Below are 114392 nucleotides of genomic sequence, written 5' to 3'. Positions count from 1 at the left end.
CAGCGAATCCTGCAGGAAGAAGGGCAGCGCGACATACGCGAGCATTTGCGCGCAGAACGACGCCATCGACGTGCAGATCGACAGCCCGAAAATCGGAATGCGCAGCAGGTCCAGCGGCAACAGCGGCACGGGCTGGGTGCGTTGGCGTCGCACGAAGACCGTACCGATGACGATCGCGGCGGCGACTTCGAGCGCAACCAGCCAACGCGCCTGACCATGTCCGAAGGCGTCGATGCCGGAGATGAGCAAGCCGAAGGTGAGCGCGCTCAACAGCGCCCCGGTCCAGTCGAAGGGGTGCGAGGCGCGGGCCGTGTCGGGCAGCGAGCGCACGGCGATGACAAAGGCGACGACGCCGAGCGGCACGTTGATGGCGAAGAGCCACGGCCAGTGCGCGATGGACAGCACGCCGGCGGCGATCGTCGGGCCCGCAGCGGATGAAATGGCAACGATGAGCGCGTTGAGCGAGACGCCGCGCCCGAGCCAGCGCGACGGGTAGATGGCTTTCACCAGCGCGGTGTTCACACTCATGATGCCCGCCGCACCGAAGCCCTGCACCACGCGTGCGAGGGTGAGGGTGACGAGCGAATCCGAGAGCGCGCAGCCAAGCGAGGCGACGGTAAACAGCGCGAGCCCGACGGTATAGACGCGGCGGTAACTCACGATCTCGCCGAGTGCTGCGAGCGGCAGCAGCGAGATAGTGATGGCGAGCTGGTAAGCGTTGACGATCCAGATCGACGTGGCGGGACTGGCGTTGAGGTCGCGCGCGATCGTGGGGAGCGCGACGTTGGCAATCGCCCCATCGAGCACCGCGAGCGAGATCGCGAGCATGACGGTCGCAACGGCCCAGACCCGGGCGGGCATGGGCATACCGTCGGTGTGTGTGTCGGACATGTGGGCAGCGGAAGACGGGACGGGCGCGCACCGGGACGCCACAGCGGGCGGTGCGCACAACGAAAACGTCATCCTGCCCGAAATTCCTGGACCACGCGGTGCCCCGGCGCGGAGCCTTGTGTTTACAGGGGTTTCACTTACTGCACCATGTTTCGATAGATGGAACCTATGTTCCGACAGATAAAACTGGCCCGCCGAAGCCGGTAACGTACCTCAAGCCGCCGCCGCGCCACTGTGGAAGCGCGCGATCCGGATGTTGCCGAGCGAGTGATACGTCGAGCCGGTCGCGATGGCGGCGAGATCGACATCGCTATCGAGTATCGTCTGGACGCCGATGGCGGCGATGGTGCTGGCCGGCGAGCGTCCCGGGCAGGTGTGGGCGCCGTGCCCGAAGGTCCAGGCTACGTCGTCCGGTGCGGCACCGGCGGGCGCGGCGGCAAGCACCACAAGGATCGCATCGCCGCGTGCAAGCGTGCGTTCATGGATGATGGCGGGCGCGTGCAGGAATCGACGGGTGTTTTGCACGGGGGGATCGTGACGGATCACCTCGCCGATGGCGGTGATGGCGACGGCAAGGTGGGCCGGTAGCGATTGAGCACCGTTGACGGCGTGCACAGCGCCGGGCGACGCGTGCTGCGCGAGCCGGCGCAGGCTGTTGGCCACGAGTCCGGCGCAGGCGTCATGCGTTTGCGTAAAGAGGCCCACGACATTGGCCGTGAGCGCCGCGTAGTCGACGGCCTCATTGCGCGCCGCGCTGCGGGCCGTGTCGCGCAACCAGGTTCCTGGGGCGGCGTCGTTGTCGAGCCAACGCATGGCGCGATGGCGAAGCGTCGTGGCGGCGCTGTGCCCGCGTGCGAGCGTCTCGGCGCGCGCGGACGACTGGGTGGACTCGGCCATCGCGGCGACCAGCGTGCGGACGTCGTCGTACACGTCGACCCACTGTGAGGGCGGAACGCCCAGCCACGCCGCGAGGGCATAGATCGGCTGACGGAAGACAAAGTCGTCGAGGCGCGCGCAGGGCGTCTGCCCTTGGGCGAGATAGGCGTCTGCACAGGCGGCCTGGCTGGCGTTGCGCAGCCGGTCGAGGGTGGTGCCGTCGGCATGCAGCGTGGCGAGTCGTGCCTTGAGCCAGGGCTTCATTGCTGCATGCGCTGCGCCGTCGTTCATCCTGACGAGTGTGCCGAACCAGTCGCCGGCGGCGCCATTGGCCAATGCCGCGGGGACGGTCGCGCCAGCCGGCCGAACACCGCATGCCGGATGGCGCAGCACGGCGGCCATGGCTTGCGGGCTGGCGGCGACCCACATGCCGAGCGAGGCATCGAAATCGAACGGACGTCGCGCGGCGAGCGACTGGTAGTACGGATACGGGTTGGGGTGCACGACGGCGGTCAGGGCACTGGCGGGCGGCGGCACGGTGAGGCGATCGGCGGTGGCGGCAGACATGGCGGGCAGCTCGATATTAGGGGAACGGGACTCATCATGGCGCATCGGCCGACCGGCACGTTTCATCCCATGCTGAAGTGTTGAACGCATCCCCCAGCCTATACTGCCGATGCTGTGCTTCATCATCCTGACAGGAGTCCTGCTGTGGACATCGCAAGAGATCACGCCCCCGGCGTCAGCTCACTCGCCGCGTTGCTCGCCGATGCCGGGCGCATGACCATGCTGTGGGCGTTGATGGACGGTTCAGCCCGTCCGGCGGGAGAGTTGGCGTTGGTGGCCGGGCTGTCGCCTTCCAGTGCAAGCGGCCATCTTGCCCGGCTGGTCGACGGCGGCGTGCTGGCGCAGGAAGCACGCGGACGCCATCGTTACTTCCGCATCGCCACGCCTGAGACCGCCGCGGCCATCGAAGCGCTTGCCAGTGCTGTGCTTGCCACGCGCGATCTGCGGCCGCGCTCAGTACCTGTCAGTCGTTCCACGCCGATGCCGCTTCGCCACGCGCGGACCTGTTACGACCATCTCGCTGGGGAAGTTGCGGTCGATCTCTTCGCGCGGATGCATGCGCGCCGTTGGCTACGGATCGACGGTAGCGACGTGGCGCTCACGGATATGGGCGTGGAGGGACTCACGACCGTTGGCGTCAACCTCGCCACGGCCCGCGCCCATCGACGCCGCTTCGCCTGCACCTGCCCCGACTGGAGCGAGCGCAAGCCGCATTTGGGGGGCGCGTTGGGGGCGGCGCTGCTCAGTACCTGCCTCGACGCCAAGTGGCTCGAACCCACCCGGGAGCCGCGCGCGTTGCGCGTCACGCCACTAGGGGAACGCAAGCTCGCGGCCATCGCCCTCTGAAGCGAGGTGATGGCGGCGAAATAGCGAGGGCTCAGCCTCGTTCGGCCGCGGCGAGAAACGCGGGTGCGTCGGCGAGCAGGATGGCGAGATCGGCCGCGCCCGACTTCACCACGCGCGCGGTGCGCTCGCGTGTCAATGTATCAGTGCCCACCAACGTACGCGGACCGGCAACGCTCAGGGCTGCCAACGGTCTGCCGTGAGCGTCCAGCACAGCGGCGGCGCAGGCGTCGATGCCCGCTTCGAAGCCGTCCTGACTCCAGGCGCATCCGGCGTCGCGATCACGTTCGAGCTGGGCGTCGAGCGCAGCATGCGTGCGTGCGCTTTGTGCCGTGGCGGCAGCGAGCGGTTCCGGCCCGAGCAACGCACGGCGGCGCTCGGTGCTCAGATGCGCGAGCAGCGACCGGCCCGGTGCCGTCAGATGCGCCGTGACGCGGCTGCCCGCGCGGATATTGCTGACGAGCGGTAACGCCGGCGTTTCGCACAGCAGATAGCGAACCTGGGCGCCGTCGAGCACGGTGAGATAGCTCGATAGTCCGGTCTCGGTCGTCACGCGTGTGAGTACGCGCCGCGCTGTCGCCAGGTGATCTTCGCCGGCGAGTGCGCTGGCCGCCAGCGTCAGGAAATTCAAGCCAAGCCGATGGCCACCCTGCGGCAACGGCTCCAGCACGCCCTCGAATTGGAGCGTCTCGATCAACCGCATGACGGTCACCCGATTCACCCCGATGCGGCGGCCGACGTCGCTGACATTGGCGGTCGACCCGCCGTCCGCCACGAAGCGCAGCAGCTTGAGCGCACGCATGACCGGCGTCACGAGGCCCGCGTGTCCAGTGTCTTGCGCGTCGGTCGTGGACTCAATGTCTTGCATCGCTTTGTTCATGCGGTCGATTCCAGTCATCGGGGGCATCGGGGGCATCGGTATAGGGCGGGCGCAGCGATCGCGCTTGCGCCGCCGCGGGTCGCTCAGGCCGCGAGCGGGACTTGCCACGCGTCGTACTCGTAGACCCAGTCGGCATTGCCGCCTTCCTTGAGCCACTGGTTGCCGCGCGAGCCGATCTGCACGCGTGCCGTGCGTTCGCGTCGCGATACCTCGTAGCGCGCGAGCGCGGCGGCGAGCGTGGCGCGCTCGGCGCTCGGGCCCACGGCCGCCAAGTGGCGAGACAGTACCACAGCATCTTCGATCGCCATGCCTGCGCCTTGTGCCATGAACGGCATCATCGGATGGCTCGCGTCGCCCAGCAGCGACACCCGATCGCGCGACCATTGCGGTAACGGATCGCGCACATACAGCGCCGACTTGAGCACGCTGTCGCACGCGTCGAGCAGGGCGCGCGCTTCGGGGTGATAGTCGGCGTACATCGCGCGCAACTCGTGCACGTCGCCGGGTGCCGTCCACGATTCCAACGTCCAGCTGTCCTGCGGCGTCGTGGCGAAGACAAAGATGTCGCGGCCGAGATTGAGCGGGAACGTCACGATTTGGCTCGACGGGTTCGGTCCCCACCACTTCGTGAACGCGCCGAGATTCGGCACGCCGTCGAGTTTGTCCGCGGGCACGACCGCGCGATATGCCACCACGCCCGTGAACTCCGGCGATTCCGGCCCGAACAGGCCGGTGCGCACGACCGAGTGGATGCCGTCCGCGCCGATGAGCACATCGACGTCGTCGTGCGTGCCGTCCGCGAACGCGAGTCGAATGGGGCCGGGCTGTGCGATGCCCGGCGCTTCGAACGATACGAGCTTCTTGCCCAGCGCAATCGATGTCGCGGGCACGGCCTGCTCCAATGCCTGCAACAGGTCGGCGCGGTGCATCGTGAGTTGCGGCGCGCCGTATTTCGTCTGCGCCGTGCGGGCCATCTCCAGACGGGAGGTCTCCTCGCCCGAATCCCAGGTGCGGCTGATGCGATGACTCGGTTGTGCTGCCGATTGGCGCAAAGCGTCGCCGACCCCGAGGCCGTCGAGCGCGCGCACGGCGTTGGGTGTCAGGTTGATGTCCGCGCCGACCCGGGCGAACTGCGCTGCCTGCTCATACACGCGCACACGGAAACCTGCGCGCAGTAAGCCGATGGCGGCGGCCAAACCGCCGATGCCGGCACCGTTGATGCCGATGAGAGGAGCTTGCATGGGAACATCCTTTGACGAAAGTGACGACAAACTAAAAAAATAATAAGTTCAAATATGAACACAGTGTTCAAATATTATTGTTTTTGATTCGATCAAAGGCAAGGCATCCTCGGGTAAATCCTGAGGAAACGGACGAGCCCTGACGGGAAGCGAGCCAGGACGCCCGGCAACGCCCGCGGGACGAACGGTGCCGCTCCCTGTGCGGCTGGGTCGGCAATCTTTGTCGCCGCACCCGCGCATTAGCACGCCAATTTCCTGTTATCAATTCGTGAATCTCCGCTGCGGGACTCATGCGTCACCTGGCCTAAGCTTCGCTCAGTTGGTTTCATAAGTGATCCAACGTTTCATAGGTGAAACGTCGAAAATAAATGCGGGACGAGGCGACTGGCTTGGGTTGCCGCGCATCGCATCCGGCGTCGTCACCGTTTTTGAATCATCGAACGACAGGAGTACACAGATGAAGCGGTTTCCGATGGGGCGGATCCCTGGCATGACGGCGCTGGCGGCGGCAATGCTGCTGGTGGCGGGGGTGCCGGTCGCTGCGCAGGCGCAGAGCAACGTCACGATCTACGGCAGCCTGGATGCCGGCATGGCGTACGTGAACAATCAGGGCGGCAACGCGAACTGGATCGCCCAGCAGGGCGCGACGCAGCCGGATCGCTGGGGCTTTCGCGGGGTCGAGGATCTGGGCGGTGGCAATCGTGCCATCTTCCAGCTGGAAAACGGCTTCTCGACGCTCTCCGGCAACACGGTCAAGGCGGGCGCGATGTTCAACCGCCAGTCGTGGGTCGGTCTGCAGTCGGACAAGATGGGTACGTTGACCATCGGTCACATGACCACGTTCAACTTCGACTGGCTCGGGCCGATGAGCACGGCCTACCTGGGCATGAACTGGTACATGTTCCACCCGGGTAACCTCGACGAGCTGGCGAACACGTCCGTCGTGCAGGTCGACAACTCCGTGCGCTACGTCACGCCGGACTTTGCCGGCTTCAAGGCGGGCAGCATGATCTCGTTCGGCAACAACACGAACTTCGCCAACGGGCGCAAGTGGAGTGTGGCCGCGAACTATACGAACGGCGCCTTCAAGGCGTCGGCAGTCTACTCGAACGAGAACAACCGCACGCCGAACGTTGCCGTGCTCGGCGGCGCGACCTTCCAGGGACAGGCGGTTGGCAGCTATGCGGCGTCGAACGTCGAGAACATGGGCGCCGGCGTGTCGTATGGCTTCGGGCCGTGGCTGCTGCACGCGTTGTACACGCGCGTGAAACTGCAATCGCCGGGCTTCAGCGACACGTACCAATCGTTCGACGGCGGTGCCAACTATGCGACGGGCGTGGCCAACACGATCACCTTCGGCGCGGCCACGACTTCGCTGACGGGCAAGCGCTGGACGCAGGTCAGCCTGGGCGACGTCTACGCGTTTTCCAAGCGCACGCAGGTGTACCTGAGCGGTGTGTATCAACACGCGAGCGGCAATGGGGCGGTGACGGCCATCAACACGATCGGCGCCTCGTCGACGGGCAATCAGTTCATCATCCTGTCGGGCGTGCATCACTCGTTCTGACACCTCGCAACGCCAACGCATTGCGAGACGCTCCTGGTGGTCTCACTTCCCACGCCGGCCGGCCTTTGCCTGCCGGCGTTTTTTTTCGCTTCGGCCGTTGTGTTGGCTGTGCAACGCCTGTGGGTGCGGGTTTCCCCTAGTCAAAAAACAATTTTGAACCGGCGAATCCCTCCCTATAATTGATCCATAAGTAAATCAACGTTTCACATATGAAACGTGTCCCGCTAGGGAAGACAGGTGGCAAGCCATGCAGGCGAAACGACGCAGCAGGCTGCCCGAGGCAAGTTGAACATCCAGAAACACGGTGGTTTCCCATGCTCAGGTCGATTCAATTGAAGGACGCGAACGTAGCCGAGGCGAATGCCGAGGCACGTCAGGCGCAGCCGGCGGCGGCACCCTTGCCGTTCGCCATCGAATACCGCGGCGTCACGCGTCGGTTCAAAAATCGCCAGGGCAAGGGCGAGATGACGGCCGTCTCGGACGTCTCCATCGGCATCAAGGCCGGTGAGTTCGTCTCGCTGATCGGCCCGAGCGGCTGCGGCAAGAGCACGCTGCTCAACATGGGCGCCGGTCTCTACGCGCCGAGCGAGGGGCAGGTGACGCTCGCGGGCAAGCCGGTGCGCGGCCCGTCGCAGCAAGTCGCGTTCATGTTGCAGAAGGACCTGCTCATGCCGTGGCGCTCGATTCAGAAGAACGTCGAGCTGGGCATGCAGATCCGTGGGCGCAGCAAGGCCGAGCGGGCGGAAGTGGCCAAGGCGCTGCTCGCGCGTTGCCACTTGAAGGGTTTCGAGAATCACTATCCGCACCAGCTCTCGGGCGGCATGCGCCAGCGCGCCGCCCTGGCCCGCACGCTGGCCGTCGAGCCGGACGTACTGCTCATGGACGAGCCGTTCTCGGCGCTCGATGCGCAGACCAAGATGGTGCTCCAGCAGGATCTCGCGCAGATGCTCGCCGACGAGGGCAAGACCGCGCTGATGATCACCCACGACCTCGCCGAAGCCATTGCGCTCTCGGATCGTGTGTTCGTGATGAGCGAGCGCCCGGGCACGATCATCGAGGAGATCACGATCGATCTACCGCATCGCGACAACCCGATCGAGCGCCGCAAGCAGGCGGGCATGAACGAATACGTGGCTCATCTGATGGAACTGCTCAAGGTGGGTCGCGACGACCACCTCGGCTGATCTTCGTACACGACACCGCAAGACACTGGAATCCTCGCTATGAAATCCCTTTCCAAAACGCAACTGACCGTTGGCAGCTTCGTGTTGCTGCTGATCTTCGCGGCCATCTGGCAATGGGGGCCGACGGCGTTCGGCGTACCCGAGTTCGTGCTGCCCAAGCTGTCGTCGACCGTGATCGAAGGCGCCCGCATGTTCCAGGTCGAGAACCTGTGGCTGCACATCGGCGTGACGGCCATCGAAGTGATCGCGGGCTTCGTGATCGGCTCGGCGCTGGGCGTGGTGATCGGCGTGGTCCTCGGTTTGTCGCCGTCGACCGAAGCCATGCTCTCGCCGTACATCCTCGCGCTGCAGATTGCGCCGAAGGTCGCGTTTGCGCCGCTGTTCGTCATGTGGATGGGCTACACCATCTACCCGAAGATTCTCGTGGCCGTGCTGATCGTCTTCTTCCCCGTGATGATCAATGTGCTCGGCGCCGTGCGCGCCGTCGACCCGGACATGGTCAACCTGGTGCGCGCGCTGTGCGGCCGCCGCTGGCAGATCTTCCGCTTCGTTGAATTCCCGTCGGCCATGCAGGCGCTCTTCGCGGGTTTGCGCATCGCGTCGACGCTGGCCGTCATCGGCGTGACCGTGGGTGAACTGGTCGGTGGCGACCGCGGCCTGGGCTATCTGCTGGTGTATGGCGAAGGTCAGGGCAACACCGCGATGGTGTTCGTCTCTATCGCCGGGCTCACCGTCATCGGTATCGCGGCATACGCCGCCGTGGTCTGGCTGGAGCGCCGCGCGTTGCATTACGTGCCGCGTGCCGCCATGAACATCGCCTGAACGACGAGGGACCGCAACGTGAACGAATTGCCCATTCTCCCGCTCGACACCGACACGCTGGCGCCACTCGGCGGCAAGAAGCTGCTGATCACCGGTGGCGCGCGTGGCCTTGGCGAAGGGTTCGTCCGTGCTGCCGTGACACGCGGCGCGCAAGTGACGATTGCCGATATCGCGTCGCAGGCCGGCGAGGCCCTCGCGGCCGAACTGAGCGGCGCGGGACATGCCGTGTCGTTCGTGCGCGTCGACCTCTCCGATCCCGCATCGGTGGACGCGGCCGCCAAGGGGGCTGCCCAGCGCATGGGCGGCATCGACGGCCTGGTCAACAACGGTGCGATCACCAACTCGGGCGGAAAAATGGCCGCTGAGTTGAGCGTCGAGACATGGGACGCGGTCATGAACGTCAACGTGCGTGGCACCTGGCTCATGACGATGGCGGCGCTACCGTTTCTGCGTGCTTCGGGGCAGGGGCGCGTCGTGAACATCGCGTCGGATACCGCGCTGTGGGGCGCGCCGCGCCTGCTCGCTTACACCGCCAGCAAGGGTGCCGTCATGGCGATGACACGTTCGCTCGCGCGCGAACTCGGCCCAGACGGCATCACCGTCAACGCTATCGCGCCGGGACTCGTCGAGGTGGAAGCCACGGCCTATGTGCCCGCCGAGCGCCATCGTCATTACCTGGAGGGACGTGCGCTGCCGCGCGCCCAGGTGCCCGACGACGTGATCGGGCCCGTGCTGTTCCTGCTCTCCGATGCTTCCCGTTTCGTGACCGGGCAGGTGCTGCCGGTTAACGGCGGCTTCGTGATGCCCTGACGAGCCGTTCTTATTCGCAACGCCTTCAAGGAGTTAGACCATGGCGCAAGCCGACGCTAAAAACACCGCGACGCCACAGGCCGTCGAGAGCTGGACGCAGGCCGAAGGCCAGGCATTCAGTGACTGGCTGGACACGCGCGTAGCCCGCTTCTCGACGCGCAAGTACGACTGGGACGCGCTGAAGTTCCAGGCCGACTACGACCCGAAGTACCGCCGCGCGCAAATGCGCTACGTCGGCACGGGCGGCACGGGCGTGGCCAAGGACGTCAACACGGTCCCTGCCGGTCACTTCACGTTCTCGACGATGGTGATCCCGGCCGGCAACATCGGCCCGAGCCACATCCATATGGATGTCGAAGAAATCTTCTTCGTGATGCGCGGCAAGATGAAGGTGATCTGCGAGCGCGATGGCGAAACCTGGGAAGCCATTCTCGGTGAGCGCGACCTGATCTCGGTGCCGCCGGGCGTGTACCGCACGGAAATCAACATCGGTGACGAAGACGCGCTCATGTGCGTGATGCTCGGCTCGCAAAAGCCGGTCACGCCGACGTATCCGCCGGATTCGCCGCTCGCGCAGATCAAGCGCGATCTGAAGTAAGCCGCCGGGGGCCGTTGTCCCGGAAAGTCCGGTGAGGGGCTTGCCCGTCGCAAGCGCCACACCGGCAGGAATTCACAAAGCAAGACGTTCAGTCCAAGCCATGCAAGCCGAAGCCTTTCTGTCCGAAGTACCCGAAGATGCCGCCCTCGCGCCGCTATGCGCGCGTCTGGACGCCTTCCCGTACCGCACCGTCGCCACGCGCGCGGGCACCGTCGGCTATCGCAGCGCTGGAACGCAAGCCGAAGGTGCCACGCCGGTCGTGCTGCTGCACGGCATCGGGTCCGGTGCGGCGTCATGGCTCGCGCAATTCGAAGCCACGAACCTGCATGCCGCACTTTACGCATGGGACGCGCCGGGCTACGGCCAGACGACGAATGTCGCCGACGCCGAGCCGCACGCCGACGCCTATGCCGATGCGCTCGCGGCCTGGCTCGATGCGCTGGGGCTGGCACGCGTCGCGCTCGTCGGTCATTCGCTGGGCGCGATCATGGCAACCCAGTTCGCGAGCCGTGCGCCGCAGCGCGTGAGCGGGCTCTTTCTCTGCTCGCCGGCCGGCGGTTACGGCAAGGCTGACGCGCAGGTGCGTCTGAGCAAACGCGACAGTCGTCTGGCGATGCTCGATAAGCTCGGCCCGGCCGGCATGGCGCGCGAGCGCAGCGACAACCTCGTCGCCCCGAACGCCGCGGCACTGCCGCGCGCATGGGTGAAATGGAACATGGCCCGCGTGCTGCCCGCGGGCTACCGTCAGGCAACGCATTTGCTCTCGAATGGCGACGCCGCCGGCGCGCTGGCGCACTACGTCGCGGCGAATGCGGGCCCGGTCGCGGTGGCGGTCGGCGCCCAGGATGCCGTGACGCCCCCGGCGGCTTGCCAAGCGATCGCCGAGGCGGCCGATGTGCCGCTGCAAATCATCGAAGGCGCTGGACACGCGTCATATATCGAAACGCCAGACGCGCTGAATGCCGCGCTCGCCGCGTGGCTCGAACCTATTGCGGCAGGAGAGCGTTGAGATGGCATCCGTAACGCCCAAGCGCATGACGGCAATGGCCGAGGCGCTCACCGAAGACGACACGCTGCGCGAGCGCGCGATACAAGGCGAGGGCGAGAGCGACGATCTCGTCGACGGCGCGGCCACCGAGTCGCGCTACCTGGTGCCGGGCCTTGAGCGCGGCCTGCGCATCCTCACGCAATTCTCGCCGCGCGAGCCCGTGTTCAGCGCTCCGGAGCTCTCGCAACGGCTGGGCATTCCGCGCACCACGGTCTTCCGCTTGTTGCAAACGCTCGAAGCGATGGGTTTCCTGGAGCGCGCAGGCGGTGAAAAGAATTTCCGTCTGGGCGTGGCCGTGCTGCGTCTGGGCTTCGAATACCTCAGCTCGCTGGAGCTGACCGATCTGGGCATTCCGATCATCGAACGGCTGCGCGACGCCACGCAGCTCACGTCGCACATCGTGATCCGCGACGGGCGCGACATCGTGTTCGTGGCGAAGGCGCAGAGCGTGGCGAGCGTGTTCAACTCGATCAAGGTCAACGTCGGCACGCGCCTGCCGGCGCATGCGACCGTACACGGTCATGTGCTGATGGGCGACCTGACGCTGGCCGAGCTTCGCGCGCTGTACCCCGAGAAGTCGCTCGAAAAATACACGCCGCAGACACCCGAAACGATCACCGAGCTGTTCGAGCGCGTGCGCGAAGACGCCGAGCGCGGCTACGCCGTATCGGCCTCGTCGTTCGAGCGCGGCATCAGCGTGGTGAGCGCGCCGGTGCGCAACGACGCGGGACGCATCTGCGCCGCGATCACCGTCACCATTCCGCGCGCCACGCTCGACGCGTCGGTGCTCGACGCGGGGCTGATCGCACAGGTGCGCGAGGCGGCCGACGCGCTGTCGCACCGCCTGAACTACCGGCCGGGCAGCGACGACCGTGCCACCCCCTACATGAAGTCACTGGGATTGAAATGATCAAGATCGACCTCACCCAACGCGCGGCGCTGGTCACAGGCGGCTCGTCCGGCATCGGCCTCGCCACGGCCGAGCGCCTGCTCGACGCCGGTGCCGCTGTCGCCATCTGCGGCCGCAAACCCGAGCGGCTGGTGCAAGCGGAAGCCCGCCTGCGCGAGCGCCATCCCGATGCGCGCCTCATCGCCGCACAGTGCGACGTGCTCGATGCGAACGACGTCGCCGCGCTGGCCGAGCGCATTCGTGGCGAATTCGGTCGTCTCGACATGCTGGTCAACAACGCGGGGCAGGGCCGTGTGTCGACGTTTGCCGACACGACCGACGACGCCTGGCGCGAAGAGCTGGAGCTGAAGTATTTCAGCGTCATTCGCACCACGCGCGCTTGCCTGCCGATGCTGCGCGAAGCCGCCCGCGAGACGGGAGATGCCGCCATCGTCTGCGTCAACTCGCTGCTCGCACTCCAGCCGGAGCCGCACATGGTGGCGACGTCGTCGGCGCGCGCGGGGATCCAGAACCTGGTGCGCTCGATGGCGAGTGAATTCGCGCCTGACGGCGTGCGCGTCAACAGCATTCTGATCGGACTGGTGGAGTCGGGCCAGTGGCGCCGTCGCTTTGCCGCGCAAGGCGAAGGCAAGACCTGGGAGGAATGGACCGGCGAGTTGGCCCGCAAGAAGCAAATTCAGTTGCAACGTCTGGGCAGGCCTGAAGAGGCGGCCGCAGCGATCTTTTTCCTGGCAAGCCCGCAGTCGTCCTATACGACGGGCAGCCATATCGATGTTTCCGGAGGCTTGGCAAGACATGTCTAACACAACCACCGTCGGCGAAGTCATCGCGGCGTTTCTCGAGCAGTGCGGTGTGAAGACCGCATTCGGCGTGATCTCGATTCACAACATGCCGATCCTCGACGCCATCGCGCGTCGCGAAAAGATCCGTTACGTCGGCGCGCGCGGCGAAGCCGGTGCGCTGAACATGGCCGATGGCCTCGCTCGTGTCTCGGGCGGCCTCGGCGTGGCCTTCACGAGCACGGGGACCGCGGCGGGCAACGCGGCGGGCGCCATGGTCGAAGCCCTCACCGCCGGCACGCCGGTGCTGCACATTACCGGCCAGATCGAGACCGAGTTCCTCGATCGCGATCTCGCGTATATCCACGAAGCGCCCGATCAGCTCAGCATGCTGCACGCGATCTCGAAGGCCGCCTATCGCGTGCGTTGCGTCGACACTGCGCTCTCGACCGTGCGCGAAGCCGTGCGCGCCGCGCTCACGGCGCCGGCCGGCCCGGTGAGCGTGGAGATTCCCATCGACATCCAGGCGGCGGAAATCGAATGGCCCGCGGATCTGGCCGCGCCGCACATCACGGTGCCGACGCACGACGACGCCCGCGTGGCCGAACTGGCGGACAAGCTGGCCGCTGCGCATCGTCCGATGCTGTGGCTGGGCGGTGGGGCGCGCGGGGCGGAAGCCGCCGTCAAGCGTCTCGTCGACATGGGCTTCGGCGTGGTCACCAGTGTGCAGGGTCGCGGCATCGTGCCGGAAGATCATGCGGCCACGCTCGGCGCGTTCAACATCCACCCGACGGTCGAGACGTTCTACAAGTCGTGCGACGCTGTGCTCGTGGTCGGCTCGCGTCTGCGTGGCAACGAAACGCTGAAGTACAAACTCGCGCTGCCGCGCCCGCTCTATCGCGTCGACGCCGATGGCCTGGCGGACGGCCGTGGCTACCGCAACGACCTGTTCATCCAGGGCGACGCCGCACGCGTGCTGAACGCGCTGGCGGACCGTCTGCAAGGGCGCCTGTCGATCGATCCGGCATTCCACGCCGATCTTGCGGCCGCTCGCGAGGTGGCCGTCAAGCAGGTCGCGGAAGGTCTCGGCCCGTACCGTCAACTCGTCGCTGCGCTGCAAGGCGCGCTGGGCCGCGACTTCAACTGGGTGCGCGACGTCACGATCTCGAACAGCACGTGGGGCAACCGTCTGCTGAAGCTCTTCTCGCCGCGCGCCGGTGTGCACGCACTGGGCGGCGGGATCGGTCAGGGCATGCAGATGGGTATCGGCGCGGCGCTCGCGGGCAACGCGAAGAAGACCGTCGCCCTGTGCGGCGACGGCGGCCTGATGGTCAACGTGGGCGAACTCGCCACCGCCGTGCAGGAAAAGGCGCCCGTCGTGATCCTGCTGATGAACGATCAGTGCTACGGCGTGATTCGCAACATTCAGGATGCGCAGTACGGCGGTCGCCGCCACTACGTGCAACTGCACCAGCCGGACTTCGCCGCGTTCTGCGCGAGCCTGCAGCTCAAGCACGAGCGCATCACGGCCATCGATCAGGCGGAGGCGGCTGTCGCACGCGCCATGGCGCACGACGGCCCGGTGCTGCTCGAAGTGGACATGCTGTCGGTGGGCAGCTTCGCTTCGCACTTTGCCGGTCCGCCGGTCCGGGAGCCTGCGAATGCATGAATTGAACCACCGTCCCGTTGACGTCGCGCTGATCGGCTTCGGCGCGATCGGCTCGAAGGTCTATGAGGCGTGCGCGAGCGATCCGTATCTGCGCGTGGGCCACGTGATCGTGCCGGAGGACGCCGCCGCCCGCGTGCGCGAGAGCGTGCGCGCCGACACCGAAGTGGTGTGTTCGGCGCAGGCGCTCTCCAGCCGCCCGGACTTCGTGCTCGAGTGCGCGGGTCACAGCGCGCTGTCGGGGCACGTGGTGCCGCTGCTCAAGTCGGGGGTGGATTGCGCGGTGGCGTCGATCGGCGCGCTGTCCGACACCGATCTGCTCGCCGCACTGGAACAAGCGGCCAAGGACGGCGCGTCGACGGTCACATTGCTCTCGGGCGCCATCGGCGGTATCGATGCGATTTCCGCGGCGCGCGAAGGCGGTCTGGACGAAGTGCTGTACACCGGTCGCAAGCCGCCGACGGGCTGGCTCGGCACGCCGGCCGAGCAGGTCTGCGATCTGGCAACGCTTACCACCGCGACCGTGATCTTCGAGGGCAGCGCCCGCGACGCGGCGCGTCTGTATCCGAAGAATGCGAACGTGGCGGCGACCGTGGCCATCGCCGGTCTGGGGCTCGACGCGACGCGCGTGCGTCTGATCGCCGACCCGACGAGCACGCGCAACGTGCATCACATCATCGCCCGCGGGGCGTTCGGCGAGATGTCGCTGGAGATGTGCGGCAAGCCGTTGCCGGACAACCCCAAGACGTCGGCACTGACCGCGTACTCGGCCATTCGCGCGCTACGCAATCGCGTTGCGAACTGTGTGATTTAGCAGGAAGAGCATCATGAGCCATCAAGATTTGCTGCAAGGGTTTTCGAGCGACATTCTGGTCGGCGGCGAATGGCGCGCCGGCACCGGCAAGCGCTATCAGAGCCTGTATCCGGCCGACGAGAGCGTGAATGCCGAGATCGCGGCGGCGGGCGCCGAAGATGCGATCGACGCCGTCGAGGCGGCCGATGCGGCCTGGCGTCGCGCCGACTGGGCGGGCTTGAAGCCGCATCAGCGCGCCGCCGTGCTGCATCGCGTGGCCGACGGCATTACGCAGCGCGCCGAAGCGCTGGCGCATTTGCAACGACGCGACAACGGCAAGCCGATCAGCGAGACGCGCGCGCTCGTCGCCAGCGCATCAAGCACGTTCCGTTACTTCGCCTCGTGTCTTGAGACGCTGGAGGAAACGCTCACGCCGTCGCGCGGCGACTACCTGACGATGAGCGTGCACGAGCCGCTCGGCGTTGTTGCCGCCATCACGCCGTGGAATTCGCCGATTGCCTCGGACGCGCAGAAGCTTGCCCCGGCGCTCGCCGCGGGCAATGCCGTGGTGCTCAAGCCAGCGGAAGTCACGCCGCTCGCTTCGCTCGAACTCGGCCGCATCTGCGAAGCGGCCGGTGTGCCGCGCGGCGTGCTGTCGGTACTGCCGGGCAAGGGCTCGGTCATCGGCGACATCCTCGTGCGTCATCCCAAGGTCAAGAAAGTCGCCTTCACCGGCGGCACCGAAGTCGGCCGCGGCATTGCACGACTGGCGGCGGAAAAGCTCATGCCGGTCTCGCTTGAACTCGGTGGCAAGTCGCCGACCATCGTTTTCGAAGACGCCGACATCGATCATGCGGTGGCCGGTGTGCTCTACGGCATCTTCAGCTCGTCGGGCGAATCGTGCATCGCAGGCTCGCGTCTTTTCGTGCACAAGGCCATTTTCGACACGTTCGTCGAGCGGCTGGTGGCCGGCGCGAAGCAACTCCGCGTGGGCGATCCGCTGCGCGAAGACACGCAGATGGGGCCGCTGGTGACGGCGTCGCATCGCGAGTCGATCGAGCGCTATGTCGCCATCGGGCTGGAAGAGGGCGGCCGCCTGTTGTGCGGTGGCGAGCGTGCGGCGGGCGACGGCCGCGAGAAGGGCTACTTCTATCAGCCGACCATCATCGCGGGTCTGACGAACCAGGCACGCATGGTGCAGGAAGAAATCTTCGGCCCGGTGCTGGCCGTGCTGCCGTTCGAGAACGAAGACGACCTTTTGGCCGAGGCCAACGACAGCGTCTACGGTCTTGCGGCCGGGATCTGGACACGCGACTTCAAGCGCGCCTGGCGGATCGGGCGTGCGCTCGAGACCGGCACAGTCTGGATCAACACCTACAAGCAGTTTTCGATCTCGACGCCGTTCGGCGGCTGGAAAGAGAGTGGCATGGGGCGTGAGAAGGGGCGTCTGGGGTTGCTGGAGTACACGAACCAGAAGAGCCTCTATTGGGGCATCAACGACAGTCCGCTCGCGTGGGCGGGCAAGGTCTGAACGTCAGTCAGTGGCAGAACACGCCGCAATGCACAGGGTATTGCGGTCATCCGATACTTGAGCGAGGCAGAGATATGTTGTCGATTTTCCGTGGATCGTTGGCGCGCCGCGCGCGTCGTGCTGTTGGCCTGTGCGCCGTGGCGGGACTCACGAGCCTGGCGGCGCCGGTGATGGCGCAGCCGGCTACCCAGCAGATTACCTATCTGCTCCCGGCGCCGGCCAACCTGCCGGCCTTCGCGCCGCTGATGCTGGCCGAGAAGAAGGGCTACTACGCGGCGGAAGGGTTGTCGGTGCGCTGGCTGACCGTGCAAGGCGGTGCCGACGTTGGCAAGCAGCTCGCCTCCGGTAATGGCGATCTGGGCGGCGGTCTGGGCGACACCCCGATCGTGCTGCGTCCGAACGGCATTCCCATCAAGGGCGTGGCGCTGCTGGGCGGTCGCACGCTGCACCAGTTGGTCGTGCGCAACGATGCGAACATCAAATCGCCCGCCGACCTGAAGGGCAAGACGATCACGGTGCTGTCCTATCAAGACACCGGCTTCTACGCGACGCTGGGCCTGCTCGCCTCCGCGGGTCTCACGCGTACCGATGCGCGCATCCAGGGCGCTGGCCCGGCGGGTGTGTGGCAGCAGGTCGCCACGGGCAAGGCCGACGCGATGGTGGGCACGCCGGAGTGGGCGCAGAATATCGAAGATGCCGGCGTGAAGGTCACGATGACCTCGACCGACAAGTATTTCCCGGGCATGGCGCAGGCGATTCTGGCTTCGGACAAGACCATTGCCGAGAAGCCGGAGATGGTCCGCAAGTTCGTTCGTGCCACGATCAAGTCGGTGGCCGAGATCATGCGCGACCCGGCGGCCGCGGCCAAGGAATACTGCGCGACCGTGCCCGGCTACAAGGGCAAGGAAGCCGAGATCGAGAAGATCCTGACGTATTACGCCCGCAACGTGTATCCAGGCCAGGAGCGTCTCGGTGCGTTCGATCCGGCGCGTGTGACGAAGCTGCAGGATTTCTATATGCAGGAGAAGATCATTCGCGAAAAGTCGAACCTGGCCGACCTGTTCACCAACCAGTTCGTGCAATAACGCGAGACGCCACATGAACGAAAACGCCCCGGGCGCCGCTGCGGCCACCCAGCCCGACACGATGTTGCTGACGGTGTTCCTGCGTCACGATCAGTCAAACAATCTGGACGAATTCCAGGAACGCCTGAAGGCGGCCGAATGGTGGGAGCGCTTCCCGCCGGCCGGTGTGACGGTGGTGTCGTGGACGGTGGCGATGGGCTTTGGCCAGATCGTCACGCTGGAACTGCCGCCGCACCTGCTGCCGACGGTCAACGTCGAGCTGGAGCGCTCGGCCTGGGGCGTGTTTCGCACCGAATGCTATCCGACTTACGATTTTGTACCCGTGCACGCGCGCATTCGCGAACGGGTTCGCCATGGAGGGAAATGATGGACCGCTATCTCGAACCGCACCAAGCGCGTCGCCATGAGCCGACGCAATACGAAAGCCTGCTGGGCGACGCCATCGAGCGCGCCTATGCCGCCGGCACACACGATCTGGCTGGGCTGGTCGCCTACCTGAATCGCACGGGCCCCGGCCCGCAAGCGGGCGACGTGTGGACCGAAGCGGTGTACACCGCGCAGATCGCCCGAATGGCCGAAGAGTAACAACATCACAGAGTTCGATCGCTGCACGCCGCGGGTGCGCAGCGATCGCGATGGAGACGTCCCCCATGACTACGCAACAGCCTATCCTCACTGCCGACGCCATTCTCGAGCGCGGCCTGAAGAACCTCTGGTATCCGATTTGCCCGTCGCACATGGTAGGCCGCGAGCCGGTCTCGCTGCGCCGCCTCGGCAAGAAGCTGGTGTTCTGGCGCGACCAGGACAACCAGGTGCATGCCCTTGATGATCATTGCCCGCACCGTGGCGCCCCGCTGTCCAAGGGCATCGTGATGGGAGATCGCATCGCCTGCGGCTATCACGGCGTGCAAGTGCGCTGTGACGGCACCGTGATGCGCGTGCCGGGTAGCCCGGGCTGCAAGCTCGAAGGTTCGCGTCCGACGCAGGCGTATCACATCGTCGAGCGCAACGACGCGATCTGGCTCTACAACGCCACCGAGAACATCGACACGCCGCCGCCGCTCGTGTTGCCCGAGGAACTCGATGCCGACGGCGAGTACTCGTCGTTCCTGTGCTACACCGAGTGGAAGGGCGACTACCGGTACGTGCTCGACAACGTGATGGACCCGATGCACGGCACGTATCTGCACAAGCAGTCGCACTCGATGGCCGAAGGCGACAACACGGCGGCCTTCCGCATTCGCGACACCGACCGCGGCTTCGTCTTCGAAAAGGAAGGCCAGCGCGATGTGAACTTCGACTGGACCGAGTGGGCCGATACCGGCACGCACTGGATGCGTTTGGAGATTCCCTACCCGAAGACGGGCGGCCCCGGCGGCAACTTCGTGATCGTGGGCAGCTACACGCCGGTCTCGCCGACGCTGGCCGCCGTGTTCCACTGGCGCTGCCGCAAGCTCGACGGCTGGCAACGCGATACGTGGCGCTTCCTGTATCGCAACCGTCTCGAAGCGCGCCACTGGGCGGTGCTCGAACAGGATCGCGTCATGCTCGAAGATATGGAGCCGGATGCCAACCAGAGCGAGCATCTGTATCAACACGACATGGGTATCGTGCGTCTGCGTCGCCATCTGAAGAACCTGGCGAAGGCGGAACTCGAGCGCATTGCGCAGGGCAAGGCGTAAGCCGCGCGAGACGCTTCATGCCCATCGACCCATTCATCAAGGCCGAGCGTATCCGTGCCCAGGCCGTGCCCGATCTGGGTACGGCGACCTGGAGCAACGGCATTCGCGCGGGCAATGACATCCTGATGTCGGGCATGACCGCGCACCCGGCCACGCGCGATGCCGCCGAGCCGCTTACGACCTACGAGCAAACGCGCGTGGTGCTCGGCAAGATCCGCGCGTTGGTCGAGGCGGGCGGCGGCAGTCTCGCCAACATCTACAAGCTCGTGGTGTACGTGACCGACATTGCCGACAAGGATGAGGTCGGACGGGCCCGTCGCGAGTTTTTTGCGGAAGTGGCGGCGAACGGCGGGGCTTACCCCTGTTCGACGCTCGTGCAAGTGAGCGCACTGGTCTTTCCGGAGCTGCGCGTGGAAATCGAGGCGTTCGCACGTCTCGACATCGATTTGTCCGCCGCGGGCTTAGCCGGCGGACGTCAAGAGAATCAGCAACATCAGAGAGCGGCGTTATGAGCAAGTCAAACCTGTCGGCAATGGTGCGCACGCTTCGCTTCGAAGCGGCGGGCATCATGAGCATCGAACTCGTGCCTGCGGTGGGCAGCGACACCCCGTTTCCCGACTTCACGCCGGGCGCGCACATCGATCTGCATCTGCCGAGCGGGCTGGTGCGAAGCTATTCGCTCGTGAATGCGCCGGGAGAGCCGAATCGCTACGTACTCGGCATTCTTGCCGATCCGAAAAGCCGTGGCGGCTCGCGCTTCATCCACGACAATTTCCGCGTGGGGATGACGCTGGAGATTTCCGAGCCGCGCAATCACTTCGAGCTTGACGCCACCGCCGAGCATACCGTGCTGGTCGCGGGCGGGATTGGCGTGACGCCGATTCTCTGTATGTATCGACGCCTGCGTGCGCTCGGTCGCAGCGTCAAGCTGATGTATTGCGCACGCACGGCGCCGCAAGCCGCTTTCATCGACGAACTGAACGCGTTGGGCGGCGACATCACCTATCACTTCGACGACCAGCATGGCGGCAAGCCGGCGTCGCTCGCCGCGTTTCTGTCCGGGCAACCGGCGGGCACGCATGCATACTGCTGCGGGCCCGGCGTGATGCTCGACGCCTTCGAGGCGGCCTGTACCGAAGCCGGTATCGCCAACGTGCATATCGAGCGTTTCGCCGCGGCGCCGGATGCACCGCCGCCCGCGACGTCCGAGGGCTATGTGGTGAAGCTCGCGAAGTCCGGCAAGGAGCTGAGCGTGCCGGCCGGGGCGACGCTGCTCGAGACGTTGCTCGCCGCGGGTATCGACGCGGAACATAGCTGCATGGAAGGCGTGTGCGGCGCTTGCGAGACGCGCGTCCTCGAAGGCTGCCCCGATCACCGTGATTCGGTGCTGAGCGCGGCTGAGCGCGCCGGGAACAAGGTCATGATGATTTGCGTGTCCGGCTGCAAGGGCGACCGTCTGACGCTGGATCTGTGACCGCTCCCACCCTGAACCCCTACCCGAGACTGTCATGACGATTCTGGGCATCGAACAAATTACCTACGGGGTCACCGACCTCGACACCTGCCGTCGCTTCCTGGGCGACTGGGGCCTGACCGAGGTGTCCGCCGACGCGCATGGCGCGCGCTTCGAAACGCTGAACGGTTGCCGTGTGCTGGCCGTGCGTCACGACGATCCGTCGCTGCCGCCGGCGATGGAAGATGGACCGACGCTGCGCGAAGTGACGTGGGGCGTGACGACGGCCGAGGAAGTGGCCGCTGTCGCAGACCGCTTCGCCGACCAGCCCGGCTATTTCTTCAAGGACGGTGCGACGGGTTGCATCGATCCCAACGGTCTGGCCGTGCGGGTGGAAGTGACTGCCAAGCGGGCCGTGGACGCGAAGGGCGCATTGAGCAATCCGTGGGGGATCGCGGCGCAGCGCGTGAACACGCCGAGCCCGGTGTATGAGCGTGCTCAGCCGATCGAAGTGGGGCATGTCGTATTCTTCACCAACGCGCTCGCGGCCACGCAGGCGTTCTACGAAACGAAGCTCGGCTTCGAGCTGTCGGATCGCTATCCGGATCGTGGAGCGTTCATGCGTTGCGCGCCGCACGGCGGCCATCACGATCTGTTCCTGCTGGCGTTGCCGAACGGCAAGCGCGGGCTGAACCATGTGGCGTTCACCGTGCGCGACATCCACGAAGTATTCGGCGGCGGCATGCACATCGACCGCTGCGGATGGGAAACCCAGTTGGGCCCGGGGCGTCACCCGATTTCGTCGGCGTATTTCTGGTACTTCAAGAATCCGTGCGGCGCGCTCATCGAGTATTACGCCGATGAGGACATCCTTACGCCGGAATGGCAGCCGCGCGACTTCGAGCCGGGGCCGACGGTATTTGCCGAATGGGCGGTGGACGGCGGACTCGACGGCAACACGCGTCGTCAGAAAAAGGGGAGCGAAGCGCCGACCGGCAAGTTCATGACTGACACGGCCAAGCGCTGAGTCGAGTCATCGCGGACGCGTCAGTCCCGGGGGGGATGACGCGCCGTGTTTCACGAGTTGTCGCGAGAAGCGGGAACCGGCGCGCGATGTGGCGTCATGAGGCCCGGATCGACCTTGCCAGACGTGAGGTCGTTTCGGAGGGCGCTCATGGCGCGCCGGCAACCGTCCTGCCGACGCTTGTGGCACGAGGGGGCACGCGTTTGCGCTGCCCCTTTTTGCATGGTGCGATTACTTCGCCAATTCCGCGTCGATGGCGGCGACCAGACGCGGGTCGTCGGCCTTGACGTCCGGTGAGAAGCGGGCCACGACCTGTCCGTTGCGTCCGATCAGAAACTTCTCGAAATTCCACAACACGTCGGCCGGGTTCTCGCGGACTACGCCGAAGCCTTTGAGACGCTCGCGGAACGGGCCTTCGCCGATCGCTTCGGGCTGTGCTTCGACAAGCGCCGTGTAGAGCGGGTGACGGTCGTCGCCCAGTGCCGAGAGCTTGGCGAACAGCGGGAACGTGACGTTGTACTGCGTGGTGCAGAAGTCGAGGATCTCGGCATCGGTGCCGGGCTCCTGACCCTTGAAGTTATTGGCGGGGAAGGCGAGGACTTCGAGGCCGGCGGCGCGCTTGTCTTCATACAAGCGTTCAAGGCCCTCGTACTGCGGTGTGAGGCCGCACTTCGACGCGACGTTGACCACCAGACGCACGCGTCCCGTATAGTCGCCCAAGGTCGCGGCGCGGCCGTCGTTGCGCGTCACCGCGATGTTTTCGATGAGGGTGCTCATGCGTATTTCCTATCTTGGTTAGGTTAGCCGAGTGTAGCGCAAGCCTGTGGGAGCCTGCCGACCGGCGAAAAAATGCCGATTGACAGTCGGTAAAGGGTATGGAAGGATTCGCGGACTAAAAAATGACAAGCGCTGTCAAGCGCGTCGTACAGGTGAACAAACACGGGGTCGTTCGAATGTTTCGTGCCGCTTCTCGCAGCATCGGTGATCCTGCCCCAGAGTCAGGCCACGTCATCGCCTTGAATCAGACCGCGCTCATGCCGTAGCGAGCGTGTGCCGCGGCGCTCACGCATCCAATCCTTCTGACCGATACGGCCGGCCTTCCCTGCCGTGACAGAGGTCTTGCGCCTATGTGTCGGTCGCTGCGCGCACGACGTTTCCGAATTCACGAGTCAACGCGTTGCAATCTGAAAGCCGTATTCCGGGAAATCGAATGAATCGCATCTATCGTGTGGTATGGAGCGCCAGTCTGGGCACGCATCAGGTCGCGTCCGAAGTGGCTGGCGGTCACGGCGGAACGTCGCGCTCGGCGGACCATCGCCGTGTGCGCAAAGCGGCGGTCGCTGCCGTCGTTGCAGCGGCTTCGCTGAACACAGGACCGGTGTGGGCAATCCCGCTGGCCGCCATCATGGATGGTCGCACGTTTCTCGTTGCCGGTCAGGCGGACACCACTTCGTCGACGAATTGGCGCTACGACGGCACGATCCTGTCGATCACAGGCACGACGTTCGCCCAAATCGCGAACACGTTCGGGACAATTTCGAACGCTGGCACGCTGGTCGGCGGTAACGCATTGCTGATTTCGCCGCGGGGCAATGTGACGCGTCTCGAGAACAGCGGGTTGATTTTCTCGCCGAGCAACGCGGGCATCGACAACGCCGGCACACTGGCGTCTGCATTCAATTCCGGCTCGATCTCCGCCGCCAACGGGTATGGGGTGGAGAACACGTCGCGTCTCGGCCAATTGACCAACACGGGGACTATCTCGGGCCGTTATGGCGTGGCCTCGTTCATGGGCAGTGTATCGACGCAGTTGGGCACGCTGACGAACAGCGGCACCATTACGGGCGCGCAAAGCGCGGTGATGAACCGAAGCGCGACCCTCACGACGATCGACAACCTGCCCCTTGGCCTGATCGATGGCACCAGTGGGCTCGGCTCCGGCGCCGGCATCGACAACCGCGGTACCGTGATCGGTGGCACGACCTATCACGGCATCATTGGCACGATCAACAACGCTGGAACGATTTCGGGCGGGAACTACGGCATTTACAACGAGGACGCGATCGGTACCATCAACAATCTCGCGGGCGGGCTCATTTCCAGCGCCGGCGAGGCCATCGCGAATGCCTCCGCAGCGGCCACGATCGGCCAGATCAATAACGCCGGCATCATTGCGGGCAACATTTCCCATTCCGGCACGCAAGCCTTGTCCATCGCGGGGGCGTCGGGCGCAGCGCAGGGCACCCTCACGGGTTTCGGCAGTGCTGTTCCCGGAACCCTTTCCAGCTCGCTCGCCGATATACACTTCAACGGCGGCAATCTCCTGCTTAACGACCACCTGAACCTCGCTGGCACACGAACGGCGTTCAACGACGCGTCGGTATTGCAAGTGAACAATGCCATCCAGGTCTCAGGAGATTACGCGCAGGCGGCAGGCGCTACGCTTCAGATCGGTGTTGCAGGCAATGCGGTTACGACCGGCGACTTGACGACCGACAGCGGCTACGGGCGCCTGGTTGTGAGCGGCAACACGACACTGGCAGCGGGTTCGAGCATCGCCTTGCAGTCGCTCGGCTATTCGTTTGCGGCGGGGCAGCGCTATGTCGTGATCGACACGGCAGGCTCGGCCACCTACAACGAAGGTTCGCTGGTTTATCGCGTCAACGGTTCGTCGACGCTCGGCGCGTCCGGCGCCACGGTCGCTAACGGCAGTCGGCAGGATCTGGTCGTGACGTTGATCTCGGATACGAATGCCGGTTCCGACAACGGCGGCGGCACCGTTACGACACCACCCGCCGACGCTCGCACCAACGCCTTGCTCGCGTCGGCACCCAACGCGCAGTCGTCGCTGCGGGGCTTGCTGGGCTACACCGGGGTGAGCGACGCCCAACTGCTGAATCTGTACAACGCGGCACTCGGATCGCTGAGCGGCGGTTCGACGGACTCGGCCAATCGGGTCGGCAAGCAACTCGCCCCGGCGCAGAATTCGCGTGCCGCAGGCGCGGCCACATTCGAATCGTTGGGCGTGGTCGGTGCGCACGTCAACAGCCTGCGCGTAGCGCAGGCCGGGGGCACCGGGATTGCGACGGGCGACAGCGCAGCCAACTGGGGCGTCTGGGGACAGGCCTTCGGCGGTCACGCCAGCCAGTCGGCGCGTAACGACGTCGACGGCTACAGCGCCAACTACGGTGGATTGGTCATCGGTGCTGACCGTGCGTTCGGCGAGCGTTGGCGCGCGGGAGGAGCGGTCCAGTTCTCGCGCACGGCGATCGACAATGACGGTAGCACCTCGGGCAATGCGACCGGCGTGAACGGGTACGGCCTCATTGGGTACGCTGCTTACACCGGCGAGCCGTGGTACGTGAACCTGTCAGGCTCGGCGGTGCTGCAACACTACGATACGACGCGATCGGTATCGATGCCGGGCTTCAACGGCGTGGCCCATGGCAACTTCAACGGTCAACAATACGTGTTCGGCGCCGAATTCGGCTGGCCACTGGCGCTGGGACGTGCCATCGTCACGCCGCTGGCGGGCGTCACATATGGCTATCTGAACCAGAACGGCTATACCGAAACCGGCGGCAATGGCTCGGCGCTTACGGTCGGCCGTGTCGGCGCTAGTTCGGTGCGTAGCGCGCTGGGGGCGAAGCTCGCCTTGCCATTCGAAACGGCGAGGGGTATGTGGGTGCCCGAACTGAGCGTGCGTTGGCTGCATGAGTACAACCGTACGCGTCAAACGACGGGCGCGAGCTTCGCTGCGGATCCGTCCGGCCAGACGGCGTTCACGACCGTGGGCGCTACGCCGGTGTCGGACCTGGCCGATATCTCGCTGGGCCTGACCCTGATGAAAGCGAACAACCTGAGTGCCTCGATTCGCTACGACCTGCAAGCGGGGGCCGGCTTTGTGTCGCACACGGGGATTGTGCGCGTACAACAGCGCTTCTGAGCGTCGTGCGCGTCGTGTGTATTCGGAAACGTTCGTACGAGTCCGGCGGTCGCAACGATTGACATGGCCGCGACCGCCGTGGAAGTATCGCGCAGTGCCTACCGTCTCCCGACCGCCTCTCGATGTCTGCTGCTGCTTCGACTCCCGGAATGCTGACCTTCGCTCAGGCGATTGCGTTAGCCCATTCGCATTGGCAGGCGGGACAGGCGCCCCAGGCCGAAGTCCTGTGTCGGCGCGTGCTGGAAGCGTCGCCCGAGCACCCGGACGCGCATTATCTCCTCGGCCTCATGGCCCATGCCTATGGCAAGCGCGACATGGCGATCGACCATCTGTGCACCACCTGCCGGGCGCCCGGTGCGCCGGCGTCCAGTTGGTCCGATCTGGCCGAGATGTGCCGGCAGGTGGGCCGGCTCGACGAGGCGCTGGCGGCGGCGCGCCGGTCCGTCGAGATCGATCCGGCGTTTGCTGCCGGGTGGAACAACCTCGGAATAGTGTTGCAGGAGGTCGGACAGCTCGATCAGAGCATGGCATGCCTCACCCGCGTGAGCGAACTGCTGCCCGCGTCGGCCGATGCGCAGAACAATCTCGGGAATACCGCGCGCTTGCTGGGGCGTCCGGCGTCCGCCGAGACGCACTATCTGCGCGCCCTTGACATCGACCCGCTACGCGCAGACGTGCACAGCAATCTGGCGTCGCTGCTGAGCGCACAGCAGCGCTTTACGGAAGCGCGAACGCTGGCGCGCCGCGCCATTGAGCTGGATCCGTCGTTCGTCGACGCCTACCGTAATCTTGCCGACATTGAAGTTTCCAGTGGGGACGTGACGGCGGGGTTGCAGGTCGTGGAGATCATGTCGGCGTTCGCCCCCCAGCATTTCTCCACGCTCGTGACGCGTGCCCGGATTCTGCCGCTCGTGGGGCGGCTGGACGACGCACTCGCTTGTGCTCGCGATGCGCTCGCGCTCCAGCCGGAGAGTCACGATGCGCGGGCTGCGCTTGCGCTTGTCGAGGCGCAGAGGGTAACGCGCAATCGCCCGGCGCTCGTCGACGGTGTCCCGCCCTCGGTGCCGCGGTTGCCGGCCACGCCGCCGGATTTGACCTCGGTTCACGACGCCATCGTGGCGTGTGTCCATGCACACGCGTACGAAAGGGCTGAGTCGATGCTGCGCGAGGTCGTGGGCGCCGAGACCGCGCCCGTGCTGATGTGGCGGTTGCTTGCGATGGTCTTGCGTGCGCAAGGCAAGGTGCACGAGGCACGAGACATACTCGACAGACTTGCTCGTCAGGTGCCTGGCGATCTGTCCAACCGCTTCGATCTCGCCGAGACGTTGCTCCTGCTCGGCGACTTCGAGCGTGGTTGGCGCGAGTATCGCTATCGCTACAGCCTCGAACATACGCAGTCCATTGAGCGCAAGGTGCAACGCCCACGTTGGGACGGCAGACCGATTCCCGGCCAAACGCTCCTCATCCACGACGAGCAGGGCTACGGAGACACGTTCCAGTTCCTGCGCATGGCGCGCTGGGCGCGTGAGCGCAGTCAGGCGCGCGTGATCCTGGAGGTCAATCCGCAAGCCTTGCCGATCGCCAGGCGCATGTGGGGCGATGACGATATCGTCGCTCGCGGTACGTTGCCGGTGACGTTCGATCAGCATTGCGAACTGATGAGCCTGCCAATGGCGATGGGCTTGACGCTCGCCGATCTGCCGGGCGAAGAATCGTACCTGAGCGCTGACCCCGAGCGCGTCGCCCATTGGCGCGAAAAATTGGCCGACGTGCCGCGACCGTGGGTCGCCGTGGCGTGGGCGGGGCGCCCCGAACACGTCAACGACGGCAACCGGTCCGTGTCGCTTGCACAACTCGGCCCGTTGGGGGCGAGTGGCGCGACATTCCTTTCGATTCAGAAGGGGCCGGCGGCCTCGCAGGCAAGCACGCCCCCCGAAGGCATGTCGATGGTGTCGCTGAGCGACGGGATCCGCGATTTCGAGGACACTGCGGCGATTTTGCATCTCGCGGATTTGTTGGTGTCGGTCGATTCGTCGCCCGTTCATCTGGCAGGCGCGATGGGACGTCCGGTATGGGTGCTGTTGCCGTTTGTTCCCGACTGGCGCTGGCTGCTTGGTCGCGACGACTCGCCCTGGTATCCGGGGATGCGTCTGTTCCGCCAGGAGGCCCGCGCACACTGGCAACCCGTGGTCGAACGCATGGCGCGGACACTCAAGCACTTCGTGGTGGAATGGCGTGATGGCGCGATTTGACCGAAGGGCGCGGCCGAGCGCCATGAACGCCATGCTTGCAGGGTGGCAGCGCGGGAAGCGTTACGTTGCCGCACTGGTTGTCATATCGCTGGCGTCCGGGTGTGCCAGTGTGGATCGAGACGCGCATGCCGACGCGTTGGCCGGACCGGCGGGAATGCACCGGGAAGTGCTGACCGCGGGCGATTTCCGCCTTACCGTGTTCTCGCGCATTACCCGCCCTGACAAGCCTCTGCGCATCTACATTGAAGGCGATGGATTGGCCTGGGTTTCGCGCAGTGAGCCGTCGCTTGACCCCACGCCGGTCGCGGCAACGGGGCTGGCGCTGGCCGCCGCAGATTCGTCCGCGAAGGCCGCCGACAACGTCGCCTATCTGGCGCGACCCTGCCAATTTACGCCGATGCAGGACAATCCCCGCTGCGCCGTCGCGTATTGGACCGGCAAGCGGTTCGCCCCCGAAGTGATCGAATCGATGAACGCGGCAGTCGATCAACTCGTGGCCCGTACCCCTGGGCAGCCCGTGGAGCTTGTCGGCTACTCGGGCGGCGGCGCCATTGCAGTACTGATCGCAGCGCGCCGCCACGACGTCGCCGCGCTGCGCACGGTCGCGGGCAACCTCGACACCGAGTACATCAATCGGCTGCATCACGTCTCGCCGATGCCGGCGTCTCGTAATCCTATCGACGTGGCGCGGCGAATCGCAGGAATTGCGCAGATCCATTTCAGCAGCGCGCAGGATACGATCGTGCCGCCGGAAGTCGCGCGGCGCTTCGCGGCGGCTGCGGGGGGATCCTGTGTGACGACGGTCACGGTGCGCGGGGTCGCGCACGACGGCGATTGGGCCCAACATTGGCGTGAACTGCTCGCACAAGTGCCGGTTTGCAGAGACCGTTAGCGGAGCGGGGATGGGCTGACGTCCGTCGCCGGTGTCAGCTTTCGCGCACCAATGCGGCGATTGCCTCGACGAGTGTGACGCCGCCACGCAGCGCATGTTTGCCGTCGTCGCGGAAGCGGAAGTCGCCGTTGTTGAATCCGTCGAGCATCTGGATACGTGGCAGCGGGTTGCGCATGCCTTGCGCGCGAAAAAGCGGATCCCAGCCCGCCCGTGGCACCGCCTCGGCGCGGACGTCGCGAACGAGCGCACGGGCGAGTGCGGCGGCGATGTCGTCGGGTGAGTAACGCTCGGGGCCTTCGATTTCCCAGATTGCGTTGTCGCTGAACGGCGCCTGCATGGCGCGCGCCGCGAAATGGCCGACGTCGCTTGCCGAGACCATCGGAAGCGCCCGATCCACAGGTTGCAAATAGCTCGGCAGCTCCCCGCGTTCGCGAGCGGGCTCGATGTCCCACGCGAAGTTCTCCATCAGCCACGCCGGGCGCAGGAACGTGACCGGCAGCGATAACGAGAGCATCGCCGCCTCGAACAAGCGCAGCGCGGTGAGCAGGCTGGGCATTTCGCAGTCGGCACCGATGCTCGACAGGCACACCACGCGTTTCGGGCGAGTGGCGGCCAGCGCTTGCCGAATCGCGTCGATCAGGTGCCGCGCATGCGAGAAGTCCGGCTCGGGGTCTGCGTTCGGTGGGAGCATCACAAACACGGCTTCGCTGCCGCGAAACGCGTGGGTGAGGGCGTCGACGTCGTCGTTTTCCGCGACGGCAAACTCACCGCCGAGTGCGGCCCATCGGCTTGATTTGACGGCATCGGGGACGACGACCCGCAACGGTAGACCTGCCTTGAGAAGGTCGTCCCCCAGCTCGCTGCCCACTCGCCCCGTGATGCCCATTACGGTGTACATGGCCACACCTCACACGCAGTAACGTTGCCGTAAAAGTAACACGGGAACCGGCGCCGCATAAATCGCAGGCGTAACGGCCCAACTACGGTGATGGGCCGTCACGTTGTCTAGGGCATAAGCTTGGGTCGTTTGCCGGGCCCGGGAGAATGGAGCACCCGACAGGGGCTGATGAACTTGTCGCTGGCGACGGCCGCCTGGGCGAAAGTCTCGAAGTAGATCGCATGATCGGCATTTGCCACGTGGGCTCTTTCTATCTCCTGCGCCGACTCGTTCCATGCGAGTCCCAGATATTCGCAGTGGTCGTGGAACCAGACGACATAGCCCTTTCTTGACAGCGGCTTCGGCATGTCCAGTGTCTCGCTCGTCCCGAATCGCCTCGCCATGCGTGCACCTCGGGATTTCACGTTCTCATCATTCGAATCGCGCATAGGTTGCTCCCAGAAGTCGCCCCCACCCATGTGGGGGGGACGCTTCTATCATCCCAGCCGTGAAGTCACTTGAGTTTCAGCAACGTCCGAATCACGCGGGATAAACGTCACCGTACGAAAGGCTCGGCGCATTTCCCGAATCGATGCGTGGGGGCGTACCCCCGGGGGCTCGTGTTACTCGGGGGCGTCGGGCGCGAAAGCCCTTCCGGCGGGGGGCAACTTTCTGGACGGAGCGGGGTGCAACCGTGCGGGAGGCGGGTGCCTGTCGTCCATGGGGCGGTCTGCGCATCGCGAGCTTCAATAGCGGTATCCCAGCGTGAGCATCACCGAGCGATCGTCTCCCAGCGCCACGGCATTGCTCAGACCGCCCGTGTAGTAATGCTTGTTGAAGATGTTCCTCAGCTTCAGTGCGGCATGCCAGCTTGGTGCGGTGTAGCGCACGCCCACGTCGCTGACCACGAAGCCCGGAATCGTGTAGCCATACGCATAGAGGTTGCTCTGGCCGCGCAAGCCACCGTTGATCTCCCAGCGACGCAGTTCGCCCGGCAATTGGTAGCGCGCGAACACGTTGAAACTGTGACGCGGCACGTTGTTGATACGCACGCCGTTAGTCGACGGTGTCTGGCCTCCGTCGTCGGCAATCACGGCCGAGGTGTAGGCGTAGCCACCGGTCACGCTCAACCGGTTTGTCGGCGCGCTGTTGAAGCTGAGTTCGACGCCGCGCGAATGCTCCTCGCCCACGGCAATGCTGTAGCCGTCGTTGTTCGGGTCGCTCTCCAGCACGTTGCGGCGGCGCAGGTCGAATGCCGCGAGCGTCACACTCGTGTGGCCCTTCTGGACCTCGAACTTCACCCCCGCTTCCCACTGCTTGCCGGTTTCCGGATCGAAGGCGTTGCCGCTCACGTCCGCGCCGCTGTTCGGATAGAACGAGGTCGCGTAGCTCACGTAAGGGCGTACGCCGGGGAACAACTCATACATCAGCGCAAGCGAGCCCGTGGTGGCATTCGACGGGTTGCCGCTCGTGGTGTCGGTCAGCTTGTTGAGGACGTTGCTCGACGCACTGTCGTAGCGCATGCCCGCCAGCACGCGCCAGCGCTGGCCGAGTGCGATCTGATCGCGCGCGTAGACACCCAGATCGCGGATCGTGGTGTACGCGCGCGTTCGCGGCGTGGATGGACACGTGATCGCACCCGTGTAGACCGGGGCGTACATGTTGATCGAGCCGACCGAGCACGTGGTGGTGGTGACGTCTTCGCGCCCGCGCATGTAGTCCATGCCGAGGGTGATCTCGTGGCGGCCTAACGCGGTGTCAAAGGTCTTCTGCGCGTTATTGTCCAGCGAGAGCGTGTCGCCGGACCATTGCGAATCGGTGGCCGTGCGGCTCAGCGTGTAGCCGTTCGAGGCGACCTTTCCATTGGCGACGAGCTGGCCGCCCAGCGCGAACTGTTGCCAGCGAGCATTCTGGTTCACGGTCCAGCCCGAGTCGAAATGGTGGGCGAAGCGGTAGCCGATACGTGCCTCGTGCCCCGAGTAGGGCCGCTCACCGGGCTCGCCCGTGAAGGTGTTGCGCGACAGGCTGCCGTTCTTGTTCGGGATCAGCGTGCCGGACCACGGCAGGCCTTGTTGGCGGAGGTAGTCGCGTTCCTGATAGCTCGTCAGGATCGTGAATTCCGTGCGCGGGCCGAGATCAAGTGATAGCGACGGCGCGATATAACGATTGCGCGACCAGACATAGTCGGTGGCGTCGTGGCTGTTCGTCGCGAGCGCATTGATACGAAATGCGGCCTTGCCGTTCTCCGAGAGCGGCGTGCCCATGTCGATGGTGCTCTGGTAGAAGCCGTGACTGCCCACGGTGGCATCGACGTTGGCGAACGTGTCGGCTTCTGGGCGCTTGCTGACCATGTTGACCATGCCGCCCGGCAGCACGAGTCCGGAAAGCAACGTAGCCGGTCCCTTGATCACTTCGATCTGCTGCAGACCGAAGGTTTCTTCGGCGAAGCGGTTGTTGATAGCCGTGCGCAGGCCGTCGAGATACACGGAATCCGACGCCGTTTGGCCGCGAATGATGAAGTCGTCCCAGCCCCGTCTGCCGTACGTGCCCGAGATCACCCCGGGTACGTCGTGCAGCGCGTCGTTAAGCGTCTGGACCTGTTGCGCGTCCATCAAATCGCGCGTGACGACGCTGATCGATTGCGGCGTCTCGCTCAAAGGCACCGACGACTTCGTGACCTGGGCGTCCGCCGGCATGTCGAACGCGGTGCGGGGCGCGCCGCTCGCACTGACAGACACCGCGGGCAGCGCAACGGTGCCAGATGCACTCATGGACGTGGCGTCGGGCGTGGCGGTGTCGGCGTTCGTTGCGCTCACGGCAGCCGAACTCGCCACGTCAGTAGACGTGACCTGCGCGAAGGCGAGCGGCGACGCCGCGATGAAGACCAGCGGCAGTGCAGCGTAATTCTGGAGGCGGCGCATCGAGAATAATAAAAATAGAAATGAGAATTATTATTAATTAAGTTGCGTATGCTACTACGGGTCGTCCTCGGTAATCAATGCGCGTTGAAATATTGCCCATGTCCCGAGTGCCCGCGCGGGGCGGGCTCATCCAACCGAGTGTGAGATCGTGTCCGCCGTTACGATAGGGTGAACCGGCGGGATCTCAGCTAGCGGATGATCGTCTTGAATACGCGATTTCGATCGACGGTCGCCGCGTCAGGCAAGCCATTGCCATCGTCTTTGGGGGGCACCGAATCCACGTCCTCGAGAACGGGGCCGGTGTAGCGTCCGCGCGGTCGGATCACCTTTCCGACCTTGAGCTGCTCCATGCTGTGCGCAAGCAGGCCGACACTTCGGGCGGTGGCGAATAGGGCGAAGGAGGCGTCGCGCGGAAGCTTGAGTTGAGAAGCCAGAACGGCAAGCGCGACATCGATGTTCGGTTGAAGCCCCGTCAAACGGGTCACCTTCTCGATAAATGACGCCAGTTCGTCGGGGGGATCGAGGCGCTCCAGCAACGCCTGAGCGCGCGGGTCGCCTTCGGGATAGAGATGATGGCTGAACCCAGGGATCGGGATGGCCGACTGTAAGTGATGGGCCACCACGCTTTCCGCCCCCACTCGCTCTACGTGATCGAACACGGCACGGACACGGCCCGAGGCGTCGCCGTGCAACGGGCCTGAGAAGGCCGCCAGCCCGGTGAGCAGGCATCCCGGCAGCGATGCGCCGGTGGATGCCGTGATTCTTGCGGCAAAGGCCGAACTGGTTAGCTCGTGGTCGGCAACGAGTACCAGGGCTCTGCGAATAAGGTCGGTGCCTTCGCTTCCTTGCCCCCATCCAAGCGCCAGTCGTTCATGCGTGAGCGTCGCCTTCTCGTTGCATTTCGCACCAAACGCTTGGGAGACGAGCGCGACCAGGTGGCCTGCCTCGGTATGCAGTGCCCGGTCGGTTCGGCCGTGTGTCGAGTGACCGTTCGCGGCAAGCGCGGCCAAGGACATGAAAGCGCACGGTCTGCCGCGCTCTTCCCACTGCAGCGGGTTTCCGTCAATGTCAAAGGCAATTGGCGATCGTGCATTCCACAGGATGGCGGCAACGTCTTCGAGCGTCGATGTCTGTGACAGGCGAATGCTATCGCGCCCGCGGTAGTACGCGCGCCCTTTGGAAAACGTAGTGATTGCGCTGTGGATACAAGGCTCGGCGCCGAATATCGTGCCTGCGGCAAGGGCGGCGCGTTTGCGGCCGACTTGCTTCTTTCGGCAAAGGATCGCCACGTCCTCTGCGAGATACAAGCTCTTGCGCGGGTCGGCGGGGTCCGGCATGACGGCGATGTTGCCTCGGCTGACGTAGGCGTAGATCGTCTGCGCTTGCACGCCCAACTGTCGGGCCGCTTCGGTCAACGTGATCCAGGTTCGCATGGAATGGGCGTTCGGTATGGGACAGGGCGCTCAAAACGGGCAGCGGGACTCGCTCGTTTCGAGCGAGTCCCGAGGGGGCGCCTCAATATTGACGGCTCTTCAAGTAAAAGTCATCTCGCTGGGCTTGCGCTCAAGGATTTCAATGAGGATCTCGCCCGGCGACTTCACAAAAAATGCCCGGACGCCGGCACGGACCGGCTTGATCGGCTCGACGATGTCGGCTTCGCAGGACTTGAGGTGGTCGAAGGCGGCATCGAGATCATCGACGGTCACGCCGAAATGATCGATGCCTTGCGTGCGGGTGCCACGTGAGATTTCGGTCGTATGCGCGCAGGACAGTTGGGTGATGAATACGTTGATGGACCCGATGCGCAAATCCACTCGCCCTGGACGTCGAACGACTTCCGCATTCAGGCACCGGGCAAACCACGCTGCCGTGGCTTCAGCGTCTGCAGAACATAGCTGAAGGTGATCCCATTTGAATTCAATCATGTTGTTCGATCGATAGTTGGGGGCGGTCAAAGCTCGATTCTGGAGAGCTTGCCCAGGAGAACGGAATACGAAAACGTCCCGAGCAGGCAGATAGCGCCCATCAGATTCAGTGCCCAGTAAAACTGTCCCGTGCGTTGTATGACGTAACCGATCATCAGCGGAGTGGTCACGGCAGCAATGTTGGCGGCGAGGCTCGTGATGCTGCTGGTGAGGCCGACGTACTGGCGGGGAGCAATCTCGGACACGGCGGCCCACGACATCGACCCGACACCTTGCGCAAAGAAGGCGATGGTCAGAATGGCGATGACCCACGCGTTCGATTCCACGAAATTCACCAGGACGATGGATGAGCCGAGCAGCGTTCCAATGACCAGCGGTGCTTTGCGCGCGGCGGAGAGGGAGACGCCACGACGAATAAAGAAGTCCGACAGACAGCCCGCGATGAGGATGCCAAGCGTTGCGCCCAAGAACGGGAGTGCCTGAAAAATCCCGACCTTGATCATCGACATATGACGCGCCTCGGCCAAATACGTCATGAACCAGGTGGTGAAAAAGACCAGTATCGTGTTGTTGCAGAACTTGCCGAGGCAAATGGCCAGAATCTGGCGATACCCGAGCAGTTTGAGTGCCATCCGCCAGTTGAACTTCTCCCGTGGCTTCGGTGCGCACGGCGTGTGCGATTCATTGATGTATTCGAGTTCAGCCTTGTTCACCCAGCGATGTCGCGAGGGATCACGGTATGCACAGAACCAGATCACACTGAAAAGAATCCCGAAGCCTCCGGTCACATAGAACACGGAACGCCACCCCGCGGTGGCCGATATCCACAGCAGAAGCCCCGTGAAAATGGGCGTTCCGATGTACTGTCCCATCACGTAGACGCTAGTTGCGAATCCGCGCTCCTGCGTGGGAAACCATAGTGTCACCGCGCGAGCATTCGACGGAAACGCGGGGGCCTCGAGCGCGCCCATCGTTAGCCGGGACCCGAGCAGCATGTGATAGCCGTTGGCCAAGCCCTGCGTCACCGTCGCGAGCGACCATCCCACGAGCGACAGCGCATAGGCCATTCGTGAGCCAAGCACGTCGGCAAGGATGCCGCTGGGCAGCAAGGCCATGGAGTATGCGAGACCGAAGGCGGCGAACAGCTCGCCCATCTGCATCTTGTTTAATGCGAGATCTTTTGAAAGGCTTGGGGCGACGATGCCGAGGGCGGATCGGTCGACGTAGTTAAGAATCGTCGCGACCAGCAACATCGATAGCACGACGTATCTGACTTTTGACGGTCTTGCCGCGATATCGCGCGAAGCGGTATCGAGCGATGACAGGTGTTGTTCCTCTGCAAATTTCATCGATGTCTCCTGATCAGGTGCCTGCCTGTGGCGAATTTTTTGTGGGGCAGGTCGTGCCGGGTTATCCGCGGCCTACAAAGGGCATGGTGGTGGCCATGACGGTCATGTTCAGAACGTTCGCTTCGAGCGGCAGGCTGGCGATATGTGCGACCGCGTTCGCGACATGAGAGACGTCGATTCGCGCTTCGGGCGCCATGTTGCCGTCGGCCTGAAGGACGCCACGCGTCATCCGCTCGGTGAGCGGCGTTGCCGCGTTGCCGATGTCGATTTGGCTGCAGGCGATGCGGTATGCGCGGCCGTCCAACGCCAACGATTTTGTGATGCCCGACACGGCGTGCTTGGTGGCCGTGTAGGCGATGGTATTGGGGCGAGGGGAGTGCGCCGAGAGAGAGCCGTTATTGATGATTCGTCCACCTTGCGGCGTTTGATTCTTCATGATGCGCCAAGCGGCTCGCGCACACAGGAAGACGCCCGTCAGGTTGGTTGCCACGACATCGTTCCAGAAATCGAGCGGGTATTCTTCCAGGGCCACGGCGCCGGCGTTGCGGCCGGCGTTGTTGAAGAGGACGTCAAGACGCCCGAATTCGCGCGAAATTTGAGCGAACGCCGCTTCCACGGACCGTTCATCGGCGACATTGGCCGCCACGACATACGCGTCTCCGCCGGCGTTCTCGATGACCGCTTTGGTCTCGCGCAGGGGCTCATCTCTGCGGCCCATCAGCGCGACGGTAAATCCGGAAGCGGCGAGGGCGATGGCGGCCGCTCGACCGATGCCGGAACCGGCACCTGTGACGGCGGCGAACTTCTTCGAAGTCGACATGAAATTACCTTTTCTCGTTGAGTCACGATTCGAGAATGGCATCGGCCGAGACTGCCGGGCAATCTTGATTCTTTCAATCAACATCCGGACGCGCAGCCACTCGGTGGTTCCTCAGGGTTTTCCTGAGCCGCCAGATGTGCAGGGGCGGTCCCGTGGTGGGATGCGATTGGGGAAGCGCGTTTGGGGCAGTTCTGGGGTTGATTGATTCAATCAACATTGACCTCGCGCGAGCGAGTTCCGTAGTCTGTGTGCGACCGTCTACTTTGAGGAAAGATCATGTCGGAAAGCAGTCGCACCAAACTATTGATCGCGCGAAAAGTGCCACAAGCTGTGGCGAGCCGTGCATTGTCGGAGTTCAACGCCTACGTGACCGAGTCTGATATGGACGCATGGGCGGTGGTGGATTTTTGCAAGACGCACGACGTGCCGGCTGTTCTGATCGGAAAGAAGTCAGGCTTGCAGGAAGCGCACATTGCCGCGTTGCCGCCCACCGTGAAAATTATTGCCAACGCCAGCGCGGGCGTTGATCACATGAATGTGGCGTTCGCCCGCGAGCGAGGTATCGTCGTGACGAACGCGCCCGACGCATTGACAGAATGCACGGCGGATTTCGCTATGTTGCTGGTTTTGGCGGCAAGTCGAAGAGCTTCGGAATACGAAAAGATTATGCGGGCCGGGTGGGGGAAGTCATTCGGTATGACGGACATGCTGGGCACGCGCGTCAATCGAAAGACGATTGGTGTCGTGGGTTTCGGACGTATCGGGCGAGCGGTCGCAAAGCGCGCTCAGGCATTTGGCATGAACGTAGCCTACACCGACATCCAGCGGGCATCGCCGGCGCTGGAGAACGGGGCGGTGTTCTATTCAAGCCTCGAGGAACTGCTGCCGCATTGCCAGGTGGTTTCGCTGCATGTTCCCGGTGGCGGCTCGCCGCTCATGACGACGCATCAGTTCAATCTCATGCCGAAGGGCGCGGTCTTTGTGAACGCGGCGCGTGGCGACCTGGTGGACGAAGACGCACTTTACGGCGCGTTGACGTCGGGGCATCTTTTCGGCGCGGGTCTCGACGTGTATCGAAATGAGCCCAATGTCGATGCCCGCTTCGCATCGTTGGACAACGTATTTCTCACTCCGCATATGGCGAGCGCAACGATCGAGACACGTGACCAGATGGGTTTCACCGCGTTGGATAATGTGGCGGCGGTGCTTGGGGGGCGACGGGGGCTGAATCCGGTCTAACGGAACGGGATTCGGATGTGCAAAGCACCCATAGGCGTTTGCGTCGATGTGTGATGACTAAGCGGCGCGGCAGGGAATCACGGCTGGGGAGGCGTCGTGTCTGCCGACTGTGATGGATTTCGCGCGATATAGGTCTTGCATGTCATGGAATCCATGCAAGGCGCGAATCCTTTCTCGGACTGATGAGATGGCGTTACGCCAAAATTACGCCAAATTACCGGGAAAGCCTTGCGGGATATAGCGCTTGTGGTGCCCAGGGCCGGAATCGAACCGGCACGCCTTGCGGCGGGGGATTTTGAGGGTGTGGCTGTAGATGATGAAATCAAATACTTAGGGTTCGGTCGCGCTCCGCAAAGCAAAAATGGTAATCGTGGAAAATCGTGTGATTACCGGGGCGGCAACGTGCGTTGCGGAGCGCGTGTGAACGGCCACCAGACTTCTGTTAGGCCCTCTTTTTGAACGGGATGATTGCAGCAGTGCGCTTACTCTTCACCGGTTGTTCCGTTTCGCTGCTTGCCTGTGACTGGTTTCGCAAGAGCGAGTCCCATCCTCCGCAATACCGCTTGATCCTCCGGCATCGCATGTCGATAGTTGTCGACCAAAGCGACCTCCTCGCGGCTTAGATCCGCATTGCCCATTCTTCCCGCCCCCGTCACCACGTACGCGACGTCAACGCCGGCGCTCGCGACAGCCGCCAAATAGGCCGTATCCGGGTTGCGTTCGTCCAGCTCGTAGTGAACCTGCGTTCTCCTCGTTACTCCTGCGATGAACGCAAATTCGTCTTGGGTGAGTCCCAGACGCAGCCTTTCATTCCTCAGTCGTGTCCCCATCGAATCCATAATCGGAATCTGCCCAAATTCACGTGAACGTATGTGCACTATGATGTGAACTGCAATTCGCAGTGCTATGAATGTTTGTTCACCATCGAGAGATATCTACATGACCAGCAAACAAAAGCTCACCATTCTGGAGGTCACCCGACGTCAGGGCGTGTCCACCAAAACTGGTCGTCCTTACGACATGCGTATCGCTGACTGCATCCTCTGGCAAACGACTAGCGAGGGAGACGACTCCGTTGTCGGCTTGATCACACTTCCCGACGTGCTCAAAGATTCGGGCGAAGGCGAATACCTCGCGGAATTCGCTTTCGGACGATCGTTTGATGGCCAACTTGTCCCGCGCATTGTCGCGTTGCAGCCCTGCGGAGATGGTGCCAACCCGACCTCGCCAATCGAGAAGCAGAGGGTATCCATCATCAACGTTGTAAGACGCGAGGGCATATCCAGCAAAACCGGCCGCCCTTACGACATGCGTACTGCGCAATGCATCCTTTGGCCAAACACGAGCGATGGCCCTCGGCGCATCGTTGGCACAATCACGCTTCCCGAATTCGCCAAAGAAACCCCAAAAGGCGAGTACTTCGCAGAGTTCGCTATGACGCAGTCGATGGACTGTCACCTCATCCCGCGCATTGTAGCGTTGCACCCCTACGTAAGTGACGCACGTCCCACCGCGACTCCCAAGGCTACCGCCGCTGCGAAGGCTACCGCCACCGCCGCCGCATAGCTTTGCTTCACCTCACGTCGCCTATCTAAAAGACGACAACCTGTAGTCATATCCGGCCCCCCGCCAGATTCTTTGTACCGTCACCGCTGACTTGCAGTGATGGGATTGGGGGTTGCGATGCTTCACCAACTGTCACTCGACCTGTTCGGCGGCTTCTGTCCCGATCGAATCAAACAGCGGCGTGCGCCGCGCCCTCTCTCGATTACCTGCCGTCCGTGGCGTCAATTGCGCCTCAAGCTGCCACTGCGTCGCCTTATCCAAGCAGGTAAGGGCTTCGTCTGGACGCGCCCTGACGGCCTCCAATTCGTTTGCAAGACCATGCGCGCGCTCGTCGCCCGAATCATGGATTACGACGGCCACCTGCTCCCCGCTTGCATGCGCTCGGCCATGAGCAAGTCGCTCAAGCGTCAATGACGTCCGCAACCGTATAGGTCCCGATATGACAGCCCCCACTGACCTTATCAACCGCACCGTGACCGCTACTGACGGCACCTGCATGTGTATCGCCCGCATTGGCGGCATCCGCGCGGATGACACCGAACGCTTTGGCCGCATGCTCGAAGCCGCCGCGCTGCTTTACGAAACCGTGCAAGTTCTCGCTGGCGCGCTCGATCTCGCCTACGAAGCGCACGAGCTGCCTCAACCGGTTTGCTCCAAGTTCGCGTGGCAGATCCTCAGCAACATCAATCGCGGAGGCTGATCGTGAGCGAGCAAACCATACGCGTACTGAGCTGCGCACCCGTTCACCAATCGATGACTGTGACGCCGACCGACCGTCAACTATGTCCGCCTGAAAACGGCCAGTACTTCGCCGTCGTGGCTGTGGCCTCCACGTCACCAAACACGTCTCAAACATCGCCCGACGTCACACAGATGGCGGGCTTCTGGACATTGGCCTTCTCGACGGTCGTTGGGCTGTACGTCGTGAGTGCCCATGTAGGCGCAATCCTCGGCTTCATACGCCGAGGGTAAGCCAGCGCGCCGGACGCACTCCGGTATCTCTGAAGTAAGGAAATCGTATGAAGACGCAACTTGCACGAATCAAACGCCTGGGCGCTCGCGCTACCGCCGGTCTTGCCTTGGTCACCGCTCCGGCCTTGGCATTCGCCGAAGGTGGTGGCAGTGGCGGCGGAATGAACTTCGACGTGTCGGCGATCACCGGCCAGATCAGCTTCGCGAGCGTTGCCACGGGCGTGATCGCCATCGCCGGTTTGCTGGCTGGCGTCTACGTCGCGATCAAAAGCGCCAAGGTGATTCTCGGCATGATTCGCGGCGCTTGAGCCTGATGTGACTCCGAGGGGGCGATCCGGACGCTCCCCCGTCACACATTCCTTTCCTGAGAATCTCCCTGCCTTTCTGCATCATCAAGGACTCCCAATGCCCTCACAAGAACTCTGGAACCTGACGTTTTTAGCGTGGGGCATTGCCTGCGGATGGGCGGTCGTCCAAGGCTTGAGGAGCATGTGATGAAGAAGCTACTTATCGTCGCGCTCGGGTTCGCCTTTGTGATCAGCATCGCCGACGAGGTTCGCGCCATTCCGCTTACCGCTGCCTACTCCACGCTCGTCATGAACCAGGCTGTTGCATTGGTCACGCAAAAGGCAGTGCAGCGAGACGGGATCTCACCGGACGACGAGAGACTCAACGCGACGTACAAGGCAATGGAGCGCGTAGCCACCGAACGTGCCGAGACGTCATTAGCCGAAAGAATGTTCATTGGAGCGGGCGCGCCCACCTGGTTCGGGCTTTCCGCAATGCTATTAGGTGCACAGATTGGCGAAATCGTGGGCGGTAAGATTGGAAACATGGACGTGACCATCACAGCGTCGTCCACCAATGCAATCGAAGTCAAACGCAGGGTTGACGTACCGATCCCCGACCATCTGAAACCCTATATCCCGCCGCAGTACCCGCCGGTTAGTGTTGTTGCCACTGAGGGACCATGGGAAGCGATGGCAGCGGCCGGAGCAAGGATATACCGCGATTCATCGTGCATGGCCGGTGAGCCATGCGCAAAGTTTCCCAAAGAGCCGTGGTCTTCCCTCAGCCGCTTGATCGACTGGTACTGGAGTTCATCGAGCCGCATGACTGTCATTGCCCACAGCCGTGAGCAGCTTGAGGAGTACCTGCGCATCTTCATGGAGGCAAAGCTCCGCGTCGGCGGAATCACCGCTAGAAACGTGCGCGTCCGAATTGCGGACGAGCTTAACGCTGACGGAGTGCCCGTCAGGCTCGAAGCCTATCGTTCGTATGAGTTCGAGGAATGCAAAGAGACGAAGAAGACAGTCCTAGACATTTCAAAGGCGGAATGTCCAGATGTCGTGAAAAAATCACCGAATGCCATCGAGTGGCCTGCGTGTACAAAAGAGGTCACGGAAGAGGTTTGTACATGGCAAAACGCTCCGGAAAAGGACGGCTTCGTAGACGGGTTGTCGCCCGACCGCATCCGTCCGGACGAGCTGGACATGAGCGGTTATGGCGTTCAAGAGCGGAAACGCACCTATAGCTCGCTAGACGAAGCTTATGCGGGCCTCTCCGACGAGGAGAAACGGCTCGACGTGAATCCGAAGTTAGTTGCCGACGTCGCGAATGCGCTTGCCTACAAAGCGAGTCAACAAAAGGATTACCGCGGCGTGCCGTACCGATTGACCTCACCCATCACCCCGGAGGATGTGAAGCAATGGGTCGAGGAAAAGGGGCGCGGGTCACTTCCGCAGTTGATTGACGTATTTTCTCGTCCCGCGCCCGCTTATGAGCGAGTGGTGCCGATTCACGTCACGATAACGCCGGACAGAACGTGGCCCGATAGTCGCGTCACTACGGGTGGCCGCGACGGGGATCGTGGCCGTGATCGAGATAAGACGAAGGACGGACAGTCGAGCGACGTGAACGTCGTTAACACGCCCAGCGTTCAGGTGACGAATCCAGTTCGAATCGATCCGGGATCTGTCCCCGCGATTGGGGAGCCCAGTCTGGACTCGCCTCCGACGCCGAACGCCATCCTCTCTCCGATTCTCAGCCTGTTGCCCGACTTCAAGCGCTGGCGAACGCCATCGCACTCCGCGACGTGCCCGCGCCCCGTTTTCAACGTCTTTCAGACGCGTGTCAGCATGGACGCAATGTGCGATATCGCCGAGCGCCATCGAAAGACGATTCGCACGGTGATGCTCGCCGTCTTCGTCCTGATTGCCCTGACCATCCTCCTTGCTGCGTGAGGCCGCGATGAGCACCCTATTCGACGTATTTACCTCCGCCATCAGTTCGGCCCTCCAATTCGTCTTTCGCGCTGTCGTCATCAAGTTCGGCACCTTCTTCGCCCTGTGGTTTGTCACAACAGGATTTGTCGAAGTGCTGAAAGGCACCGGGATTCTGCCGAAGGCTGACGCGCTCTCGAACGCCTTCGTGAGCATTCCGCCGTCAGTCTGGTATTGGCTCGAACTCATGGCGTTTCCCGAAGGTATGCCGATTGTCCTCGCAGCAATGGCAAACCGGTTCATGCTGCGCCGCATTCCTATGATGGGGTGATGCATGGCGATCAACGCGTACACCGGCCTAATGGGGTCTGGAAAGAGCTATGAGGTAGTCAGTAGCGTGATCGTGCCGGCCGTCATCGCCGGTCGCCGGGTCGTGACGAATATCGACGGCATTCAACCTGACGCCATCCGGGACTACTGCATCGACGTCAAGAAGGCAGACCCGGATGCCTTGGGGACTGTGCTGCCTGTCACAAACGACGATGTGACACGTGAGGGCTTCTTTCCCGACGAAACCAAGCCCGACGCCGAGTCGGTGGTTCTCGCGGGCGACCTCGTGGCCATCGATGAGGCCTGGAATTTCTGGTCGGTGGGCAACAAGCTCACGCCGGAGCACATGCGCTTCTTCCGAATGCACCGTCACTACGTACACCCTGAGACCGGCGTCGCGTGTGACGTCGCGCTCATGATCCAGTCAATCGGCGATCTGCACCGGCAATTGCGCTCGGTGGTCGAAATGACGTTCGTCACGAAGAAGCTCAAAGAGCTTGGCCTAAACCGAAGCTACCGCGTGGAGATGTATGAGGGCGGCAAGGTCACGAAGGCAAATCGCGTCGACACGTTTTCGAAGATGTACAGCAAGGCGATTTTCCCTTTGTACCAGTCATACGCGGGCGGCAAGGGTAAAGAGCGCGCCATCGACAAGCGCCAGAACAAGCTCGCCAACCTGCGAATCTGGTTCATCTTCCTAGTGATGGTCGGCGTCGTTGGAGTAAGCGCCTGGTACATCACCGGCTTTTTTCGCGGCGACCACTTGCAGGGGAAAAAGCCGGTGACGGAAGCTGCGTCTGCATCAGGGGTCTCGTCGAATGAACGAGGCGTTGCCCCTCGGCATGATCCAACGTTCAGCACGGACTGGCGCGTGGCGGGCCGCTATACCATCGACAGCGAGCGTCACGTTGTCGTCGCAGACAGTACGGGCCGTCTACGTGTTGAGTCCCCCGCAATGTTCCAAAACAACGGTATTGCCACCATCGGCACTATCGATGGCCGACGTGTCACTGTCTGGTCGGGAAGCCGAGCCAGTGCAGGATTCATGGGGGACGCGCAATGAAGCGGATTATCTCCTCTCTCCTCTGGACTGCATGCGCGGCAGCGCTCGCCAGCGAGACAGCGCCAGTGCCTGCGCCGATCGACTTCAACGGCTTTTTGCCGCAAGAGGAATACTCGCCACTGGACCTCACCAGTCGACCAATGCTCGAAGCCGAGTTGCGACGAAAGCGCAACGAAGCGCCACCGGCGGCAAGGTTGAAAAAGCCACTCACCGGGGTGTTCGATTTCCAACTGGTGAACGTGTCCCAGCTCGTCACGTTGCTCTATGGTGAGGCGGTCAAGACGCCGTACGTCATTGCGCCGGAGGTGTTGCAGGACCAACGCCTCGTATCCTTCAGGTACGACACCAGGCATGGCGACCTGAAGTCGTTCCTCGCGTTGTTCCTGGAGTCTCTGGGGTTCGGCGTCGAGATGCGGTCGGGCGTCGATTTCGTATTCAAACGTCAGGAGGCAGAGGAAAGCCACGAATCCGCGCGAGAGACGTTCGTCTACCGCCCGCATTATCGCGACACGGCCTATCTCGCGCGGCTGGTCAGCCCATTGTTTCGCGGCCAGTTCACCGTCAATCGGCCAGTATCCGCGCCTTCCGAAGCTCGCGTAGATGGGAACGTCCCAGAAGGCTCGGCGGCGTCGCTGATTGACCAGCGCGGCGATACGTTGCTATTTCATGGCACGCCTGAGGAAGTCGCCACACTCAAACGTCTGCTGCCGCAACTGGACACCCCCATGGGCGAAGTCAGCGTTCGCGCGGCTGCATATGAGGTCGTCAACAGCTCTGAGCGCGGCTCCGCGTTTCAACTCGCGTTAGATCTGCTCTCGAAAGGACTTGGGATCGAAGTAACGGTCAACGGCGACAAGTTCGGCAACGCCATCCGCCTGAAGGCTGGCGACTTCTCCACTGTCTTCTCAGCGCTGGCCAAAGATACCCGCTTTCAGGTCATCAACAGCCCGAACCTGCGCATTCGCTCGGGAGCTAGGGGGCGTCTCACGGTCGGCCAGAAGGTGCCTATCCTCAAGTCTGTGAGCTATCCACGCGGTGGCGGCGAGCCGGTGCAGTCGGTCGAATACCACTCCTCGGGGGTCATCTTCGAGCTGGCCCCCACGGTGAAAGACCGCATCATCGACTTACGCGTCACACAGCAGATCAGTGATTTCGTGAAGACGACGACGGGCGTCAACAATTCCCCGACGCTCAACACGCGAGAAGTCAGCACCGAAATCAGCCTGCACGACGGCGACGTGATCCTCATGGGCGGACTCACGACCAACAAGAGCACCGACAACCGCACGGGCCTCGCCTTCCTACCCCGCTTTCTCGACAGTCATAGCGACTCGTCATCCAACACGGAGATCCTGTTGATGCTCCAGGTCGAGCGAGTGAGGGAGTCTAGCGTCGGGAGTGTCGGCGCCGATGCCGAAGCTGAGGGTGCCCACGAGCCGACCAGCGAAGTCCGGACCGATGACGCGCGGCCCAGCGCGGCCCGCGCGACCGAGCAGCGGGTAGCACCGCTGACGCCGGCCGAAGCCGCACCGTTGACCGCACATCCCCTCACTGAAAACCGCTTTGCCGTCAGTGCTGTGCGTGAAGTGGCGCTGAGGTCAGAGAGGGCGACGCGCCGGCCGCCCCCGCCGCCCGCAGGGGCGAGGACGGCGGGGGCGCGCGAAGCGCGCCCCTATATTTATATCAGTAACACTTAACGTACAAACATCCGGCAAGCCCCCCGCAAAGGCAAAAGCACTCCCCCCGAAAAAGAGAAGGCCCCGACCGCGGGAACGGTTCGAGGCCTGTACATCAACACGACAATCAGGAGCTGTCATGCTTGAAACGAGTGTAAGTGATTATCCCTTCCGTCGCGAGTACCTCGTCGGTGGTCGGGACTTTGGCGATGGTCAGGTGGAAATCGTCGTCACGCAGTTTGACCGCTACATGCGGGCACAACAGCTTCACATGATGCCCAAAGCGAAGCGCGGCGAATCCGAGAAGAAGGAAGACAACCGCCTTGTGGCGGCCAAACGGGCCAAACAGCAGGTCAGATTGCGCTGTAAGGCCATGCACGCGGATCGCATGATCACGCTGACGTACCGGGAGAACATGGAGGACAAGGAACGCCTCAAACGCGACTATGACAAGCTGCGGCGTCGTTTGGGGAAGCTCCATGACTTCCAGTATATCGCCGTCCCCGAACGCCAGAAGCGCGGAGCGTGGCATCTGCACATCGCCGTGAAGGGACGCCAGAACTACCGGGTGCTGCGTGCGATCTGGATTTCAATCGTTGGAGAGGACAACGGCTATGTCCGAGTGTCCAACCCGTTCCGGCAAAAAGGCTTGCGCCACAAGCTGGCGGCGTATCTGAGCAAGTACATCACGAAAGACTTTGCCGAACACGAGATGAACGAGAAGCGCTATTGGACCAGCAAGGGTATCGCGGTTCCTGAGCGGCAACCTATCGCCCACATCCTTAACGACGAACCCGAAAAGGCCATCGTGACCGCATTCGAAGCGGCGGAAGCCTGGGGCGCGCGCTTAGATGACTGTCAGGTGTTCTGGGACGACTGGCAGGGGTGTCTATGGCTGGCAACGAGGGAGAGCTGACGAATGGATACCTTCTTAACCCCAGAGGAGATTCGATACCTCACCGGTAGACAGGTGAAGGCAAAACAGGTGGATGCGCTGAGGCGGATGGGGATTCCGTTTTTTGTAAATGCGCGGGGCATGGCGATTGTGGCGCGAGTGGCAATCGAGGGGAGGGCAACTGCGTTGCCCGTGTTCAAGGGCTGGAAGCCCAAAGTACTAGGTGGTTAAGTGGGGCGGAAACCTACGAAGAATCTAAATCTGCCGCCGGGCATGCGTGCCCGTGTTCAGCGAAGCGGCAAGTGCTATTACTACTTTGATACCGGAGGGAAGCCTAGGCGAGAAATCCCGCTCGGATCGGATTTCGTCGCGGCAGTCCAGAAATGGGCCGAACTTGAAACGGCCCCCCCGGAAAAGGTCGCACCGTTGATCACGTTCCGACATGCTGCACAACGGTACATGCGTGAAGTTCTGCCGTTGAAAGCCCCTCAGACACAGCGAGGGAACCTGCGGGAACTGGATCGCTTGTTTCAGTTTTTCGATGACCCGCCTGCACCGCTCGCAGAAATCAAGCCGTTGAATATTCGGCAGTATTTAACGTGGCGCGTGGACGAGTCTAAGCGCATGGCAATCGCAAAGGGGCAAGCCTTACCGGTCGCGGGAGGGCAAACGAGAGCAAATCGTGAATTGGCACTGTTCTCCCACATCTTCAATAAGGCGCGAGAGTGGGGGATGACGGATCACGCGAACCCGTGTGCGGGCGTCTCGAAGTACCGAGAGAAGGGGCGCGATGTCTATATCGAGGATGGAATGTATGACGCCGTTTGGAGTGCGGCAGACGAAGCATTGCGGGACGCGATGGACTTGGCGTATCTAACAGGCCAGCGTCCGGCCGACGCCCTTAGGTTCGATGAGAAGAACATTCGCGATGGAATGCTCTGTATCCAGCAAGGAAAGACGGGAAAGCGGCTCCGAATCTCGATTCAAGGAAAGTTGGCTGAAGTCCTTGAAAGAATCCGCACTCGGCGGCGATTGCAGCCCGTCACAACGTCGGCTCTAATTTTCGATGCATCTGGCCGAAGACTGACGCAAAGGGGATTAAGAGGCCGATTTGATGCTGCGCGCGAAGCTGCTGGCATTTCGAAAGAGGTGTTCCAGTTTCGAGACCTTCGAGCCAAGGCCGGTACCGACAAAGCGGAGGCGACCGGGGACATTCGCAAAGCGCAAAAGCAGTTGGGGCACAGGTCGCTGGCGATGACGGAACACTACGTGCGGGACCGACTGGGCGACAAGGTTGAACCGACGAAATAACCGGTTTTGCGGAGCAAAATACGAATTGCGGAGCAGGGCAGAAAAGGGCGGAATCGCCGAATGCCTTGAAATCACTGTGGTGCCCAGGGCCGGAATCGAACCGGCACGCCTTGCGGCGGGGGATTTTGAGTCCCCTGCGTCTACCAATTTCACCACCTGGGCAGGTGTGCGTTCACCGAGCGGTGTCGCAGCGTGACTCGTTCAATGAACCTAACGGCTCACCGGACGAAGGCGAGATTATGACCGAAATTCTTCGCGGCCACAAGCCCGCCCCCGTCGGTGTTCAATGAACTTGCTGTTGACTCTCGAGCACGCGCAGCAGCGACGACGTGTCGTCATGCCCCCAGCCGCGCTCCATCAGCGCCGTCAGTTGGGCTTTCACCAGTGACAGCGCCGGCAGCGAGAGCCCTGCGTCGGCCACGGCGTCCAGGATCATCGCGAAATCCTTGTCGTGCAAGCGCGCTTCAATGCCCGCCGCAAAGTCGCGATGGGCCATCTTCGGCCCCATCATGTCGAGCATTCGACTGCCCGCCAGCCCCTGCGAAATCGCTTCGATGACCTTGTCCTGATCCACGCCGTTGCGCGCCGCGAACAGCATCGCCTCCGCAATGCCCTGGATATTGATCACCTGCACGATCTGATTGCACGCCTTCGCCACCTGACCCGCCCCCACGTCGCCCACATGCGTGATCGTCGTGCCCAACACCGACAGCAGTGGTTTGACCTTCTCGAAGACGTCAGGCGACGCGCCGACCATGATCGACAGCGAGGCGTCGGCCGCGCGCGACGGCCCACCTGACACCGGCGCGTCGACGAGCGCGATCTCTTGAAGCGCCAGACGCGCCGCCATGCGCCGCGTCGCCTCTGCCGAAATCGTGCTGTGATCCACGCAGATCGTGCCAGGGCGCGCCCCATGCACCACGCCGTCCGGCCCGAGCAGCACCGCCTCTACGTCCTGTGTCGTCGTGACATTGGTCACGACGAAGTCGGCATCGGCGGCCGCCTGTGCCGGCGTCGCGAACGCTTGCGCGCCCTGCGCGACAAACGAGGCCGCAGCCTCCGGCCGGCGCGCGTAGAGATGCAACCGATGCCCCGCCGCCATCAGATGACGAACCATCTGGCCGCCCATGGCGCCCAGCCCGATAAACGCGATGGTGTAGGTCGTCATGCCGGGATCAATTCGAGACGTAGACGAACTTGCCGTTCTTGATCTGCCCCATCACGCTGGCGCGCTGGTCAAGCCCCACGTGGTCCTTCGGGCTTAGATTCATGATGCCGTTCGGAATGGCGAGATTGTGCGTGGATTCGAGTGCATCGCGCAGCGCCGCGCGGAATGCCGGCGTGCCCGGTGCCGCCACCTTCACGGCGCGCGGCACGGCATCGTTGAGCAGATCCCATACGCCATAGGCGTCCGCGGCGAACTGCGTAACCGTATCGGGGCCGTACTTGGCCTCGTACTGCTTGGTGAACGCCAACGCCGCCGTGCGCGCCGGATGCCCGGCCGGCAACGTCTTGGCAACCACACCCGGTTGCGTCGGGAACAGCGTGCCTTCCACGTCCTTGCCCCCCACGCGAACAAAGTCGTACGTGGCGATGCCGTGCGTCTGGTAGATCTTCCCCGCATACCCGCGCTCCTGCAACGTACGCTGCGGCAATGCGGCGGGCGTGCCCGATCCGGCCACCAGGACAGCGTCAGGCTTGGCCGCCATCAGCTTCAGGATCTGGCCCGTGACGCTCGTGTCCGTGCGGTTGAAACGCTCCTGGGCTACGACCTTGATCTTGCGAAGTTCGGCAAACTTCGAGAACTCTTTCCACCAGCTCTCGCCGTAGGCATCGGCAAAGCCGATAAAGCCCACCGTCTTGATCCCGTGGTTGGCCATGTAGCGCGTCATCACGTCGGCCATCGCCGAATCGTTCGCGGCCATCTTGAAGGCCCACCGGCGCTTGGCATCCTGCGGCTCCACGGCGACGGCCGAACCGATCAGGGTGATCATCGGCGTCTCGGCCTCGGAGATCGGGTCGAGCATGGCCAGCGCGCTCGGCGTGATGTTCGGGCCAACGATGACGTCGACCTTGTCTTCACTGATGAATTTGCGCGCGTTCTTCACGGCCGTACCGGGGTCGGTGCCGTCGTCAAGAAAGAGGTAGTGCGCCTTTTGCCCGCCAATATGGTCGGGCCAAAGTTGCATGGCATTCTTGCTGGCGATACCGATGGCGGCCGCCGGGCCGGTCGACGAAAGATCGATGCCGACGGTGATATCGGCGCGAGCCGCCGTCACAACACCGGCAAGGGTCAGGGCAAGCAGCACGCCCGACAGGCGGATGCCGCGAAGAGGTGAGCGCATGGGGTCTCCTGTTGATCGAATCGCGTAAGCATACCGCACCGCATGCGTTCGGCCAGCGAAGAAAAATAGTGCCAGGCCGACCCCGGAATGCGGGGCGCGGCACGTCCCGTGACCGGGCGTGCCGCGCGCTACTTTTCCCCAACGCCCCTGGAGGGCTTAAAGCTCGTAACTCTCGTGTTCGCCGCGCAAGGCTTGCTCGACCAGTTTGCGAGTCAGGATCGGCGAGAGCAGTTCGACCATCGTGAACACGTAGCCTCGCAGATAGGCGCCCTGTTTGAGGGCGACGCGCGTCACGTTCGTGCCGAACAGGTGTCCGACCTGGAGCGCCCGGAGGTTACGGTCGCGCTCGGGATCGAACGCCACCCCCGCCAGAATGCCCACGCCAAGCCCCAATTCCACATAGGTCTTGATGACATCGGCGTCGATCGCCTCGAGCACGATGTCCGGCTGGACATGGCGCAGCGCGAAGGCCTGATCGATCTTGGCGCGGCCGGCGAATTGGGGGTCATAAGTAATCAGCGGATATTTCGCCAGATCCTCGATGCCCACGGACGGGAGTTGCAGCAGCGGGTGATCCGGCGGTACCACGGCCACGTGCTGCCATTGATAGCAAGGCAGCGACACCAGATCCTTATAGCCGGCAATCGCTTCGGTCGCGATGGCCAGATCCGCCTGATCGTGCAGCACCATTTCTGCGATCTGCGTCGGGCTGCCCTGCAGGATCGAGAGCCGCACCTTCGGATACCGCCGCTTGAACTCGGCCACCGCGTGCGGCAGCGAATATCTCGCCTGCGTATGCGTCGTGGCGATCGCCAGACTGCCCTGATCCTGCGCGGCGTAGTCCTTGCCGATCCGCTTGAGGCTTTCCACCTCCAGCAGGATCCGCTCGACGGACTCGAAAATGATGCGCCCGGGCTCGGTCAGATTACGGATGCGCTTGCCATGCCGGGCAAAGATGTCAACCCCGAGCTCTTCTTCCAGCTCGATGATGGCCTTCGAAACACCCGGTTGGGAGGTAAACAGCGCCTTGGCGGCAGCGGTCAGGTTGAAATTCTGGCGTACGGCTTCGCGCACGAAGCGGAACTGGTGCAGGTTCATTTGTATAACTTTCGAAAATATACAAACAATTTTTAATTCGTTTGAAGTATATAGCGTTTTCATTACAGTGGGTGCCACTGTTTCGATAACGTTATTCCCGCCAGGCATTAAGCACCAACAGGAACGTCATACATGTCGCTGTGGCTCGAACCCCTCTCCGGATTTGGCGTCGGCCTGCTGGTCGGTCTGACCGGCGTCGGCGGGGGCTCGCTGATGACGCCGCTGCTCACGTTGTTGCTGGGCTACGCGGCGCCGGTCGCGGTCGGCACCGATCTGGCCTTCGCGGCGGTGACCAAGAGCTTCGGCACGGTCGCGCATCGCTCGCACGGCCACGTGAAGTGGCACATCGTGCGCCGGCTCACACTTGGCGCCTTGCCGGCGGCGCTGGTGACGATCGTTGTCCTGAAGCGCCTGGGTGGCATCGACGACGCGGCGCTGCATGTCATCAAACTGACGATCGCGGCCTCGGTGCTGCTCACGGTGCTCTCGCTGCTGTTCCGCGCCAAGCTGCTGGCGGCGCTGCGCACCCACCCGAACTGGCAGTTGACGGGCCGCAAGCAAGTCGTGGCCACCGTGCTGGTGGGCGCCGTGATCGGCGTGCTCGTTACGATTTCCTCGATTGGCGCCGGTGCCGTTGGCGCGACGCTGATTCTGATGCTTTACCCGCAGTTGGAACCGGCCGAAGTCGCCGGAACCGATATCGCGTACGCGGTGCCGCTGACGGCCATCGCGGCGCTGGGTCATATTTGGCTCGGGACCGTGCACTGGGCACTGCTCGGCAGTCTGTTGATCGGCTCGCTGCCTGGGATCTGGCTGGGTGCGAAGCTCACCCGTCATCTGCCCGAGCGCGTGGTGCGCGGGGCGCTGGCGGCAACGCTCACGCTCGCGGCAGTGAAGCTGGTCGGCTGACCCCCACAGACAACAAGGAGTTCGCGACATGCGAAACGAATCCCGCTGGGAACCCACGCAAGCCAATACACCGTCGAACGGGGCCGATGCCGAGCATCAGGACATGGCGCTGCTCGACGAGATGGAAGCCGTGCTGGCCGAGCGCCTCGCCCGCATCGCGGGTTCGCATCGCAATGTGAAGTTTGCCAGCAGTCTGGCCGCTGAAGACATGCTCATTACGCACGTGATTCTGCGCCGGCAACTGCCGATCACCGTCTTCACGCTCAATACCGGGCGTTTGCATGCCGAGACGCTGGGCATGCTCGATCAGATCAAATTGCGCTATGGCTACGACGTTGCGCAGTACGCGCCGCAGGCCGATGCCGTCGAGACGTACGTGGCCGAGCACGGTGCGAATGCGTTCTACGAAAGTGTGGACCTGCGCAAGGCGTGCTGCCAGATTCGTAAGGTCGAGCCGCTGGGCCGCGCGTTGGCCGACGCCGACGCCTGGCTCACCGGCCAGCGACGCGAGCAGTCGATCACGCGCGAGGAACTGGCATTCGCCGAGCACGACGACGCGCGGGGCATCGCCAAGTACAACCCGATCTTCGACTGGACCGAAGCGCAGGTGTGGGCCTATCTCACGGCACGTGACGTGCCGGTCAACCCGCTGCATGCGCGCGGCTACCCCAGCATCGGCTGCGAGCCGTGTACGCGCGCCATCCGCCCGGGGGAGGACAGCCGCGCCGGGCGCTGGTGGTGGGAGTCACGCGACAGCAAGGAATGCGGATTGCATGCAAGCAACCTGAGCCAGATCCCGGTGTCCGTGCAGTCGCGCTGAGGCATCGGGCAGGGCGCCGGCGGATCAGGCGAACAGGCGAACAGGCAAGACATATGACGATGTGACGACCTCAAGCGGCGGCGCATCGTGACGAATCGAATCACGGAAATTTCGGAATCATCAAGGAAGGGAACACTATGGGTGCGATGCACGAAGTCGCGCAAGCCAACGGCTCGCGTATGGATCATCTGGACTGGCTCGAAGCCGAATCGATGTACATCCTGCGCGAGGTCGTGGCGGAGTGCCGCAAACCCGCGCTGCTGTTCTCGGGCGGCAAGGATTCGGTCGTGGTGCTGCACCTGGCGCTCAAGGCCTTCGGCCTGGGCCCGAACCGCAAGACGGTACTGCCGTTTCCGCTCGTCCATATCGACACCGGTCACAACTATCCGGAAGTGATCGAGTTCCGCGACCGTCATGCAAAGGCGCTCGGCGCCGAACTGGTCGTAGGTCACGTGGAAGATTCGATCGAGCGCGGCACGGTCCGCCTGCGTCGCGAGAACGATTCGCGCAACGCGGCGCAGGCCGTGACGCTGCTCGAAACCATCGCCGAACACGGCTACGACGCCATGATCGGCGGTGCGCGCCGCGACGAAGAGAAGGCTCGCGCAAAAGAGCGTATCTTCTCGTTCCGCGACGAATTCGGTCAGTGGGATCCGAAGGCGCAGCGTCCGGAACTGTGGCATCTGTTCAATGCGCGTCTGCACAAAGGCGAGCACCTGCGCGTGTTCCCGATCTCGAATTGGACCGAGCTGGACGTGTGGCAATACATCGCCCGCGAGAACCTCGATCTGCCGTCGATCTACTACGCGCATGAGCGCGAAATCGTGCGTCGCAACGGGTTGCTCGTGCCGGTCACGCCGCTCACGCCGAAGCAGGACGACGAGTCGAGCGAACTGGCGTCGGTGCGCTTCCGTACCGTCGGAGACATCAGTTGCACGTGCCCGGTTGCCAGCGTGGCGGCGAGCCCGGTGGAGATCATTGCCGAGACGGCCGTGACCGACATTACCGAGCGCGGTGCCACCCGCATGGACGATCAGGCATCGGAAGCCGCGATGGAACAGCGCAAGAAGCAGGGCTATTTCTAAGGCGCCGAACGGCCGCCATCCGCCCTAAGTACAGACACATCGGCCCGCCGGGTGCGCAGATTCGCCGCGCCAGGGGCCACGCAAGCGAGTAAAGACATCATGAGCCTCACCCCGCATCTGGAAGACCTCGGCGTGCTGCGTTTCATCACGGCAGGCAGCGTTGACGACGGCAAAAGCACGTTGATCGGCCGTCTGCTGTACGACAGCAAGTCGGTGTTGACCGACCAGCTCTCCGCCATCGCCCGCGCCAAGCACAAACGTACCGCCGGTGAAGACATCGACTTCTCACTGCTCACCGACGGCCTTGAAGCCGAGCGCGAGCAGGGCATTACCATCGACGTTGCCTACCGCTACTTCACGACCGCGCGTCGCAAGTTCATCATCGCCGACACGCCGGGCCACGAGCAGTACACGCGCAACATGGTCACGGGCGCATCGACGGCGCACGCCGCGATCATTCTGGTCGATGCCACGCGCGTGACCGAAGTCAACGGCCAGACGGAGTTGCTCGCGCAGACGAAGCGCCACAGTGCCATCGTCAAACTGCTGGGCCTTCAGCACGTCATTGTCGCCATCAACAAGATGGACCTGATCGACTACAGCGAGACAGCGTTCAACGCCATTCGCGCCGCGTATCTGGATCTGGCGCAGCGCCTGGGGCTGACGGACGTGCGCTTCGTGCCCGTCTCCGCGCTCAAGGGCGACAACATCGTGTACGCGAGCGAGCGCATGCCGTGGTATCAGGACGAACCGTTGCTCGACATGCTCGAATCGCTGCCGGTCGCGCAGTCGGGCGGCGAACTGCGCTTCCCGGTGCAACTGGTGGCGCGTCAGGACGGCGCTCATGCCGACGACTTCCGCGGCTACATGGGGCGCGTGGAATCGGGTTCGGTGCGTGTCGGACAGGCGCTGCGCGTGCTGCCGGCAGGCCGCACGGCGAGCGTCGCCGAGATCATCGGGCCGCGCGGCTTGCTCGAGGAAGCGTTTGCGGGGCAGTGCGTGACGATTCGTCTGACGGAAGACGTGGATGTGTCGCGCGGCGACACGTTCGTGGCGGGTGCCTCCACGCTGGAGCCGTCGCGCAAACTGGCGGCCGACGTGTGCTGGTTCGATGAGGATGCCCTCGCGCCGCAGCGCAAATACCTGCTCAAGCAGGCGACCAGCACGGTGTACGTGAAGGTCGGCAGCGTGGACACGGTGCTCGACGTCAGCACGCTCTTGCACGGCACGGATAAGGCGACCCTCGCCATGAACGACATCGGCCGTGTGCAATTGAGCTTGCAGAAGCCGGTGGCCGCCGACACGTATGACGCGAACCCGGCCACGGGCGCGTTTGTGTTGATCGACGAAGCCACGCACCACACGGTGGCGGCGGGCATGATCCGCAGCCTCGCGGCGTAATTATTGCGTATTGCACATTGCGTTACCCGGCGCACGGTCCCCCGGATGGGGCCGGCGCCAATCCTCACGAACCATGGCGACATCATGACGGTGACTTCCTCGCAAACCGGTACGGCGCCGGGCAAGGTCTATCTCGTTGGGGCGGGCCCCGGCGCGGCCGATCTGATCACGGTGCGCGGCGCACGACTGTTGGCTCAGGCCGACGTCGTGCTGCACGACGCGCTGGTCGAACCCGAGATGTTGGCGCTGTGCCCGCAGGCCAAGCGCATTGCTGTCGGAAAGCGCTGCGGGAAGCAATCGAGTGCGCAGCACTTCATCAACAAGCAGTTGATTGATCACGCGCGGACCCACGCGCTGGTCGTGCGCTTGAAGGGCGGCGATCCGATGCTGTTCGGTCGCGCCGACGAGGAGTTGCGCGCGCTGGAGGCGGCAGGCATTGCGGTGGAAGTCGTGCCCGGCATTACGGCGGCGCTGGCCAGTGCGGCAGCGCTGGGACGTTCGCTGACGTTGCGCGGCGTGTCCCGCAGCGTGGCCTTCGCCACGCAAAGCCGTGCGCCCGAGTCGGCCGAGATCGCGGCGCAGGCGTCGGCCGATTCGCTCGTCTATTACATGGGACGAGACAGTGCCCAGCGCATTGCCGTGGAATTGATCGCGGCCGGCAAGCCCGCAACGACACCCGTGGCGATCGTGGAGGCCGCCACGACATCGCGCGAGCGACGTGTGCGCCTTACGCTGGACGACGTTCGCCAAGGGTTGGCGGCGTCGTGGTTCGACGCGTCGCAGCCGAGTGTCCTGCTCATCGGCGAGGCGTTCGCACATGCGGATGCCGCGTCGTTGCACGAGTGGGCGACGCAGGCGGCGATGGCGGCCTGACGGCGCGCGCTGGCGAGCGTCAGCGGTTGTCGTAGGGGCTGGTAGTGGTTGACGAACGCGGGCCCAGGAAAAACGGCGTCACAGTGTGCACTGTGACGCCGTTTCTCATTTTGGGTGATGCTCTGCCGCCCTGCCGAGATGGGGCGATTTCCCTCAACTGCCGTCCATCATCCTGCCGCAATAGTCGGCGAGGGCGTCGAGCACTGTGTCGTCCTCGCCGATGGCGGCGCTCACGCGCAAGTCGAGGTGGGGATGGGCGGCGCGGCAAGCGTCGGCGAGCGCCGGAAGATCACGCCTCACGTGGCCACCCTGGCCCAAAAAGACCGGCACCAATGTGATATCGAACGTTCCCTTCGAGGTCATGGTCGCCACGGCGTCGCCGAGGTTCGGTGTCATCAGTTCCAGAAAGGCTAGCTGAACGTCGGCGTCGGGACGCCGGGCGCTCAGCTTGTCGCGCAGACGCTCGAACGGTTCGGCCCAGCGCGGGTCGCGGGATCCGTGGGCGAACAGAACGATGCCGGGTTTGCTGGACATGTTCGGCGGCTCAGTGTTTATCGACCCAGCGCAAAGCCGCGATGGCGAGCACCAGATAGAGTAATGACGGTAACGCGGCGGTGAACCACGCCGGCCAGGTGTTGAGCAGGCCCAGGTGCGAGAACAGGTTGTTGATCAACTGGAAGCTCATGCCGAGCATGATCCCGCCGAACACCTTCAGGCCGATGGCCCCGGCGCGCGCGTGCAAGTAAGCGAACGGCAGCGCCAGCGCCATCATCACAAAGACGGCCAACGGGTACAGCAGCTTCTGCCAGAGCGCGAGATTGTAGCGGTCGGTGTTCTGCTGGTTTTCCTTCAGATGGCCGATGTAGCTGTAAAGACTGCCGATGGCCATGTTGTCGGGCGAGACCATCAGCACGGACAGGATCTGCGGCGTGAGTTCCGAGCGCATCTGCACCGTGGCGATATGCACCTGTTTGCTCTGCACCAGGGCGCGCAGCGGATCGGTGCTGGCCGTGGCGTCGTCCGTCGCGCTGAAGACCGTTTCGGACACGTCCGTCAGCTTCCAGAAGTTCGGCGCGTCGAACTGCCCCAACTTGGCCAGTCGCACGCTGTCGAGACGCAACTTGTCGTCGAATTCGTAGATGCGAACGTCGGCAATGGTGTTGTCGGGATTGAGCGTGCCGACGTTGATGAAGCGGGTGAGGCGCGAGCCGTCCTGATCGACGGTGTCCTTGACCCAGACACCGGAGCGAAACCCGGCCGAGACCGAACTGCCCAGCGCTTCGAGACGAATCTTCTGCGCGAGCTGCTCGGCATTCGGCGCGACATACTCGCCGATGATGAAGGTGATCAGCACGATCGGGAAACCGATCTTCAGCAACGAGCGCAGCGCCTGACCGGTCGAGAGCCCCGAGACGCGGAAGATCGTGAATTCCGAGTTCCCCGCCAGTTGTGCGCAGACATAGATGGCGGCAATGAGCGCGGCGACCGGAATGATCTCGTACATGCGCTGCGGCGCGAACAGCAGCACATAGGCGAGGGCATGCTGGAAGCGGTATCCCCCACGGCCGACGTCGCCCAGTTCGCTCACCAGGTCGAAGAAGACGAACAGGCCGACGAACGCGAGCAGAACGAACAGGAACGCCAGATAGATTTGGCGAGCAAAGTATTTCTCATAGATGCGCATCAGCGAGTCCCTCCCGGTGCGGGCATCCCGCCGGATCGGTTGAGACGACGGCGACCGAACAGTCCACGGAAGCGCACGCGGCGCAGGTATAGAAGCACGATGACGACCATGGCCAGCGCGTGCAGCAACCACACGCCGATGGCGAGCGGCATGCGCTCTTGCGCCACCCACGCCTGCGAGAGGCTCAACAGGTTGGTGTACGCGAGGTAAATGAGCACGGCCATGATCAGGTTGACGGTGCGGCCGTGGCGGGGGTTCTGATAGGCCAGCGGCACGGCGAGCAACACCAGCGCGAGCGCGAGCAGCGGCAGGCCGATACGCCAGACGATCTCGCCGCGGAAGATCGGGTTATGGATCTCACGGAACAGGCGCAGGGTCGGAACCCCCTTGGTCGGGGTGTTGTCGGTTGGCGCGGCTGCCGGGTTGTCGATCTTCACGCCATAGCGCTCGAACTCCATCACACGGTAATCGGGCTGGCCAGGCACGCCGTCGTAGCGACGCCCCTTTTCCAGCACGATGTAGCGATTGCCGTCCTTGGCCGTCTCGATATGCCCCTCTTTCGAGACGACCACGCTGACCTTGCCGTTTTCGGTACTGGAGACGAAAACGTTGTGCACCTTGGTCGCGTCCGGCGAAACGGTCTCGACGAAGAACACCCGGTGGTTGGCGGCGCTTTCGCGGAACTGGCCCGGTGCGATCATCGAGACGTCGTCGCGCTGGGCGAATCGGGCTTCGAGCGCGGAGATCTGCTGGTTCGCCCACGGCCACGCCACGAGTGCGCAGAACGTAATCACGGCCAGATAGGGCGCGGCAAAGCGCAGCACCGGCTTGACGAAGTGGGTGATCGACAGGCCCGAGGCGAACCACACGACCATTTCGGAGTCGCGATACCAGCGGGTGAGCACGAACAGGATCGAGACGAACAGCGTCACGATCAGAATGATGGCCAGGTAGCCGATCACGGCCAGGCCGATGAGCACGAGGACGTCGCGCGGGTCGGCTTTCCCGGACGCGGCGAAGCCCAGGATGCGGATCATCATCGTGGTGAGCATGACGGTGATCAGCACCATGAAGACGGCCCCGGCGGTGTAGTTCAGCTCGCGCTGCAGGGAACGCTGAAAAATCATGTGATGGCGATTGGGGTGCTCTCGCGGTTGGGCGAGCGGGGAAAAAAGCGGATAATTGCGGATCGTACGAATTTTACCCGAGGAAAGCGCGATGGACTTTAGCACAAAAGCCTTCGATTCGACCAAGGCCGGCCAGGCCGGCCTTGCCAACGCCAAGACGGAGTGTCTGGTGGTCGGTGTGTTCGAGCAACAGCCGCTCGCAGGGCTCGCCAAGGCGCTGGATGTCGTAAGCAAGGGCCTGCTCGCCCGCATGGTCAAGCGTGGCGAACTCGATGGCAAGCTCGGCAGTACGCTGATGCTGCATGAGGTTGCCGGATGGAGTCAGGCACGTGTGCTGTTCGTCGGTCTGGGCCGCGAAGACCAGTTCTCGCCCAAAAACTTCAACGAAGCCGCGCGCGCCGCCGCGCGCGCGGTGCTGGCGTCGCGCGCGACCGATGCCATCTGGACGCTGCCGCAAGCCGCGGTGGCCAAGCGGGACACCGCCTGGGCCGTGTGCGCCTCGATCCTCGCCCTGCGCGAGGCGACCTACCGTTTCACGCAGATGAAGAGCAAGGCCGAGCCGGCCAACACGGCGCTGCGCAAGGTGCTCTTCGCGGTGGCGCCCGAGGACCTGAAGGCGGCCAAGGTCGCGGCCAAGCACGGCGAGGCGATCGCCAACGGCATGGCGCTAACCAAGGACCTCGGCAACCTGCCGGGCAATGTGTGCACGCCGACCTATCTGGCCGACACGGCCCGCAAGCTCGCGCGCGAGTTCAAGCTCAAGGCCGACATCCTCGGGCCGAAGCAGATCGAAGCGCTCAAGATGGGCTCGTTCCTGTCGGTCGCCCGGGGGTCGGTGCAGCCGCCGCAGTTCATCGTGCTCAAGTACGAAGGCGGCGCCGCCAAGCAGGCCCCGATCGTGCTGGTCGGCAAGGGCGTGACGTTCGACTCGGGCGGCATCTCGATCAAGCCCGGTGAGGGCATGGACGAGATGAAGTACGACATGTGCGGCGCGGCCTCTGTGCTCGGAACGATGCGTGCCGTCGCCGAGATGGGCCTCAAGCTCAACGTCATCGCCATCGTGCCGGCCACGGAGAACATGCCGGGTGGGCGTGCGACGAAGCCGGGCGACGTGGTGACCAGCATGTCCGGCCAGACGATCGAAGTGCTCAACACCGATGCCGAAGGCCGCCTGATCCTGTGCGACGCGCTCACCTATGCCGAGCGTTTCAAGCCGGCCGCCGTGATCGACGTCGCCACGCTCACGGGCGCCTGCATCATCGCGCTTGGTCACGTGAACACGGGTCTCTTCTCGAAGAGCGACGCGCTCGCCGACGAACTGCTCGCGGCCGGTCGCACGGCGGGCGACACGGCTTGGCGTCTGCCGGTCGAGGAGGAGTATCAGGAGCAGCTCAAGTCGAACTTCGCCGACATGGCGAACATCGGCGGGCGCCCGGCCGGCAGCGTGACGGCAGCCTGCTTCCTGTCGCGCTTTACCGAGAAGTATGAATGGGCCCACCTCGACATCGCCGGCACGGCATGGAAGAGCGGGGCGGCCAAGGGGGCGACGGGGCGTCCGGTGCCGTTGCTTACGCAGTTCCTGATCGATCGCGAAGCCCGGTGACGCGCGTCGACTTCCACACGCACGTGGCGAACCGGCTCGATTACGCGTGCCGGTTCGCGCGCAAGGTCTACGGCGCCGGACAAACGCTCGTGGTTGTCGGTGAGCCCGACGTGCTGCGCGCGTTCGACCAGACGCTCTGGACGTTCTCGCCGCTGGAGTTCGTTCCGCATTGCTTCACTCAGGATCCGCTTGCCCCGCAAACGCCCGTCGTGCTGGCCACCCTCGATGAAGAGGTGCAGCATCATCAGGTGCTGTTGAATCTGGCGGGCAGCGTGCCGACGCACTTCGCACGCTTCGAACGCGTGGTCGAGATCGTGGGCGACACGCCGGACGAATTGTCCGGCGCGCGCGAACGCTATCGTTTCTACCGCGATCGCGGCTACACCCTCAACAATTACGACCAGAGAGGCGGATCGTGACGAACGAGCCCGAGCGCACGGACCCCGGCATTCCCACGCTGACCGAAGTGCTCGCCCCCGGGGAGGCAACGCCGTTGCCGGATACCGCACCGGCCGCCGAGGTGGGTGTGCCGGCCGATGTCGCGGTGTTTGCCGAGCGTGTGAGTGCCCGGCTCACGCTGCAACTGGCCGATGAAATCACGACGATGGTGGAGCGCCGCTGTCACGACGCACTGATCGACCAGACGTCCTGGCTGGTGCAACTGATCGGCAAGCAGGTCGCCGACGCCTTGCAAGCGCAATTGCCGGACCGAATCCGGCAGGCGGTGATCGAAGAGGTTGCGAAGCAGGTTCGCTCGTAGCGCCCAGGGGGACGGGGGGGGCCGGCGGCGGCCTTGCCGTAACGCTCGGCAACGCTATCGGCCTGGTATCCGACGCCTCAGTGCCCGACGCCTCAATGTCCGAGGCCAAGAATCCACCGTGCCAGACGGCTCGCCTCGCCCGGGGCGAGCTGAGGACTGGCGGGCATCGGAATGCTCCCCCATTTGCCGCGACTGCCCTCCGCAATGGTTCGTGCGAGATCGGCGGCAGCGCCAGGTTTTCCTTCGTAACGTTTGGCAATATCCCGGTAGGACGGCGCGAGCAACGTCCGGGCGACGGCGTGGCAGGTCATGCAATTGCGCTCGCGCGCGAGCTTTTCCATGGCTTGGGCGTTTTGCGTGTATTGCGCACCCGTGGCCGACGGCGACGGCGGGGTTGTCTGCGCGAGGGCAGCGCCCGCCGCGATCATCAGCCACGCACCGACCATCGCCCCGGCACACTTGCCGTTGCTTGCCTTCATTCGATACTCCCCGATCGTTCACGGATCCCGATGCGAGGCTGCGTGGGTTGGACGTCCATGGGTGACGACGTTGGGCAGGTGCATCGATGCGCCATTATAAGACGGCGCGCACAATGCGCGACTCGGCACAAAGGCACATGAAACAACGGCACCGTGGCCAGTGAGGCAAGCGGTGCCGTTCGGTCTGTCCAACGTCGCCGTCAGCCCGTGACCGCCCCCTTGTTGGCCGGTTGTGCCAGTGCGGCATACTTGGCCATGACGCCCCGGGTATAACGAGGCGCGGGCGCCTTCCACGCTGCGCGACGCCTTGCCAGTTCATCGTCCGGCACGTTCAGTTGCAACAGCAGCTTGTGCGCGTCGATGGTGATCGAGTCGCCTTCGTGCACGAGCGCAATCGTGCCGCCCACGAACGCTTCGGGCGCCACGTGTCCGACGACCATGCCCCACGTGCCGCCCGAGAACCGGCCGTCGGTGACGAAGCCGACCGTCTCGCCGAGTCCCTTGCCGATGATCGCCGACGTGGGCGCAAGCATTTCCGGCATGCCCGGCCCACCCTTCGGACCGAGGTAGCGCAGCACGAGCACGTCGCCGGCCTGGATCTTGTCGGCAAGGATCGCGTCCATCGCACTTTGCTCGTCGTCGAACACGCGCGCCGGGCCGGTGATGACCGGGTTCTTCAGGCCGGTGATCTTCGCGACCGCGCCGTCTTCGGCCAGGTTGCCCTTGAGGATGGCAAGATGGCCTTCCTTGTACAGCGCCTTGTCGATGGGGAAGATCACGTGCTGGTCGGCGCGCGGTACCGACGGCACGTCCTTGAGTTCTTCCGCGAGGGTTCGGCCGGTGATCGTCATGCAATCGCCGTGCAGCAGGCCGGCGTCGAGCAGGATCTTGAGCACTTGCGGAATGCCGCCGGCCTTGTGCAGGTCGGTCGCCACGTATTTGCCCGACGGCTTCAGGTCGCACAGGACGGGTACGCGCTCGCGAATGCGCTCGAAGTCGTCAATGGTCCAATCGATGTCGGCGGCGTGCGCAATGGCGAGATAGTGCAGCACTGCGTTGGTGGAGCCGCCCGTGGCCATGATGAGCGCCACCGCATTTTCGATGGACTTGCGCGTGATGATGTCGCGCGGTTTGAGGTCGTTCTTGACCGCTTCGATCAGCACGCGCGCCGATTCGGCCGCCGAGTCGACCTTTTCCTGATCGGGGTTGGCCATCGTCGACGAATACAGCAACGACATGCCCAGCGCCTCGAACGACGAACTCATCGTGTTGGCCGTGTACATGCCCCCGCACGACCCGGTCGACGGACATGCATTCTTCTCGATGCCCTTGAAATCGGCCTCGGTCATACGCCCGGCGGTGAATTCGCCCACGGCCTCGAACGACGAGACAATAGTGAGATCCTTGCCCTTCCAGTGACCCGGCTTGATGGTGCCGCCGTAGACATAGATGCCCGGCACGTTGATGCGTGCCAGCGCGATCATGCCGCCCGGCATGTTCTTGTCGCAGCCGCCGATCACGACCACGCCGTCCATCCACTGCCCCTGCACGGCGGTCTCGATGCAGTCGGCAATGACTTCGCGCGAGACAAGCGAATATTTCATGCCCTCCGTGCCCATCGACATGCCGTCGGAAATGGTGGGGGTGCCGAACGTCTGCGGATTGGCCTGATGGGTCTTGATGGCATCGACGGCGGCGTCTGCCAGCCGCTGCAGCCCCGCGTTGCAGGGGGTGATCGTCGAATGACCGTTGGCCACGCCGATCATCGGATTGTCGAAGTCTTCTTCCTTGTAGCCCAGCGCGTAGTACATCGAGCGGTTGGGCGAACGGGCCACGCCTTGCGTGACGTTTCGCGAACGACGGTTGAATGCCATGACGGTCTCCGGTGGGGATGCACCACGCCACAGGCTACCGCAGCGTCGCGCACATGCGTTGTTGTATCACGCTGTCATGCCGGCGGCACACGCGTCATCCGAGCGCGCCGCTCAAGGTCATTGCTGCTTCACTACTGCGTCACTGTACGTCAACTTCTGCGCGGGAGCTGCCGCACGCACGGCCGCTCCCGTGATGCACGCCGATCGCACCGATTGCTTTGATCAGTCCAATCAGTCCAATCGGCGCTTTCGTCGCATTATCCGCGCTTGCCCAACTTCAGTTGCGACAGGTCGCGCACCGCGCCACGGTCGGCCGAGGTGGCCAACGCGGCGTAGGCTTGCAGCGCCTGCGAGACCACGCGTTCACGATTCGCCGGCTGCCATGCCTCGTCGCCACGCGCTTCCATGGCGGCGCGGCGGCGGGCCAGTTCGTCGTCGGACACGGCCAGATGCATCTTGCGCTGGGTGATGTCGATCTCGATCACGTCGCCGTCTTCCACCAGACCGATCATGCCGCCTTCGGCCGCTTCGGGCGAGGCGTGGCCGATCACCAGACCCGACGAGCCACCCGAGAAGCGGCCGTCCGTGAACAAGGCGCAGGTCTTGCCCAGGCCCTTCGACTTCAGGTACGACGTCGGGTACAGCATTTCCTGCATGCCCGGGCCGCCCTTCGGGCCTTCGTAACGGATCACGACCACGTCGCCCGCCTGCACCTGGTCGCCCAGAATGGCGTCGACGGCATCGTCCTGGCTCTCAAACACGCGCGCACGGCCCGTGAAGACCCACTGCGATTCGTCGACGCCGGCCGTCTTCACAATACAGCCCTTTTCGGCGAGGTTACCGTACAGCACAGCCAGGCCACCGTCCTTCGTGTAGGCGTGTTCCTTGTCGCGGATACACCCGGTTTCACGGTTCAGATCGAGCGACGAATAGGTCGACGACTGGCTGAACGCGATGGTCGTGGGCACACCGCCGGGGGCGGCGCTGTAGAACGTGTGTGCCTTGTCGCCCGCATCCGCCGCCACATCCCACTGGGCGATGGCGTTGCCGAGCGTGCCGCTGTGCACGTTGCCGCACGACGTGTCGAGCAGCCCGCCGCGCGCGAGTTCACCCAGAATGCCGATGATGCCGCCCGCACGGTGCACGTCTTCGATGTGGTACTTGTCGGTCGCCGGGGCCGCCTTGCACAGGCAGGGAACCTTGCGCGAGATGCGGTCGATATCGGCCATCTTGAAGTCGACGCCCGCTTCCTGCGCGGCGGCGAGCAGGTGCAGCACCGTGTTGGTCGAGCCGCCCATGGCCACGTCGAGCGCCATGGCGTTTTCGAAGGCGGCCTTGGTCGCGATGTTGCGCGGCAGCACCGAGGCGTCGTCTTCCTGGTAATAGCGACGGCACAGATCGACCACGAGACGGCCGGCCTGCTCGAACAGCCCGCGGCGCCAGGCGTGCGTGGCGACGATGGTGCCGTTGCCCGGCAACGCGAGACCAATGGCTTCGGTCAGGCAGTTCATCGAGTTGGCGGTGAACATGCCCGAGCACGAACCGCACGTCGGGCAGGCGCTGCGCTCGATTTCCGCGACTTCGGCGTCGCTCACCTTCGGGTCGGCCGCCTTGATCATGGCGTCGATCAGGTCGATCTTGGCGATGACCTGGCCGTCGCCATTCTTGACCTTGCCCGCTTCCATCGGACCGCCCGAGACGAACACGACCGGAATGTTCAGGCGCATGGCGGCCATGAGCATGCCCGGGGTGATCTTGTCGCAGTTCGAGATGCAGACCATGGCATCGGCGCAGTGCGCGTTGACCATGTATTCCACCGAGTCGGCGATCAGCTCGCGCGACGGCAGCGAGTACAGCATGCCACCGTGACCCATGGCGATGCCGTCGTCCACGGCGATGGTGTTGAATTCCTTCGCCACACCGCCGGCCGCCTCGATCTCCTTGGCGACCACAGCGCCCAGATCGCGCAGGTGCACGTGACCCGGCACGAATTGCGTGAAGGAGTTGACCACGGCGATGATCGGCTTGCCGAAGTCGTCGTCTTTCATGCCGGTGGCGCGCCACAGGGCGCGGGCGCCGGCCATGTTGCGGCCGTGGGTCGAGGTGCGGGAACGGTATTGAGGCATGGTCGTCTCTGGAACGCTGTGCTTGTGGGATGAACGAAATACGGGGCCGCCAGGCGACATTCGGTCTGAGTTCGCTCTGGATTCGGTCTGGACTTGCGCGTGGCTGGGCAAAGCCGCCATGGCCGCGTGGCACGCCAGCGTCGGCCGGACGTCAAGATTCGTCTTTCCTTGAATGCTTGTCAAATATATTATTTGACTCGGATTGAGTCGAAAAACATATCATGGATCTCCGTCAACTCAGGTACTTCGTCGCGGTGGCCGAAGAGCGGCATTTCGGCCGTGCGGCCCAGCGTCTGTCGATGACCCAGCCCCCGCTCTCGCAGCAGATCCGGGCGCTGGAGGCGTCGCTGGGGGCGCCGCTTTTCGTGCGAACCAACCGGTCGGTGGAGTTGACGGCCGTGGGCCGGCAACTACTGCCCGAGGTGCGGCGCATTCTGGCGGACGCCGACGCGCTGCCGGCGTTCGCACAGGGACTGGCGCATGGGGAGGTCGGCACGCTCTCGCTAGGCTTCGTCTCCACGGCGGACTATGGCATTCTGCCGCCGCTGCTGCGCGAGTTCGGCGAGCGCTATCCGCGCGTGCGTCTGCAACTGCTCGAAGCGACGAGCGACGTGCAAGTCGAGGCGCTCATGGATGGACGCATCGACGCCGGTCTTTTCATCCCGCCGGTGCCTGCCCGTTACGTCAACGAACTGTCCTATCTGCCGATCGTGCGCGAACCGCTGATGCTGGCGTTGCCGGCCGGGCGGGGCATGGCCGGCGACGACGACATCGCTGCCGACGCCCAGCCGGGCGCCCCGGTCAGTCTGGCCGACTTTGCCGACGAGCCGCTCGTCATCTTCCCACGGCGCGTGGCGCCGGCGTTCTACGACATCATCATGGGCTGCTACGCCGCACTTGGCCTCACGCCGCGCGTGGGGCAGGAGGCCATTCAAATGCAGACCATCGTGAGCTTGGTGTCGGCGGGCATGGGCGTGGCTCTGGTGCCGCAATCGCTGTGCCATCTGCGCCGCACCGGCGTGACCTATCGCGCGCTGCGCGAAACGAGCACCCTCATCGAGACGGGCCTGCTCTGGCGCACGGCCGAAGTCACCCCTGTCCTCGAAGGATTTCTCGAAACGGCGCGCGCGGTGGCCCATACACCACCGGGGGCAACGCTGACGAACTGAAGGTCGCTGTGATTTGCGGCACCCGTCAGGCTGCCGCGATAGGGGGCGCTCGTGGTATTGTGCTGCCCATCCCAACGCCTGCCGGTTCGGTTTCCCTGGCGAGCCGTCGCTGGCGTGCCACTCGACGGCAGCAATGGGTTGCCTTGAGCGCTCATCCGCCCTCCGACGGAACTTTTGTTCACGAATCGATTCTTCTGATCCATGCTGATTCATCCTCAATTCGACCCGGTCGCGATTCATCTCGGCCCGCTCGCCATCCGCTGGTACGGCCTGATGTATCTGGTCGGCTTCATTCTGTTCCTGGTCGTGGGGCGCGTGCGCGTGCGCCAGCCGTCCATCGCCGCGCAAGGCTGGAAGGTGCAGGATCTCGACGATATGCTGTTCTATGGCGTGCTCGGGGTGATTCTTGGCGGACGTCTCGGCTACGTACTCTTCTATAAGCCAGCGTTTTATCTAGCGAATCCGATCGACATCTTCAAGGTGTGGGAAGGCGGCATGTCGTTCCACGGCGGCTTCCTTGGCGTGCTCGTCGCGATGTGGCTGTTCACTCGCCGTCGTGGCCATTCGCTGCTTGAAGGCACCGATCTCATCGCACCGATGATCCCGCTGGGGCTCGCCGCCGGTCGTCTGGGCAACTTCATCAACGGGGAATTGTGGGGACGCGTGACGTCACCCGATTCGCGCTTCGCAATGTTGTTCCCGCAATCGGCGGGTGAAGACGTTCAGTGGGCGATGGCGCATCCGCAGGCGATGGCCGATCAGGCGATGGCGGCGGTGTTCGCGCAATTCCACGGGCTGCCTCGCTATCCGTCGCAGTTGTTCGAATTCGCGCTCGAAGGGGTGGCGCTGTTCCTGCTGTTGTGGTTCTTCGCGCGACGCGCGAGGCCGGTGGGCGCGGTGTCCGCCATGTTCCTGGTGGGCTACGGCGTCTTCCGCTTCCTCGCGGAATTCACGCGTGAGCCCGATGCGTTCCTCGGCTTGCTCTCGTTCGGGCTGTCGATGGGCCAATGGCTGTCGATGCCGATGATCGTCGCGGGCGTCATCATGCTCGTGTGGGCGTATCGCCGCCGGCCAGTGCGGTCTCGCGCCTAAGGCGTCGGCAGGCGCTGCGCCGCAGAGAATCAGGCAACGGGCCGTCGGAGAGGTTTCCTCCGGCGGCCCGTTGGCTTTTGGGGCAGGCTTCAGCTCGCCTTGCGCTCGAGCGCGCGCAATGAGGCCATCAGATCGGCGAAGCGCTCGCCCTGCACGGTGACGTGGCCGCGAAGCTGTTCCGATGCCGCGTCGGCATCGCCTGCTTCAATGGCGCGGAACACGGCGTCATGTTCGGAGAACGATTGGTTCGGTCGGTCGCGTACGCGCAGTTGCAAGCGGCGGTACACGCGCAGGCGTCGGTGCAGCTGCAACGCCGTTTCCTGAAGATAGGTGTTGTGACTGGCCTGATAAATCAACGCGTGGAAATGCGCGTTGACTTCGTAATAAGTGTCGATGTCCCGCGCCTCGGCCGCCGCCCGGCTGGCCTCGTGCGTCTCGCGCAACTCGGCCAGCTCCTCTTCGGTGATGCGGCGCGCGGCGAGGCGTCCGCACATCGATTCGAGTTCCGCCATCACTTCGAACATCTCGCACAACCGCTGCGGGTCGATTTGCGCGACCACGGCGCCCCGGCGAGGACGAATCTCGATGACCCCCGACGACGCCAATTGAATCAACGCCTCGCGCAGGGGCGTGCGCGACACGCCGAACGTGCTCGCCAGTTCGACCTCGTCGAGCCGCATGCCGGGCGGGTACTCGCCCACGGCAATCTTCTCCTCGATCGCCTGGCGCAGCGCTTCCGATCGCTTCGGTTTTACGGTCATGACGCTCTCGCTGGGTCGTGTTTCGGTCCCGTCGCACGGGGCTCAATCGGATTCATGGTTGTCAAAGTAACGCTTGAAGCCTGCCTTGAAGATCGGGGTATACGCCGAAAATGTATTTTTTTGATGGTCAGTTTGTATACACGATTCTGGATTGACTATACGATTTCATCCCGAGAGCGGCAACTCGCGCACTCGAAATACCAAAAATCAAAGCAGTCATCCGTACATGCAGTGCCGGCGAACCGGTGGTGCACCCGCGGCGGGAAGCAAAACCCGCAGCGGGCGATGTCAGGCACCGGGCTTCGCTGGTTCACCACTGACAGAAGTGACAGGAGACGCCATGGAGACAAATCATTCCCCGCTGCGGCGGCAACTCATGCTCGGTGCCGCATCGGCACTCGCCACCGGCGGCCTGGCCAGCCCATGGGGCAACGCATTCGCGCAGTCCGGCCCGCTCAAGATTTCCCATCAATTCCCTGGCGGCACACTGACCGAAGGCGACTTTCGCGACCGGCTCTGCCGCAAGTTCGCGCAGGAAGTCGAGAAGCGCACCCACGGCGCGCTGAAGTTCCAGGTCTATCCGGGCAGTTCGCTCATGAAGACCAATGCGCAGTTCTCGGCGCTGCGTCGCGGGGCCCTCGATCTTTCGCTCTATCCGCTGCCCTATGCGGGTGGGGAAGTGCGCGAACTCAACATCGGGCTGATGCCGGGGCTGGTGACGTCATATGCGCAGGGCGCTGCGTGGCGCCACGGCGAAATCGGCAAGGTGCTCACCGACGTGCTGGCCGAGAAGAACGTCGTGATCGTGAGCTGGGTCTGGCAGGCGGGCGGCGTTGCGAGCCGCGCCAAGCCGCTCGTTTCGCCCGACGACGCCAAGGGGCTCAAGGTGCGCGGCGGCAGCCGCGAGATGGACATGATGCTCAAAGAGGCCGGCGCGGCCGTCATTTCGCTGCCGTCGAACGAACTCTACGCCGCCATGCAGACGGGCGCGATGGACGCGGCGATGACTTCATCAACGAGCCTGATGTCATTCCGTCTCGAGGAGGTATCGAAGCATCTGACCACCGGGCGCAACAAGTCGTATTGGTTCATGCTCGAACCGCTGTTGATGTCGAAGCAGGTCTTCGACAAGCTACCCAAGGACCAACAGCAGGCGATCCTGCAAGTGGGGGCGGAACTCGAGTCGTTCGGCACCGAAGCCGCCAAGGCCGACGATGCGCAGATTGCCAGCGTCTATACCAAGGCCGGTGCGAAGGTCTACGACCTCGACGAGGCAACGGTGATGAAGTGGCGCGACATCGCACGGCGCACCGCGTGGAAGGACTACGCGGGCCGATCCGACACCTGCGCGAAACTGCTCGCGCTCGCCCAGCAGGTGCCTGCATGAGTGGGGCCGCCGTGAGCACGGAACCGGCGGCGGCCCGCACTCGCCTGCTGCGGCGGCTCGATGCCTTGTTACAGGGCGTGAGTCGTCTGCTCATGGTCGTGTGCATGTTGGCGCTGGTCGGGGCCGCGCTCGTGCTCAGTTACAGCGTGTTCGCGCGGCACGTGCTCAAGCTCGCCACCGACTGGCAGGACGAAGCCGCTGTGTTCCTGCTGGTCGGCGCGACCTTCGTCTCCGCCGCGCATGTGCAGCATTTGCGTGGGCATATCGGCATCGAAGCGATCACGACCTTGCTCTCGCCGCGCGTGAACCGGGTGCGGCGCTGGTGCGTGGACATGGTCTCGTTCGCGTTCTGCGGCTTCTTTGCATGGAAGTCGTGGACGCTGTTCTGGGAGGCCTATGTCGATGGCCAGACGAGCAGTTCGACGTGGGGGCCGCCCCTGTCGATTCCGTATGGCCTGATGGCCTTCGGCATGACGTTGCTCACGGTGCAATTGCTATTGCAGGTGGCGATTGGCGCTGGCGAAATGGGAAAACCTGCGGGCCATGACGCCCCGCTCGGATCGGATCGTACGGGAGGGCATGCATGAGCGAACTCGGTATCGGATTGCTCTATGGTGGCGCGACGCTCGTCGCCATGTTCTCGGGCATGCCCATCGCATTTGCCCTGGGCGCCGTGGCGGTGGCGTTCATGCTCGGCTTCATGCCGGTCTCGTCGCTCGATACGATCACGCAGAACGTCTATGAGGAGATGGCGAGCATTACGCTGCTCTCGATTCCGCTGTTCATTCTGAAGGGGGCCGCCATCGGCAAGTCACGCGCGGGCCAGGACCTCTATCTGGCATTGCACGCGTGGATGCGCCGGATTCCGGGCGGTCTGGGCATCGCCAATGTGTTCGCCTGCGGGCTGTTCGCCGCGATGGCCGGATCGAGCCCGGCGACGTGCTCCGCCATCGGCAGTGCAGGGATTCCGGAGATGCGCCAGCGCGGCTATTCGCCGGGATTCGCCGCGGGGATCATCGCGGCGGGCGGAACGCTGGGCATTCTGCTTCCGCCGTCGATCACGATGATTCTCTACGCGGTGGCCGCCGAGCAGTCGCTCGGGCGGCTGTTCCTCGCCGGTATCGTGCCCGCGCTGCTGTTGGTGGGGCTGTTCTCGTGCTATGCGGCGTGGCGCTACCGACACGAGTACGCGCGCGCGCAAGTGGCTCTCGCCCGCGACGGCACGCCGTCGCCGTTCCCGAGCGAGCCGCCGGCCACGATGCGCGAGAAGCTGGCGCTGTTGCCGCGCGTGCTGCCGTTCGTGACGCTGCTCATCGGCGTGATGGCGGCGCTCTACGGCGGCTATGCCACGCCGTCGGAGACGGCTGGCCTCGGCGGCCTGCTGGCGTTGGGGCTGATCGCCGTGATCTATCGGATGTGGAACCCGCGCCAGCTTGCGCCGATTCTGACCGGCACGTTGCGCGAGTCGACCATGCTGATGTTCATCATCGGCATGTCGTTGCTTTATTCGTACGTGATGAGCTATCTGCACATCAGCCAGTCGGCGGCGCAATGGATCGTGGGGCTGCATTTGTCGCGCTGGGTGCTGCTCACGGCGATTCTGCTGATGGTGGTCGTGCTCGGCTTCTTCCTGCCACCGGTCAGCATCATCCTGATGACCGCGCCGATCATCCTGCCGCCGCTGCGGGCCGCGGGTTTTGACCTGGTGTGGTTCGGCGTGGTGATGACGATCGTCATGGAATTGGGGTTGATTCATCCGCCCGTAGGACTCAACATCTTCGTCATCAAGAATACCGCGCCCGATATCGCGTTGCGCGACATCGTGTGGGGCGTGATGCCGTTTGTGGTGTTGATGGTGCTGGCCGTCGTCCTCATCTGTGCGTTGCCCGGCTTGTCGCTGTGGTTGCCGGATCGACTGATGGGATGAGAGCGCTTTCACGAAATGCGGCAATATTCGCTGGAGGGTGCGTCATCGCCGTATAGCCGGTGTGCTTGCCTACCCGGGCGCAATGTCAGGAAGCCATGAAGGATGAGCCAATCATGTCAGCCATGTCCGTTCCCGTCTCGTTGAGTCCGTCGGCGATGGACTCAACGATGGCCGCGTCGTCTACCGCCATGGCCTCGCCCTCGCCATCCTCGTCGTCGCCTTCCCAACCGGGGCGGGACACGCCCGAGACCGTGACTGACGTGAGCGCGCCGGTACCGTCGCCCAAGCCGTCGCTCGGGGCGCGCCTCGGACAGTGGTTTGGCCGCGGCGGCGGTAAATCGGGGGGGCAGGGCGGCGGGCCGAAGGATGGCAAGGACGGCAAAGGGAGCGCCAAGGTCACGCCGGCAACGCTGTCGCCACGTGCGCAGAACGCGCTGCGGCGGCAGTTGACGCTGTGCCTGTCGGCGCGGTTGACGGACTCCGCCGCCAACGACGCCGCGCGCGATTTCATGATGCGCTACACCGCGGCGTCGCCCGACATGCAGCTGGCGCTGCTCGCGGTCGTCGCCGACGCTTGTGCGAGCGACGGCTCCCCCGGTGCCGAGGTCGGCAGGGACGGCGACGGAGCCAGTGCCAGACGCGCGGCCAGCGGGTTGGCCGGTGCGCTCGGCAGTGCGCGTGTGCGCTTTCTCAAGCGCTTCAATGCGCTGCCCGATGGCCTGCCGTTCCTCGTGCGCTGGCGCGCCGACATGTTGGAACACCGCGCGGTGTTGCCCGGACTCGCGGCGCTCGAAGAGGATCTCGGCAGTCTCTTTTCGACATGGTTCGACGTCGGACTGCTGGAGTTGCATCCGATCACGTGGGATTCGCCGGCGTCGCTGCTCGAGAAGCTCATGCGCTACGAAGCGGTGCATGAGATTTCGTCGTGGGCGGATCTGCGCAACCGGCTCGATTCCGACCGCCGTTGCTATGCGTTCTTTCATCCGCGCATGCCGCGCGAGCCGCTGATCTTCGTTGAAGTGGCGTTTGTGCCCGAGATGGCCGCCGACGTGCATTCGCTGCTCGACGAGAAGGCGCCGCTCGAGGATCTGCGTCGCGTGCGGTGGGCGATCTTCTATTCGATCTCGAACACGCAGCCCGGCCTGCGCGGGGTGAGCTTCGGCAACTTCCTGCTCAAACGCGTGATCGACGAACTGCAAGTCGATTTTCCGAAGCTGCGCAATTTTGCGACGCTCTCCCCGATTCCGGGGTTCAACGACTGGCTCAAGTCGTTGTCGACCCAGGCGCTTGTGCAAGTGCTTGGCCCAAAGCGGGCGAAGCTGCTGGGGCAGGAGGGGGCGCCGGCGCCCGATGCCTCCGGCGCGCAGATGGTGGCGTGGTTGCAGTCCTCTGCCGAGCGCAAGGGCGCGCAAGCGTTGCAGCGCAGTCTTGGCGAAGCGCTGGCTGCGCACTACCTGGCGCGCGAAACCGTGCGGGGACAGCCGCGCGATCCGGTCGCGCGGTTCCATCTTGGCAACGGCGCGCGCGTGGAGCGCATCAACTGGCATGCCGATCTTTCGAAGAAGGGCGCGAAGCAGTCGTGCGGCATGATGGTCAATTATCTTTACGAGCCCGACGAACTCGACGCCAACCTTCAACGTCTCATCGACGGCGAACCCGCGCTCGGACGCGCCGTGGCGCGCCGGCTATGAATATGAGGACGTTCCCGTATGCCTACTGCTATTCACGCCCATCAACCGCACGGAGGAACGCGTGAGTGAAGTCCTGCGCGACGACCGTTCGCTAGACGACGGATGGGTGACGCTGACGCTGTCGAATCCCGGCAAGCTCAACGCAATTTCGGTCGCCATGTGGCGCGCGCTGCGCGCGCATCTGCAAGCGCTCGACGAAGACGCGCGCGTGCGCGCCATCGTCATTCGCGGGGCGCAAGGCCACTTCGCGGCCGGGGCGGATATCGAGGAGTTTCCGGTCGAGCGCGGCAGCTACGACGCGCTGCGTCGCTATCACGGCGAGGTCATCGGGCCGACGCTCGACGCCTTGGCCCATTGTCGGCATCCGAGCGTCGCGCTGATCGAGGGGGTTTGCGTGGGCGGCGGCCTGGAGATCGCGGCGCATTGCGACTTGCGCATTGCCGGGGAGGGCGCTCGTTTCGGTGTGCCGATCAACAAGCTTGGCTTTCCAATGGCGCCCGGCGAACTGCGCGGCGTGCTCGCCCTGGCAGGCCGCGCGACAACGCTCGAAATCCTGCTGGAGGGGCGCGTCTTTGGCGCGGCGGAGGCGCGCGAGAAAGGACTGCTCACGCGCGTGGTGGCCGACGACGAGGTGGAACACGAGGGCTATGCGTGCGCGCGGCGTCTCGCCGCCGGTGCGCCGTTGGCCGCCCAACTGAACAAATGGCTGATCGCCCGGTTGGCACCGACCGTGCCGCCGTTGTCCGAGGCCGAATGGCAAAATGCGTTTTCGTATTGGGATTCGCGCGATCACCGCGAAGGGGTGGCGGCATTCCTCGAGAAGCGCCCGCCTGACTTTTGCGGACGGTGAGCGACGCCACGTCGTCGCTGCTTTTTTTCCAGTCATCGCATCCACTGTTTCAAATCCGGTTCTGTTTATGACGCAAGACACCAATCTCTACCGAATTTTTGCCGAGCGCTTTCCCGCCGATAAATCGGCGTGCGCAATCGAGACGCCCGAAGGGCTCTATTACAGTTGGGACGACGTCGAGCGCGCGAGCGCGCGCATGGCGAACCTGCTCGCGAGTCTCGACCTGACCCCCGGCGCACGCATTGCCGTGCAGGTCGAAAAGTCGCCCGAAGCGCTACTGCTCTACCTCGCCACCTTGCGCGCGGGGTTCGTGTATCTGCCGCTGAATACGGCATATCGCGAGGGCGAGATCGCTTACTTCGTCGAGAACGCCGCGCCGGATGTCGTGGTGTGCAGTCCGGCAAATTTCGGCTGGGTGTCGAAGGTTGCATTCACGAACGGTGCGAAGCATGTCTATACGCTCGGAGACGATCGTACGGGTTCGCTGCTGGAGCGCGCGGCGTGGTTCGACGATACCTTCGAGACTGTGCCGCGTGCGCCGGACGATCTCGCTGCCATTCTGTACACGTCGGGCACGACGGGCCGCAGCAAGGGGGCCATGCTCTCTCACGGCAACCTCGCGAGCAACGCGCGCGTGTTGCACGAGTTCTGGGGATGGGGCGAGCGCGAGGGCGGCGACGTGCTACTGCATGCGCTGCCGATTTTCCACGTGCACGGGCTGTTCGTCGCGAGCCACGCGGCGCTGTATTCCGGCAGTAAGATGATCTGGATGGCGAAGTTCGATGCGCGCGAAGTGCTGCATCAACTTTCGCGTGCCACGGTGTTCATGGGCGTGCCGACGTATTACGTCCGGCTGCTGGCGGAGGCGGGGCTCGATCGCGAGGCGTGTCGCAACATGCGGCTGTTCATTTCGGGCTCGGCACCGCTGTTGAGCGAGACGTTCGACGCGTTCCGCGAGCGCACCGGGTACACGATTCTGGAGCGTTACGGCATGTCCGAGACGGTCATGCTCATCTCGAACCCATACCGTGGCGATGCGGCGAGCGTGCGCCGCGCGGGTACGGTTGGCGTGCCGCTGCCGGGGGTGACGGTACGCGTGGTCGGCGACGACATGCAACCATGCCGTTCCGGCGAGATCGGTCACATCCAGGTCAAGGGGCCGAACGTTTTCGCCGGGTACTGGCGCATGCCGGAGAAGACCGCGGAAGAGTTCACCGACGACGGTTTCTTCAAGACGGGTGACGTTGGCAAGTTCGACGAGGACGGCTATGTGCACATCGTCGGTCGCTCGAAGGATCTCATCATCTCGGGCGGCTACAACGTCTATCCGAAGGAAATCGAGGGCTTCATCGACGAGATGGACGGCGTGGCCGAGTCGGCGGTGATTGGTGTTCCGCACCCGGACTTCGGTGAGGCGGTAGTGGCCGTCATCGTGCCGCGCGCCGGCGCAAAGGCACCCGACGAACGAACGGTCATCGACACGCTCAAGCAGCGCATCGCCAACTTCAAGGTGCCCAAGCGCGTGCACGTCGTCGCCGAATTGCCGCGCAATACGATGGGCAAGGTGCAAAAGAACTTGCTGCGTGAGCGCTTCAAGTAAGCGCGATGCAGCATCGCGCGTCGGTCGTCCAATATCGAACGTAAAAGAATGCCGCCCTCGATGGGGCGGCATGCTAACTCACCTGACAACGTGCCGGCCCGCGCGACTTACTTCATCTGCACGGTGCCCGAGACCGTCACGGTCACTTGCGTTTTGCCGCCTTCGAGCTGCATCGGCGGCGCGGCGTCGGCGCCCGCACTCATGGCCATTGCCTTCATCGCGTACGGACGCGGCATCATCGGCGCGTTCGCACCGACCTGCACCTGACGGATCGAGTAGCTGCTGTAGCCGAAGGCCCTCGTGTTGTTCTGCGCCTGATCGCGGAACGCCTGGATGGCCTGATTCGTCAGCTCGGCCTGGGTCTTCTCCTGCGCTTCACGCGAAAGCGAGAACGACACGCCGTCCATCTGCATCTGGTTCGAGATCTGGCTGGCGAGACGCGATGCGGCACCGAAATCCTTCGATGTCATTTGCAGTTCGGTGCGGCCTCGCCATGCGGTGATCTTGCCGTCGCGGTTGGTCGTCGGGTAGAGCGAGACGCTACCGGTCTGAACCTGCACGGCATTCTGGCCCTTGGCCACGGACATCGCGCTGTTGGCCTTCTGCGTGAGATTGCGCGACACGGTCGCGGCGTCGGCGCCTTGCTCCTGCGCGGACATCGTGATGTGAACGGTGTCCTGCTCGACCTCCTTCGTGGCGTGGGCTTCAAGGCCCAGCACGCCCGAGAGCTGGTGGTTGGCATCGTCACCCGATTGGGCGTAGGCGGCATTGGCGGCGGTGGCGATCAGCAGCGCCGCGGCGAGGGATTTGCGCATCGTATTGTCCTTTTTCGAGTGAGAGTTCACCTGTGCGTGGCGAACGTTTGACCGGTCGCTCGCGCGGCCTGCGCGGCATGACGTCCGCAACATGATGGGGCGTCATGCGGTCATGGCCACAGGCTATGCCGGTATCAACAACCTGATACAGACGCTATCACAACGGGGTTGGTTCCCCCCGACACCTTCAGGCTTCAAGTAAATGCCGGGTGATGAACTTCCAGTGTTTGGGCGACACAGGGGTGATCGAGAGACGATTGCCGCGTGCGAGGACCAGCATGCCGTCCAGTTCCGGCGTCTGCCGCATTTCCGTGAGCGGCATGAGCCGTGTCTTGCGATCCAGTTTGACGTCGACCAGCAGCCAACGTGGCGATTCCGGCGTCGACTTGGGATCGAAATAGGCACTCTTGGAGTCGAACTGGGTAGGGTCGGGATAGGGCGTCGACGCCACCGTCGCGAGTCCGGCGATACCGGGCACTGCACAGCTCGAATGATAGAAGAGCACGCCATCGCCCACGCGCATTTCGTCGCGCATGAAGTTTCGTGCCTGATAGTTGCGCACGCCCGTCCACGCCAGGGTCTGGTGCTTCGCGCTGGCGAGATCGTCGATACTCGCCTCCTCGGGTTCGGACTTCATCAACCAGTAACGTTGTGTCATGCCGCCTCAGAGTCAAAGTTGTTGTAACGGTAGCAAACATCGCTCAAATGAACCAAAAATCGACGCATTTCGAATGGATGGGTTGCTGCGCTGCGATCCTTGGCCAAATCCTATACTATGCGTTTGTGATCTTCGTGTGACGATTGATGTGACCGGTTGGCCGACTGCCCTGTCCGATCTCGCAACGGGCAGTGCTCGATGCGCTCGTCGACCCGCCATTCACACAGGTCGCGCGTACGTGCTTGAGCGATACATGTTCAACCCCCTATGCCGATAGGAGAGTGTCATGGCAGCAGAGCCGTCTGTTCGAACCAATGCGTTCATCTTTTATTCCCTCGCGACGGTGTCGTTCATCGAGACCAGCGTGCCGGAGTTCGTCTCCACGCTCAACCAGATGTATGGCGACGACGACGAGATGAGAACGTGGCTGCGCGATACCTGGCTTCCCGAGGAGGTCGAGCACGGGCGGCTCGCCAAGGACTACATCGCGCGCGTCTGGCCCGAGTTCGACTGGGCGCCGGCGTACGACGCATTTCTGGAACGCTATAAGCCGCGGTGCGATGTGCAGCACATGCGGCCGTCGCTGGCGCTCGAGGCGCTCTCACGCTGCGTGACCGAGACGCAAACGGCCATGATCTACCGCTGCCTGGAATCCTATATGCCGGTCGAGGAACTCAAGCAGATGATGCACAAGTTGAGCAATGAGGAGGTCGGCCACTATCGCTATTTCCGCAAGACATTCGATCGATACAACGCGGTGGAGCAGCGCGGGGTGATCCGGCGGCTGAGAACCATGGTCGCGCGCAGCGAACTGGTGCGCGACGAGGACATTGCGTTCGCGTTCGAGCCGCTCAATCGATTCTGGCGCACACCGCCGCCGTTCGAGACGATGACTTGGGACGCGTTCCTCGCGATGTCGGGCGATGTGATGAAGCAGTACATGCCTGTCGAGGCGGCCACGCGCATGATGTTCAAGCCGCTGGAGACGGGATCGTGGTGGCGCGACCGTCCGGTCAAGGCGCTGCTGAGCTTTATGGTGCGTCGGCAGTATCCGCAACTGGGCAGCGAGGCGTGAGGGCGCCGATTGTCGGAACCTCGCGACGGTTCGGATGACGGATCCGAACACGGCAGACGAAAAAAAACCCCGCCGAGGCGGGGTTTTTTCGTAGTCGGTGAACCGTATTACTTGTTCGTGCCGACGACTTCGACTTCCACGCGGCGATCCGGTGCCAGGCACTTGATCAGCTGACCGCGGTTCTTCTGGTTGCAACCGGTCGTGACCGGGTTGCGCTTGCCCTTGCCTTCCGTGTAGACGCGGTTGGCTTCAACGCCCTTGCTGACCAGGTAGGCCTTCACAGCTTGAGCGCGACGCAGCGACAGACGGTCGTTGTACTTGTCCGAACCGATGCGGTCGGTGTAGCCCGTGGCAACCACGACTTCAAGGTTCAGTGCTTGAACCTTGCCAGCCAGGTCGTCCAGCTTGGCCTTGCCTTCCGGCTTCAGGATGGCCTTGTCGAAATCGAACAGGGCGTCAGCTTGGTACGTCACCTTCTGCGAGACCGGAGCGACCGGAACCGGAGCCGGTGCCGGAGCCGGTGCCTGGGCGATGATCGAACCATCGCACTTGGCATTGGCCGTGGCCGGGGTCCAGTAGGCATCGCGCCAGCACAGTTCGTCCGAGCCGTTCTTCCAAACCCACTCGCCGCTGCCGTTAACCCAGTTGTCGTTGACAGCTTGTTTCGAGGCCGCGATCGGACCCGGAGCGGTCTGGACATAATTTTGAGCCATAGCCGAAGCAGCCATCACTGCGGTAGCTGCAACGATCGCGAGCTTAGCGAATTTATTCATATTTCTCCTCTCGAAATGAGATTACCGCAGGGTTACTGCGAGCCTAGACGACGGTACCAAAGTCTTACATCGCTCGAAGTATAACATCGGCCTTTGCGCCAAAGCATGGCCCATGCACTTCGAATAATGTCTAACTTATGCCACGGCATTTTGCCATAGCGCTTCCGCCACCCGTGAGCAAAACCCCAAGTTTGCCGCCCGTCGTGGCGCAGTTGTGGTGTGAGCGCAACACCTTTTGAGGCCCCTCGCCAACCGTTTCATTCTTCGTCGTCGCCGATCGTTTTGGCATGCCGGACATGTCTTGTGCGTCGCATCACGCTCGTTTCGGATGCCAATGACGGGCATGTTAGAATCTTAAGATCATATCGCCGGCAACCGCCTATCGCGATTAGGGTTTGATAGATACGAATAATGGATCAGTTCGCCAAAGAAACTCTCCCGATTTCGCTTGAAGAAGAAATGCGGCGGTCGTATCTCGATTACGCCATGAGCGTGATCGTCGGCCGCGCTCTGCCAGACGTGCGCGACGGCCTGAAACCGGTGCACCGCCGTGCACTGTTTGCCATGCACGAGTTGAATAACGACTGGAACCGGGCATACAAGAAGTCGGCACGTATCGTCGGTGACGTCATCGGTAAGTACCACCCGCACGGCGACGCTTCTGTATACGACACCATCGTTCGTATGGCGCAGCCGTTCTCGCTGCGCTACATGCTGGTCGACGGGCAGGGGAACTTCGGCTCGGTCGACGGCGACAACGCCGCTGCCATGCGATACACCGAAGTGCGCATGGCCAAGATCGGCCACGAGCTGCTCGCGGACATCGACAAGGAAACCGTCGACTTCGGTCCGAACTACGACGGCAGCGAAAAAGAGCCATTGATCTTGCCGGCCCGCATCCCGAACCTGCTGCTCAACGGTTCGTCGGGGATTGCGGTTGGCATGGCCACGAACATCCCGCCGCACAATCTCAATGAAGTCGTGGAAGGCTGTCTGCACGTGCTCAAGCACCCGGACGCCACCATCGACGAACTCATCGAGATCATTCCGGCCCCGGATTTCCCGACGGCCGGCATCATCTACGGCATCTCCGGCGTGCGCGAAGGCTACCGCACCGGTCGCGGTCGTGTGGTGATGCGAGCAAAGACTCACTTCGAAGACATCGATCGCGGCCAGCGCGTGGCGATCATCGTCGACGAGCTGCCGTACCAGGTGAACAAGCGCTCACTGCTCGAGCGTATTGCCGAGCTGGTCAACGAGAAGCGTATTGAGGGGATTTCCGACATTCGCGACGAGTCCGACAAGAGCGGCATGCGCGTGGTGATCGAACTCAAGCGCGGCGAAGTGCCCGAGGTTGTGCTCAACAATCTCTATAAGCACACGCAGCTGCAAGACACGTTCGGCATGAACATGGTGGCGCTGGTCGACGGCCAGCCCAAGCTGCTGAACCTGCGCGAAATGCTGGTGCACTTCCTTGCGCACCGCCGCGAAGTGATTACTCGCCGCACGATCTACGAACTGCGCCGCGCCCGTGAGCGTGGGCATGTGCTCGAGGGTCTGGCGGTAGCGCTTGCCAACATCGACGACTTCATCGCGATCATCAAGGCGGCGCCGACACCGCCGATCGCGAAGGCCGCGTTGATGGAAAAGGCGTGGGATTCGTCGGTCGTGCGCGACATGCTCTCGCGTGCCGAGAGCGATACGCAGGGCGGCCGTGCGGCCTACCGTCCGGAAGGGCTCGACGCCGCAGTGGGCATGCAGGCCGATGGACTCTACCGTCTGTCGGAGACGCAGGCGCAGGAAATTCTGCAGATGCGTCTGCAGCGCCTGACCGGTCTGGAACAAGACAAGATCGTCTCCGAGTACAAGGAAGTGATGGCGCAGATCGCCGACCTGCTCGACATCCTGGCGCGTCCCGAACGCGTGACGGTGATCATCAGCGAAGAACTGACGGCCGTGCGTGCCGAGTTCGGCGACGAGCGTCGTTCGACCATCGAACACAACGCCACCGAACTCGACACCGAAGACCTGATTACGCCGCAGGACATGGTGGTCACGCTGTCGCATTCGGGGTACATCAAGTCGATGCCGTTGTCCGAATACCGCGCGCAGAAGCGCGGTGGCCGCGGCAAGCAGGCCGCCGCGACCAAGGACGACGACTGGATCGACACGCTGTTCATCGCCAATACGCACGATACGATTCTGTGCTTCTCGAATCGCGGCCGTGTGTACTGGATCAAGGTGTATGAAGTGCCGCAGGGGTCGCGAACCTCGCGCGGGCGTCCGATCGTCAATATGTTCCCGTTGCAGGACGGCGAGAAGATCAATGTGGTGCTGCCGGTCAAGGCATACACGGAAGATCGCTTCGTGTTCATGGCCACGAGCCTGGGCACGGTCAAGAAGACGCCGCTGACGGCCTTCAGCCGTCCGCTCAAGAAGGGCATCATCGCGGTGAATCTCGATGACGGCGACGTGTTGATCGGCGCGGCCATCACCGACGGTGCTCACGACGTCATGTTGTTCTCGGACAGCGGCAAGGCGGTGCGTTTCGACGAAAACGATGTGCGTCCGATGGGACGCGAAGCGCGTGGCGTGCGCGGCATGCAGCTCGAAGACGGGCAGACGGTCATCGCGCTGCTGGTTGCCGAGAACGAGCAGCAGTCGGTGCTCACGGCGACTGAAAACGGCTACGGCAAACGCACGTCGATCACTGAATATACGCGCCACGGCCGTGGCACTAAGGGTATGATTGCGATCCAGACGAGCGAGCGCAACGGCCGGGTGGTCGCGGCGACGTTGGTCGAGCCGGATGACGAGATCATGCTGATCACGACCGGCGGGGTGCTGATCCGTACGCGCGTGTCGGAAATTCGCGAAATGGGCCGGGCCACGCAGGGGGTGACGCTGATCAGCCTGGACGAAGGCACGACGCTTTCGGGCCTGCAACGCATCGTCGAGTCCGATGCCGAAATCGCGGAGAATGGCGGTGATGCTCAAGATGGCGACGACACGCCGGAAGCGGATGTCACGGAATCATGACTGACGTAACGCGATGTAAGCTGCGGGCGCATTACCCCGAAAAGTCAGTAGAATCTGGCTCGATGCAGTGAAGTGCCCAGGCGAGGATGCATCTATTTATCGCCGGACAAAGCCGGCGAACTTTGGAGTGACTATTACTATGCAACATAACGTCAAGAAGTGGATGTGGCTGCTGCTCGCAGCGCCGGCAATGGCGATGGCTCAACAGAGCGCTCCGCTCGACGCCGACAAGAAGGCCGCCATCAAGGACCTGCTCGACGCCATCGACGCGAACAAGCTCGTGTCGGCCATCGGCTCTGGCGCGCAGCAGCAAGCCCAGCAATTGGCGCCGCAAGTGCTCGAGCGCCAACTGGTCGCCAACAAGACGATGAGCGATGCGCAGAAGCAGGCCATCGTGCCGACGCTGCAAGCGCACTCAGTGCAAAAGCTTGTCGAAGGTGCCGGCAAGGTGTTCACTTCCGACGCGTTCAAGAATGATGCCGTCCAAGCCCAATACGCGGCTTATGGCAAGTTCTACACCACCGACGAAATCAAGGGTCTGACCGCCTTCTACAAGAGTCCGGTCGGCCAGAAGTACATCAAGGTGCAGGATCAGGTGGGCCAGGAAGTCGTTGGCGGCCTGATGCAGAAGTACATGCCGCAATCGATCGACGCGACCAGCAAGCAAGCGGACGCCGAGATCGCCGCGGCGGCCAAGTCGGCACCGAAGGCACCGGCCAAGAAGTAAATTTCGGCCGATCCCGCCGGGATTGACCGATAATGGCCGTTTGCGAGCGATCGCAAACGGCCATTTTGCATTGACGGCGTAAATTGCCGGGTTTGCTCGGAATTTTCCGGCAAAGGTATCGTCCTGTGGCGGAATTCGGGCGGACAGCCGCACGTCGAGGGCAACTGGCGGTATAGTGGGTCTTCGCCGCCGCGCAAACGAATCATCGCCAGACGTGAAACGCAAGCCGCACGGGTTCCTGTCCGTCGGCTTGCGTTTCACTTTTACCGTAGCAAAACGATTATGACGCGCGCTTTCAATTTTTCCGCCGGTCCGGCGGCGCTGCCCGCCGAGGTGCTGGCACAGGCTGCCGAGGAAATGCTCGACTGGCATGGAGCCGGCATGGGCGTGATGGAGATGAGCCATCGCGGTCGTGAGTTCATGAGCATTCTGGCGCAGGCGCAGGCCGATCTGCGTGAGCTGCTCGCCGTGCCGGACAACTACCGGATTCTGTTCATGCAGGGCGGCGCGCTGGCCGAGAACGCGCTCATCCCGATGAACCTGTTGGGCGGCGAGCGTGCGGGAGAGCGTCGAACGGCGGACTACGTCGTCACCGGGTCGTGGTCGGTGAAGTCGCAGAAGGAGGCGCGCAAGTATTGCGACGTCAATATCGCCGCGAGCACCGAAGCCGAGAAGTTCACCCGTCTGCCGACAATGGACGAATGGCAGTTGTCCAAAGATCCGGCTTACGTGCATATCTGCACGAACGAAACCATTCACGGCGTCGAGTATTTCTGGACGCCGGATCTGGGCGCCGCCGGCCTGCCGAACGTGCCCCTCGTGGCGGACGTTTCGTCGCACATCCTCTCGCGTCCGATGGATGTGTCGAAGTTCGGCGTGATGTATGGCGGTGCGCAGAAGAATATCGGTCCGTCGGGGTTGACGGTGGTCATCGTGCGCGACGACCTGCTTGGCCGCGCGTTGCCGATCACGCCGAGTGCGTTCGATTGGAAGATCGTTGCCGAGAACGACTCGATGTTCAACACGCCGCCGACCTACGCGATTTACATCGCCGGTCTGGTGTTCCAGTGGCTCAAGCGCCAGGGGGGGCTGGTGGCCATGGAGGCGCAGAACAAGGCCAAGGCCGATTGCCTCTATGGCTACCTGGACAGCAGCGAGTTTTACCGCACACCCGTCGCGAAGGATTGCCGCTCGCGCATGAACGTGCCGTTTTTCCTGCACGACGACGCATTGAACGAGTCTTTCCTGGCCGGTGCTCGCGAGCGCGGCCTGCTGCAACTCAAGGGCCACAAGTCCGTGGGAGGTATGCGCGCCTCGATTTACAACGCGATGCCGCTGGCCGGCGTCAAGGCGCTGGTCGATTATCTGCGCGAATTCGAGCGCAGCCACGGCTGACGAGGGCGAACGGCCGGCGCAAAAGGAATGTCCCGATGTGCTTCGGGGCATCGCGCCAAGCACGGCCGAATCGCCCGCCCCTGTTCCACTGCATGACGACAATACGCTCCATGGAAGACGATCTGAACGCATTGCTGCGCCCCTTGCGGGAGAAAATCGATGACATCGACGCGCAGCTTCTGAAACTGCTCAACCAACGCGCCGCCGTCGCCCTGGAAGTGGGCGAAGTCAAGAAGCGTTTCGGCGCGCCGGTGTTCCGGCCTGAGCGCGAATTGCAGGTCATTTCGCGTCTGCAACAAACCAACGACGGTCCGTTGTACGGCGACAATCTGGCGTCGATCTGGCGCGAGATCATGTCGGCCAGCCGCGCGCTGGAGAAGGTCATGACGGTCGCTTACCTGGGGCCGGCCGGCACTTACAGCGAACAGGCGGCATTTGCCTACTTCGGACAAAGCGTGAAAGGCTTGCCGTGCCCGTCGCTCGACGAGGTGTTCCGCGCCGTCGAGGCAGGCAGCGCGGACTTCGGCGTCGTGCCGGTCGAGAATTCGACCGAGGGTGTCGTGTCGCGCACGCTGGACCTGCTGCTGCAAAGTCCGCTGACGATCAGTGGCGAAGTGGCTTTGCCGATTCATCACAATCTGATGTCGCTGTCGGGCACGCTCGACGGGGTCAAGCGCATCTGCTCGCATGCGCAGTCGCTCGCCCAATGTCAGCACTGGCTTACGGCGCACTTCCCGCTGCTGGAGCGGCAGGCGGTGTCGAGCAATGCGGAGGCGGCGCGTATGGCGTCGGCCGATCCGACCATTGCGGCGATAGCCGGCGAGTCCGCGGCGACCCAGTACGGACTGCAGGTCGCCTACGCGCACGTGCAGGACGATCCGCACAACCGCACGCGATTCGTCGTTGTCGGCACGCAGGATCCGGCGCCGAGCGGCCACGATCAAACATCGCTGATTCTCTCGGTGCCGAATCGCGCCGGTGCCGTGGTCGCGTTACTCGAACCGCTGGCGAACAATGGCGTGTCGATGACACGCTTCGAGTCGCGTCCGGCCAAAAGCGGCGCGTGGGAGTATTACTTCTACGTCGATTTCGAGGGCCACCGCGACGATCCCAATGTCGCCAAGGCGCTCGACGCGCTCCGTCAGAACGCGGCTTATTGCAAAGTGCTCGGGTCATACCCGCGCTCCGCATAACGGGGCGGCGGGCGAAACACCATGAGTCTGAATAAACTCGTCATCTGCGGCGTCGGCCTGATTGGCGGTTCGCTCGCACGTGCGCTCAAGGCCGCGGGTGCCGTGAAGGAAGTCGTTGGCGTCGGGCGCAGCGAGGCGTCGCTGGCGCGCGCGTGCGAACTCGGCGTGATCGATCGGGCTGCCGTGTCAATGGCCGAGGCCGTGGCGGGGGCCGATGTCGTCGTGCTCGCGGCGCCAGTGGCGCAGACGCCCGCATTGCTCGCGGCGATCCGCCCGTTTCTCGGTGGCGATACGATCGTGACCGACGCGGGAAGTACCAAGACGGACGCCGTGACCGCCGCCAAGGCCGCACTGGGCGACGAGGTCTGGCGCTTCGTGCCGGGGCACCCCATCGCCGGGGCGGAATTGTCCGGTGTCGATGCGGCGAAAGCCGATTTGTATCTCGACCGGCGCGTCGTGCTGTGTCCGCAAGCGAACAATCGTCACGAGGACGTCGCGCGGGTGCGCGCGATGTGGGAGGCGACCGGGGCGCGTGTGTCGGAAATGTCCGAGACGCAGCATGATCGCGTATTCGCGTCGGTCAGTCACCTGCCGCACGTTCTCTCGTACGCGCTCATCGCGCAGATTCTCGAAGCCCCCGACGCTGCCTCGAAATTCGGTTTCGCGGGCGGCGGTTTTCGCGACTTTACGCGCATCGCCGCATCGAATCCGGAAATGTGGCGCGATATCTGTATGGCCAATCGCGAGGCATTGCTCGCCGAACTCGATGGCTACGTCGCGACGCTCGCGGGTTTGCGTCAATTGATCGATGCCGGTGACGGCGCCGGTCTCGAGGCCGTCTTCGCGCGCACCAGCCAGGCCCGCACGAACTGGGCCAAGCAACAGGAAAAGTAATGGAAACGCTCGATCTCGGTCCTTACGGACACGCCGAAGGCGCGCTGCGCCTGCCCGGCTCGAAAAGTATCTCGAACCGCGTATTGCTGCTCGCCGCGTTGTCCCACGGCACAACCCGCGTGCGCGACCTGCTCGCGTCGGACGACACGAAGGTCATGCTCGACGCCTTGGCGACGCTTGGCGTCAAATGTACGCAGGTCGGTGACTCGCGCGATTTCATCGTCGAGGGTTGCGGCGGTGAATTTCCCGTCAAGACGGCCAAGCTGTTCATGGGCAACGCGGGCACGGCCATTCGTCCGTTGACGGCGGCGCTCGCGCTTAGCCACGGCGACTATGCAGTCTCAGGGGTGGCGCGTATGCACGAACGCCCGATCGGCGACCTGGTTGACGGCTTGCGTCAGCTCGGCGCGCATATCGATTACGTCGGTAACGCCGGCTATCCCCCGCTGCATATCCAGCCGGCCGATGTGGCCGCACCGTCGGCGCCCATTCGCGTGCGTGGCGATGTATCGAGCCAGTTCCTTACCGCGCTGCTGCTCACGTTGCCGCTGTTGCCTTCGGCAACGGGCGAGATCGTCGTTGAAGTCGAGGGAGAGCTGATTTCCAAGCCGTACATCGACATCACGCTGCGACTGTTGCGGCGCTTCGGCATCGATGTGCGGCAAGACGGATGGTCGCGCTTCACGTTGCCGGCGGCGGATGCCGGCGGCGCGAAATATCGGAGTCCGGGCGAGATCCGGGTCGAAGGCGATGCGTCGTCGGCGTCGTACTTCCTCGCCGCCGGGGCCATTGGGGGCGGGCCGCTGCGCGTGGAAGGCGTCGGCCGCGACAGCATTCAGGGCGATGTGCGTTTCGTGGACGCCCTCGCGGCGATGGGTGCGCGCGTCACACTGTTCGACGACGCCATTGAAGTGCATGGCGTCGACACGCCGAGCGGCAAGCTGCGCGCGCTCGACATGGACTTCAATCACATTCCCGACGCGGCAATGACGATCGCGGTCGCCGCACTTTTCGCGGACGGCACCACCACGCTGCGAAATATCGCAAGCTGGCGCGTGAAGGAAACGGATCGTTTGGCCGCCATGGCAATCGAACTGCGCAAGGTGGGGGCAACGGTGGAGGAGGGCGCGGACTATTTGCGCGTCACGCCGCCCGCCGCGCTGACACCCAACGCGGCCATCGACACCTATGACGATCACCGCATGGCGATGTGCTTTTCACTCGTGAGCCTGGGCGGCGTGCCGGTGACGATCAACGATCCGAAGTGCGTTGCCAAGACGTTCCCGACGTATTTCGCCGAGTTTGCGCGCGTTGCGTCCTAGCGCGCATTGCAACTGCGTACTCGCACGCCGTTGTTGAACCCACCGAACTGACGGTTCGCACGCGCATCGGCCCCCAACTTTCCGAAGGCCACTCGGGGGGGGGGCGATCGCGGCGCCCGTCCGCGGAGCCAAGCCCCTGGCACGCGATCGATTGCCCGGTCCGTCTGACTGACCCTCCCGCCGGTCTATCTGGACGGCCCCGCCTGCCGCTCGGCTTGGGATAGGCGTGCTCTCCGGGCCTGGCCCCGGCCAAACATCCACCAACGCCGTCACGCCGCTCGCCGCCGCTTCGTTTGCCTGACACGCCCTGTGGCGTCCTGACACGCCCGAACACGCCATGAAGCGCCCTGAAGCGTCCGAGCGAGCCCGAGCACGCCCCAAAGCACCCTGCAGCGTCCGGCGCAGTCAGGGAATCCACGGCATCCGAGGCATCCAAGGCATCCAAGGCATCCAAGGCATCCAAGGCATCCAAGGCATCCGAGGCATCCAAGGCATCCAAGGCATCCGAGGCATCCAAGGCATCCAAGGCATCCAAGGCATCCGACGCGAGCCGACCGGACGTCACTTTTCCCAGCCACCCGTCGGCGCATTTGTGCGGATTTTCGCGCAATGCGCATGTCGCGACACGCCGGCACCGTGCTGCATCAAGGCATTGCGTTCGCCGATGTGATTGGCATGCGAATTGCATAACGTTCTCCAAACAATCAAATATCGATCATCAGGAGACATGTCATGACGTTCACCCGCTTCCCCATTTGCTGACCCGCCGGGCCCAACCGGCCCGGCCTCAGGCCGTCGGTTCCCATTTGCTTCCCACGTAGCAGAACCCTGACCACGTGCGTCATTGCGGCTTTCGCCGTGCGGCGTGGACAGGTCTTGATGTCAAAACGATCCAGAGGAGATTTCAATGCACGCGCGACTGACCCGTAAAACCGCCACTTCGCTGAAAATGACCGCTGCCGCGATCGCCTGCGCGTTCGCCAGTCTGGGGGCGCAAGCTGCACAGGCGCCAGCACAGATCAGTATTGGCACGCTCTACGCGAGCACTGGCCCGTTCGCGGTGGCTTCCCAGGGGCAATACGAAGGGCTGAAGTTCTGGGCCGACACCGTCAACAAGCAGGGCGGGGTGCTCGTCAAGGCATACGGCAAGAAGATTCCCGTGAAGATCGTGGCGTACGACGACCAGAGTTCGACGTCCACGGCGACCACGCTTTATAACCAGTTGATCACGCAGGACAAGGTCGACATACTCGTGGCCGACTTTGGGTCGGTGCTCACGTCGGTCGCGGTGCCGCTCGCGGCTGAGCACCACATGCTGTTGATCGATCCGACCGGCTCGGGGGCGAACTTCTTCACGCAGAAGACCGATTACCTCGCCGATGTGAGTATTCCGTCGTCGACGGTCTGGCCGGTGCCGCTCGCCAACTTCCTCCTCAAGCAGAAGATCAAGCGCGTGGCGATTGTCTATGGCGCGAACGATTTCGATGCCTCGCAAGCCGAAACGATGAAGGCGGAACTCGTGAAGGGGGGCGTGACGCCGGTGTTCTATCACAGCGTGCCGACCACGGAATCGAACTACAACGTGCTGCTGCACACGGCGAAGGCAGCCAATCCCCAGGCGTTGCTTGAATTCGGCTACGCGCCGAACGACATCGCATTCCTGCGCGCGCTGTCGCAAAGCGGCCTGCATTTCGACATGACGTTCACGATCTTCCCGGGCCAACTGCTGCAACTGCTCACGAAGAATGCGGGGGTCGATGCGCTCGCCTACACGTACACGTACCCCACGCCGCCGCTGGTCAAGTACGACAAGGTCACTTACGGGATGAATACCGCGCAATTTGTGCAGGCGTTCCAGGCCGACCAACACAAGGATCCGACCTTCCTCGACTCGGCCGGTTACAACACGGGCATTGTCATGGAGAAGATGCTTGGCGACGCACCGACGTTTGCACAACCGGCCTTCCATCAGGCCTTGATGGACATGTCCGGAAAAACGACCACGCTGCTGGGGCCGTTCCAGATCAATGCGAACGGGGCGCAGCTCGGCCAACCGTTCCCGGTCGCCCAGATGGTGCCGGACGGCAACAAGGGGCTCAAGTTCGTCGTCGTGTATCCGGACTCGCATGCGACCGGCAAGCCGGTGTATCCGGCGCCGACGCACTGATCGTCAGTCGCATCGTCTGATCAGGAACCGGCCGGCGCCGAACGACGGCGCCGGCGACGACATCCTCGCTTGCGAAGGGACGAACGTGGAACTTCTTGCTTATGCCGTCATGGGCGGCATTCTGTACGGTATCTTCTTCACGCTGGTCGGACTGGGACTCAATCTCGTGTTCGGCGTGATGCGTATCATCAATCTCGCGCACGGGCAGTTCATCGTGCTGGGCAGCTATGCGGCGTGGATGGTCTCGCATCATTTCGGCCTGAGTCCGTTGTGGGCCATTCCAGTGTCGGTGGCCGCGGCAACGATCATTGGCTGGCCGATGTATCGGGCCGTCGTGCCGCGACTGCAGCGCAGCGCCGACCCGGAGATGCTGTCGTTCATCCTGTTCTTCGGCATTGGCCAGATGCTCGAGTCGTTGACGGTACTGATGTTCGGCGCCGACCAGCGCTCGTTGCCCGACGATGCACTCGGCAGCGGCAATCTGGGGGCCTTCGGCCAGCAGTTTCCCGATAGTTGGTGGTGGGCCGCCGGCATCAGCGTTGCGGCGCTGGTCGTGCTTTGGCTGTATTTCTCGCGCACGCGGTTCGGCTATGCAACTCGCGCAGTGATGGCCAATCGGGAAGAGGCCGTTGCCACCGGAATCGACGTGCGCCGTGTGTCGACCATTGCGTTCGTCGCAGGTCTCGCGCTCGCGGGCATCGCGGGCGTGTTCGTGCCGTATCTCCTCGGCTCGGTGTCGCCCGATCTTGGCGACAACCTCACCACGACCGCGTTCGCGATCGTGGTCATCGGCTCCCTTGGCAATCCGCTTGGCACGATTGCCGGCGGGCTCGTGTTCGGTCTCGGCACGATGCTGATGCAAACCTATTACTCGTCGTGGTCGAACGTAGTGCCGTATGCGCTGCTGTTGATCATTGTGCTCATTCGTCCCTCGGGCTTGCTCGGAAAGGCGGTGCGTCTTGCTTGATACCACTCTGAACCCAACCGGACAGACGGCGCCGCGACGCTTGCGCGCACCGGCCATCACGCTTGCAGTGGTTGCCGCGATCTTCCTCTTGGCACCTCGTGTGTACGCCAACCAGTCGCTGCTGTTCACGATCATGACGTTTATCGTGCTGGCACAGGGACTCAACCTGCTGTACGGCTTCACCGGCTATTTGCCGTTCGGCTATGTGGGCTTTTTCGGCAGCGGTGCCTATGCAACGTCGCTGCTCGTGCTTCATACGCACCTGCCCGTACTCGCGTGCGTCGCGGGCGGCGGCCTCGCGGCCGCACTGCTCGGGCTGGTGCTCGGGCCGCTGTTGCGGCTCTCGGGCGCTTACTTCTCGATTGCGAATCTCGCCGCGTCGCAGATCATTTACTTCGTTGTGTCGAACCCGAACCTGTCCGACGTGACCGGCGGCCCCTACGGACTCAAGATCGAACAGGTCTACAGTCCGGACGCAAGCTACGCCTGCATGCTCGGCGTTTTGCTCATCGCGTGCGCATTTGCGGCGTACTTCCGCACGTCCGGCTTTGGCATGTCGCTGCGTGCGGTCAAGCAGGATCCGGTGAGCGCGGCGATGGCGGGCGTCAACGTTGTGCAGGCGCGTCTCGTCGCGTGGCTGGTGTCGGCATTGATCGCCGGGCTCGCGGGCGGCACCTACGCATGGGGCATCTCGGTGTTCTATCCCGATGCGGTGTTCACGTTGCAGTTCTCGGTCTTCGCCATTGTGTTCGCACTCTTCGGCGGTGTCGGCACGGTCATCGGGCCGATTGTCGGCGCGGGGCTGCTCTACGTCCTGTATGCGGCGATCGGGATCTCCACGCCACAGTATTTCCAGTTCATCTATGGCGGTCTCATCGTGCTGCTCGTGCTGTTCCTGCCGGGTGGCCTCCTGTCGCTGCTGCAACGTCGGGGTATCCATGTCTTCTGAATTGTTGCAACTCGTGGGCGTTCACAAGCGCTTCGGCGCACAGGTCGTGCTCAACGATGTGAACTTTGCTGTCGTGCCCGGCGAGATCGTCGGCCTCGTCGGTCCGAATGGCTCCGGCAAGACGACGACCATCAACGTGATCTCGGGGCTCCTGCAGGCGGATGAGGGCGCGATCGATTTCCTCGGGCAAACGATCAACCGCATGCCGATGCACCGGCGTGTACACCTTGGCATCAACCGTACGTTTCAGGTGCCGAAGGTGTTTCGCGACATGACCGTGCACGAGAACATTGAAGTCGCGGCGCGCAGCGTGCGGCTGGATCCCCGCGAGATCGGACCGATTCTCGAAGACATCGGTCTCGCCAGTGTGGCGTCGCGTGTCGCGGGTTCGCTGACGGTGAATCAGCAGAAGCTACTCGATCTCGGACGAGCGCTCGCCACGCGGCCGCAACTGCTGCTGGTCGACGAGATCGGCGCGGGGCTCAATCCCGCGGAATTGAATGTGATTGCCGAGTTGCTGCAACGACTGTCGGCACGTGGCATCGCGATGATCGTGGTCGAGCACTTGCTCGATTTTCTTAACCGCATCACCGAACGTGTGATCGTGCTCGGCGCCGGGCGCATGTTGTTCGAGGGACCGCTCGCGTCGGCCGCGCGCGACCCCGAGGTGATCGCTGCATTCATTGGAGCGGCATGATGACGGCATCCCTGGTAATCGAAGGCGTGGAGGCCGGCTATGGGGACATGCAGGTGCTTTGGGGCGTCGATATGCGGGTCGAGCCCGGGCAAACCGTGCTGTTGCTCGGTGCAAACAGCGCGGGCAAGACGACCCTGCTGCGCACGCTGATTGGGCTATTGCCGTGCATGGGCGGGCGCATCACGCTCGACGGCGAGCGCATTGACATGCTGCGGCCTGATCAGCGGATTCGGCGCGGCATCGCGTTCATGTCGGAGCTCGGTGTATTTCCGACGCTGTCGATCGACGAGAACATCGCGCTCGGCGGCTATTTCATGCCGGAAGCGAAAATCCGTCAGCGCAAGGAAGTGTTGTTCGCGCTTTTTCCCGCACTGGCGGCGAAGCGGCGTGCTGCCGCGGCAAGCCTGTCGGGGGGGCAACGCAAGATGCTCGGCATCGCGAAGGTGCTCATCGCCGAACCCCGCCTCCTGTTGATGGACGAGCCGTCCTCCGGTCTCGCGCCGGTGTTCGTCAAGCACGTGATCGACGCGTTGCGCACGGCCATTGGCGACGGAACCTCGTTGCTGATCGCGGAGCAGAATATCGCGTTCCTCGATCTTGCCGATCGCGGTTACTTGCTCGATCACGGCAAGGTACGGGTATCGGGCTCGCGCGCGGAGCTCGAAGCGAGCGACGCCGTGCGCGAGACTTACTTCGGGTTGTAAGGCTTGTTTGGTGAACGATGCCCGGGATGTCGACGTGGTGTCCTTCCGGACGCAGGACGCGGGGCTGATGAGGCCCGCTTTCCCGTAGAGGGTCGAGCGGAGCACGGGGATCGGGCACGCCGGACAAGCGCTTATGCCGATGGCAGTCGCGAGCCGCACCGTTAGAATGATGGCTTCAGAGGAGACGGTGCGATGGAGCGGTGGGCAATGGACGTTCGCGGGCTCGCGGGGTGCTGGCTTGCGGGGAGGCGGTCGTGAAGTTCGTCAGCGCAACGTCGCGTCGCACGCGCGCCCTGCTCGCGCTCGTGGCCGCGTTTGCCTTGCTGACGGTGGTGGGCGCTTGGGTGGCCTATCGTTACGCGGAACAGGTGGAGCTCAGCACGCTGCGAGACACCGCCGCGCACCGGCTCGACGGCTACGAAAACGCGTTGACGAGCGAGGTTCGGCACTACAGCTATCTGCCGTCGCTCGCTAGCTTGAATGCCGACGTGCTATCGATGCTGCGCCATCCGACCGATCGCGATCTGGTCGCGCGGGTCAACGCTTATCTGCAGACCGTCAACGCAGACGCGGGCTCCAGCGCGTTCTACGTGATGGACAAGCAAGGCAATACGCTCGCGTCAAGCAACTGGGACCAGCCGAAGACATTCGTCGGGTCGAACTTCTCGTTCCGCCCGTACTTTATCGGCGCCATGCGTGACGGCCATGGCCGTTTCTACGGGCTGGGCACCGTGAGTCATGAGGCGGGCTATTTTCTGGCCGAACGGATCTATGACGACGCGCATCACGTGCTTGGCGTCGTGACGCTCAAGGTCAATCTCGATCGGATCGAATCGGTCTGGCGACAGGGCGCCGAGCCCGTGCTCGCCGTCGATTCGCATGGCGTGATCATGCTGTCGTCGGTGCCGGGGCTCAAATACAGGACACTTCGCCCGCTGTCGGCAGCCGCGCGCGCCGAGATTGTGAGTACGCACCAGTACGACGCGCCGGGGGCACTCATGCCGGCTGGATTTACCATCGAGCGCACACTCGCGCCCAATGTGTGGATCGAATCGGTGGCGCGCGACAATCCGCTGGCCACCAGCCTGCCGACCCCCCACCCGTTCCCAACCGAGTTCCTGGTCGTGACCCGTCCCGTATCGGGCACCGACTGGCACATTGTCGTGCTGTCGAATCTCGCGCCTGCGCGAGCGGTGGCGCGTGCATTGGCCCGATCCGCCGCGCTCGGGCTCGCATTCGTCGTCGTGCTGGCGCTGACGGTGTGGCAGCGACGGCGCATCGTCGCGCAACGGCTCGCGCTGCGCGAGGCGCTGCAGCAACTGAACGAGGAGCTCGAGCGCAAGGTCGCGCGGCGCACTGCGGCGCTGAGCCGCGCGAACCGCAATCTGGAGCACGAGGTCGCGATGCACAGGGAAACCGAAGCGCAGCTCAAGGCGGCATTCGAGGAGCTTGTGCAGGCCGGCAAGATGGCGGCGCTCGGGCAGATGGCGGCGGGCGTCACCCACGAGCTCAATCAGCCGCTCGCGGCGCTACGCACGCTGTCGGATAACGCGCTGACATTCCTCGAACGGGGGCGGGCGAGTCACGCCGAGGCCAATCTTCGGATGATCGGCGAGTTGATAGAGCGAATGGGGCGGATCACGTCGCAACTGAAGCGCTTCGCCCGCAAGGCGCCGACGCAGCTCCAGCCTGTCGTTGCCGCCGAGGCGATCAATAACGCGCTGTTCCTCGTTGGGCAGCGGCTGCGCAAGGAGCGGGTCGAGCTCATTTTCGACCCGCAATTGGCCGACGCGCGCGTGCTCGCCGATGCCAATCGGCTCGAGCAAGTGCTCGTGAACCTGTTCACGAACGCGCTCGACGCGATGGCCATCACCCCGGTGCGACGCCTCGAGGTGACGGTCGAGGCGGAGGGCAATACGACCGTGATTCGGGTGCGCGATACCGGCACGGGGCTTTCCGAGGCTGTGCGCGCGCGGCTCTTCGAGCCGTTCTTCACGACGAAGGAGCAGGGCACGGGGCTGGGCCTCGGCTTGGCGATCTCCGAGGGCATCGTGCGTGAGTTCAGCGGTTCGCTGAAAGCTTCCGGCCGGCCCGAGGGCGGCGCCGAGTTCAGTATTTATCTACGTACGTACAGGGAGGGCAACCCGTGATCCCAGACAGCTTGCGCGTGCTGCTCGTGGAGGATGACGCGGCCGTGAGGCTCGGTACTGTCCAGGCGTTGCAGCTAGCGGACATCGAGGTCGACGCGTTTGGAAGCGCCGAGGAGGCGCTTGAGCACATCGACGGCGATTTTCCGGGCATTGTCGTCAGCGATGTGCGCCTGCCCGGTATGACGGGGCTCGAGCTGCTCGAACGCGTGAAGGCAATGAGCGCGTCGATGCCGGTCATTCTCGTGACCGGGCACGGCGACATCGCGATGGCGGTACAGGCCATGCGCCTCGGCGCTTACGACTTTGTTGAAAAGCCGTTCGCGTCGGAGCGGATCGTCGAGCTTGCGCGACGTGCGCTCGAGCACCGACGGCTTACGCTCGAACTGACGGCCGTGCGCAGGCAGCTCGAGAGTCGCGATCGTATCGATGCGAGGATCCTCGGGAATTCGCGACCCGTGGAGCGTTTGCGCAAGCTGATCCTCGAACTGGCCAATACCGATGCGAACGTGCTGGTGTTCGGCGAGACGGGCACCGGCAAGGAACTTGTTGCGCGCTGCCTGCACGACTTCGGCCCGCGCCGCGACAAACCCTTTGCCGCGCTGAACTGCGCGGGCCTTCCTGAATCGTTATTCGAGAGCGAAGTGTTCGGCCATGAGGCGGGCTCGTTCACGGGGGCGTTGAAACGTCGCATCGGCAAGCTGGAATATGCGCAGGCTGGCACGCTCTTCCTCGACGAGATCGAGACGATGCAGATGGCGCTTCAGGTCAAGTTCCTGCGTGTGCTTCAGGAGCGCCAGTTCGAGCGGATTGGCTCGAACGAACTGCTGCCGATGAATTGCCGGATCATTGCCGCGACGAAGGCGGATCTGCTTGAGCTCGCACGCCAGCAGCGGTTTCGCGACGATCTCTACTATCGGCTCGGGGTGATCGTGCTCGAGATCCCCTCGCTACGGGAGCGTCGGGAAGATATTCCGCTGCTGTTCGAGCATTTTGTGCTGCGGGCGGCGGCGGCGTACGGTCGTCCGGTGCCGGAGATCGGCGCCGAGCGTCTGAATCGGCTGATGGCGCGCCCGTGGCCCGGAAACGTGCGCGAACTGTGCAACGTCGCCGAGCGCTTTACGCTCGGACTCGGGACCGGAGATCCGGACGACGGCCCGCAGGGGGCGCCGCGCACGCTTGACGAGCAGATGAACCTGTTCGAGCGGCGTTTCATCGAAGAGGCGTTGCGCGCGTCCGGCGGACGCGCATCGCTCGCTTGCGAAAAGCTGGGCGTTCCCCGAAAAACCTTGTACGACAAGATGCGGCGCCTCGGCATCGCGTCCGATGATTTCAAGTGAAATCAGGGCAAGGGAAGCGATCGGATCCATCGGCCGGTCGAGCCCCCTGCCGCCGCGAGACTGCAATTCCGGTGGCGCGTCAGTCGTGCGCGAGGCACGACGGCTATACTGGTCAGGCGAGCGTTGCTTGAGTTCGCCGCCGGTCGCCGAATCGATGGTCGCGATCGCCCATTGCCCCCCTGACTCCGGGCCGTTCGAAGGCGGGACAACGTGCGATAGCGAATTCGCATAGCGCCCCTCGTGGCCGCCGCGGCCCGGTGGCCGGGATCTACCTCTCCCGCGCTCTTGAGCGCGCCCGTGCGCCCGATTCATCGGTGCGAACCACGCGGCATGTCGCCCTGGCGCGCGTAGGGCCCCCCCTTTGGACTGGCTAAGGGATAATCGCGATCTTGCGCGGCGGCCGAGTTTTCGGGGCGCGCCAATGGTGCCTGCGCAAAAAGGGTAATCATTACTATTTGCGCACGAGATTTCATTTTTTTGATGTTTTGAACACACAGAGACGAAGGGATGCCTGATTTCACGATGGTGGACGACTCGATTCCGGTCATTACGGTGGATGGCCCAACGGCATCCGGCAAAGGGACGGTGGCACACCGTGTGGCCGATGCATTGGGCTTTCACTATCTCGACAGTGGGGCGCTGTACCGGCTGACAGCGCTGGCGAGCGCCCGGCACGGGATCGATCCGGACGACGTCGGGGCGCTGACGGTGCTCGCCGAGACGCTCGATGTGCGATTCAAGGAGCAGCGTATCTGGCTGGCCGGGGAGGACGTCACCGACGCGATACGCGCCGAGGCGATCGGCAATCGGGCATCGAGCATTGCCGTGCACAAGGCGGTCCGTCACGCGCTGGTGTCGCTTCAGCGGGCCTTCAAGACCGCGCCAGGCCTTGTTGCGGACGGTCGCGATATGGGCACGGTGATTTTCCCGGAGGCCGATTTGAAGGTGTTTTTGACGGCCACACCGCAGGCGCGCGCCGAGAGGCGTTATAAGCAATTGATAGAAAAAGGATTTTCTGCTAACATAGACAGTCTGATGCTGGATCTTGAGGCGCGCGATGCGCGGGATCGTACCCGTGCCGAAGCGCCACTACGGCCAGCAGAGGGTGCGCGGGTACTCGACACATCGGGGCTCAACGTCGATCAGGCGGTGGCCCAGGTGCTCGAATGGTTCGCGCAAGTGCAGTATCCGCAAGGCGCCTGACAGGGTGTTTCATGCAGTCACCCGTCGTGGCTTTGTCAACCTTTAACCCAACCGTTGTGCGTGATCGTCACCCCCTTCGGGAGACGGACGTCAGCGGCGTAATCCACATTTATGTCCGACCTGCAAACCTCGACTAACGAATCATTCGCGGCACTCTTCGAAGAGTCGCTCTCCCGTCAAGACATGCGTGCTGGTGAAGTCATCAGCGCAGAAGTCGTTCGGGTTGACCACAACTTTGTGGTCGTCAACGCCGGGCTCAAGTCCGAAGCGTACATCCCTATCGAAGAATTCCTGAATGATCAGGGCGAGGTCGAAGTTCAGGCCGGCGATTTTGTTTCCGTGGCGATCGACGCCCTGGAAAACGGCTACGGCGACACCGTGCTGTCGCGCGACAAGGCCAAGCGTCTGGCCTCGTGGCTGCAACTGGAAAAGGCCCTCGAATCGGGCGAGCTCGTGACCGGCACGATTACCGGCAAGGTCAAGGGCGGCCTGACCGTCATGGTCAACGGCATCCGCGCATTCCTGCCGGGCTCGCTGGTGGACACGCGTCCGGTCAAGGACACGACCCCGTACGAAGGCAAGACCCTCGAATTCCGTGTGATCAAGCTCGATCGCAAGCGCAACAACGTTGTGCTCTCGCGTCGTGCCGTGATCGAAGCCACCCAGGGTGAAGAGCGCGCCAAGCTGCTCGAGACGCTCAAGGAAGGCGCGATCGTCAAGGGCGTGGTCAAGAACATCACCGACTACGGCGCATTCGTCGACCTCGGCGGTATCGACGGCCTGCTGCACATCACCGACATCGCCTGGCGTCGTGTGCGTCACCCGAGCGAAGTGCTGTCGGTTGGCCAGGAAGTCACCGCCAAGATCCTCAAGTTCGATCAAGAGAAGGGCCGTGTCTCGCTGGGCGTCAAGCAACTCGGCGACGATCCGTGGGAAGGCATTGCTCGCCGCTACCCGCAAGGCACCCGCCTGTTCGGCAAGGTCACCAACATCACCGACTACGGCGCATTCGTCGAAGTGGAATCGGGCATCGAAGGCCTGGTTCACGTGTCGGAAATGGACTGGACCAACAAGAACGTTGCACCGACCAAGGTTGTCCAACTGGGCGACGAAGTCGAAGTCATGGTGCTCGAGATCGACGAAGACCGTCGTCGTATCAGCCTGGGCATGAAGCAGTGCAAGGCGAACCCGTGGGACGACTTCTCGCGCAACTTCAAGAAGGGCGACAAGATCAAGGGCGGCATCAAGTCGATCACCGACTTCGGCGTGTTCATTGGTCTGCCGGGCGGCATCGATGGCCTGGTTCACCTGTCGGACCTGTCGTGGAGCGAAACCGGCGAAGACGCCGTGCGCAAGTACAAGAAGGGCGACGAAGTCGAAGCCGTGGTTCTGGGCATCGACGTCGAGAAGGAACGCATCTCGTTGGGCATCAAGCAGCTCGAAGGCGATCCGTTCAACTCGTTCGTGGCCATTCACGACAAGGGCTCGATCGTTGACGGTACCATCAAGGCCGTCGACCCGAAGGGTGCCGTCGTGTCGCTGGGTGAAGACGTCGAAGGTTACCTGCGCGCTTCGGAAATTTCGCACGACCGTGTGGAAGATGCCCGCAACGTGCTCAAGGAAGGTGAAGCCGTCAATGCAATGATCGTCAACATCGATCGCAAGTCGCGCAACATCAACCTGTCGATCAAGGCGAAGGATTCGGCTGAACAGCAGGAAGCGATCAGCAAGATGTCGTCGGATAGCTCGGCAGCGAGCGGCACCACGAATCTGGGTGCCCTGCTCAAAGCCAAGCTGGACAGCCAGAATCAGTAAGGTCCAAGGCCTATGACCAAGTCTGAATTGGTCAACCAGTTGGCGGCGCGGTTTCCCCAGTTGGTGCTCAAGGATGCCGATTTCGCGGTGAAGACCATTCTCGATGCGATGGCAGACGCGCTTGCGCGCGGTCATCGAATCGAGATCCGCGGTTTCGGTAGCTTCGGGCTCAACCGTCGGCCACCGCGTGTCGGCCGCAATCCGAAGTCGGGTGAGAAAGTGATGGTGCCGGAGAAATTTGTGCCGCACTTCAAGCCCGGCAAGGAGTTGCGAGAGCGGGTTGATCACAAGGCGTCGGACCAATAAGGCCCTTTGGGATCTACTACGCGAGAAAAGCGCCTTCGGGCGCTTTTTTTGCATTTGGCGGCAAGACGTGCGGGCCATTGACGCCAATATGAAGCTTGCTGCAGTAACGGCGCCTGACGGAGCACATCCGGTACAATACGGCCACGTGCCGGCCCGGGTGCGTCGGCGGCATCGACGCCGTGGCCCCGGGGCCGCTCAAGTCGCAAAACATACGGCAACCCTGCCGCAGGAGCCTTTCGGCATGAAGCTGATTGTTTGGATCGTTCGTCTCATCGTGTTTGTGGTGTTGCTGTGTCTCGCGCTCGCCAACACGGGCGAAGTCACGTTGAACCTTTTCCTGGGGCATACGTGGACGGCACCGCTCATCATGATCGGCCTGGCGTTTTTCGTGGTCGGTGGCGTCATCGGCGTGCTCGCGACATTGCCGAGCCTGATGCGTCAGCGCCTGGAGCTACGCCGCACGCGGCGCGATCTGGCCCGTGCACAACGCGACCCCGAGGCGGGGGATCAACCGCCGATGCTACCGCCGGTCTAATTCGGGCGACACGGCGCGCGACGCTCGCCCTCTTCATCGACTGTTTCAACGACAACACGCATTCATGGAATTCGAGGTCTGGTGGCTATTGGCCATCCCCGTGATTTTTGGCTGCGGCTGGGTGGCCGCACGCCTGGATCTGCGCAGCTTGCTCTCCGAGAGCCGCAATCTGCCGGCGTCCTACTTTCGCGGTCTGAACTTCCTGCTCAACGAGCAGCCCGACAAGGCGATCGATGCCTTCATCGAAGTCGCCAAGCTGGATCCCGAGACCACCGAGCTGCACTTCGCGCTGGGGAGTCTGTTCCGTCGTCGCGGCGAGACGGAGCGCGCCATTCGTGTGCACCAGAACCTGCTCTCGCGCCATGACCTGCCGTCAGCCGATCATGAGCACGCGCTCTACGAACTCGGCCACGATTTTCTCAAGGCGGGGTTGCTGGACCGTGCCGAAGAGGCGTTCGGCCGACTGCACACTGGGGCTTACGCCAAGGCAGCGCAACATGCAAAGCTCACGATCTATCAGATCGAGAAGGAATGGCACAAGGCGCTGACCGAGGCCGAGGCGCTGAGTGAGCTCGACCCTGCCGTGTCGTACCGCAAGGAGATCGCGCAGTTCCACTGCGAGCTGGCGCAGGAAGCGCTGCAACGCAAGGACGCCGACGCCGTTACGCAAGCGCTGGACGCCGCGCTCGCGGTCAATCCCGCCAACGTGCGTGCGCCGCTGCTGCGCGGCGACATGCTGCTCGCCGCGGGCGACGCCGAAGGTGCGTTGCGCGTGCTTCGCACCATCGAGGAGCAGAATCCGGTGTACCTCGGCCTCGCGGCCAAGCGGCTGATGCGGGCGTACGAGGCATTGGGCCGGGCGAAAGAAGGGCTCGCTGTGCTGAGCGATGCGCTGCGCAAGAATCCGTCGGACGATCTGCTGGAGATCGTCTATGAGCAGTCGATTGCCCTTGAAGGCCCGGAAGCGGCGCTCAAGCTCATGCGCGAACAGATGCACCGCGCGCCGAGCGCGCCCGGCATGGTGCGCCTGCTCGAAGCACATGCCGCCACGGCGCACGGCGACACGCAGTCGGACCTGCAGCTCATGGGCAAGCTCATCACGCAGCGTACCAAGTCGTTGCCCCGGTATGTCTGCGACCAGTGCGGCTTCCGCGCGCGATTGTTTTATTGGCAATGCCCCGGCTGTAACGGCTGGGAGACCTATACGCCGCGACGTGTCGACGTGCCGGCGGCCTCCTAATTTCTCTTAGTTCGCGCAATCATGAAAGTCACTATCATCGGCTCCGGATACGTCGGCCTCGTCACTGGGGCGTGCCTGGCGGACGTCGGCAACGACGTGTTCTGCCTCGACGTCGATCCGCGCAAGATCGAAATCCTGAACAACGGCGGCGTGCCGATTCACGAACCCGGCCTGCAGGAAGTCATCGCGCGCAATCGCGCCGCTGGCCGCCTTCAATTTTCGACCGATGTCGAGGCCTCGGTCGCCCATGGCGACGTTCAGTTCATCGCGGTGGGCACGCCCCCGGACGAAGATGGCTCGGCCGACCTTCAATATGTCGTGGCCGCGGCACGCAACATTGGCCGCTACGCCAAGAGCTTCAAGGTCATCGTCGATAAATCGACCGTGCCGGTCGGTACGGCCGACAAGGTGCGTGCCGCGGTGGCCGAGGAACTCGGCAAGCGCGGCGAAAACGTGTCGTTCTCCGTCGTTTCGAACCCCGAATTCCTGAAGGAAGGCGCGGCCGTTGACGATTTCATGCGCCCGGATCGTATCGTGATCGGTGTAGACGACGACACCGACGGCCAACAGGCGCGCGCGATGATGAAGCGCTTGTATTCGCCGTTTAACCGCAACCATGAGCGCACCCTGTACATGGACGTGCGCTCGGCGGAATTTACCAAGTACGCGGCAAACGCCATGCTCGCTACGCGCATCTCATTCATGAACGAGATGGCTAATCTGGCCGATCGCGTCGGCGTGGATATCGAAGACGTGCGCAAGGGCATTGGCTCGGACCCGCGTATCGGCTACCACTTCCTGTACTCCGGCTGCGGCTACGGTGGCTCGTGCTTCCCGAAGGACGTCCAGGCGCTCGTGCGCACCGCCGAGGACTATGGCCTGCCGTTGCGAATTCTCAACGCAGTCGAAGCCGTCAATGAAACGCAAAAGGCCGTGCTGATCGACAAGATCGTCAACCGCCTCGGCGACGATCTGTCGGACAAGACGTTCGCGTTGTGGGGCCTGGCGTTCAAGCCGAATACCGACGACATGCGCGAAGCCCCGAGTCGCCGCGTCATCGCCGAGCTGGTGCGTCGTGGTGCCCGGGTGCGGGCTTATGATCCGGTGGCGCTCGATGAAGCGCGCCGCGTGGTCGCGCTGGACTTCGCAGATGATGCCGAGGCGCACGCCCGCATCGAATTCTGTGCGACGCAGAACGACACGCTGACGGGCGCCGACGCGCTCGTGATCGTTACGGAATGGAAAGCGTTTCGTAGCCCGGACTTCACGCGCGTGAAGGCGGCGCTTTCGCTGCCGCTGATTTTCGACGGCCGGAATCTGTACGAACCGGACGCCATGAAGGAGCTGGGCATCGAGTACCACGGCATCGGCCGCGGGTTGCACGAGTCGGCCTGAGTGACGAGGAGCGACAGATGACTTTGACGGCAACTTCGCTCACGCGCACGGTGCAGGCACCCGGCGTGCCCACCGTGCCTCGCGCGGCGTTCAGCCGCGCGCGCGTGCTGATCGTCGGCGACGTGATGCTCGACCGCTACTGGTTCGGCGACGTCAATCGCATTTCCCCGGAAGCGCCGGTGCCGGTGGTGCATGTCAAGCGCAACGAGGAGCGGCTGGGCGGTGCGGCGAACGTGGCGCTCAACGCCGCGTCGCTGGGGGCGCAGGCGGGGCTGCTTTGCGTGCTGGGTGAAGACGAACCGGGCGAGCGCGTCGTCGACCTGCTCGACGAGAGCGGTGTGACGGCCTTTGTGACCCGAGACGCCGATCTGGCGACGACGATCAAGCTGCGCATCGTGTCGCGTCAGCAGCAATTGCTGCGTATCGATTTTGAGAATCAGCCGGCGCGGGAAGTGCTGCTGGCGGTGCTCGATCAGTATCGCCAACTGCTCGACAGCTACGACGTCGTGCTGCTCTCGGATTACGCCAAGGGCGGCCTGACGCATGTGCAGCCGATGATCGAAGCTGCGCGCGCCGCAGGCAAAATGGTACTTGTGGACCCGAAGGGCAGTGATTACGAGCGATATCGCGGTGCCAGCATCCTGACGCCGAACCGCTCTGAATTGCAGCAGGTCGTGGGCGAGTGGCGCTCGGAAGACGACCTGACGGCCCGCGCGCAGACCCTGCGTGAGTCGCTTGATCTGGAGGCCCTGCTGCTCACGCGTTCGGAAGAAGGCATGACGCTCTTCACCGCGAACGGCGCGCTGCACGTGCCGGCGCAGGCGCGCGAAGTGTATGATGTTTCAGGCGCGGGCGACACTGTGATCGCAACGCTCGCCGCATCGCTTTCTGCTGGTCTGCCGCTCGCGCAGGCCGTCGTGCTCGCCAACCGCGCGGGCAGTATTGTCGTCGGCAAGCTGGGTACGGCGACTGTGGACTACACCGAACTCTTTTCCGAACTGACATGACCATCATCGTGACCGGTGCCGCGGGCTTCATTGGCGCCAACCTCGTCAAAGCCCTCAACGAGCGCGGCGAAACCGACATCGTGGCGGTCGACAACCTCACGCGCGCCGACAAGTTCCGCAATCTGGTCGACTGTGAGATCAGCGATTACCTCGACAAGACCGACTTCGTCGCGCGCTTCCAGCGCCGTGAATTCGGCCGTGTGCGCGCGATTTTCCACGAAGGCGCCTGCTCCGACACCATGGAGACCGACGGCCGCTACATGATGGAGAACAACTTCCGGTACACGCGAGCATTGTTCGAAGCGTGCCAGGCGCAGTCCGTGCCGTTCCTCTACGCGTCGTCTGCGGCGACGTATGGTGCGTCGGAAACGTTTGTGGAGAACCGTGAATTCGAGAAGCCGCTCAACGTCTACGGTTACTCGAAGTTTCTGTTCGACCAGATCGTGCGTCGGGCGATGCGCGAGGCCGGTGGCAAGCTTCCAAGTCAGGTGGCCGGGTTCCGCTATTTCAACGTCTATGGCCCGCGTGAGGCGCACAAAGGCCGCATGGCTTCGGTGGCGTTCCACAACTTCAACGAATTCCGCGCCAATGGGCGGGTGAAGCTCTTCGGTGAATACAACGGCTACGCCGCCGGTACGCAAAGCCGCGACTTTGTGTCGGTGGAAGACGTGGTGAAGGTGAACCTGCACTTTTTCGACCATCCCGAGCGAAGCGGCATCTTCAACCTCGGCACGGGCCGTGCCCAGCCGTTCAACGACATCGCCGTTGCCGTGATCAACACGCTTCGCGCCGAAGCGGGTGAGGCGGCGCTGTCGCTCGACGAACTGGTCAAGCAGGGACTCGTGGAGTACATCCCGTTCCCCGACGCGCTGCGCGGCAAGTACCAATGCTTTACACAGGCGAATATCGATAATCTTCGCCAATCGGGGGGGTATCAGCAGCCTTTCTACACGGTGGGTGAGGGCGTCTCGCGGTACGTTCGCTGGTTGCTCGCGCAGTAAATGGCGAATCACAGCGCAAGACCGACGGGGAGCCCACTGGCTCCCCGTTTTGTTTGACGTTGTGGGCGTGCGATGTCATCCGTAGCCGTTCCTGGACGTTAAGCCATAATCGGGGTGTCGAGGAGGTCCACGATATCCTCGATATCGGCCCGAGTGACTTCATAAGGAACAGATCATGCTTCGCAAGTTCTTGCTGGCGGTTGTTGCCTTTTTCACCCTGTGCGGCCTGGCCATGGCTGCCGTCGACATCAATACCGCCGACCAGGCGCAGCTCGAATCGCTCAAGGGCATTGGGCCGGTCAAATCCAAAGCCATCATCGACGAGCGTAACGCCCACGGCCCATACAAGGATGCGGCGGACGTTGCCAAACGCGTCAAGGGGCTGGGCGCCAAGTCCGTGACCACGCTTCAGTCCGAAGGCATGACGATCAACGGGCAGGGTGGGGCCGCGGCGCCTGCGGCGGCCGCCAAATCGGCGCCCGCGCCCGCACCGGCCCCTGCGGCACCGGCCAAACCGATGCCGCCTGCCGCGCAAACGCCTGTGGCACCTGCGACGACCGCCAAGCCCATGACGCCGGCGGCGCCTGTCCCGTCGACGACGACACAAAAGACGCCTGCGCCGACGCCTGCCGCCGGTTCGACGATGAAACCCGCGGCGCCGGGTGCGGCGGCCATGTCGGCCAAGCCCTCGACGCCGGCTCCGGCGGCGGCGCCCGCCGCAGGCGCATCGGACGCGAAGGCGACCCGCTCGAAGAAGTCGAAGGATGCCAAGGCGGCCAAGGCCAGCGCGGCCCCTGCCGCGGCATCGGCGCCGGCGGCCGCGCCCGCCGCAGCCCCGGCAAAGCCGTCCAAATCCAAGAAGGCCAAGGCTCCGGAGGCGGCTAGCGCACCGAAGCGCTGACGCCCGACGGGCGGCCGGGCATCGCCATTGCGATGTCCGGCCGAAATCGCCACCCCTGAGCGCGGACGTGGCCGGTGGATTAGAATGTTCCGATTCCCGACCGAAACAGCTTAGCGCAATGGCCTACAAGACAATCGAAGACACCATCGGCAATACGCCGCTGGTACAACTGATGCGTTTGCCCGACGACGAAATCCGTCGCCGCAACAACGTGATTCTCGGCAAGCTCGAGGGCAACAACCCGGCGGGGTCGGTGAAAGACCGTCCGGCGCTATCGATGATCAAGCACGCCGAATTGCGCGGCCGCATCAAGCCCGGCGATACGCTGATTGAAGCCACCTCCGGCAATACCGGCATTGCTCTGGCGATGGCTGCGGCGGTTCGTGGCTACAAGATGGTCCTCGTCATGCCGGAAGATCTCTCCATCGAGCGTCGTCAGAGCATGGGGGCCTATGGCGCCGAGATCATTCTGACGCCGGTCAAAGGAGGCATGGAATACGCCCGTGATCTCGCCGAGCAGATGCAGCGCGACGGACGCGGCATCATCCTCGACCAGTTCGCCAACCCGGACAACCCGCTTGCGCACTACGAGAGTACCGGTCCAGAGATCTGGCGCGATACTGAAGGGCGCGTCACCCACTTCGTTTCCGCGATGGGTACGACGGGCACGATCATGGGCGTATCGCAGTATCTGAAAGAGCAGAGCGACGCGGTGCAGATCATCGGCGCCGAACCCGCCGAAGGCTCGCGCATCCCGGGCATTCGAAAGTGGCCGGAAGCGTACCTGCCGAAGATCTTCGATCGGGCACGTGTGGATCGCACCGTCTCCGTGACGCAGGCGGAAGCGGAAATCATGGCGCGCCGTCTTGCGGCGGAAGAGGGTATTTTCTGCGGCATCTCAGCTGCGGGCGCCTGCCAGATTGCGTTGAATCTCGCGCATGAAGTCGAGAACGCCACCATCGTGTTCGTGGTGTGCGATCGCGGCGATCGTTATTTGTCGACCGGGGTGTTCCCGGCGTAAGGCGCCGCGGTGCCGGTCACGCGCACGTGACGGGATGCCTCGCACCATGTACAACGGGACCCAGTGGGTCCCGTTGTACATGGCGAGTGCGGCTCGGCATCCTGTCTTACGGAGCGCGCGCTGCCTTGATCGCGTCGGCAAGATCGTACACCGACATCGCGTAGAAGAAGCTGCGGTTGTAACGCGTGAGCACGTAGAAGTTGGTCAGACCCATGCGGTACTCGGTGGCTTGTCCCGGCGTAGGCAGATCGACGATGAGCACCGGCGTGTCGAGCGATGCCCCGACATCGAGCCGCGGCTCGTTCATCAGCATGCCTGCCTTGATGAAGTCGCCGAGCTTCCAATGCGGCTCAGGTTGCCCGTCTGCGCCGGCTTCGGCCAACCCCTGACTGCCGCGATCCCCGGCGATATTCCAGACGACCGGTTGTTTCGCCTGCCAGCCGTGCTGCTTGAGGAAATTGGCGACGCTGCCGATGGCGTCCGCCACATCGTTTGTGAGGTTGATCTTGCCGTCGCCGGTGTAATCGACGGCGTAGTTGCGGATCGAGGACGGCATGAACTGCGGAATGCCGATGGCGCCCGCGTACGAGCCGTAGATGCCGAACGGGTCGACACCGCGCTCGCGAGCGTAGAGCAACAGGTTTTCCAGCTCGTTGCGAAAGAGCGCCATGCGCTCCGACCGGTTGCGGGCGGGCGGATAGTCGAACGCCAGCGTGGTGAGCGCATCGATGGTGCGGAAGTTGCCCATGTGGCGCCCGTAAATGGTCTCGACGCCGATGATCGCGACGATGATCTCCTCGGGCACCCCATATTGCTTCGCCGCGCGCGCGAGTGCTGCCGCGTTCTGGTTCCAGAAACGCACGCCGCCGTTGATGCGCGTGTTATCGAGAAAATTCCGCTCGTATCGTGTCCAGTTCTTCTGGCCGGGCGTGGCGGGCGGTGCGGCCAGACGCGCCGCCGTCTGCGAGAACACCACGCGCGAGAAGACATTTTGCAGCGCACCGCGATCGAATCCGTCGCGCGCCACGAGGTCGTTGATGAACGCGTCGACCTCGGGGTTCGCCGCATAGCGTTGCGGTACGACCTCTTCCTCGAATTCCGCCTTCGCGATCGGCTTGGCGCGTGTTTGCGCGTGCACGCCGGCAGACGTCAGCGCGAACGTGCCGACGCAAAGCAACACGCCGAACGCCTGCGCGAGCCGCAACAGTGGCGAGAGGGCGAGGGCGTCGGCACGTTTGCGCAGGGCAGCCGCGCGAGGGCGGTCAGTGTCCGGTCGATGGGGCGGGCGCGTGTGCGCCGGCGAGAGCGAATCGTACATCCGTACCGGTGATGTCATGCTGTCTGTCAGGCCTGTATGAAGTCCGAAGGCAACGCAGCCACCTTGGCCGCCGTCGCGTTAGTCGCGTTGACGCGTTCGTCAGGGCGTGCGTCAGTGATCCGATACGCGCCGATAACGAGAGCGTCAACCATTCATGCCGGTTCCCACCGTCCCGAAATTCAGGTGAACGGCCCTTGCCGGCTGACACGGGTCTGCTGGGAGACTGCTTGGCAGTATAACCGAGTGCACCTGTGATACCTTAAGGCCTGAGCACTGTCCGTGACAGGACTCATGGGGGATGCCGGCCATCGGCAAGCGAGCGCCAGTGGAGTGCGGCATCGCATGCCACGCGCTCCGCCCGGCCGCTACCGGACGCGAGGCGCACGGCACGGCGGGCATCCCCCACCCGTCCCACCATAACGATTCGAAGCGATAGGCGACACACCGAATGGCTACCGGGTTTTATACGCACCCCGATTGCATCCGTCACGAAATGGGCGAGTGGCATCCGGAATGTCCCGAACGGCTGCGCGCCATCGAGGACCAATTGATCGCGGGACGCATCGACGGCCTGCTCGAGCGCCGTGAAGCCCCAGCGGCCGACGAAGCCAGCCTGCGGCTCGTGCACACGCAGGATCACATCGACTTCATTCGCGACAACATCCCCGAGTCCGGCTATTTCCCGATCGATCCGGACACGTTGCTCAACCCGTATTCGTGGCGTGCGGCCACGCGTGCGGCCGGTGCGGCGATTGCGGCGACCGATGCCGTGCTGCGCGGCGAGCTCGAGAACGCGTTTTGCAGCGTTCGCCCGCCGGGCCATCACGCCACGCCTACGCGCGCCATGGGCTTTTGTCTGTTCAATAATGTGGCGATTGCGGCTGCGCATGCGCTCGAAGTGCACGGACTCTCGCGGGTGGCGATCGTCGACTTCGACGTGCATCACGGCAACGGCACGGAAGCCGCGTTCGGCAACGATGAACGCGTGCTGATGTGCGGCATTTTTCAACACCCTTTCTACCCGTTTTCCGGCGCGGTCGATCCGGCACCGAACATGCTCAACATTCCGATCGCCGCGCGTACCTCGGGCATGCAGGTCCGTGAGGCGATCGACTACGGCTGGCTGGGTCAACTCGATGCGTTCCGTCCGGAGATGATCTTCTTCTCGGCGGGCTTCGACGCGCACCGCGAAGATGACCTCGGCAATCTCGGTCTGACCGAGGCGGACTTCGCGTGGATCACCGAACGCGTGAAAGCGGTGGCGGATCGTCATGCGAAGGGGCGCATTGTGAGCTGCCTGGAGGGCGGCTACAACCTTTCGGCGCTCGGACGCAGTGTCGTGGCGCATCTGAAAGTGCTCGCCGACGTTTGATATTTCGCGCTTGACGACTGTGCGATGCCGCGCGAAACGACGCGGTACGGGAGAGAGACCATGACCGCATCCGAAGCGACGACAGCGACGACAGCGACGCCTGAGCCGCTTGTCGTTGTCACGCGAGGTGAGGGGGAACTGGCCGGCGTGGTCACGCTGACGCTGAATCGCCCGCGCCAATTCAATGCCCTTTCGATAGCGATCCTCGAGGCGCTGCAACGTGCGCTCGACGACACGCAGCGCGATGCCAGCGCGCGCGTGGTTGTGCTGGCGGCCGCCGGTCCGGCGTTCTGCGCCGGACACGATCTCAAGGAAATGCGCGCCGAACCGTCGCTCGACAGCTACCGCGCGCTGTTCAATCAATGCACGCGTGTGATGCTGACGATGCAGCGCATGCCGCAGCCGGTCGTTGCCCGCGTGCATGGCATTGCAACGGCGGCGGGATGTCAGCTGGTTGCGATGTGCGATCTGGCGGTGGCGACGTCGGCGGCGCGCTTCGCTGTCTCCGGCATCAACGTCGGCCTTTTCTGCGCGACGCCGGGTGTGGCCCTCTCGCGCAATCTCTCGCGCAAGCAGGCGATGGAGATGCTGCTCACGGGCGATTTCATCGACGCGCAGACAGCCCGTGAGCGCGGTCTCGTCAATCGTGTGGTGGCAATGGAGCGGCTTGACGCGGAAGTGGCGGTGCTATGCCGTTCGATCCTGGCGAAGCCCGCCGCGGCGGTGGCAGCGGGCAAGGGGTTGTTTTACCGGCAGGTCGAGACCGGCATCGAGGCTGCTTACCAGATGGCGGGGCAGACGATGGCCTGCAACATGATGGACGAATGTGCGCTCGAAGGGGTGCAAGCGTTCATCGAGAAGCGCGCCCCCGACTGGGCGAAGCGGTCCGACTGACGGGAACGGCGCACCAAAGCCCCCCCGACGGCTTTGGGACGTCGCACGCTCTCTTCAGACCTTGTCGCACCGCTCACGCCTTACCACTGCTTTTCCAGCACGAGCGGCCCGGGCATTGCCGTGCGGCTCACGGCGTATCCCTTGTCGGTGAACCAGGCGCGCAGCGCCTTGATCATGTCCGGATTGCCGCAAACCATGATGCGCGACGTGGCAGGGTCGAGCGTCGCGCCCGTCGCCCTCTCCAGTTCGCCTGACGCCAGCAGCGACGTCACACGTCCGTTCAGCGCGCCGGGCATTTGCTCGCGCGTTACGCACACGACGTAATGCAGTCTATCGACCAGCGACGGATCGACGTCGGGATGGGAGAACTGTTTCAGTTCGTCGTAATAGGCAAGGTCGTGCTGCCATCGCACGCTGTGCACGACGAAGATGCGCTTGAATCGATGCCATACGGCCGGGTCGCGCAGGATCGACATGAAGGGCGCGAGGCCGGTGCCGGTGGCGAGCAGCCAGAGATCCTCGCCGCCGGTGAAGCGGTCGAGCGTCAGGAAGCCATAGGCGGTGTGATCCACGAACAGCGTGTCACCGACCTTGAGCTGCGCCAGGCGCGGCGTGAGCTTCCCTTCTGGAATCGTAATTGCGTAGAACTCCAAGGTATCTTCGGCGGGCGAACTCACTAACGAAAAAGGTCGCCAGATCATCTCGGCCCCTTCGCCGTCCCCCTCGGGAAGTCCAATCCGTACGAACTGTCCCGCCGCAAATTGCAGGCCGGGCGGTCGCGTGGTCTTGAAGCTGAAGATCGTCGGCGTCCAGAAATGCATGCCGGTGACCGTTTGCGGTGAGTATTTCGTCTGCGCTTGCATGCCTGAGGCTCCTCGCAGTTCCACACGTCTTCAGTGTAGCGCGCACCGGGGCAACGCGTGACGAGACCCTGCTCGCGTGCGGGGTTCCGGGCGTGCGTCGAGTGCCTGGCAGGCGCCAATGCTCAGATGCTGTCGTGTGCCCCGACGGTCGGTTGCGTTGGCTGGGCCGCTGGCGTGTCGGGCAGGTGCTGCAACAGCCACTGTGTCAGTTCGTCGATGACCTTTTCACGATCGAGATCGTTGAGTGTTTCGTGAAAGTGCCCGGGATAGAGGCGCAGTGTCTTGTCCTGAGAGCCCGCGTTGCTATGGAATTGCTCGCTTGCCCACGGGGCGGTGAGTCGGTCGGCGGTGCCGTGGAAGATGTAAAGCGGCAGACGTAGCGCGTCGGCGTTGGCGTGAATGCGAGTCATCGCGTCGAGCAGTTCGGCGGCGGTGCGCGCCGGTGTGCCGCGATAAGCGTTCAGCGGATCGCGCTTGGCCGCGGCTACCACGGCCTTGTCGCGTGCGATCATCGTCGGATCGATCTTGAAGACGGGCACCTTGGGCAGCCAGCGCGACACCCACCGCCCGGCTTTCATCATCCATGGGGCGACGGGCTCGCCCGGCGCGAGTGCCGGGCTGCTCAGCATCAGTGCGCGCACGTTCGCCGGTGCCCGGGTGATGGTGTACAACGCCGCGATGGCGCCCCCCATGCTGTGGCCGAGCAGGAACAACGGTGCCGGACCGAACTGGGTGCGCACGTGTGTGAGGAAGATTTCAGTGTCGTCGAGGTACTCGTCGAAATGCTTCACAAAGACCCGCGATCCACCTGAACGGCCGTGACCGCGAAGGTCGTAAGTGACGGTGGCGAGGCCTAGCGCGGCGAAGTGCTCCGCCAGCCGCGCATAACGCCCGCCGTGCTCGCCCATCCCGTGGATGATGGCCACCACCGCGCGCAACCGCGCCCCGTCGGTATTGGGCGTCCAGCAATGAACGTGCAGTGACAGGCCGTCGCTCGCACGCAGGCTCGATTCGGAATACGTGGTCATGTCTCCTCCTGGCGCGTTGGCCGGGTGGCCGTCACGCTTGCGATGGCACAGCGAATATTGGGTGCGCCATTCGATCATAGGCGCCTGAGCGGCGGGGTGATTTCTCTAGAGGAAATGCACCACACGGGGACTGGCTGCCCGTCGTGATTTCCATAAAAATAGCACGATCGTTCGGGGTTGATCGGTTGCGTGACAGCGCGTGCCGGTCGCGTTATGGCGTCGCTGACTTGCGGATTGTGCATTTGCGGCAAATCAGACGGGCATCACGAATTAATGCAACAAAATGCATTGAATTGACAATAAATGCGCCATTCACTGTGTGGTTATAATGACAGCGGATTGACGTTAACGTAACTTTGGAGCGAGTTCATGAAGATCCTGGTACCGGTCAAACGGGTAGTGGATTACAACGTAAAGGTTCGCGTGAAGAGCGACGGCAGTGGCGTCGACATAGCGAACGTGAA

Annotated in this window: 106 protein-coding genes, 1 tRNA gene and 1 pseudogene (1 of these 108 running past the window's edge); 78 read left to right on the top strand and 30 right to left on the bottom strand. The window is 63.5% G+C overall.

The annotated features are described in order from the left end of the window. Both PCE31107_RS15635 and PCE31107_RS15630 read right to left on the bottom strand, forming a co-directional pair. Positions 1 to 891, bottom strand: the 5' portion of a protein-coding gene (locus PCE31107_RS15635) for an MFS transporter (protein WP_130025141.1). 498 nt of this gene lie to the left of the window's left edge; the window shows 891 of its 1389 coding nt (coding positions 1–891); its start codon is at positions 889 to 891; the stop codon falls past the left edge of the window. Between the two features lie 213 nt (positions 892 to 1104). Further along, positions 1105 to 2334 carry a cytochrome P450 family protein gene (locus PCE31107_RS15630; protein ID WP_150609675.1) on the bottom strand — a complete coding sequence of 410 codons (1230 nt, stop codon included), beginning with the start codon at positions 2332 to 2334 and terminating at the stop codon, positions 1105 to 1107. A 213-nt stretch (positions 2335 to 2547) separates the two neighbouring features. Between PCE31107_RS15630 and PCE31107_RS15625 the strand changes: the two genes are divergently transcribed. Continuing rightward, a complete protein-coding gene (locus tag PCE31107_RS15625; protein WP_174966693.1) occupies positions 2548 to 3180 on the top strand; it encodes an ArsR/SmtB family transcription factor in 633 nt (210 codons plus the stop codon). 31 nt (positions 3181 to 3211) lie between these two features. Here PCE31107_RS15625 and PCE31107_RS15620 read toward each other — a convergent pair whose 3' ends face one another. Further along, complete coding sequence (locus PCE31107_RS15620; protein ID WP_130025143.1) at positions 3212 to 4057, bottom strand: IclR family transcriptional regulator; 846 nt, start codon at positions 4055 to 4057, stop codon at positions 3212 to 3214. Positions 4058 to 4140: 83 nt separating this feature from the next. Continuing rightward, positions 4141 to 5298 (bottom strand): FAD-dependent monooxygenase, encoded by a 1158-nt coding sequence (locus PCE31107_RS15615; RefSeq protein ID WP_130025144.1) that lies wholly within the window; start codon positions 5296 to 5298, stop codon positions 4141 to 4143. A 490-nt stretch (positions 5299 to 5788) separates the two neighbouring features. Between PCE31107_RS15615 and PCE31107_RS15610 the strand changes: the two genes are divergently transcribed. The 18 genes from PCE31107_RS15610 (at position 5789) to PCE31107_RS15525 (ending at position 22253) form a co-directional block, all read left to right on the top strand. Beyond that, positions 5789 to 6865 (top strand): porin, encoded by a 1077-nt coding sequence (locus PCE31107_RS15610; RefSeq protein WP_174966692.1) that lies wholly within the window; start codon positions 5789 to 5791, stop codon positions 6863 to 6865. Positions 6866 to 7179: 314 nt separating this feature from the next. Continuing rightward, complete coding sequence (locus tag PCE31107_RS15605) at positions 7180 to 8049, top strand: ABC transporter ATP-binding protein (protein ID WP_017235321.1); 870 nt, start codon at positions 7180 to 7182, stop codon at positions 8047 to 8049. 39 nt (positions 8050 to 8088) lie between these two features. After that, positions 8089 to 8871 carry an ABC transporter permease gene (locus tag PCE31107_RS15600; RefSeq protein WP_017235322.1) on the top strand — a complete coding sequence of 261 codons (783 nt, stop codon included), beginning with the start codon at positions 8089 to 8091 and terminating at the stop codon, positions 8869 to 8871. Between the two features lie 18 nt (positions 8872 to 8889). Further along, on the top strand, positions 8890 to 9681 hold the full coding sequence (locus PCE31107_RS15595; RefSeq protein ID WP_150609669.1) for an SDR family oxidoreductase: 792 nt from the start codon (positions 8890 to 8892) through the stop codon (positions 9679 to 9681). A 40-nt stretch (positions 9682 to 9721) separates the two neighbouring features. Further along, a complete protein-coding gene (locus tag PCE31107_RS15590; protein WP_130025147.1) occupies positions 9722 to 10279 on the top strand; it encodes a cupin domain-containing protein in 558 nt (185 codons plus the stop codon). 100 nt (positions 10280 to 10379) lie between these two features. Continuing rightward, entirely contained in the window at positions 10380 to 11288 is a 909-nt protein-coding gene (locus PCE31107_RS15585; RefSeq protein WP_150609667.1) for an alpha/beta fold hydrolase, read from the top strand. A 1-nt stretch (position 11289) separates the two neighbouring features. Continuing rightward, positions 11290 to 12237: an IclR family transcriptional regulator gene (locus PCE31107_RS15580; RefSeq protein WP_240756189.1), complete on the top strand. Its 948-nt coding sequence runs from the start codon at positions 11290 to 11292 to the stop codon at positions 12235 to 12237. Further along, on the top strand, positions 12234 to 13040 hold the full coding sequence (locus tag PCE31107_RS15575; RefSeq protein ID WP_150609665.1) for an SDR family oxidoreductase: 807 nt from the start codon (positions 12234 to 12236) through the stop codon (positions 13038 to 13040). Before PCE31107_RS15580 ends, PCE31107_RS15575 begins: the two co-directional genes overlap by 4 nt. Then, positions 13033 to 14685, top strand: coding sequence for a thiamine pyrophosphate-binding protein (locus PCE31107_RS15570; RefSeq protein ID WP_130025149.1), 1653 nt, complete (start codon positions 13033 to 13035; stop codon positions 14683 to 14685). Before PCE31107_RS15575 ends, PCE31107_RS15570 begins: the two co-directional genes overlap by 8 nt. Then, positions 14678 to 15496 carry an aspartate dehydrogenase gene (locus tag PCE31107_RS15565; protein WP_130025150.1) on the top strand — a complete coding sequence of 273 codons (819 nt, stop codon included), beginning with the start codon at positions 14678 to 14680 and terminating at the stop codon, positions 15494 to 15496. The genes PCE31107_RS15570 and PCE31107_RS15565 overlap by 8 nt, the downstream gene beginning before the upstream one ends. A gap of 13 nt (positions 15497 to 15509) precedes the next feature. Then, positions 15510 to 17006 (top strand): aldehyde dehydrogenase, encoded by a 1497-nt coding sequence (locus PCE31107_RS15560; RefSeq protein WP_130025151.1) that lies wholly within the window; start codon positions 15510 to 15512, stop codon positions 17004 to 17006. A 74-nt stretch (positions 17007 to 17080) separates the two neighbouring features. Then, the gene (locus tag PCE31107_RS15555; protein WP_130025152.1) at positions 17081 to 18091 is read left to right on the top strand and encodes an ABC transporter substrate-binding protein; all 1011 of its coding nucleotides are present in this window, start codon (positions 17081 to 17083) and stop codon (positions 18089 to 18091) included. A gap of 13 nt (positions 18092 to 18104) precedes the next feature. Next, positions 18105 to 18458 carry a hypothetical protein gene (locus PCE31107_RS15550; RefSeq protein WP_130025153.1) on the top strand — a complete coding sequence of 118 codons (354 nt, stop codon included), beginning with the start codon at positions 18105 to 18107 and terminating at the stop codon, positions 18456 to 18458. Then, on the top strand, positions 18458 to 18676 hold the full coding sequence (locus PCE31107_RS15545) for a recombinase-like helix-turn-helix domain-containing protein (RefSeq protein WP_017235333.1): 219 nt from the start codon (positions 18458 to 18460) through the stop codon (positions 18674 to 18676). Before PCE31107_RS15550 ends, PCE31107_RS15545 begins: the two co-directional genes overlap by 1 nt. 65 nt (positions 18677 to 18741) lie before the next feature. Continuing rightward, positions 18742 to 19773, top strand: a complete 1032-nt coding sequence (locus PCE31107_RS15540; protein WP_017235334.1) for an aromatic ring-hydroxylating oxygenase subunit alpha — start codon at positions 18742 to 18744, stop codon at positions 19771 to 19773. Positions 19774 to 19790: 17 nt separating this feature from the next. Beyond that, positions 19791 to 20285, top strand: coding sequence for a RidA family protein (locus PCE31107_RS15535; RefSeq protein WP_130025154.1), 495 nt, complete (start codon positions 19791 to 19793; stop codon positions 20283 to 20285). Next, a complete protein-coding gene (locus PCE31107_RS15530; protein WP_150609663.1) occupies positions 20282 to 21247 on the top strand; it encodes a PDR/VanB family oxidoreductase in 966 nt (321 codons plus the stop codon). The genes PCE31107_RS15535 and PCE31107_RS15530 overlap by 4 nt, the downstream gene beginning before the upstream one ends. A 34-nt stretch (positions 21248 to 21281) precedes the next feature. Then, complete coding sequence (locus PCE31107_RS15525; RefSeq protein ID WP_150609661.1) at positions 21282 to 22253, top strand: VOC family protein; 972 nt, start codon at positions 21282 to 21284, stop codon at positions 22251 to 22253. Between the two features lie 228 nt (positions 22254 to 22481). Here the strand turns inward: PCE31107_RS15525 and PCE31107_RS15520 are convergent, their stop codons facing one another. Continuing rightward, positions 22482 to 23027 (bottom strand): glutathione peroxidase, encoded by a 546-nt coding sequence (locus PCE31107_RS15520; protein WP_150609659.1) that lies wholly within the window; start codon positions 23025 to 23027, stop codon positions 22482 to 22484. Between the two features lie 433 nt (positions 23028 to 23460). On the opposite strand from PCE31107_RS15520, the gene PCE31107_RS15515 reads away from it, so the two are divergent. The 3 genes from PCE31107_RS15515 to PCE31107_RS15505 all read left to right on the top strand — a co-directional run bounded on the left by PCE31107_RS15515 (position 23461) and on the right by PCE31107_RS15505 (position 29340). Then, positions 23461 to 26196, top strand: a complete 2736-nt coding sequence (locus PCE31107_RS15515; RefSeq protein WP_150609657.1) for an autotransporter domain-containing protein — start codon at positions 23461 to 23463, stop codon at positions 26194 to 26196. Between the two features lie 149 nt (positions 26197 to 26345). Beyond that, on the top strand, positions 26346 to 28448 hold the full coding sequence (locus PCE31107_RS15510) for a tetratricopeptide repeat protein (RefSeq protein WP_150609655.1): 2103 nt from the start codon (positions 26346 to 26348) through the stop codon (positions 28446 to 28448). 22 nt (positions 28449 to 28470) lie between these two features. Then, positions 28471 to 29340, top strand: a complete 870-nt coding sequence (locus PCE31107_RS15505; protein ID WP_150609653.1) for an alpha/beta fold hydrolase — start codon at positions 28471 to 28473, stop codon at positions 29338 to 29340. A 34-nt stretch (positions 29341 to 29374) separates the two neighbouring features. Here the strand turns inward: PCE31107_RS15505 and PCE31107_RS15500 are convergent, their stop codons facing one another. From PCE31107_RS15500 to PCE31107_RS15490, 3 genes are all read right to left on the bottom strand, one after another. Continuing rightward, the gene (locus tag PCE31107_RS15500) at positions 29375 to 30238 is read right to left on the bottom strand and encodes an NmrA family NAD(P)-binding protein (RefSeq protein WP_150609651.1); all 864 of its coding nucleotides are present in this window, start codon (positions 30236 to 30238) and stop codon (positions 29375 to 29377) included. Positions 30239 to 30345: 107 nt separating this feature from the next. After that, a complete protein-coding gene (locus PCE31107_RS15495) occupies positions 30346 to 30666 on the bottom strand; it encodes a hypothetical protein (protein WP_150609649.1) in 321 nt (106 codons plus the stop codon). A 297-nt stretch (positions 30667 to 30963) separates the two neighbouring features. Further along, complete coding sequence (locus PCE31107_RS15490) at positions 30964 to 32829, bottom strand: TonB-dependent siderophore receptor (protein WP_246181849.1); 1866 nt, start codon at positions 32827 to 32829, stop codon at positions 30964 to 30966. A gap of 10 nt (positions 32830 to 32839) precedes the next feature. On the opposite strand from PCE31107_RS15490, the gene PCE31107_RS23700 reads away from it, so the two are divergent. Further along, positions 32840 to 33121: a hypothetical protein gene (locus PCE31107_RS23700; RefSeq protein WP_246181848.1), complete on the top strand. Its 282-nt coding sequence runs from the start codon at positions 32840 to 32842 to the stop codon at positions 33119 to 33121. 205 nt (positions 33122 to 33326) lie between these two features. On the opposite strand, the gene PCE31107_RS15485 is transcribed toward PCE31107_RS23700, so the two are convergent. The 4 genes from PCE31107_RS15485 to PCE31107_RS15470 form a co-directional block, all read right to left on the bottom strand. Continuing rightward, positions 33327 to 34571, bottom strand: coding sequence for a citrate synthase (locus PCE31107_RS15485; protein WP_150609645.1), 1245 nt, complete (start codon positions 34569 to 34571; stop codon positions 33327 to 33329). 99 nt (positions 34572 to 34670) lie between these two features. Next, complete coding sequence (locus PCE31107_RS15480; protein ID WP_150609643.1) at positions 34671 to 35063, bottom strand: VOC family protein; 393 nt, start codon at positions 35061 to 35063, stop codon at positions 34671 to 34673. 26 nt (positions 35064 to 35089) lie between these two features. Further along, the gene (locus PCE31107_RS15475) at positions 35090 to 36412 is read right to left on the bottom strand and encodes an MFS transporter (protein WP_150609641.1); all 1323 of its coding nucleotides are present in this window, start codon (positions 36410 to 36412) and stop codon (positions 35090 to 35092) included. Between the two features lie 61 nt (positions 36413 to 36473). Next, complete coding sequence (locus PCE31107_RS15470) at positions 36474 to 37232, bottom strand: SDR family oxidoreductase (protein WP_150609639.1); 759 nt, start codon at positions 37230 to 37232, stop codon at positions 36474 to 36476. Between the two features lie 276 nt (positions 37233 to 37508). Between PCE31107_RS15470 and PCE31107_RS15465 the strand changes: the two genes are divergently transcribed. Beyond that, positions 37509 to 38471 carry a 2-hydroxyacid dehydrogenase gene (locus PCE31107_RS15465; protein WP_150609637.1) on the top strand — a complete coding sequence of 321 codons (963 nt, stop codon included), beginning with the start codon at positions 37509 to 37511 and terminating at the stop codon, positions 38469 to 38471. A 482-nt stretch (positions 38472 to 38953) separates the two neighbouring features. Here PCE31107_RS15465 and PCE31107_RS15460 read toward each other — a convergent pair whose 3' ends face one another. Further along, positions 38954 to 39301, bottom strand: coding sequence for a helix-turn-helix domain-containing protein (locus PCE31107_RS15460; protein ID WP_246181847.1), 348 nt, complete (start codon positions 39299 to 39301; stop codon positions 38954 to 38956). 109 nt (positions 39302 to 39410) lie between these two features. Between PCE31107_RS15460 and PCE31107_RS23870 the strand changes: the two genes are divergently transcribed. The 11 genes from PCE31107_RS23870 (at position 39411) to PCE31107_RS15400 (ending at position 48506) form a co-directional block, all read left to right on the top strand. Then, on the top strand, positions 39411 to 40037 hold the full coding sequence (locus tag PCE31107_RS23870) for a hypothetical protein (protein ID WP_343032350.1): 627 nt from the start codon (positions 39411 to 39413) through the stop codon (positions 40035 to 40037). Positions 40038 to 40154: 117 nt separating this feature from the next. Further along, positions 40155 to 40451 (top strand): hypothetical protein, encoded by a 297-nt coding sequence (locus tag PCE31107_RS15445; protein ID WP_150609633.1) that lies wholly within the window; start codon positions 40155 to 40157, stop codon positions 40449 to 40451. A 25-nt stretch (positions 40452 to 40476) separates the two neighbouring features. Continuing rightward, entirely contained in the window at positions 40477 to 40737 is a 261-nt protein-coding gene (locus PCE31107_RS15440) for a hypothetical protein (protein ID WP_150609631.1), read from the top strand. A gap of 319 nt (positions 40738 to 41056) precedes the next feature. Beyond that, positions 41057 to 41317 carry a major capsid protein gene (locus PCE31107_RS15435; RefSeq protein WP_150609629.1) on the top strand — a complete coding sequence of 87 codons (261 nt, stop codon included), beginning with the start codon at positions 41057 to 41059 and terminating at the stop codon, positions 41315 to 41317. A gap of 186 nt (positions 41318 to 41503) precedes the next feature. Beyond that, on the top strand, positions 41504 to 43252 hold the full coding sequence (locus PCE31107_RS15430) for a hypothetical protein (RefSeq protein ID WP_150609627.1): 1749 nt from the start codon (positions 41504 to 41506) through the stop codon (positions 43250 to 43252). A gap of 7 nt (positions 43253 to 43259) precedes the next feature. Continuing rightward, positions 43260 to 43562: a DUF2523 family protein gene (locus PCE31107_RS15425; RefSeq protein WP_150609625.1), complete on the top strand. Its 303-nt coding sequence runs from the start codon at positions 43260 to 43262 to the stop codon at positions 43560 to 43562. Between the two features lie 3 nt (positions 43563 to 43565). After that, positions 43566 to 44624, top strand: coding sequence for a zonular occludens toxin domain-containing protein (locus PCE31107_RS15420; RefSeq protein ID WP_150609623.1), 1059 nt, complete (start codon positions 43566 to 43568; stop codon positions 44622 to 44624). After that, the gene (locus tag PCE31107_RS15415; RefSeq protein WP_174966684.1) at positions 44621 to 46321 is read left to right on the top strand and encodes a type II secretion system protein GspD; all 1701 of its coding nucleotides are present in this window, start codon (positions 44621 to 44623) and stop codon (positions 46319 to 46321) included. Before PCE31107_RS15420 ends, PCE31107_RS15415 begins: the two co-directional genes overlap by 4 nt. A 118-nt stretch (positions 46322 to 46439) precedes the next feature. Then, positions 46440 to 47216: a rolling circle replication-associated protein gene (locus PCE31107_RS15410; RefSeq protein WP_174966683.1), complete on the top strand. Its 777-nt coding sequence runs from the start codon at positions 46440 to 46442 to the stop codon at positions 47214 to 47216. A gap of 3 nt (positions 47217 to 47219) precedes the next feature. Next, positions 47220 to 47426: a DUF4224 domain-containing protein gene (locus PCE31107_RS15405; protein WP_150609621.1), complete on the top strand. Its 207-nt coding sequence runs from the start codon at positions 47220 to 47222 to the stop codon at positions 47424 to 47426. A gap of 228 nt (positions 47427 to 47654) precedes the next feature. Continuing rightward, a complete protein-coding gene (locus tag PCE31107_RS15400; protein ID WP_246181846.1) occupies positions 47655 to 48506 on the top strand; it encodes a tyrosine-type recombinase/integrase in 852 nt (283 codons plus the stop codon). Positions 48507 to 48583: 77 nt separating this feature from the next. Here PCE31107_RS15400 and PCE31107_RS15395 read toward each other — a convergent pair. The 4 genes from PCE31107_RS15395 to PCE31107_RS15380 all read right to left on the bottom strand — a co-directional run bounded on the left by PCE31107_RS15395 (position 48584) and on the right by PCE31107_RS15380 (position 51949). Then, a tRNA-Leu gene (locus tag PCE31107_RS15395) sits at positions 48584 to 48668 on the bottom strand. A gap of 121 nt (positions 48669 to 48789) precedes the next feature. Then, a complete protein-coding gene (locus PCE31107_RS15390) occupies positions 48790 to 49674 on the bottom strand; it encodes an NAD(P)-dependent oxidoreductase (protein WP_130025167.1) in 885 nt (294 codons plus the stop codon). Positions 49675 to 49681: 7 nt separating this feature from the next. Then, complete coding sequence (locus tag PCE31107_RS15385; RefSeq protein ID WP_150609617.1) at positions 49682 to 50851, bottom strand: ABC transporter substrate-binding protein; 1170 nt, start codon at positions 50849 to 50851, stop codon at positions 49682 to 49684. Positions 50852 to 51007: 156 nt separating this feature from the next. Next, entirely contained in the window at positions 51008 to 51949 is a 942-nt protein-coding gene (locus PCE31107_RS15380; RefSeq protein ID WP_130025169.1) for a CysB family HTH-type transcriptional regulator, read from the bottom strand. Between the two features lie 132 nt (positions 51950 to 52081). On the opposite strand from PCE31107_RS15380, the gene PCE31107_RS15375 reads away from it, so the two are divergent. From PCE31107_RS15375 to cobA, 5 genes are all read left to right on the top strand, one after another. Next, positions 52082 to 52858 (top strand): sulfite exporter TauE/SafE family protein, encoded by a 777-nt coding sequence (locus PCE31107_RS15375; RefSeq protein WP_130025170.1) that lies wholly within the window; start codon positions 52082 to 52084, stop codon positions 52856 to 52858. Positions 52859 to 52961: 103 nt separating this feature from the next. Next, positions 52962 to 53678, top strand: coding sequence for a phosphoadenylyl-sulfate reductase (locus PCE31107_RS15370; RefSeq protein ID WP_150609822.1), 717 nt, complete (start codon positions 52962 to 52964; stop codon positions 53676 to 53678). A gap of 137 nt (positions 53679 to 53815) precedes the next feature. After that, positions 53816 to 54763, top strand: a complete 948-nt coding sequence (gene cysD / locus PCE31107_RS15365; RefSeq protein WP_017235586.1) for a sulfate adenylyltransferase subunit CysD — start codon at positions 53816 to 53818, stop codon at positions 54761 to 54763. 99 nt (positions 54764 to 54862) lie between these two features. Further along, positions 54863 to 56164 (top strand): sulfate adenylyltransferase subunit 1, encoded by a 1302-nt coding sequence (locus PCE31107_RS15360; protein WP_150609615.1) that lies wholly within the window; start codon positions 54863 to 54865, stop codon positions 56162 to 56164. A gap of 84 nt (positions 56165 to 56248) precedes the next feature. Next, positions 56249 to 57037 carry a uroporphyrinogen-III C-methyltransferase gene (cobA, locus tag PCE31107_RS15355; RefSeq protein WP_150609614.1) on the top strand — a complete coding sequence of 263 codons (789 nt, stop codon included), beginning with the start codon at positions 56249 to 56251 and terminating at the stop codon, positions 57035 to 57037. 153 nt (positions 57038 to 57190) lie between these two features. Here the strand turns inward: cobA and PCE31107_RS15350 are convergent, their stop codons facing one another. The 3 genes from PCE31107_RS15350 to lptF are packed head-to-tail and all read right to left on the bottom strand — an operon-like array spanning position 57191 to position 59848. After that, a complete protein-coding gene (locus tag PCE31107_RS15350) occupies positions 57191 to 57571 on the bottom strand; it encodes a sirohydrochlorin chelatase (RefSeq protein ID WP_150609612.1) in 381 nt (126 codons plus the stop codon). Between the two features lie 10 nt (positions 57572 to 57581). Then, positions 57582 to 58721, bottom strand: coding sequence for an LPS export ABC transporter permease LptG (gene lptG / locus PCE31107_RS15345; protein ID WP_130025174.1), 1140 nt, complete (start codon positions 58719 to 58721; stop codon positions 57582 to 57584). Next, positions 58721 to 59848: an LPS export ABC transporter permease LptF gene (lptF, locus tag PCE31107_RS15340; RefSeq protein WP_150609610.1), complete on the bottom strand. Its 1128-nt coding sequence runs from the start codon at positions 59846 to 59848 to the stop codon at positions 58721 to 58723. Before lptF ends, lptG begins: the two co-directional genes overlap by 1 nt. A 91-nt stretch (positions 59849 to 59939) precedes the next feature. Here lptF and PCE31107_RS15335 point away from each other — a divergent pair, with 91 nt between their 5' ends. Genes PCE31107_RS15335 through PCE31107_RS15325 form a run of 3 tightly spaced genes read left to right on the top strand, consistent with a single transcriptional unit; the run spans position 59940 to position 62211 of the window. Next, positions 59940 to 61451 carry a leucyl aminopeptidase gene (locus PCE31107_RS15335; protein ID WP_150609608.1) on the top strand — a complete coding sequence of 504 codons (1512 nt, stop codon included), beginning with the start codon at positions 59940 to 59942 and terminating at the stop codon, positions 61449 to 61451. Then, positions 61448 to 61870, top strand: coding sequence for a DNA polymerase III subunit chi (locus PCE31107_RS15330; protein WP_130025176.1), 423 nt, complete (start codon positions 61448 to 61450; stop codon positions 61868 to 61870). Before PCE31107_RS15335 ends, PCE31107_RS15330 begins: the two co-directional genes overlap by 4 nt. Continuing rightward, positions 61867 to 62211 (top strand): DUF2486 family protein, encoded by a 345-nt coding sequence (locus tag PCE31107_RS15325; RefSeq protein ID WP_165385242.1) that lies wholly within the window; start codon positions 61867 to 61869, stop codon positions 62209 to 62211. Before PCE31107_RS15330 ends, PCE31107_RS15325 begins: the two co-directional genes overlap by 4 nt. Positions 62212 to 62303: 92 nt before the next feature. Here the strand turns inward: PCE31107_RS15325 and PCE31107_RS15320 are convergent, their stop codons facing one another. From PCE31107_RS15320 to ilvD (PCE31107_RS15310), 3 genes are all read right to left on the bottom strand, one after another. Continuing rightward, positions 62304 to 62690 carry a c-type cytochrome gene (locus PCE31107_RS15320; RefSeq protein ID WP_246181845.1) on the bottom strand — a complete coding sequence of 129 codons (387 nt, stop codon included), beginning with the start codon at positions 62688 to 62690 and terminating at the stop codon, positions 62304 to 62306. Between the two features lie 200 nt (positions 62691 to 62890). Continuing rightward, complete coding sequence (gene ilvD / locus PCE31107_RS15315; RefSeq protein ID WP_130025178.1) at positions 62891 to 64564, bottom strand: dihydroxy-acid dehydratase; 1674 nt, start codon at positions 64562 to 64564, stop codon at positions 62891 to 62893. Between the two features lie 257 nt (positions 64565 to 64821). After that, positions 64822 to 66690: a dihydroxy-acid dehydratase gene (gene ilvD / locus PCE31107_RS15310; RefSeq protein ID WP_150609606.1), complete on the bottom strand. Its 1869-nt coding sequence runs from the start codon at positions 66688 to 66690 to the stop codon at positions 64822 to 64824. A gap of 221 nt (positions 66691 to 66911) precedes the next feature. Between ilvD (PCE31107_RS15310) and PCE31107_RS15305 the strand changes: the two genes are divergently transcribed. After that, positions 66912 to 67859, top strand: coding sequence for a LysR family transcriptional regulator (locus tag PCE31107_RS15305; protein WP_150609604.1), 948 nt, complete (start codon positions 66912 to 66914; stop codon positions 67857 to 67859). A 201-nt stretch (positions 67860 to 68060) separates the two neighbouring features. Beyond that, positions 68061 to 68951 carry a prolipoprotein diacylglyceryl transferase gene (gene lgt, locus PCE31107_RS15300; protein ID WP_150609602.1) on the top strand — a complete coding sequence of 297 codons (891 nt, stop codon included), beginning with the start codon at positions 68061 to 68063 and terminating at the stop codon, positions 68949 to 68951. Positions 68952 to 69040: 89 nt separating this feature from the next. Here lgt and PCE31107_RS15295 read toward each other — a convergent pair whose 3' ends face one another. Further along, entirely contained in the window at positions 69041 to 69712 is a 672-nt protein-coding gene (locus PCE31107_RS15295) for a GntR family transcriptional regulator (RefSeq protein WP_150609600.1), read from the bottom strand. A gap of 340 nt (positions 69713 to 70052) precedes the next feature. Between PCE31107_RS15295 and dctP the strand changes: the two genes are divergently transcribed. The 6 genes from dctP (at position 70053) to PCE31107_RS15265 (ending at position 77167) form a co-directional block, all read left to right on the top strand. Beyond that, complete coding sequence (gene dctP, locus PCE31107_RS15290; protein ID WP_017235571.1) at positions 70053 to 71099, top strand: TRAP transporter substrate-binding protein DctP; 1047 nt, start codon at positions 70053 to 70055, stop codon at positions 71097 to 71099. Beyond that, on the top strand, positions 71096 to 71686 hold the full coding sequence (locus tag PCE31107_RS15285) for a TRAP transporter small permease (RefSeq protein WP_130025183.1): 591 nt from the start codon (positions 71096 to 71098) through the stop codon (positions 71684 to 71686). Before dctP ends, PCE31107_RS15285 begins: the two co-directional genes overlap by 4 nt. Further along, entirely contained in the window at positions 71683 to 73026 is a 1344-nt protein-coding gene (locus PCE31107_RS15280; protein WP_150609598.1) for a TRAP transporter large permease, read from the top strand. The genes PCE31107_RS15285 and PCE31107_RS15280 overlap by 4 nt, the downstream gene beginning before the upstream one ends. Before the next feature lie 113 nt (positions 73027 to 73139). Then, a complete protein-coding gene (locus tag PCE31107_RS15275) occupies positions 73140 to 74717 on the top strand; it encodes a malonyl-CoA decarboxylase domain-containing protein (protein WP_246181844.1) in 1578 nt (525 codons plus the stop codon). A gap of 61 nt (positions 74718 to 74778) precedes the next feature. Further along, positions 74779 to 75567 carry an enoyl-CoA hydratase/isomerase family protein gene (locus PCE31107_RS15270; protein ID WP_246181843.1) on the top strand — a complete coding sequence of 263 codons (789 nt, stop codon included), beginning with the start codon at positions 74779 to 74781 and terminating at the stop codon, positions 75565 to 75567. A 67-nt stretch (positions 75568 to 75634) separates the two neighbouring features. Beyond that, positions 75635 to 77167 carry a malonate--CoA ligase gene (locus PCE31107_RS15265; protein WP_150609596.1) on the top strand — a complete coding sequence of 511 codons (1533 nt, stop codon included), beginning with the start codon at positions 75635 to 75637 and terminating at the stop codon, positions 77165 to 77167. A gap of 107 nt (positions 77168 to 77274) precedes the next feature. Here PCE31107_RS15265 and PCE31107_RS15260 read toward each other — a convergent pair whose 3' ends face one another. Beyond that, positions 77275 to 77982 (bottom strand): SIMPL domain-containing protein, encoded by a 708-nt coding sequence (locus PCE31107_RS15260; RefSeq protein ID WP_150609594.1) that lies wholly within the window; start codon positions 77980 to 77982, stop codon positions 77275 to 77277. A 187-nt stretch (positions 77983 to 78169) separates the two neighbouring features. Beyond that, positions 78170 to 78640, bottom strand: coding sequence for an EVE domain-containing protein (locus PCE31107_RS15255; RefSeq protein WP_130025187.1), 471 nt, complete (start codon positions 78638 to 78640; stop codon positions 78170 to 78172). A gap of 286 nt (positions 78641 to 78926) precedes the next feature. On the opposite strand from PCE31107_RS15255, the gene PCE31107_RS15250 reads away from it, so the two are divergent. Continuing rightward, entirely contained in the window at positions 78927 to 79715 is a 789-nt protein-coding gene (locus PCE31107_RS15250; protein WP_130025188.1) for a hypothetical protein, read from the top strand. Between the two features lie 107 nt (positions 79716 to 79822). Here PCE31107_RS15250 and ompA read toward each other — a convergent pair whose 3' ends face one another. Then, positions 79823 to 80488 (bottom strand): outer membrane protein OmpA, encoded by a 666-nt coding sequence (ompA, locus tag PCE31107_RS15245; RefSeq protein WP_017232104.1) that lies wholly within the window; start codon positions 80486 to 80488, stop codon positions 79823 to 79825. Between the two features lie 411 nt (positions 80489 to 80899). Between ompA and gyrA the strand changes: the two genes are divergently transcribed. From gyrA to cysM, 23 genes are all read left to right on the top strand, one after another. Then, positions 80900 to 83527, top strand: a complete 2628-nt coding sequence (gyrA, locus tag PCE31107_RS15240) for a DNA gyrase subunit A (protein ID WP_130025189.1) — start codon at positions 80900 to 80902, stop codon at positions 83525 to 83527. A 139-nt stretch (positions 83528 to 83666) separates the two neighbouring features. Further along, complete coding sequence (locus PCE31107_RS15235; RefSeq protein ID WP_130025190.1) at positions 83667 to 84254, top strand: DUF2059 domain-containing protein; 588 nt, start codon at positions 83667 to 83669, stop codon at positions 84252 to 84254. 282 nt (positions 84255 to 84536) lie between these two features. Continuing rightward, positions 84537 to 85649 carry a 3-phosphoserine/phosphohydroxythreonine transaminase gene (serC, locus tag PCE31107_RS15230; protein WP_150609592.1) on the top strand — a complete coding sequence of 371 codons (1113 nt, stop codon included), beginning with the start codon at positions 84537 to 84539 and terminating at the stop codon, positions 85647 to 85649. 110 nt (positions 85650 to 85759) lie between these two features. Then, positions 85760 to 86842 carry a prephenate dehydratase gene (gene pheA, locus PCE31107_RS15225; RefSeq protein WP_017232100.1) on the top strand — a complete coding sequence of 361 codons (1083 nt, stop codon included), beginning with the start codon at positions 85760 to 85762 and terminating at the stop codon, positions 86840 to 86842. A gap of 21 nt (positions 86843 to 86863) precedes the next feature. Continuing rightward, on the top strand, positions 86864 to 87736 hold the full coding sequence (locus PCE31107_RS15220) for a prephenate dehydrogenase (RefSeq protein WP_150609590.1): 873 nt from the start codon (positions 86864 to 86866) through the stop codon (positions 87734 to 87736). After that, positions 87736 to 89058 carry a 3-phosphoshikimate 1-carboxyvinyltransferase gene (gene aroA, locus PCE31107_RS15215; protein WP_150609588.1) on the top strand — a complete coding sequence of 441 codons (1323 nt, stop codon included), beginning with the start codon at positions 87736 to 87738 and terminating at the stop codon, positions 89056 to 89058. The genes PCE31107_RS15220 and aroA overlap by 1 nt, the downstream gene beginning before the upstream one ends. Positions 89059 to 89965: 907 nt before the next feature. Continuing rightward, entirely contained in the window at positions 89966 to 91225 is a 1260-nt protein-coding gene (locus PCE31107_RS15205; protein ID WP_150609586.1) for an amino acid ABC transporter substrate-binding protein, read from the top strand. An 85-nt stretch (positions 91226 to 91310) separates the two neighbouring features. Continuing rightward, positions 91311 to 92192: a branched-chain amino acid ABC transporter permease gene (locus tag PCE31107_RS15200; RefSeq protein WP_130025195.1), complete on the top strand. Its 882-nt coding sequence runs from the start codon at positions 91311 to 91313 to the stop codon at positions 92190 to 92192. Then, a complete protein-coding gene (locus PCE31107_RS15195) occupies positions 92185 to 93141 on the top strand; it encodes a branched-chain amino acid ABC transporter permease (protein ID WP_246181842.1) in 957 nt (318 codons plus the stop codon). Before PCE31107_RS15200 ends, PCE31107_RS15195 begins: the two co-directional genes overlap by 8 nt. Continuing rightward, positions 93131 to 93838, top strand: coding sequence for an ABC transporter ATP-binding protein (locus PCE31107_RS15190; RefSeq protein ID WP_130025196.1), 708 nt, complete (start codon positions 93131 to 93133; stop codon positions 93836 to 93838). The genes PCE31107_RS15195 and PCE31107_RS15190 overlap by 11 nt, the downstream gene beginning before the upstream one ends. After that, the gene (locus PCE31107_RS15185; RefSeq protein ID WP_246181841.1) at positions 93835 to 94542 is read left to right on the top strand and encodes an ABC transporter ATP-binding protein; all 708 of its coding nucleotides are present in this window, start codon (positions 93835 to 93837) and stop codon (positions 94540 to 94542) included. Before PCE31107_RS15190 ends, PCE31107_RS15185 begins: the two co-directional genes overlap by 4 nt. 254 nt (positions 94543 to 94796) lie before the next feature. Beyond that, positions 94797 to 96692: a sensor histidine kinase gene (locus tag PCE31107_RS15180; protein WP_174966682.1), complete on the top strand. Its 1896-nt coding sequence runs from the start codon at positions 94797 to 94799 to the stop codon at positions 96690 to 96692. Next, on the top strand, positions 96689 to 98029 hold the full coding sequence (locus PCE31107_RS15175; RefSeq protein WP_130025198.1) for a sigma-54-dependent transcriptional regulator: 1341 nt from the start codon (positions 96689 to 96691) through the stop codon (positions 98027 to 98029). The genes PCE31107_RS15180 and PCE31107_RS15175 overlap by 4 nt, the downstream gene beginning before the upstream one ends. A 522-nt stretch (positions 98030 to 98551) precedes the next feature. Then, positions 98552 to 99232, top strand: coding sequence for a (d)CMP kinase (gene cmk, locus PCE31107_RS15170; RefSeq protein ID WP_217425207.1), 681 nt, complete (start codon positions 98552 to 98554; stop codon positions 99230 to 99232). Positions 99233 to 99343: 111 nt separating this feature from the next. Beyond that, on the top strand, positions 99344 to 101047 hold the full coding sequence (gene rpsA, locus PCE31107_RS15165; protein ID WP_017232088.1) for a 30S ribosomal protein S1: 1704 nt from the start codon (positions 99344 to 99346) through the stop codon (positions 101045 to 101047). Positions 101048 to 101059: 12 nt separating this feature from the next. After that, complete coding sequence (locus tag PCE31107_RS15160) at positions 101060 to 101353, top strand: integration host factor subunit beta (RefSeq protein ID WP_017232087.1); 294 nt, start codon at positions 101060 to 101062, stop codon at positions 101351 to 101353. 241 nt (positions 101354 to 101594) lie between these two features. After that, the gene (locus PCE31107_RS15155; protein ID WP_017232086.1) at positions 101595 to 101888 is read left to right on the top strand and encodes a LapA family protein; all 294 of its coding nucleotides are present in this window, start codon (positions 101595 to 101597) and stop codon (positions 101886 to 101888) included. Between the two features lie 64 nt (positions 101889 to 101952). Then, on the top strand, positions 101953 to 103128 hold the full coding sequence (gene lapB / locus PCE31107_RS15150; protein WP_150609580.1) for a lipopolysaccharide assembly protein LapB: 1176 nt from the start codon (positions 101953 to 101955) through the stop codon (positions 103126 to 103128). 21 nt (positions 103129 to 103149) lie between these two features. Beyond that, entirely contained in the window at positions 103150 to 104523 is a 1374-nt protein-coding gene (locus PCE31107_RS15145) for a UDP-glucose dehydrogenase family protein (RefSeq protein ID WP_150609578.1), read from the top strand. Positions 104524 to 104540: 17 nt separating this feature from the next. After that, the gene (gene rfaE1, locus PCE31107_RS15140) at positions 104541 to 105530 is read left to right on the top strand and encodes a D-glycero-beta-D-manno-heptose-7-phosphate kinase (RefSeq protein ID WP_150609576.1); all 990 of its coding nucleotides are present in this window, start codon (positions 104541 to 104543) and stop codon (positions 105528 to 105530) included. Further along, positions 105527 to 106531, top strand: coding sequence for an ADP-glyceromanno-heptose 6-epimerase (rfaD, locus tag PCE31107_RS15135; RefSeq protein WP_150609574.1), 1005 nt, complete (start codon positions 105527 to 105529; stop codon positions 106529 to 106531). Before rfaE1 ends, rfaD begins: the two co-directional genes overlap by 4 nt. A gap of 175 nt (positions 106532 to 106706) precedes the next feature. Continuing rightward, entirely contained in the window at positions 106707 to 107432 is a 726-nt protein-coding gene (locus PCE31107_RS15130; RefSeq protein WP_150609572.1) for a ComEA family DNA-binding protein, read from the top strand. A gap of 118 nt (positions 107433 to 107550) precedes the next feature. Beyond that, positions 107551 to 108453: a cysteine synthase CysM gene (gene cysM, locus PCE31107_RS15125; protein ID WP_150609570.1), complete on the top strand. Its 903-nt coding sequence runs from the start codon at positions 107551 to 107553 to the stop codon at positions 108451 to 108453. Positions 108454 to 108559: 106 nt separating this feature from the next. Here cysM and mltB read toward each other — a convergent pair whose 3' ends face one another. Continuing rightward, complete coding sequence (gene mltB, locus PCE31107_RS15120) at positions 108560 to 109789, bottom strand: lytic murein transglycosylase B (RefSeq protein ID WP_246181840.1); 1230 nt, start codon at positions 109787 to 109789, stop codon at positions 108560 to 108562. 430 nt (positions 109790 to 110219) lie between these two features. Here mltB and PCE31107_RS15115 point away from each other — a divergent pair, with 430 nt between their 5' ends. Then, positions 110220 to 111143 (top strand): histone deacetylase family protein, encoded by a 924-nt coding sequence (locus PCE31107_RS15115; protein ID WP_130025204.1) that lies wholly within the window; start codon positions 110220 to 110222, stop codon positions 111141 to 111143. Between the two features lie 60 nt (positions 111144 to 111203). Continuing rightward, positions 111204 to 112037, top strand: a complete 834-nt coding sequence (locus PCE31107_RS15110) for an enoyl-CoA hydratase (protein WP_150609568.1) — start codon at positions 111204 to 111206, stop codon at positions 112035 to 112037. A gap of 80 nt (positions 112038 to 112117) precedes the next feature. On the opposite strand, the gene PCE31107_RS15105 is transcribed toward PCE31107_RS15110, so the two are convergent. Both PCE31107_RS15105 and PCE31107_RS15100 read right to left on the bottom strand, forming a co-directional pair. Further along, positions 112118 to 112900: a ferredoxin--NADP reductase gene (locus PCE31107_RS15105; RefSeq protein ID WP_150609566.1), complete on the bottom strand. Its 783-nt coding sequence runs from the start codon at positions 112898 to 112900 to the stop codon at positions 112118 to 112120. A gap of 122 nt (positions 112901 to 113022) precedes the next feature. Continuing rightward, complete coding sequence (locus tag PCE31107_RS15100) at positions 113023 to 113928, bottom strand: alpha/beta hydrolase (RefSeq protein WP_246181839.1); 906 nt, start codon at positions 113926 to 113928, stop codon at positions 113023 to 113025. A 369-nt stretch (positions 113929 to 114297) separates the two neighbouring features. Between PCE31107_RS15100 and PCE31107_RS15095 the strand changes: the two are divergent. Continuing rightward, positions 114298 to 114392: pseudogene (locus tag PCE31107_RS15095) on the top strand (electron transfer flavoprotein subunit beta/FixA family protein); the annotation flags it as partial.

This window comes from Pandoraea cepalis, assembly GCF_902459625.1.
In the GTDB taxonomy this organism is placed as follows: Bacteria; Pseudomonadota; Gammaproteobacteria; order Burkholderiales; family Burkholderiaceae; genus Pandoraea; species Pandoraea cepalis.
Note: the sequence above shows the minus strand (reverse complement) of the source record. Positions and strands in the feature narration are given on the sequence as shown.

Bases quoted from the DNA above. Each gene is read 5' to 3' on its own strand.
- PCE31107_RS15250 (WP_130025188.1), top strand. From the start codon at position 78,927: ATGGCAGCAGAGCCGTCTGTTCGAACCAATGCGTTCATCTTTTATTCC.
- PCE31107_RS15590 (WP_130025147.1), top strand. From the start codon at position 9,722: ATGGCGCAAGCCGACGCTAAAAACACCGCGACGCCACAGGCCGTCGAG.
- PCE31107_RS15285 (WP_130025183.1), top strand. From the start codon at position 71,096: ATGAGTGGGGCCGCCGTGAGCACGGAACCGGCGGCGGCCCGCACTCGC.
- PCE31107_RS15275 (WP_246181844.1), top strand. From the start codon at position 73,140: ATGTCAGCCATGTCCGTTCCCGTCTCGTTGAGTCCGTCGGCGATGGAC.
- PCE31107_RS15565 (WP_130025150.1), top strand. From the start codon at position 14,678: ATGCATGAATTGAACCACCGTCCCGTTGACGTCGCGCTGATCGGCTTC.
- PCE31107_RS15440 (WP_150609631.1), top strand. From the start codon at position 40,477: ATGACAGCCCCCACTGACCTTATCAACCGCACCGTGACCGCTACTGAC.
- PCE31107_RS15520 (WP_150609659.1), bottom strand. From the start codon at position 23,027: ATGAGCACCCTCATCGAAAACATCGCGGTGACGCGCAACGACGGCCGC.
- cobA (WP_150609614.1), top strand. From the start codon at position 56,249: ATGACGGTGACTTCCTCGCAAACCGGTACGGCGCCGGGCAAGGTCTAT.
- PCE31107_RS15405 (WP_150609621.1), top strand. From the start codon at position 47,220: ATGGATACCTTCTTAACCCCAGAGGAGATTCGATACCTCACCGGTAGA.
- PCE31107_RS15500 (WP_150609651.1), bottom strand. From the start codon at position 30,238: ATGTACACCGTAATGGGCATCACGGGGCGAGTGGGCAGCGAGCTGGGG.
- PCE31107_RS15425 (WP_150609625.1), top strand. From the start codon at position 43,260: ATGAGCACCCTATTCGACGTATTTACCTCCGCCATCAGTTCGGCCCTC.
- PCE31107_RS15430 (WP_150609627.1), top strand. From the start codon at position 41,504: ATGAAGAAGCTACTTATCGTCGCGCTCGGGTTCGCCTTTGTGATCAGC.
- lapB (WP_150609580.1), top strand. From the start codon at position 101,953: ATGGAATTCGAGGTCTGGTGGCTATTGGCCATCCCCGTGATTTTTGGC.
- PCE31107_RS15530 (WP_150609663.1), top strand. From the start codon at position 20,282: ATGAGCAAGTCAAACCTGTCGGCAATGGTGCGCACGCTTCGCTTCGAA.
- PCE31107_RS15320 (WP_246181845.1), bottom strand. From the start codon at position 62,690: ATGAAGGCAAGCAACGGCAAGTGTGCCGGGGCGATGGTCGGTGCGTGG.
- PCE31107_RS15390 (WP_130025167.1), bottom strand. From the start codon at position 49,674: ATGACGACCTACACCATCGCGTTTATCGGGCTGGGCGCCATGGGCGGC.
- PCE31107_RS23870 (WP_343032350.1), top strand. From the start codon at position 39,411: ATGACCAGCAAACAAAAGCTCACCATTCTGGAGGTCACCCGACGTCAG.
- PCE31107_RS15485 (WP_150609645.1), bottom strand. From the start codon at position 34,571: ATGCGAACCTGGATCACGTTGACCGAAGCGGCCCGACAGTTGGGCGTG.
- PCE31107_RS15585 (WP_150609667.1), top strand. From the start codon at position 10,380: ATGCAAGCCGAAGCCTTTCTGTCCGAAGTACCCGAAGATGCCGCCCTC.
- PCE31107_RS15385 (WP_150609617.1), bottom strand. From the start codon at position 50,851: ATGCGCTCACCTCTTCGCGGCATCCGCCTGTCGGGCGTGCTGCTTGCC.
- PCE31107_RS15480 (WP_150609643.1), bottom strand. From the start codon at position 35,063: ATGATTGAATTCAAATGGGATCACCTTCAGCTATGTTCTGCAGACGCT.
- PCE31107_RS15185 (WP_246181841.1), top strand. From the start codon at position 93,835: ATGATGACGGCATCCCTGGTAATCGAAGGCGTGGAGGCCGGCTATGGG.
- PCE31107_RS15105 (WP_150609566.1), bottom strand. From the start codon at position 112,900: ATGCAAGCGCAGACGAAATACTCACCGCAAACGGTCACCGGCATGCAT.
- PCE31107_RS15255 (WP_130025187.1), bottom strand. From the start codon at position 78,640: ATGACACAACGTTACTGGTTGATGAAGTCCGAACCCGAGGAGGCGAGT.
- PCE31107_RS15145 (WP_150609578.1), top strand. From the start codon at position 103,150: ATGAAAGTCACTATCATCGGCTCCGGATACGTCGGCCTCGTCACTGGG.
- PCE31107_RS15555 (WP_130025152.1), top strand. From the start codon at position 17,081: ATGTTGTCGATTTTCCGTGGATCGTTGGCGCGCCGCGCGCGTCGTGCT.
- PCE31107_RS15265 (WP_150609596.1), top strand. From the start codon at position 75,635: ATGACGCAAGACACCAATCTCTACCGAATTTTTGCCGAGCGCTTTCCC.
- rpsA (WP_017232088.1), top strand. From the start codon at position 99,344: ATGTCCGACCTGCAAACCTCGACTAACGAATCATTCGCGGCACTCTTC.
- PCE31107_RS15605 (WP_017235321.1), top strand. From the start codon at position 7,180: ATGCTCAGGTCGATTCAATTGAAGGACGCGAACGTAGCCGAGGCGAAT.
- PCE31107_RS15535 (WP_130025154.1), top strand. From the start codon at position 19,791: ATGCCCATCGACCCATTCATCAAGGCCGAGCGTATCCGTGCCCAGGCC.
- PCE31107_RS15100 (WP_246181839.1), bottom strand. From the start codon at position 113,928: ATGACCACGTATTCCGAATCGAGCCTGCGTGCGAGCGACGGCCTGTCA.
- cysD (WP_017235586.1), top strand. From the start codon at position 53,816: ATGGGTGCGATGCACGAAGTCGCGCAAGCCAACGGCTCGCGTATGGAT.
- PCE31107_RS15350 (WP_150609612.1), bottom strand. From the start codon at position 57,571: ATGTCCAGCAAACCCGGCATCGTTCTGTTCGCCCACGGATCCCGCGAC.
- lptG (WP_130025174.1), bottom strand. From the start codon at position 58,721: ATGCGCATCTATGAGAAATACTTTGCTCGCCAAATCTATCTGGCGTTC.
- PCE31107_RS15510 (WP_150609655.1), top strand. From the start codon at position 26,346: ATGCTGACCTTCGCTCAGGCGATTGCGTTAGCCCATTCGCATTGGCAG.
- PCE31107_RS15475 (WP_150609641.1), bottom strand. From the start codon at position 36,412: ATGAAATTTGCAGAGGAACAACACCTGTCATCGCTCGATACCGCTTCG.
- aroA (WP_150609588.1), top strand. From the start codon at position 87,736: ATGGAAACGCTCGATCTCGGTCCTTACGGACACGCCGAAGGCGCGCTG.
- PCE31107_RS15190 (WP_130025196.1), top strand. From the start codon at position 93,131: ATGTCTTCTGAATTGTTGCAACTCGTGGGCGTTCACAAGCGCTTCGGC.
- PCE31107_RS15540 (WP_017235334.1), top strand. From the start codon at position 18,742: ATGACTACGCAACAGCCTATCCTCACTGCCGACGCCATTCTCGAGCGC.
- PCE31107_RS15460 (WP_246181847.1), bottom strand. From the start codon at position 39,301: ATGGGGACACGACTGAGGAATGAAAGGCTGCGTCTGGGACTCACCCAA.
- PCE31107_RS15600 (WP_017235322.1), top strand. From the start codon at position 8,089: ATGAAATCCCTTTCCAAAACGCAACTGACCGTTGGCAGCTTCGTGTTG.
- PCE31107_RS15280 (WP_150609598.1), top strand. From the start codon at position 71,683: ATGAGCGAACTCGGTATCGGATTGCTCTATGGTGGCGCGACGCTCGTC.
- PCE31107_RS15490 (WP_246181849.1), bottom strand. From the start codon at position 32,829: ATGGACGCGCAACAGGTCCAGACGCTTAACGACGCGCTGCACGACGTA.
- PCE31107_RS15560 (WP_130025151.1), top strand. From the start codon at position 15,510: ATGAGCCATCAAGATTTGCTGCAAGGGTTTTCGAGCGACATTCTGGTC.
- PCE31107_RS15505 (WP_150609653.1), top strand. From the start codon at position 28,471: ATGAACGCCATGCTTGCAGGGTGGCAGCGCGGGAAGCGTTACGTTGCC.
- gyrA (WP_130025189.1), top strand. From the start codon at position 80,900: ATGGATCAGTTCGCCAAAGAAACTCTCCCGATTTCGCTTGAAGAAGAA.
- PCE31107_RS15295 (WP_150609600.1), bottom strand. From the start codon at position 69,712: ATGACCGTAAAACCGAAGCGATCGGAAGCGCTGCGCCAGGCGATCGAG.
- mltB (WP_246181840.1), bottom strand. From the start codon at position 109,789: ATGACATCACCGGTACGGATGTACGATTCGCTCTCGCCGGCGCACACG.
- PCE31107_RS15235 (WP_130025190.1), top strand. From the start codon at position 83,667: ATGCAACATAACGTCAAGAAGTGGATGTGGCTGCTGCTCGCAGCGCCG.
- PCE31107_RS15370 (WP_150609822.1), top strand. From the start codon at position 52,962: ATGGCGCTGCTCGACGAGATGGAAGCCGTGCTGGCCGAGCGCCTCGCC.
- rfaD (WP_150609574.1), top strand. From the start codon at position 105,527: ATGACCATCATCGTGACCGGTGCCGCGGGCTTCATTGGCGCCAACCTC.
- PCE31107_RS15620 (WP_130025143.1), bottom strand. From the start codon at position 4,057: ATGAACAAAGCGATGCAAGACATTGAGTCCACGACCGACGCGCAAGAC.
- PCE31107_RS15260 (WP_150609594.1), bottom strand. From the start codon at position 77,982: ATGCGCAAATCCCTCGCCGCGGCGCTGCTGATCGCCACCGCCGCCAAT.
- PCE31107_RS15400 (WP_246181846.1), top strand. From the start codon at position 47,655: ATGCGTGAAGTTCTGCCGTTGAAAGCCCCTCAGACACAGCGAGGGAAC.
- PCE31107_RS15435 (WP_150609629.1), top strand. From the start codon at position 41,057: ATGAAGACGCAACTTGCACGAATCAAACGCCTGGGCGCTCGCGCTACC.
- PCE31107_RS15610 (WP_174966692.1), top strand. From the start codon at position 5,789: ATGACGGCGCTGGCGGCGGCAATGCTGCTGGTGGCGGGGGTGCCGGTC.
- ilvD (WP_130025178.1), bottom strand. From the start codon at position 64,564: ATGGCATTCAACCGTCGTTCGCGAAACGTCACGCAAGGCGTGGCCCGT.
- PCE31107_RS15580 (WP_240756189.1), top strand. From the start codon at position 11,290: ATGGCATCCGTAACGCCCAAGCGCATGACGGCAATGGCCGAGGCGCTC.
- PCE31107_RS15110 (WP_150609568.1), top strand. From the start codon at position 111,204: ATGACCGCATCCGAAGCGACGACAGCGACGACAGCGACGCCTGAGCCG.
- PCE31107_RS15115 (WP_130025204.1), top strand. From the start codon at position 110,220: ATGGCTACCGGGTTTTATACGCACCCCGATTGCATCCGTCACGAAATG.
- PCE31107_RS15415 (WP_174966684.1), top strand. From the start codon at position 44,621: ATGAAGCGGATTATCTCCTCTCTCCTCTGGACTGCATGCGCGGCAGCG.
- PCE31107_RS15445 (WP_150609633.1), top strand. From the start codon at position 40,155: ATGCTTCACCAACTGTCACTCGACCTGTTCGGCGGCTTCTGTCCCGAT.
- PCE31107_RS15630 (WP_150609675.1), bottom strand. From the start codon at position 2,334: ATGTCTGCCGCCACCGCCGATCGCCTCACCGTGCCGCCGCCCGCCAGT.
- cysM (WP_150609570.1), top strand. From the start codon at position 107,551: ATGGCCTACAAGACAATCGAAGACACCATCGGCAATACGCCGCTGGTA.
- PCE31107_RS15575 (WP_150609665.1), top strand. From the start codon at position 12,234: ATGATCAAGATCGACCTCACCCAACGCGCGGCGCTGGTCACAGGCGGC.
- PCE31107_RS15375 (WP_130025170.1), top strand. From the start codon at position 52,082: ATGTCGCTGTGGCTCGAACCCCTCTCCGGATTTGGCGTCGGCCTGCTG.
- PCE31107_RS15155 (WP_017232086.1), top strand. From the start codon at position 101,595: ATGAAGCTGATTGTTTGGATCGTTCGTCTCATCGTGTTTGTGGTGTTG.
- PCE31107_RS15160 (WP_017232087.1), top strand. From the start codon at position 101,060: ATGACCAAGTCTGAATTGGTCAACCAGTTGGCGGCGCGGTTTCCCCAG.
- pheA (WP_017232100.1), top strand. From the start codon at position 85,760: ATGGAAGACGATCTGAACGCATTGCTGCGCCCCTTGCGGGAGAAAATC.
- PCE31107_RS15615 (WP_130025144.1), bottom strand. From the start codon at position 5,298: ATGCAAGCTCCTCTCATCGGCATCAACGGTGCCGGCATCGGCGGTTTG.
- PCE31107_RS15420 (WP_150609623.1), top strand. From the start codon at position 43,566: ATGGCGATCAACGCGTACACCGGCCTAATGGGGTCTGGAAAGAGCTAT.
- serC (WP_150609592.1), top strand. From the start codon at position 84,537: ATGACGCGCGCTTTCAATTTTTCCGCCGGTCCGGCGGCGCTGCCCGCC.
- PCE31107_RS15305 (WP_150609604.1), top strand. From the start codon at position 66,912: ATGGATCTCCGTCAACTCAGGTACTTCGTCGCGGTGGCCGAAGAGCGG.
- PCE31107_RS15130 (WP_150609572.1), top strand. From the start codon at position 106,707: ATGCTTCGCAAGTTCTTGCTGGCGGTTGTTGCCTTTTTCACCCTGTGC.
- lptF (WP_150609610.1), bottom strand. From the start codon at position 59,848: ATGATTTTTCAGCGTTCCCTGCAGCGCGAGCTGAACTACACCGCCGGG.
- PCE31107_RS15220 (WP_150609590.1), top strand. From the start codon at position 86,864: ATGAGTCTGAATAAACTCGTCATCTGCGGCGTCGGCCTGATTGGCGGT.
- PCE31107_RS15570 (WP_130025149.1), top strand. From the start codon at position 13,033: ATGTCTAACACAACCACCGTCGGCGAAGTCATCGCGGCGTTTCTCGAG.
- PCE31107_RS15205 (WP_150609586.1), top strand. From the start codon at position 89,966: ATGCACGCGCGACTGACCCGTAAAACCGCCACTTCGCTGAAAATGACC.
- PCE31107_RS15410 (WP_174966683.1), top strand. From the start codon at position 46,440: ATGCTTGAAACGAGTGTAAGTGATTATCCCTTCCGTCGCGAGTACCTC.
- PCE31107_RS15335 (WP_150609608.1), top strand. From the start codon at position 59,940: ATGGACTTTAGCACAAAAGCCTTCGATTCGACCAAGGCCGGCCAGGCC.
- dctP (WP_017235571.1), top strand. From the start codon at position 70,053: ATGGAGACAAATCATTCCCCGCTGCGGCGGCAACTCATGCTCGGTGCC.
- PCE31107_RS15495 (WP_150609649.1), bottom strand. From the start codon at position 30,666: ATGCGCGATTCGAATGATGAGAACGTGAAATCCCGAGGTGCACGCATG.
- PCE31107_RS15525 (WP_150609661.1), top strand. From the start codon at position 21,282: ATGACGATTCTGGGCATCGAACAAATTACCTACGGGGTCACCGACCTC.
- PCE31107_RS15550 (WP_130025153.1), top strand. From the start codon at position 18,105: ATGAACGAAAACGCCCCGGGCGCCGCTGCGGCCACCCAGCCCGACACG.
- PCE31107_RS15515 (WP_150609657.1), top strand. From the start codon at position 23,461: ATGAATCGCATCTATCGTGTGGTATGGAGCGCCAGTCTGGGCACGCAT.
- PCE31107_RS15470 (WP_150609639.1), bottom strand. From the start codon at position 37,232: ATGTCGACTTCGAAGAAGTTCGCCGCCGTCACAGGTGCCGGTTCCGGC.
- PCE31107_RS15465 (WP_150609637.1), top strand. From the start codon at position 37,509: ATGTCGGAAAGCAGTCGCACCAAACTATTGATCGCGCGAAAAGTGCCA.
- PCE31107_RS15380 (WP_130025169.1), bottom strand. From the start codon at position 51,949: ATGAACCTGCACCAGTTCCGCTTCGTGCGCGAAGCCGTACGCCAGAAT.
- lgt (WP_150609602.1), top strand. From the start codon at position 68,061: ATGCTGATTCATCCTCAATTCGACCCGGTCGCGATTCATCTCGGCCCG.
- ilvD (WP_150609606.1), bottom strand. From the start codon at position 66,690: ATGCCTCAATACCGTTCCCGCACCTCGACCCACGGCCGCAACATGGCC.
- PCE31107_RS15360 (WP_150609615.1), top strand. From the start codon at position 54,863: ATGAGCCTCACCCCGCATCTGGAAGACCTCGGCGTGCTGCGTTTCATC.
- PCE31107_RS15545 (WP_017235333.1), top strand. From the start codon at position 18,458: ATGGACCGCTATCTCGAACCGCACCAAGCGCGTCGCCATGAGCCGACG.
- rfaE1 (WP_150609576.1), top strand. From the start codon at position 104,541: ATGACTTTGACGGCAACTTCGCTCACGCGCACGGTGCAGGCACCCGGC.
- PCE31107_RS15625 (WP_174966693.1), top strand. From the start codon at position 2,548: ATGACCATGCTGTGGGCGTTGATGGACGGTTCAGCCCGTCCGGCGGGA.
- cmk (WP_217425207.1), top strand. From the start codon at position 98,552: ATGGTGGACGACTCGATTCCGGTCATTACGGTGGATGGCCCAACGGCA.
- ompA (WP_017232104.1), bottom strand. From the start codon at position 80,488: ATGAATAAATTCGCTAAGCTCGCGATCGTTGCAGCTACCGCAGTGATG.